We start from the raw sequence: 85,717 nt of genomic DNA on the forward strand, positions 1-85,717 counted from the left end.
CGGCGTCGTCGCGGACCAGCGTGGAGTTGGCCCACGTCAGCGGCTCCTCCAGCGAGGAGGAGAACACCACCTTGGGCGCTCGGGTGAGCTCGTCGACGGACGCCTCTTCCTCGGACCGGAACTCGTCTTGACCATCCGGGACCTCGCCGGCGGCGAAGCCCGACATGAGGCGGTAGGTGTTCGCTCCCATCAGGTAGGTGACCTCGGGCTGCTCACCGAGCCATGCGAGGTCATCGTCGTCAGTCACAACGGGCCGTGCTGGAAGTTCCGCCGGTCGACCTGGGACTGAGCCGGAGCTCTGGTCGCCCGGAGCGGCCGACTTAAGGCACACGTCGGTGGAGCGGGAGATCGTCGGGACGCAGGAGTGACGCGATGGGGGACGGCTGTGCCGAGGCGCAGGTGGGTCTCGGCGTTCCTCTACACGGTTCAGGATTCGATGCGTCTCCCATCCTCGCTTCGCCGACCATTGGATGCGCAGGGTGAGAGACGCGCCCCGTTCACCGGGGTGCCGCTGTGACCCGTGTTCCGGGCCGCAGAACGGTGCCAGGGTTGCGTCCTCATGCCAGGTCCTGCGGGACCCCGCGGGGCCGATGCACCGCTCACAAGAAGGTGGCCACCATGGCAGCTGGCACCGAAGCCGCGGGGATCCCGGCCTGGATGCGCACCTACGTCGAGGCATGGAACAGCCACGACCCGGCCAAGGTCCTTGCCTGCATGACCGAGGACGTCCTCCGGGACGACAAGGGACTGGGCGAACGCCTGGAAGGGGCCGATGCCGTCCGCCAGTCGATCGTGGACGCGGCGGAGAAGTTCTCCAGCGACTACCGCATCGATCTTGGTGAGCTCATCCTCGCGACTGATGAGATGTACGCCGCCGAGTGGACGATGTCGGGCACCAACGACCGGGAGGACAAGGCGCGAGGCCTGCCGAGCACCGGCCGCCAGTTCCGCATCCAGGGGCTGTCGATCGGGCGGCTGCGCGACGGGAAGGTGGCCGAGGAACGCCTGTACTACAACATGGCTGATTACCTCACTCAGGTCGGCCTGATGCCCCAAGCCCCCACGCCGGCCTCCGTCTGACTGCCGCGCGTCGGAGTCGTCCACCTGAGGAGGATCCCTCCCTGGATCAGGCGTCCCCAAAGCCGCCTGATCCGAAAATCCCCTGACCCCGGTCACGCCGCTGGGTTGAGGCTGACGGCGTAGCCGAGGGCCTGGAGCTCGCGAACGTGCTGGCGTACTCGGCGTTCGGGGTTGGTGCGGGAGGCGTAATAGTCCGGGCCGAGGTCGATGAAGTGCGCCTGCTCGTCGGATAGCAGCGCCCAAACGATGACCAGGATCGAGCGGCCGACCGCGACGATCGCTCGCTTCTTGCCCCGCCGCCGGGCGATGCGTCGGTAGCGCTCGCCGAGGAAGGTGTTGGTGCGGCCGGCGCTGACCGCGGCCTCACCGGCCACCCGCGCCAGGTAGCGGTTGCCCTTGCCGGTGCCGGCGTTGCCTTCGGTCGGCCGGCGGACTCGCTCACTCCCGGAGCGAACCGAGCCCACGAGGTGAGGTGTGCCGGGGTGGGAAAGCGGGTCATGTCGGTGCCGATCTCGGCCAGGATCATCTGCGCCGCCACCGGCCCCACTCCGGGGATCGAATCCAGCTTGGCCACCGCGGGCGCCAGCTCCCCGATCTGCTCCTCGATGCGGGCTTGCACGGTGGCGATGTCGGCGGTGACCGCGTCCACCCGCTGCAGCATCTGGCTGAGCAGGAAGGCGTGGTGGGCGGTGAACCGGCCGGTCAGCGCCTCGGTGAGCCGCGCCGACTTCGACCGCAGACTGCCCCGCGCCAGCGCCGCGAGCACCGCCGGATCGCGCTCGCCGGCGATCAGCGCGGCCATCATCGCCCGCGCCGAGGCGCCGAAGGGGTCACTGACCACGGCCGTCAGCTTGATCAGCGCGTCCTCGAGCAGCTTCTCCACCCGCTGCTTCTCCGCGGTGCGCACCGCCAGCAGATCAACCCGGTAGCGGGTCAGATCGCGCAGCTCCCGGATCGCCGGCGGTGGCACGAAGCTCGGGCGCAGCATCTGCCGCTCGGCGACCTTGCACAGCCACACCGCATCCAGCCGATCCGTCTTGGGCCGGCCGGGCAAGTGCTTGACGTCATGGGCGTTGACCAGCCAGGCCTCGAAGCGGTCCTCCAGCAGATAGAACGGCGCCCGCCAGTAGTCGCTGGTCGCCTCCATCACCACCCGGGTCACCCCGAGCTCGGCCAGCCAGTCACCGAGCGCCAGCAGCTCCGAGGTCATCGTGGAGACGGTGCGGACCTCCTGCATCCGCTGACGGCCCGGACCGGGCACCCGAGCGCAGCACACCACCTCGGCCTTGCTCACATCCAACGCCGCCACCCGCTCGATCACCTCGGGTTCGTCGGTCTCGACCTGCATCGCCCTCGCCTCCGTCATCTCGAACGGAACCTGGGGCGGCCACCCGTAGGAGCTGCAGGGAACGGCGAATCTGATCCTCGTGCTCGAAGCACACGAAACGGCCCACAGCACAACTCCCGGCGCCCGACTTCAGAACGGCCTCGACGACCAGGCGACTACGACGTCAACGGGTGGCCGCAGACCATTCTCGGCGCGGAACGACGCTCCCCGACAGGGGTCGACGGGACTTCAGAGATGGCGGTCGTGGCGCCGGCGACCGGCGGAACAGGCCCTAATAGGGCGGCGGGGTGGTGGCGGCGGTGAGCCCGGTGGGTGTGGTGACGGTGAGGGTGCCGTCGGGGGCGAGGGTGTGGGTCCAGCCGGGGGCCTGGTGCTTGCCGCGGTGGTGGCCGGTGCAGTAGCCGGTGAGGTTGGCCGCGGTGGTGGGTCCGGCCGGCCAGGGGGTGGCGTGGTCGAGCTCGCCGGCGCGGGGGACGGGGCGGCGGCAGCCGGGGAAGCGGCAGCGGCGGTCGCGGGCGCGGACGTGCCGGTCGAGGGCGGCGCTGGGCCGGTAGCCGGGGCTGGCGGCAGGGGCGCCGAGCCCGGTGCCGGTGCGGGCGGCGCGGTGCAGGGCGGGCAGGTCGGTGAGGGCCAGCAGCGCGCCGCCGGCCGCGTGGGTGAGCGCGATGCGGGGCCGGTCGGTCAGCCCGCCCCCGGCGGTGGCGGCGAGCAGGGCGGCGAGGTCGGCGCAGGCCTGCTCGGTGGCTGCGGCCAGCTGGGTGAGGACGTCGGGGGCGGCGGTGACCCGGCCGGCGGGGCTCGCCGCCCAGGTGGCCTCGTCGGTGGCGTCGGCGCGTTCGGCGGTGGCCACCGTCCGGCGGGCGTGGCCCAGAGCGCGCTCGAGCCGGAGCAGGGCAGCACTGGCGTCGTCGACGGCCCGATCGGCGCGGGCCCACCAGCCATCGGGGCATGAGGTGTCACCCGGGACGGTCGTGTGGTCCGCGTCGGGCGGGACGCGCGGCGGTGGATCCTCGCCGGGATCCGGTGGCGGGTCATCGTCGACGTAGCAGGGTGGCGGCTTGGCGTCGAACTCCCCGGCCAGGATGCGGCGCTCCATCTCCTCCGACCACAGCGCGAAGTCCTCGTCCTCGCTCAGGACCGCGCGCGCCGGCCCGCCGGGAGGAGCCGTGCCGGTCGGCTCGGCGCCGATGGACGCCTCGGCGGCCGGCTCGATGTCGGTCGCGGTGTCGGTCGCGGTGTCGGTCGCGGCAGGGCCGGTGATGGCGGTTGCGGCATGGACCGGATGGCCGGTGAGGGCGGCCAGCAGCGCCCGGACCAGCTCTGCGGGCACCACCTGCCCGTCGATCTCACACGCGGCGTCCCCGCCCAGCAGCGCGCCGACCGGGGCGACCACGGTCAGCGCCACCTGGACCGGCTGCAGGCCGGACTCGCCGGGGCGGAGCACCAGGTCCAGCAGGCAGTCGGCCATCCTCTGCCCCCGGGTGCGGCCATCGGCCGGATCGGCGGGCAGCGCGTCGGCGTGGGCGCCCAGGGTCGCGACGAGGGCGTGCGCCTCCGGGGTGGTCAGCAGCGCCGAGATCACGCTCATCCCGGCGGTGCGATCCGGGCGGACGGTGACGCCGCGCTGCTCGAGTGCCCTGTTCAGGTCGCGGGCGGCGTCGCGGGCGTTGTGCCGGGCGACCACGCGACGCACCCGGTCGCCGAGCTGCGCCGGGGTGGTCACCTGGTGCCGGGTGGCCCTCCAGGCGAGCAGTTCGGCCTCGATGCGGGCGCGCAGCGCGTCGTCGGCGATCGGGGCCACGTGCTCGAGCAGGCACCACAGGTGCCCGGCGTGCAGCAGCCCGGACTCCAGCGCATCGAGCACCCGGGGCAACCGGTGCACCAGGGTCAGCGACCGCGCCAGCTCCTCCTCGGCGCGTTGCACGGTGAGGTCCAGCGCGATCGACAACTCGTGCGCGGCCCACTCGCTGACCGGCCGCAGCACCTCGGTTCGGGCCGCCCACCGGTCGGCCGACATCGCTCCCGGCGAGCCTTGCGGCCGGTCGGCCGACGACGGCCGGGATGCGGCGAACGCGGCCACCGCCCGGGCCCGAAGCGCGATCTGCCGGGCGATCTCCCGGTCGGCGGCCTGCACCGCACCCAGCGGCCCCGACGCCCACCCCACCGTGGGCTCGTCGACCCCCACCGCTTCCGTCACGTTTTCGATCATATGTTCGAACCAGTGGCTGAGCAAGTCCCGGGGAGGGTGGATCAGCAGGTCAGACGTCTGGGCCTGTGCGGCCACGGCGCGCGGCGGCACTCGGCTGCGGCCCCAGTCGGAGTGACGAAACCCGGAGCGGGCAGGGGCCGCTCAGTCCGGACGGCGGTTCGGGACGTTGGCCGGGTCGCCGGCCGGGTCGTGCTCGCGGCCGCCCGTGGGGGACAGCAGCGGTCCCGGCGCGCCCTCGCCGCGGCCGAGGGCCGTGACGAACTGGCGCAGCACGTCGTCGCCGCGGTGGGCCGGCTGCCAGTCCAGCTGCGTGCGCGCGCGGGTGGTGTCGAGCACCGGCGACCGGAGGCCCAGGTCGAGCCAGCCGGGCTCGGTGGGGACGACGTGCGCGCGGAAGGCAGCCGTCAGCCCGGTCCGGACCAGCACCGCCGGGACGGGGATCCGTGTGGTGCCCAGCGCGCGGGCGATCCCGTCGGCGTCGAGCGCCGGGTCGGCGGAGACGTTGAACGGCCCGGGGACGCGCCGGTCGAGCATGCGGGTGATCGCGTCGGCGAGGTCGTCGGCGTGGACGAAGCCGACCCGCAGCGACGGCAGGGGCAGGGGCAGGACGGACGCGATCTGCCCGGGCACCAGGCGCACCGCGCCGAACACCAGCGGACCGAGGAAGTAGCGGCCGATCTCGCTGGCCGCCTCAGGCTGGAGCACCAGCGTCGGCCGGACGACGGTCAGCGTGACGTCGGACCGCCGGCCGACGACCTCGCGCACGACCCGCTCGGCCTCGGACTTCTGCCGGCTGTACTGCGAGCTCGGGATGCCGGTCACCGGCCAGTCCTCGGTGACCGGACGGTCGCCGCCGCCCGCCGCGTAGGCGCCCAGCGAGGACATGTGCACCACGTGCTGCACCCCGGCGGCCACCGCGGCGCGCATGACCCGGCGGGTGCCGTCGACGTTGGCCTTCCGCAGCTCGTCGGACCGCCGCCCCGGCTGCAGCACCCAGGCCAGGTGGACGACGGCGTCGACGTCCTCGAGCAGGTTGGTCAGCGCCTGCTCGCTGCCGGTGTCCCCGAGGTCGGCGGTGTACCAGGTGACCGACGAGTACGGCTCGCGGTCCGGCGGCTCCCGGCGGGCCAGCCCGCGGACCTCGGCCACGCCGCTGCCGGGAGCGGTCAGCCGCCGCAGCAGCGCGGTGCCGACGTTGCCGCTCGCGCCGGTGACGGCGACCTTGAGGCCCTGCAGATGCGCCTGGGGGAGCTCAGCCATGTCCCGCCGCTACCCCCGGTGGCCGTGCGCAACCCGACGGGGTGCGTCACATCAGCGCACCGCGGGCGCCGGCACCGCGTCCGGCGCCGCGAGCTCCTCGTCCCGCGGGCGCAGCCCGAGCGAGACCACGGCGATGAGGAGCAGCGCGGCCGCCCCGGCGAGGAACCCGGCCGGCAGGCCGGCGGCGTCGGCCAGGCGGGGCAGCAGCAGGCTGCCGAGGCCGCCACCGACCATGAGCGCGAGCGACTTGGCCGAGACCGTCGTCGACCGCTGGGCGGCGCTCACCTGTTCGTGCAGCAGTGCCTGGCGCAGCGGCCAGCCGGCGCCGTTGGCCAGGTAGAAGACGACGAACGCGGCGGCGGCGACCGCCACGTGCCCGGCCACCGCGACCGCGGCGACGGCGAGCGCGCCGAGCACCGCGGTGACCAGGCTGGCCCAGGCCACCGAGCCCCGGGCGAGCCGGCGGACGGCCGGTGCCAGCAGGGCGCCCAGCCCGGCGGCGGCGAACGAGACGGCCATGACCACCCCGTACACCGCTGCCCCGCGGTCGAGGCCGCCGCCGAGCTCGGCGAACCACAGCGGGCCCAGCACCTCGAGGGTGGTCAGCGCGGTGCCGGTCAGGAACGAGATGGCCAGCAGCCGGCGCAGGACGCGGTGCCGCGCGGCCAGCCGCACGGTGTCGCGGACCACCACGGGCACCTCCCGGACCCCGCCGGCCAGGGCGTGCAGCCCGCCCGACGTCGCCGTCGGCAGGGGGACGACGAGCGCGAGGACGGCGACCACCGACACCGCGACCAGCGCCGCAGCCAGGAGCAGCGGCAGCACGAGCGCGGCGCTGCCCCGGCCCTCGGCCAGCAGCGGCAGCGCCCCGCCGAGCGCGGCGCCCAGGGCCAGCCCCAGGCCGTCGGCGGCGCCGGCTCGCGACAGGCCCGACGCCGGGTCGGCGTCGGGGTCCGCGGCGTGCACGGTGTCGACGTACCAGGCCTCCAGCGGGCCGGAGTCCAGTGCCCGCGACGCGCCCTGCAGCCCCCACGCCAGGGCGAACAGCGGCACGGTGTCCGCGGCGGCCATCGTGAGCAGCGACGCGATGCCCAGCAGCCCGGACAGGACCAGGACCGGCCGGTGCCCGATCGCGTCGGCGAGCCCGCCGGTCGGCAGCTCCAGCAGCAGCGTGACCACCGAGTAGACGGCCAGCACCAGCCCGATGTCGGCGGGGGAGAGCCCGCGCGACGAGGCCAGCAGCACCGTGACCGGCGCCGAGATGCCGACCGGCAGCCAGCGCAGCGCGGTGAGCCCGACGAACCGCCGGCCGGCCGAGCGCACCGACAGCGGGGCCCTCACGCCGGGTCCTCGGTCAGCGGGAACAGGTCGAGCAGGACGTGCACGAGCGGCTCGCCCGGCTCCTCGCGCTCGGCGCGCCAGCGCGCCAGCACCCCGTTGAGCTCCTCGGTCAGCTCCCGGACGGCGGCGGGGGACAGGCGCAGCGCCCAGTCGTTGAGCGAGACGGCGTCGCGCCAGACGTCGTCCAGCGACTCCCGCTGCTCGGCGTGCGCGGCGAGCACACGCCGCTGCCGCCCCAGCGACTGGTGGGTGAGCTCCTCGAGGACCTCACGGCCGCCGGGCTGGTCGACGAGGTCCTCGGTGCGCCAGCGGGTGCTGCGGTGCCGGGCCCGCCACCAGCGCTCCCGCGCGGTCCCCTCGCCGGCCACCTCCTCGACGAAGCCGAGGGCGGCGAGCTGGCGCAGGTGGTAGCTGGTGGTGCCGCTGCTCTCACCCAGCCGCTGTCCCAGCCGGGAGGCCGTCGACGGGCCCTCCGAGCGCAGCAGGGCGAGCAGGCCGGTGCGCAGCGGGTGGGCCAGCGCGCGCAGCGTCCGCGGGTCGGTGACGTCGACGACGGCTTCGGGCGGGAGCTCGGGCACGCCCCCAGACTAGGATGCAGAGAACTCTTTGCAAAGAGATCTCTGCATCTTGTCGGTCACCCGTCGGAGTCCTCGCCGTCGGTGGCGTCCTCGACCTCCTGCTCGGCCTCGTCCACGCCTTCCTCGACGTTCTGCTCCACCTCGTCGTCGACGACGTCGGAGCCGCAGGCGGCGGTGACCGGCGAGAGGGCGAGCGCGAGGCCGACGGCGGCCAGGCGCCAGCGGCGGCGGGGGGTGGTGGTCGACATGGCTGCTCCTCCTGTTCCGGAACGTTCCCGGGAGGGGTGCCCGCCCGGGCGGTCGTCCATGCCCCGCGCCCCCGGGGTCACCGCATGAGGGGACAGCTCGAGGTCGTGGAGGCGTGGCCGGCGCCCGACCTGAATCGTCGGTCCCGGGTGGTCAGCGGGCGGCGCCGACCGCCGTCCGGACGTGCTCGACCACCAGCTCGGCGGTGCGCTCGGCGGCCAGCTCCGGGATCCAGTGCGGCACGCCGTCGAGCACCTCGAGCCGGTAGGGCCCGGTGACGTGGCGGCGGGTCATGGCGGTGGCGGCCGGCCCGAGGAAGGCGTCGCCGGTGCTCCACACGTGCAGGGTCGGCACGGACACCCGCCCGACGCCGTCCCGCGCGGCGAGCGGGATGGCCCGGTACCAGCCGAGCGCGGCCGAGAGCGCGCCCGGCTCGCGCATCCGGTCGACGTAGCGGGCGACGGCGTCGGAGGGCAGGCCGCCGTTCTCGAGGACGCCGCGCAGCGCGGCGCCGTCGCGGGTGAGCAGCAGCCGCTCGGGCACCACCGGCACCTGGAAGGCGGCCATGTACGACGAGCGCAGCCCCTGGTCGCTGGTGAGCACCGCCCGGCCGGCCGCGGCCGGGTGCGGGGTGGACAGCGCCGTCAGCGTGCGCACCCGGTCGGGGTGCCAGGCGCCCAGCGCCCAGGCCACGGCGCCGCCCCAGTCGTGGCCGACGACGTGTGCGCTCTCCAGCCCGGCGGCGTCGAGCAGCGCCAGGACGTCGCCGGTGACCGCGCGCAGCCGATAGGAACCGCGCCCGCGCGGCCGGGCGCCGGGGCTGTAGCCGCGCTGGTCGAGCGCGAGGGTGCGCAGGCCGGCGTCGTGCAGCAGCGGCGCCATCCGGTCGAAGGCCGTGCAGTCCTGGGGGAAGCCGTGGAGGAGCACCACGGGCTCGCCGTCGGGCGGGCCCCCGTCCTGGACGTCGAAGGTGAGGCCGTCGTTCTGGAACTGCCGCATGCCCCTCTCCTGCCCGGGGGAGGTGTGCCGGAACCGCGCACCGGGGGAGGATGGGACGGTGACGGTGACCGCAGCGGAGCTGATCGTGCTCGTCGACGACGACGGGACGCCCATCGGCACCATGCCCAAGCCGCTGGTGCACCACGGCGAGACGCCGCTGCACCGGGCCTTCTCGGCCTACCTGTTCGCCGACGACGGCCGGCTGCTGGTCACCCGCCGCGCGGCGGACAAGCAGACCTTCCCGGGCATGTGGACCAACACCGTCTGCGGCCACCCCGGCCCCGGGGAGGACGACGCCGCCGCGATCGCCCGCCGGGCGTCCCAGGAGCTCGGGCTGCAGGTGGCCGACCTGCGCCCGGCGCTGCCCGGGTACCGCTACCGCGCCGAGTTCCGCGGCGTGGTGGAGAACGAGGTCTGCCCGGTCTACCTCGGCCGCTACACCGGCACGCCCGACCCCGACCCCCGCGAGGTGGGGGAGTGGGAGCTGCTCGGGTGGGGCGAGTTCCGGCGCCGGCAGGAGGAGTCCGAGCGCGACGCCTGGTCCCCGTGGTGCCGCGAGCAGGCCCGGCTCATCGAGCAGGCGGGCCTCGTCGCGGCGTCGTAGTCGGCGGGCCACGGAGCGTAGCGGGCACGCGAGCGGGCGGGTGTCGCTGACCGGGACGCGCCGGGACCCCCTCCTAGCGTCCGGCGCGTGGACCGCCGGGGCTTCCTGTACCTGCTCGCCGCCGGGCTCACGGGTGCCGCGGTGGGGCGCGGCGCGGCCGGTCTCGACCTCGCGCAGCCCGCTCCCGCGCCCGCGCGGACGCCGGCCCCGGCGACCCCCACCGGCCCGGGCGGCATCGTCGCCGTCCCCGCTCCGCACGGCGTGGTCGAGGAGCTGCCCGGCACCGGCCCGCAGATCGCGCTGACCATCGACGACGGCAGCAACGGCGAGGTGGTCGCCGCCATGGTCACCCTCTGCCGCGAGACCGGCACCCGGCTGACGTTCTTCCCCAACTGCTCCTACCGGACGTGGGGCGACAACGCCCGCGACCTGTGGCCGCTCATCGAGTCCGGGCAGGTCGCCTTCGGCAACCACACCTGGTCGCACCCGGACCTGACCACCGTCTCCGACGCCGACGTCGCCGAGGAGCTGCGCCGCAACCAGGACGCCATGCGCCGCACCCTCGGCGTCGCGGAGACGCCGTTCTGGCGGCCGCCCTTCGGCTCGCACGACGAGCGGGTCGACGCCATCGCCGCCGACGTCGGCCACCCGACGACGGTCATGTGGAACGGCACCTTCGACGACGGCCAGGTGGTCTCCGCCGAGGGGCTGATGGCCGCCGCTCACCAGTGGTTCGCGGCGCGGGCGATCATCGTCGGCCACGCCAACCAGCCGGCGATCACCACCGTGTTCGACCAGCTGCTGGCCCTCGTCGAGAGCCGGCAGCTGGTGACGGTCACCCTCGCCGACGCCTGGTCCGCCCCGGCCTGACCCGCTCCGACCTGCGGGCGGGGCCGACCTCCGCGAGAGTGGCCGGGGACGCGAGACGTGATCACGGCCGACCGGCCGGAGGACGGAGGAACGGGTGGCAGGGGAGCTCAAGGGCCGCGTGGCGCTGGTCACCGGCGGGGCGAGCGGGCTGGGCCGGGCGACGTGCGTGTCGCTGGCCGAGGCCGGCGCGCACGTCGTCGTCGCCGACATCGACGCCGACCGCAGCGCGCGGACCCGCGAGCTGGTCACCGACGCCGGGGGCAGCGCCGACGTCGTCGCCCTCGACGTGACCGACGACGCCGCCCGCCGGGCGGTGGTGGCGCAGCTGTTCGAGCAGCACGGCGACGCCTTCGACGTGCTGGTCAACGTGGCCGGCATCGACCGTCCGGGCTACGTCACCGACATCGACCTCGACGACTACCGCCGGGTCATGGCCGTCAACTGCGAGGGCCCGGTCTTCCTGACCAGCGAGTTCGTCAAGCGGGTCCAGCACCTGCCCGAGGGCCGCACCGCCGACGTGGTGCACGTCGTGTCGCTGTCGGCGATCACCTCGGGCAGCGGCGCGATCGCCTACAACGGCTCCAAGGCCGGCTTCCTCAACGCCACCCGCTGCATCCAGCGCGAGCTGCGGGAGAAGGCCGTGCAGCTCCCCGACGGCGGCGAGCGGCCCTTCCCGTGCCGGGTGCAGGCGGTCATCCCCGCGGCGATGGACACCCCGATGATGGAGCAGTGGGGGATCCCGGGGCACCTGATGATGCCGCCGTCCGCGGTCGCCGACACGGTGCGCACGCTGCTGCTGCTGCACCCCTCGGCGTTCGTGCCGGAGATGCAGATCGTGCCGCGGCTCGAGCCGAACTTCCCCCGCTGAGGAGGGTCGAGCGATGACCGGACCGGACGACGTCCCCGACAGCGGCATGGCCTCCGGCAGCGACGCCGGCGAGCCCGGGGAGCGCCTCGGCAGGGGCGACCTGCGGCCCGACGAGGAGCAGCTGCTCGCCCAGCTCCAGCGGGGCGTCGACGACGCGGCCCCCGCGGGCGGTGACGCGGAGCTGCGGGCGGCCGAGGACGAGGTCCCGCTGCCCGCCGACGGCGGCACGCAGGACGACGGCCTGGAGGCCCGCTTCTCCGACACCGACGGGGGCTGAACCGGCCCCGGACGTGCACCGTGCACTTCCGCGGAAGTGCGCGTCAGGAGCCGGTCAGGCGGACCGCGACCAGCGCGACGTCGTCCTCGGCGCCCTCGGGCACCAGCCGCTCGAGGACGCCGTCGCAGACCTCCTCGACCGGCCGGCCGCGCAGGTCGGCCAGGGCGTGGGCCAGCCGGTCGACGCCGTCGTCGAAGCCCTCGGCGCGGCGCTCGACCAGCCCGTCGGTGTAGAGCAGCAGCGTCGAGCCGGGCTCGAGGAGCACCTCGGAGTCGGTGCGGGTCATCCCGGGGTGCACGCCGAGGAGCAGGTCGGCCCGCCCGGCAGCGAGCACGCGGGCGCTGCCGTCGGGGCCGGCAACCAGCGGCGGCAGGTGCCCGGCGCTCGACCAGCGTAGCCGCGCGCCGCCGGCGGGCTCGAGCCGGGCGACGAGCACGGTGGCCATGGCGGCGAGGTCGAGCCCCTCGATCGCGGCGTCGAGCCGGGACAGAACCCGGGCGGGGCTGTCGCCGTTGTCGAACGCGATGCCCCGCAGCAGCCCGCGCAGCTGCGCCATGCAGGCGGCGGCCTGCACGTCGTGGCCGACGACGTCGCCGATGACCAGCATCGTGGCGCCGTCGGGCTGGTTGAACGCGTCGTACCAGTCGCCGCCGACCTGCGCCTCGCGGGTGGCGGGCACGTAGCGCACGCCCACCTCGACGCCGGCGGGCGACGGCGGCTCGGACAGCAGGCTGCGCTGCAGGGTCTCCGCGGCCCGCACGATGCTGCGGGAACGGGCGTAGAGGGCCTCGAGCAGGTGGCCGCGCAGCTCGCGGACCTCGGCGCGCTCCTGCGGTGTCCACGGGAACGAGCGGTCCCGGACGGTCTCCCGCCACCGGTCGAAGCTCTTGCGGGGGCTGAGCCGGACGTCGTCGCCCTCCCGCTGGGCGAGCGCCTTCTCGTGCGGGTCGCCGCCCCAGTCGACGTGCCGCACGGCCTCGCGCCGGTGCCACAGCACGTACTGTCCCTCCGGCAGGGGCAGGACGAGCACGCCGCAGGCGACGTCGACCGGGACGCCGAGTCCGGGCGCCTCCCGCTGCAGGGAGTCGGTGGCCACGACGTCGTCCCCGCGCGCCGCCGCCCAGCCCACCAGCCGCTCGACGACGGCGGCCGGCAGCTCCTCGCCGGCGCTCCCGGTGGCGTCCTGCAGCGCGACGGTGACGCCGTCGGCGGGCAGCACGTCGAGCAGGCTGGGCCTGCCCAGGAGGGTGTCGACGAGCGGGCGGTCCTCGTCGAGCGTCGCCGCGGTCAGCCAGGCCAGCGTGGAGCGCACCCGCAGCGCCCGGTGCACCTCCTCCTCGGCGGTGCGGTCGACCAGTCGCAGCGACAGCGTGGAGCCGAGGAACTCCGCCGCGGCGCGGGTGGCGAACGGCGGCTGGTGCGGGCCGGAGTAGTGGTGGCAGGCGATGAGCCCCCACAGCCGGCCGTCGCGCAGCAGCGAGATCGACATCGAGGCCCGCACGCCCATGTTGTGCAGGTACTCGAGGTGGATCGGGGAGACGCTGCGCAGCGTCGAGTACGTGAGGTCCAGCGGGCGGCCGGTGGCCGGGTGGGCGGCGGGCCGGATCGGGCTGGGGACGTAGTCGACGTCGCTGATCAGCCGCAGCCAGTTCTTCTCGTACAGGGCCCGGGCCTGGGCCGGGATGTCGGAGGCGGGGTAGTGCAGGCCGAGGAACGAGCCGAGGTGCCCCGCCCTGGCCTCGGCGACGACCTCGCCGTTGTAGTCGGCGTCGTAGCGGTAGACCATCACGCGGTCGAAGCCGGTCAGGTCGCGCACCGCCCGCGCGGTGGTGTCGTAGAGCTCCTGCAGCGTCGCCGCCCGGTTCAGCTCGGCGACCGTGCCGCGCACCGCCTGGTAGGTGTTCGGGAAGGAGAACGGCCGCGGCCCGCGCGCCGGCTCCAGCTCCACGACCAGGTTGGTCACCGGCGCGTCCCCGCCGGCCGGCTGCCCGTGCCCGTCGCGGGCGCCGGCCAGCACCGCCCGGTGCAGGATCGCGTCGACCGGCACCGGGTCGCCGTCGACGTCGAGGGTCACCTCCACCGGGTTGCGCTCGCGGAGGTCGCCGAACGCGCTGGCCGAGCGGACGACCGCCTCGGCCGGGGCGACGCCCAGGACGTCGGCCAGCGGCCGTCCGAGGGCGTCGGACCACGCGACCCCGGTCAGCCCGGCGAGGTTCTCGGAGGCCTGGACGACCACCAGGTCGGGCTCGCTCACGGCCAGCAGTGCCCCGCGCGGCTGGACGCTGCCCGGGACGTGGATCGGCTCACGCGCGCAGTTGTCCAGGTCGACCGCCTCGCCGGGCCCCAGCCAGGCGACCTCCTCGCCGGCGGTGGCCTCGACGTCACGGGCGTGGACGTCGCCGGCGCGGGCGCCGACGTCGGTCACGCGGGGACCCCGGGCCGGGCGGCGGGCGCGCACCAGTCGGCCAGGACGGCGAAGGTCCCGCGGGCGGCCGCGACGACGCGGTCGGCGTCCCCGTGGCCGGCCACGTGCCGGCGGGTGGTGCGCCGGAAGGCCGCCCACATCGCGCCGGTGTCCTCGCCGTAGGGGCTGAAGCAGCGCAGTCGGGGCAGCCCGGGCACGCCGGCCAGGTGGCGGTCGATGAACGCGCCGCCGAGCGTGGAGCCCTCCAGGACGTAGAGCCGGCCCAGGGCGGCCCCGGTGTCGGGGACGTCCGGCAGCGCGGGGCGCTCCGCGCCGGGAGCCGCGCCGAGCGCGTGCAGGTCGGCGGCGTAGAGGGCGGCCCGCCGCCGGCGGTCCCAGTCCAGGGCCGCGGCGTCACCGGGGCAGCGGGCGGCCCAGGCGTCGAGTCCGGCCTCGGCGGCGCGCCAGAAGGAGTGCAGCAGCCCCAGCACCTCGACCAGCCGGTCCCGGTCCAGGTGGGGGTCCACCAGCCCGAGCGCGGTCTCCACCCGCTCGTGCTCCACGGCGGTGGCCGTGCGGAGGTCCCGGAGGACGTCGCCGGCGCCGCCCGCGTCTCGAGGCAACGCCTCTCCTCCCGCAGCCATCAGCCACCCGAGGGTAGGTCAGCACCGGTGCGCCGTCGCGGCGGGACGGATGCTCTCTGCAACCTCATCCCAGCCGGGCGCGGCGCAGCGAGGCGTGCACCAGCAGCCGGGTGTCGCCGTCGGCGAGGTCCAGCCCCGTCAGGGCGGTGATCCGGCCCAGTCGGGAGTACAGCGTCTGCCGGTGGATCCCCAGCGCGGCCGACGTGCGGGCAGCACTGCCGGCCGCGTCCAGGTAGGCCTCGGCGGTGGCGGCCAGCGTCGGCTCGGCGCGCAGCGGCGCCACGGCGGGGTCCGGTCCGGGCAGCGCCGCGGCGGCCCGCCAGCCGCCGAGCCCGGACCAGGCGGCCACCGGCGCCAGCCGGGGGACGACGGCGGCGACCGCGGCGGCCGCCCGTGCCTGTACCCAGCGGCCGGGCAGGCCGTCGACCCCCGGCGCCGGGTCGGACACCCCCGCGGTGCTGCCCGCGGGCAGCCGGGCGAGCAGGGGTCCCGCCGCGGCGCAGGCCGCGCGCGCGTCGGCCGCCCGCGGCAGCCGCACGGCGACGGCGACCTCGCTGCGCCCGCCGGCGCCCTCCAGCACCGCCGCGCCCGCGGGGAGGCGGCGGTCCCGCGGCAGCGCGCCGCCGGGCGGGCGCAGCGCCACCAGGGCCACCGCGGCGCCGGCGAACCGGGCGGCCAGCACGGCGCCGGCCTGCTCCCGCCCGGCTCCGGAGCCGGCGCCCAGCACGGCCGCCAGCGCCGTCGCGAGGTCGTCGTCCGCGCGCCGCCGGGCCAGCAGCTCCCCGGCGCGGGCGGCGAGGTCGAGCGCCGCGGCCAGCGCGGGGTCGCCGGTGCCCGCGGGGTCGGTGCGGCCGCCGTCGAGCAGCCACAGGTAGCCCAGGGTGCGGCCCTCGTGCCGGACCGGCAGCAGCAGGCGGGTGAGGATGCCGGCGTCGGGGTCGGCGGGCGTGCGCAGCGGCCCCTGCGCCCGGGCGATGCCGAGGTCCTCGAACCAGCGGCGGGTCGCCGGCGTGGACCCCCGGCCGAGGATCGAGCGGGTGCGGACGGCGTCCATGGCGGTGCCGTCGTCGAGCGGGTGCGCGGCGAAGGCCAGCAGCGTGAAGTCGGTGTCCTCGAGCGTCGCGGGCGCGCCGAGCAGCCGGGCCACCTCGTCGACGACGTCCTGCAGGTCGTCGCGCATCGTACGAATGTATGACGCGGCGACGTACGACTGTCCCTGGCGGCTGGCCCGGGGGGTCCTTAGCGTCGGTACCGGACGCTGGTGTCCGGACGGGACGGAGGTCGGTTCAGGTGCTCTCCACGAAGACCGTGCTGCTGGGGGCCTCGCGGCGCCCGGCGCTGCGCCGCGCCCTGGTGGGCACGCCGGTCACCCGGAAGGTGGTCGAGCGGTTCGTGGCCGGCGAGACGCTGCCGGAGGCGCTGGCCGTCGTCACCCGCCTGACCGGCGAGGGCATCGCGGTGACCCTCGACCACCTCGGCGAGGACGTGACCGACCCGGAGACGGCCCGCGGCACCCGCGACGCCTACCTCGCGCTGCTCGACGGGCTGGCGCCGCTGGGCCTCGGTGCCGACGCGGAGGTGTCGGTCAAGCTCTCCGCCTTCGGGCAGGCGCTGCCCGGCGGCCACGACGTCGCGCTGGAGATGGTCCGGCCGGTGGTCGAGCGGGCCACCGCGATCGGCACGACGGTCACCCTCGACATGGAGGACTCCTCGACCGTCGACTCCACCCTGGCGATCCTGGCCGAGCTGCGTCGCGACCACCCGGGCACCGGTGCGGTGCTGCAGTCGGCGCTGCGCCGCACCGAGGACGACGTCCGGGCGCTGGCGGTGCCCGGCTCGCGGGTGCGGCTGGTCAAGGGCGCCTACGACGAGCCGGCCGCGGTCGCCTTCCGCGACCGCCAGGACGTGGACGCCGCCTACGCCCGCTGCCTGGGCATCCTGATGCGCGGGCCGGGGTACCCGATGGTCGGCAGCCACGACCCGGCGATGGTCGACCTCGCGCAGCGGCTGGCCGCCGAGTACGGCCGGGCCGCCGACTCGTGGGAGGTGCAGATGCTGCACGGCATCCGCGTCGACGAGCAGCGCCGGCTGGCCGCGGCCGGCACCCGCGTGCGCGCCTACGTCCCCTACGGCGTCGACTGGTACGGCTACTTCGTCCGCCGGCTGGCCGAGCGCCCGGCCAACCTGCGCTTCTTCCTCCGCGCCCTCGTCACCCGCTGACCCCTTCTCCCCCCGGAGGCATGCCGTGGACGGCATCACCCGCGTCCCCCCGCCGCACAACGAGCCGGTGCTCACCTACGCCCCCGGCTCCCCGGAGCGCGCCGCGCTCGAGACCCGCCTGGCCGAGCTGGCCGCCGAGCCGCTGGAGCTGACCGCGACCATCGGCGACAAGCAGCGCATGGCCGGCGGCGAACGCTTCGACGTCGTCCAGCCGCACCGGCACGCCGCCGTGCTCGGCACCTCGGCGCACGCCACGCACGCCGACGCCACCGAGGCCGTGGCCGCCGCCAAGGCCGCCGCCCCGGCCTGGCGCGACCTGTCCCTCGACGACCGCGCCGCGGTGTTCCTCAAGGCCGCCGACCTGCTCGCCGGGCCGTGGCGGCAGACGCTGAACGCCGCGACCATGCTCGGCCAGTCGAAGACCGCCTACCAGGCCGAGATCGACAGCGCCTGCGAGCTGGTCGACTTCTGGCGCTGGAACGTGCACTTCGCCCGCGAGGTCGTGTCCGCCCAGCCGGTGTCCTCGCCGGGCGTGTGGAACCGCAGCGACCACCGGCCGCTCGAGGGCTTCGTCTACGCGGTCACGCCGTTCAACTTCACCGCGATCGCCGGCAACCTGCCGACCGCGCCGGCGCTCATGGGCAACACCGTGGTGTGGAAGCCCGCCCCCACCCAGCAGTTCGCCGCCCACTTCGTCATGCGGCTGCTGGAGGAGGCCGGCCTGCCCCCGGGTGTGATCAACATGCTGCCCGGCGACGGCATCCCGGTGTCCGAGGTGGTGCTCGCCGACCGCGACCTCGCCGGCATCCACTTCACCGGGTCGACCCCGGTGTTCCAGCACCTGTGGCGGACGGTGGGCGAGAACATCGCCCACTACCGCGGCTACCCGCGCGTCGTCGGCGAGACCGGCGGCAAGGACTTCGTCGTCGCCCACCCCTCGGCCGACGTCGACGTGCTGCGCACGGCGCTGGTCCGCGGCGCGTTCGAGTACCAGGGGCAGAAGTGCTCCGCCGCCTCGCGCGCCTACGTGCCGCGGTCGGTGTGGACCCGGCTGCGCGACGACCTGGTCGACACCACCGAGTCGCTGTCGATGGGCGACGTCACCGACTTCTCGAACTTCATGGGCGCGGTGATCGACCGGAGGTCGTTCTCGAAGCTGTCCGGCGTCATCGACCGGGTCGACGACGACCCGGCGCTGTCGATCGTCGCCGGTGGCCAGAAGGACGACTCCGAGGGCTTCTTCGTCCGGCCGACGGTCATCGAGGGCACCGACCCGGGGCACGAGGTGTTCACCACCGAGTACTTCGGGCCGATCCTCGCCGTGCACGTCTACGACGACGCCGACTACGACACCGTGCTGACCCAGATGGAGTCGGCGGCGCCCTACGCGCTGACCGGCGCGGTCATCGCCCAGGACCGGGCGGCCATCGCGCACGCCCAGCGGGTGCTGCGGTTCGCGGCCGGCAACTTCTACGTCAACGACAAGCCGACCGGCGCCGTCGTCGGTCAGCAGCCCTTCGGCGGCGGCCGCGCGAGCGGCACCAACGACAAGGCCGGTGCGGCGCAGAACCTGCAGCGCTGGACCTCGACCCGGTCGATCAAGGAGACGTTCGTCCCGCCGACCGACCACCGCTACCCGCACATGGGGTGACCGCGACGATCAGGTGACCTGATCGTCGGGCGTCCTCCCTCACGTCCCACCGTGGGGGAGGACGCCGCACGGTGGGGGAGGACGCCACGCCACCCGCCGGGCACGCCGCTCAGCCCGGCCAGTGCAGCAGGCCGTCGTCGCCGAGGACGGCGCCGGCGGACGGGGTGTGTGGGGCGAGCCGGCCGTCGGGCATAAGGTGGTCCACCGCGACGCCGCGGGCGAGGACGGCGACGTCGGCGACGATCCGCCGGTGGCAGCGCCACCACACGCTCTCGCTGCACATCACCGCGACCGGGCCCGCCGCCGCCTCGGCCAGCACGTCGTCGAGCGCGGCGGCGAACTCGGCCGTGCGGGTGTGGACGGCATAGGCCGCGAACTGCCCGACGGTCCACCAGCCGTCCTCGACCGGCTCGCCCGGGGGCAGCCGGCGCCGCCCGCCCAGCCGTGGCTCCCAGCGGTAGCCGATGCCGGCGGCCGGCAGCCACTCCTCGAACGCCTCCCGCCGCACGTCGGGGTTGCTGCGGCTGCCCGGGAACCGCCGGACGTCGACCACGCACCCGACCCCCGCCGCGGCCAGCCGGGCGCCGAGGCGGGCGCGGTCGTCGGGCCCGTGGCCCACGGTCAGCAGCGGCACCCGCACTGCCTACCCGGTCCGGCGCACCCGCCCGGTGCCGGTCATGCTCGTGGGTCGGGCACCGCGCCCGCGGAGAGGAACGGGATGGCCGAGAGCACGACGCGGGACCGGACGTCGCTGTGGCGGCTGCCGGCGATGCGGGCACTGGTCGGCGCGACGGGACTCGGCTTCGCCGGCTACTGCCTCACGCTGGCCTCCCTCCCGGCCTACGCGGTCGCGGGCGGCGCCTCCGCCGACACCGCCGGCGTGGTCACCGCCGTGTTCCTGCTCGTGACCGTCGCCGGGCAGTCGGTCGTGCCCGCCCTCACCGCCCGCCACGGCCTCGGGCCGGTGCTCGCCGGCGGGCTGCTGCTCCTCGGCGCCCCCTCACCGCTCTACGTCCTCGACGACGGCGTGCTGTGGCTGTCGGTGGTGTCGGCGGTGCGCGGTGCCGGCTTCGCGGTGCTGACCGTGCTCGGGGCGGTGCTCGCGGCCCAGGTCGCCCCGCCCGGCCGCCGCGGCGAGTCCATCGGCCTGTACGGACTGGCCATCGCGGTGCCCAACCTGCTCGCCGTGCCCGCGGGCGTGGCGCTGGTGCTCGACGGGCACGCCGCCTGGCTGGCCTGGCTGGCCGCCTCCCCGGTGCTCGCCCTGCCGCTGGTGCCCGGGCTCGCCCGCACCGTGCACTGGGAGGGTGCGGCCGGCGGCTCCTCGCGGGCGGCGGTGCGCGCCGCGCTGGCGCCGTCGGCGGTCCTGCTGCTGGTCACCCTCGCCGGCGGCGGCCTGATGACCTTCCTGCCGATCGAGCGCCCCGACGGCGCCCTCGCCACGACGGGCCTGCTGCTGTTCGGGGTCACCGGCGCGCTGTTCCGCTGGCGCGCGGGCCTGCTCGCCGACCGGGTCGGCACCCGCCGGCTGCTGCCGGTGGCCCTGGTCGTCGGCGCGGCCGGGCTCGGCGCGGTGGCACTGGGCCTGGGCCCGCTGGAGGCCGGCACGGGCGACGCCGTCGTGCTCGCCGGGGCCGCCGTCTTCGGGGCCGGCTACGGCGCGGTGCAGAACCTGACGCTGGTCACCGCCTTCGCCCGCGCGGGGGAGGGCGGGTCGACGGCGGCCAGCGCCCTGTGGAACGCCGCCTTCGACGCCGGCACCGCGGCCGGTGCGCTGGCCCTCGGCCTGGTCGCCGCGGGCCTGGGTCTGCCGGGGACCTACGTGCTGGTCGCCGGCGTGCTGCTCGCCGGACTGCCGCTGGCCCGCGTCGCGACCCGTCCGGCCCGCCCGGCCTGACGGTCAGCGCAGCACGGAGGTCAGCAGCAGGCTGGTCTGGCTGTTGATGATCCCGGGCACCGACCGGATCCGGTTGAGCAGCCGGTCGAAGGCGACCAGGTCGGTGGTGCGGTGCTCGGCCACCAGGTCCCAGGCGCCGTTGGTCGAGTGCATCGACTCGATCTCGGGGAAGCCGCGCAGCCGCCGGATGACCTCGTCGGTGGAGCGGCCCTCCACCTCGACGAGCGACACCGCCCGCACGCCGCCGGCCGCGGCCTCGTCGCGCACCCGCACGGTGAAGCCCACGATGACGTCGTCGGCCACCAGTCGGTCGAGGTGGCTGGTCACCGTCGCGCGGGTGACCCCCAGCCGCCGGGCGAGCTCGGCCACCGGGGCCCGGCCGTCCTCGCGCAGCGCCGAGAGCAGCCGCCGGTCGAGGTCACTGAGGTCGGCCATGTGCAGACCGTACAGCGGCGTCGCTCAAGTCGTATGACCCGCGAGCATGACGCGCGCTCCCTGCTCATTGTGTGTACAGATCGCCAAGTCATACCGTTTCGGTATGACCATGTTCGTCGACGTGCGCAACATGGTCCGCTGGACCGCAGAGACCGGCCCCCAGCGGATCATCGACGGGATGTCCCGCTACATCGAGGACGACTTCCGCCGCTGGGAGTCCTTCGACAAGATCGCCCGGGTCGGCAGCCACACGCCCTTCGGCGTGATCGAGCTGATGCCCACGAGCGACGGCGAGACCTACGCCTTCAAGTACGTCAACGGTCACCCGAGCAACCCCGCCCGCGGCTTCCAGACCGTCAGCGCCTTCGGCGCGCTGGCCGACGTGTCCAACGGCTACCCGGTGTTCCTCGCCGAGATGACGCTGCTGACCGCGCTGCGCACCGCCGCGACCTCGGCCATGGTCGCCCGCCACCTCGCCCGGCCCGACTCGACCACGCTCGCGCTCATCGGCGCCGGCAGCCAGTCGGAGTTCCAGGCGCTGGGCATGCGCGCGGCCCTCGGCATCAACGACGTCGCCGTCTGGGACACCGACCCCGCCGCCATGGACAAGCTCGTCCGCAACCTCGAGCCGCTCGGGTTCAGCGTGCGCGTCGCCCGCTCCGCCCAGGACGCCGTCCGCGGCGCCGACGTCGTCACCACCTGCACCGCCGACAAGGCCCGCGCCACCGTGCTGTCCACCGAGTGGGTGGAGCCGGGCATGCACCTCAACGCCATCGGCGGCGACTGCCCCGGCAAGACCGAGCTCGACCCGGCCATCCTGCTGCGCGAGGACACCGACGTCTTCGTCGAGTTCCCCCCGCAGACCTGGGTCGAGGGCGAGATCCAGGCCATGCCGCGGGACTTCCCGGTCATCGAGCTGTGGGAGGTCGTCACCGGCCGCCGGCCGGGGCGGACCTCCGCGGAGCAGGTCACCCTCTTCGACTCGGTCGGCTTCGCGATCGAGGACCTGTCCGCGCTGCGCTACGTGCGCGACGCGGTGCGCGGCACGCCGTGGGTCGACGACATCGACCTCGTGGCCGAGCCCGAGGACCCCAAGGACCTGTTCGGGATGGTCGCGGCGCTCACGCCGATCCCCTCGTGACGGCGCCGGACCTCTCCGGCCAGGCACCCGCCGCGGTCGTCCTGGTCCGGCCCCACGCCTTCCAGCCCAACCCGCAGACGCTGGCCGACAACGCCTTCCAGGCCGCGGAGGTCGGTGGGGACCCCGCCGTCCTCGCCCGCCGCGCGCACGACGAGGTGACCGCGCTGGCCGATGCGCTCACGGGCGTGGGGGTGCGGGTGCACCTGTTCGACGACCCCGAGCCCGACCGGCCCGACAGCGTCTTCCCGAACAACTGGCTGTCGACCCACGCCGACGGGCGGGTCGCGCTGTTCCCGATGTACGCGGCCAACCGCCGCCGGGAGCGGCGCGGCGACGTCGTCGAGTTCCTCAAGGCGGCCTACCGGGTGCACGAGGTGGTCGACCTGTCCGGCCTCGAGCACGACGGCGTCTTCCTCGAGGGCACCGGCGCGATGGTGCTCGACCACGTGCACCGGGTCGCCTACGTCGCGCGCTCGCGGCGGGTCGACCCGGTCGCGCTGGAGCGCTTCTGCCGCGTCTTCGGCTACGAGCCGGTCGTCTTCGACGCCGTGGACGCCGCGGGGCGGCCGATCTACCACACCAACGTGATGATGAGCGTCGGCGGCGAGTACGCGCTGGTGGCCCTGGAGATGCTGCCCTCGGCCGCCGAGCGGGAGCAGCTGTGCACCCGGCTGGCCGCCGGCGGGCGCACCGTCGTGCCGCTGACGGCCCGGCAGATCGGCGAGTTCGCCGGCAACGCCATCGAGGTGCTCGGCAGCGACGGACCGGTGCTGGCGCTGTCAGCCCGCGCGGCGGCGAGCCTGGACACCGGCCAGCGGCGGCTGATCGAGGCCTCGGCCCGGCTGCTGCCGGTCGCGGTGCCCACCGTCGAGCTGGCCGGCGGGTCGGTGCGCTGCATGATCGCCGGCGTGCACCTCGAGGCCCGGACCGCCGCCGTCGTCCCGGCGCGGTCCCGGGCCGCGGACGACGCGGCGCCGGTCCCCGCCTAGGGGCGGCTCAGCCGGCGATGCGGTCGGCGGCCGCGCGCAGCGACCGCAGCAGCAGGACCTCCTCGGCCGAGCGGCGCAGCCAGGCCCGCAGCGCGGCCGGGTCGTCGCGGGCGGCGTCGCGGACGCCGCCCAGGCGCAGCTGGCGGGTGTTGGCCTGCGCCCGCTGGGCCGGCGGCAGCGCCCGGCCCTCGGTGCGGGCCAGCGAGGTGAGCGCGGCGCCGACGTAGACGAGGTCGCGCACCTCGTCGACGTCGGCGAGGACGGCGTCGGCACCGGGGCCGTCGCCGTCCTCCAGTCGGCTCAGCAGCAGGCCGGCACGCTCGCGGCCGAGGGCGGCGGGATCGGGGGAGGTCACCCCTCCACTGTGCCCGCCCGCCGCCCCCGGCTGCCGGGCGGTCCCTGCTCTGGGCGGTGCTCAGGCGTCGCGGCGGGTGAAGACCAGCGCCCCGACCGCGAGCACGACGGCGACCTCGACGGCGAACACGGCGAACCCGGCCCAGGGCTCGAGCAGCAGCGGGTTGAACGTCTCCGGCGTGGCGATCCGGGAGCCGGCGTTGCCCGGCATGAGCTTGGTCAGCCACTCGCCGAGCGCGCCGGGCAGGAGCATCACCAGGTTGCCGACCAGGAACACCAGCGCGAGCACCACCGACACGACGGCGGCCGTCGAGCGCAGCAGCAGCCCCGCGGCCATCGCGAGCAGGCCGAGCCCGGCCATGTACAGGCCGCTGCCGAGCAGCGAACGCAGCATCCCGTCGTCGCCCAGGGCGATGCCGATGCCCTCGGCGGACAGGAAGGCGTTGCCGCCGAGCCAGCCGAGGAACGCGGTCACGACGCCGGCCACGAACAGCGTGCCGCTGAGCACCAGCGCCTTGGCCACCAGCACCGTGCCGCGGCGCGGGGTGGCGGCCAGGGTCGCGCGGATCATGCCGGTGCCGTACTCGCTGGTGACCGTCAGCGCGCCGAGCACGACGGCGGTCACCTGCGCGAACAGCAGTCCCCAGGTGATGAACGCGCCGACCGGCTCGCCGGTCTGCCCGGCGGCGAGGTCGGGGGCGACCAGGGCGCAGACGAGGGTGGTGAGACCGGCGCCGAGGGCGACCATCGCCGCCACCGACCAGCCGGTCGAGCGCACCGACCACAGCTTGATCCACTCGGCGTGCACGGTGCGGGGCAGCGAGGTGCCGCCCGGGGGGAGCGGGGCGGTGCGGGGAGCGGCCAGGGCGGGAGCGGTCACCGGGTCACCTCGGCGGGGCGGGCGGCGGCGTACTCGACGCTGCCGGCGGTCAGGGTCATGAACGCCTCCTCCAGCGAGGAGGTGACGAGGCCGAGCTCGTGCAGCACGAGACCGGCGCCGGCGGCGAGCTCGCCGGTGGTCGCGGTGTCGACGCCCTGCACGCGCAGGTCGTCGCCGTCGCGGGTGACGTCGGCGCCGGACCGGCGGAGCAGCTCGGCCAGCCGCCCGGCCTGCGGGGAGCGCACCCGGATGAAGGAGGCGGCGTGCTCGGCGATGAACTCGGCGGTCGAGCAGTCGGCCAGCACCCGGCCGCGGCCGACGACGACGAGGTGGTCGGCGGTCAGCGCCATCTCGGCCATCAGGTGGCTGGAGACCAGCACCGTGCGGCCCTCGGCGGCGAGGTCGCGGGCCAGGGTGCGCACCCAGCGGATGCCCTCGGGGTCCAGGCCGTTGACCGGCTCGTCGAGCACCACCACCGGCGGGTCACCGAGCAGCGCCGCCGCGATGCCCAGCCGCTGGCCCATGCCCAGGGAGAACCGGCCGACCCGCTGGCCGGCCACCGCCTCCAGCCCGACCAGGCCCAGCACCTCCTCGACCCGGGCCGCCGGGATGCCGTTGCTGGCGGCCATCCAGCGCAGGTGCGCCCGGGCGGTGCGGCCCGGGTGCAGGGCGCGGGCCTCGAGCAGCGCGCCGACCGCGCGCAGCGGGGCGGGAGAGTCGGCGTAGCGGGCGCCGTCGACGGTGACCGTGCCGGAGGTGGGTCGGTCCAGGCCGATGACCATCCGCATCGTCGTCGACTTGCCCGCGCCGTTGGGGCCGAGGAACCCGGTCACGCGACCCGGGCGGACGGTGAACGAGACGCCGTCGACGGCGACCCGGTCGCCGTAGCGCTTGGTCAGCTCGGTGGCGACGATCACGGGGTCACCGCCGGGAGGGGGAAGGGGAGGAGGTCATGGACCGGAAGGCTCCCGCCGGCGGGGTGCCCGGCACATCCGGGCGTTCCCCCGACCCGACCCTGATCCGCCCCCGACCGAGCGGTGGGGGAGCGCCCGGGGCGGGTCAGGCGGTGCGCGGCAGGTCGTCCGCGGCCAGCAGCCGGCGCAGCGTCACCGCGGCGCCGCGCCCAGCCCGGTTGGCGCCGATCGTGCTGGCCGACGGGCCGTAGCCGACCAGCTGCAGGCGGGGCTCGCCGACGGCGGAGGTGCCCTCGACGGGGATCACGCCGTCGCGGGTGCGCAGCCGCAGCGGCGCGAGGTGGCCGACGGCGGCGCGGAAGCCGGTGGCCCACAGCAGCACGTCGGCGGCGAGGAACCGGCCGTCGTCCCAGGCCACGCCGTCGGGGGTGATCCGCTCGAACACCGGCAGCCGGGTCAGGACGCCGTCGTCGAGCGCCCGGCGCACCCAGGGGGTGACCACCAGGCCGGTCACGCCGACGACGCTGCCGGGCATCCGGCCGGCGCGGACGGCGTCGGCCACGCGCGCGACCGCCGCCCGGCCCTGCTCCTCGCCGAAGGGCCCCTCGCGCCAGACCGGGGGCCGGCGGGTCACCCACGTGGTGCGGGCGACCGGGGCGATCTCGCCGAGCAGCTGCACCGCCGACGCGCCGCCACCGACGACCACCACCGACCGCCCGGCGAACTCCGCGGGCCCCCGGTAGCCGACCGTGTGCAGCTGCCGGCCGCGGAAGGTCTCCTGACCCGGGTAGTGCGGCACGAACGGGCGGGTCCAGGTGCCGGTGGCGTTGACGACGCCGCGCGCCCGCCACGTGCCGGCGTCGGACTCGACGAGGAACCGGCCGTCGCCGGTGCGGCGGACCGCGGACACCCGAACCGGCCGCTGCACGGGCAGGTCGAAGCGCCGCTCGTACTCGGCGAAGTAGGCCGGCACCGCCTCGGCGGCGGGCAGGTCCTCGGACGCCGGCTCGAACGGCAGCCCCGGCAGCTCGTGCACCCGGTGGGTGGTGGCCAGCGTCAGCGAGGGCCAGCGGTGCTGCCAGGCGCCGCCGGGTGCGGCGTCGCCGTCGAGGACGACGAAGCCGCTGCCGGGCGCGAAGCCCTGCCGGGCCAGGTGGTACGCGGCGGACAGGCCGGCCTGCCCCGCCCCGACCACCACGACGTCGACGTCCCGCGGGCTGCTCACACCCGCGGAACGCCGGCCGGTCGGCCGCTATGCCGGGGTCAGCCGCTCCAGGTCCGCGCCGGTCAGGGTCACCGACGCGGGGTCGTAGCCGAACCGGACGACGACGGCGCCGGGTCGGGCCTCCACCAGCCAGGCCGTGCGCGGCTCGCCGCCGTCGGCCGGGCGGTACTCCCACCGCTCGGCCAGCAGCGCCAGCCCGCGGGCGCGCAGGAACGACATCGCCTCCTCGCGCGTGGCGAAGGCGCGCAGCGGCGTGCCGGGGACGGCGTGCGCGGTCCACCCGCCGTCGCACGGCGCGGCGGCCAGGTGGCCGACGAGTTCGCCGTCCTCCGGACGGTGCACCGGCTCGAGCACGGGGGCGGTGGTCATGCCGCCGACGGTAGGGACGGGCTCAACCGGTTTCCGGCCGCCAGGCGTCGGCGTGGTCCTCGACGAACTGCCGCAGCGTGGTGGGGTCCCGGCCGAGCAGCCGCGCGAGGTCGCCGGTGGTGCGCGCGGCCAGGCCCAGCCGGCTGGTCGAGAACAGCAGGGTCATCACCAGGACCATCCCGGGCGGCGTGCCCTCGCCCAGCTTCTCCCGCGCGAAGGCGACCACCCCGGGGTGCGGGTAGACCACCGGGCGGCCCAGCACCGCCGACAGGGTGGCCGCGATCTCGGCGAAGGTCGGGGCCTCCCGGGCGGTCAGCTCGTAGGCGCGTCCCTCGTGTCCCGGCCCGGTGAGCGCCGCGGCGGCCACCTCGGCGAGGTCGCGGACGTCGACGTGCGCGGTCCGCCCGTTGCCCGCCGGCACCGAGATCCGCGACCGGTCCCGGATCTCCTCGCGGTGCACGGTGAGCAGGTTCTGGTAGAAGTTCGCCGGCCGCAGGTGGGTCCAGGCCAGGCCGGTGGCCTCCACCCGCTTCTCCAGGGCCCGGTGGGGCAGCAGCGGGTTGCGCCCGGCCGCCTGCACCGACAGCACGACCACCCGCCGCACCCCGGCGGCGACGACCGCGTCGAGGAAGGGCTGCAGCCGCTCGACCCGGGCGACGTCGGGCGGGCGCAGCAGGAACAGCGCCTCGACGCCGTCGAGGGCGGCCGGCCAGCTGCCGGCGTCCTCCAGGTCGAGCCGGACGGCGGGCACCCCGGCCGGGAGCGCCGCGGCCGCCCGCTCCGGGTCGCGCGCACCGGCGCGCACGTCGGCGCCGAGCGCGGCCAGCCGGCGGACGACCTCGCCGCCGACCGTGCCGGTGGCGCCGGCGACGAGGACGGTCACCGGTCGCCGGCCACGACGAACGGCGCCGCCGACAGCCACTCGCGCCCCTCGGCCAGCTCGACCATGGCCAGGGCGGCGTCGGCCTTGGCCAGCGGCGCGGCACGCAGCCCGGGCGCCTCCGTGGTCAGGCGGTAGTGGCCGGTGCCGGGGCGGTCGGCCAGCCGCGGCGGGCGCACCTGCGTCCACTCCAGGTCCGAGGCGGCGAGCAGCCGGTACTCGCCCTCCTTGTCCTCGACGACGTCGCGGGCCAGCCGGTGGGTGAGGCCGGAGACGAACCGCGCCCCGGCGCCCTTGCGGTCACCCGGGAGGTCGCAGCCGGCCCCGGAGACGCCCACGAACCGGCGCGCACCGGCCTCGCCCATGGCGGTCACCAGCCCGGGCAGCGCCGCGCGGCCCACGTCCCCGCCGGAGCCCTTGGTCACGCCGACGCACCACAGGACGGCGTCGGCGTCCTCCACCGCCTTCGCGACCAGGACGGCGTCGCGGACGTCCCCGGTGCGCTCCTCCACCCCCGCGTGCCCTACCGGGCGGCGGGCCACCGCGACCACCGTGTGGCCGCGCTCGGCCGCCAGCCGCACCGCGTGCCGGCCCACGCCGCCCGCGGCTCCGAACACCACCACGTGCACGTCCGTCTCCCTCCGTGTCAGGTGCCCTGACCCGATGGTGTCAGGTAACCTGACACCCGTGCAACGGCGGGCGGAGCTGCCGCTGGCCTACCTGCTGCTGCAGGCCGGCCGGGCGTTCGACGCCGCCCTGCGCGAGGAGCTGGCCGCGCGCGGGTGGCCGCGGCTGACGGCCGCGCAGTCGCTGGTCTTCGCCCACCTCGGCCCGGGCGGCACCCCGCCCGCCGAGCTGGCCCGGCGGCTGGGCACCACCCGCCAGGCCCAGCAGGACCTGGTGGCCGGTCTCGTGCGGCTGGGGCTGCTCGAGACCGTGGCCGACCCCGCGCGGCGCCGCGGCCGGCTGGTGCGGCTGACCGGCAGCGGGCGGGACCTCGCCGCCGACGCCGCCGGCGTGCTGGCGCGATACGAGGAGGAGCTCGGCGACCGGGCCGCCGGGCTGCGGGCGCTGCTGGCCGAGGTCACCGCGGTGGCCGGCGGGTGGCGGCGGCCGGACGACGACGTCCCCGGCGGCCCGGGCGCGACGGCCGACTGACGGCGGCCCGTTTCCGTCGCGCGGACCCCGGGCACGGCGCAGGCAGCGGCCGGCCGGACCGGTCCTCGCCGACAGAGGGAGACACCGTGCGCGCGATGGTCTACCGCGGGCCGTACAAGGTCCGGGTCGAGGACAAGGACGTCCCGGCGATCGAGCACCCGAACGACGCGATCGTCCGCGTCACGCTGGCCGCCATCTGCGGCTCGGACCTGCACCTCTACCACGGGCTGATGCCGGACACCCGGGTCGGTCACACCTTCGGCCACGAGTTCATCGGCGTCGTCGAGCAGGTCGGGCCCTCGGTGCAGAACCTGTCGGTCGGCGACCGGGTCATGGTGCCGTTCAACGTCTTCTGCGGGTCGTGCTGGTTCTGCGCCCGCGGCCTGTACTCCAACTGCCACAACGTCAACCCCAACGCGACCGCCGTCGGGGGCATCTACGGCTACTCGCACACGACCGGCGGTTACGACGGCGGCCAGTCGCAGTACGTCCGCGTCCCGTTCGCCGACGTCGGCCCGGTGCGGATCCCCGACTGGTTGCACGACGAGGACGCCGTCGTGATGACCGACGCCGCCGCTACCGGCTACTTCGGCGCCCAGCTCGGCGACATCGCCGAGGGCGACACGGTCGTCGTCCTCGGTGCCGGGCCGGTCGGCCTGGTCGCCGCCCAGTCGGCGTGGCTGATGGGCGCGGGCCGGGTGATCGTCGTCGACCACCTGCAGGAGCGGCTGGAGAAGGCGCGGACCATGGCCCACGCCGAGACGCTGGACTACGACCAGTACGACGACGTCGTCGTCGAGCTCAAGGAGCAGACCGACTTCCTGGGCGCCGACGTCGTCATCGAGGCGGTGGGTGCGGAGGCCGACGGCAACCTCCTGCAGCACGTGACCGGGACCAAGCTCAAGCTGCAGGGCGGGTCGCCGGTCGCGCTCAACTGGGCGATCGACGGGGTGCGCAAGGGCGGCACGGTGGCCGTCGTCGGCGCCTACGGGCCGATCCCCAACGCGGTGAAGTTCGGCGACGCGCTGAACAAGGGGCTCACCCTGCGGATGAACCAGACGCCGGTGAAGCGGCAGTGGCCGCGGATGTTCGAGCACGTGCGCAACGGCCACCTGACGCCGCGTGAGGTGGTCACGCACCGCTTCCCGCTGGAGGAGATCGCCGAGGCCTACCACGTGTTCTCCAGCAAGCTCGACGGCTGCATCAAGCCGGTGATCGTGCCCGACGCGGCCTGAGGAGCCCCCGTGACCGACCCCGACGTCCCCAGCGCCATCCCGAGTGCGTACGTCCGGGACAAGCGCACACCGCCGCCGAGCCGCGAGGAGCTGCGCGCCCGGATCCCCGGCTGGGGCGCCGACCTCGACCCGGCCGTGCGGCCGTCGTACCCGAAGCTGCAGTACCCGGCCGACACCGGCGCCCACTGGGACTTCCCCGAGCGGCAGCCGGGCGGCGAGGGCAGGGAGCGCTCGATCGAGCACGCCTTCGTGACGCCGGTGTTCGGCACCGCGCAGCCGCTGCACGGGCTGTCCGGGGCGATCCGCCGGGTCGCCTACGCCCGGTTCAGCGAGGGCCGGCTGGCGCACTGGCTGCTGCTGATCGCCGGTGACCGGGTCGACGCGTGGGGTGCCCACCTGCGGTCGTTCGCCTCGCTGCGCCCCGACGTGCCCGCCACCGGCCTGCGGACGGAGGTCACCCGCGGCGGGCTGCGGTCGCGGCGGGGTCGCAGCGACGCGCGGCACCAGCTCCTCGACCCGGTGGTCGTCGCCGGGCCGTGGATCGCCGGCGCCGGGGCTGCGGTGCTCGGCGTCCGGAGGGTGGTGCGCGCCGTCCGGAGCTGACCGTCACCGAGCGGCGCTACGGTCCGGGGCGTGACGCCACTGGACGAGCTGCCGCGCATCGGCGCGCCGGCCACCGGGGCCCTGCGCCTGGCCGGCTACACGCGCCTCGACCAACTCGCCGGCGTCCCGCGCACGTCGCTGGCCGCGCTGCACGGCGTGGGCCCGAAGGCGCTGCGGATCCTCGACGAGGCCCTCGCCGAGCACGGGCTGCGGATGAGCTGACCGCCCGTGTACCTGCGGATCTGGCAGTTCGACGTGCTGCCCGCGGCGGTCGACCGGTTCGTCGCGGCCTACGGCCCCGACGGCGACTGGGCACGGCTGTTCGCCCGCGCCGAGGGCTACGCCGGCACGGAGCTGTTCCGCAGCGCCGAGGGCGGGACCCGCTTCGTCACGGTCGACCGCTGGCGGGACGAGCCGGCCTGGGCGGCGTTCCTCGAGCGGGAGGGGGAGGACTACCGGGCCCTCGACGAGCGGCTCGCCGCGCTGACCGTGGCGGAGCTGCCGCTGTGCGAGGGCACGGCGCCCGGGTGAGCGGCGTGACCGCCTGACTACGTTCGGACGCGTGCCGGACCTGCAGCGCCTCGCCCTCCACCACGCCCCCGCTGTGCTCGCCTTCGAGCAGGAGAACCGGGCCTGGTTCGCGCGGTCCGTGCCGGACCGGGGGGACGGGTACTTCGCCTCCTTCCCAGAGCGGCACGCCGCCCTGCTCGCGGAGCAGGCGGCCGGTCACTGCCACTTCCACGTCCTGGTCGAGGACGACGGGCGCGTGGTCGGCCGCGTCAACCTGGTCGACGTCGAGGACGGACAGGCCGAACTCGGCTTCCGGGTGGCCGAACGGGTCGCCGGCCGCGGCGTGGCCACGGGCGGGGTCCGTCGGGTCCTCGGACTCGCCCGGGAGCGCTACGGGCTCCGGCGGCTGGTGGCCGCCGCCGCGCTGGACAACATGGCCTCGCTGGGCGTGCTGCGCAGCGTGGGCTTCGTGCCCGTCGGCGACGTCCGGCTCGAGGGGCGTCCCGGGCGGCTGCACGAGCACCGGCTGACGGGGTGACCCGCGCTGGGCTGCCCCGGGGACGACGAAGCGGCCCCCTCCGGAGGAGGGAGCCGCTGGTCGGGGAGTGGTGCGCCATCAGGGACTCGAACCCCGAACCCGCTGATTAAGAGTCAGCTGCTCTGCCAATTGAGCTAATGGCGCGTGTCGCCCGCCTGCGTGGGCTCCGGGAGGGAACGATACCAGCGCCCGGCCGGCGGTCGCCGCCGGGGGCGGGACCGACGAACCGCCACTCCCCGTTCACGGCGTGGACACTGGGCCGGGTGCAGCCGCGCCCGGCCGGGTCGCGGGCGGGCGGGACCGAAGGGCGGGCAGCAGGCGTGCGACGGACAGCGGCGCTGGTCACGGTGGGGGTGCTGGCGCTGGTCGGCGGGTGCAGCGCGGGCGGCGACGGCGGGTCGGCGTCGGCCTCGTCGTCCTCCTCGTCCGCCTCGGCGACGGCGACCACGCCCGCTGACGCGCCTCCGCCGCAGCTGCGGCTCGCCCCCGCCGACGGCGCGGCCGACGTCGCCCCGGGCGACCCGGTGGAGATCTCGGTCACCGACGGCGAGCTGGCCGAGGTCAGCGTGACCGACGGCGCCGGCACCGACGTGCCCGGGCAGGTGGCCGCCGGCGAGACCGACGGCACCGAGCTGTGGACGCCCGACACCCCGCTGGAGTGGGGCACCACCTACACGGTCACGGCCGCCGCGGTGAACGCCGAGGACGAGCGCGCCGAGGCGACCGGCACCTTCACCACCGCCGTCCCCGACGCGCTGGCCACCCCGGCGATCGGCCCGCTCGACGGGCAGACCGTGGGAGTCGGCATGCCCATCCGCGTCTTCTTCGAGCAGCCGGTCACCGACAAGGCCGCCGTCGAGAGCCACCTGCTGGTCACCAGCTCCACCCCGACCGACGGCGTGTGGAGCTGGATCGACGACACCGAGGTGCACTTCCGGCCCTCGCAGTACTGGCCCGCGGACACCGACGTCACCCTCGAGGCCGACCTCTACGGCGTCCCGTTCGGCGACGGCGTGTGGGGCCGGGAGGACCGCACCGTCTCCTTCCGCGTGGGTGCCCGGCACGTCTCGATCGCCGACGCCGCCACCCATCGGCTGCAGGTCTACGACGGCGACCGGCTGGTGCAGGACTTCCCGATGAGCGCAGGCAGCCCGGAGAACCCGAGCTACAACGGCCCGCACGTGGTCACCGAGCTCAACGCCGACCGGGTCATGGACTCGAGCACCTACGGCGTGCCCGTCGACAGCCCCGACGGCTACCGGACGCCGGTCAAGTGGGCCGTGCGGCTGTCCGACAGCGGCGAGTTCGTCCACGGCGCCCCGTGGTCGGTGGCGCAGCAGGGCCGGGAGAACGTCTCCCACGGCTGCATCAACCTCTCCGACGAGAACGCCCGCTGGTTCTACGAGTTCTCCCAGCCGGGGGACGTCGTCGAGATCGTCAACTCCGACGCCGGCACGCTGACCTCGGACATCGCCGACTGGACCATCCCCTGGGACCAGTGGCGGGCCAGCAGCGCCCTGCAGTGATCTCCGTTTCCTGAGCCGCCGCGGAGGGCACCTCACCAGCGGTTCTCGGAGAAGGGGAGGCGTCGTGGACACCTGGGTGATCGTCCTCATCGTGGTGGTGGCGCTGGTGGTACTGGCGCTGATCGCCCTCGCGCTGGCCAAGCGCAGCAGGGTGGCCGGCGCCCGGCGCCGCGAGCAGCAGCGCCTGCAGGCGCGCGAGCGCCTGGACGAGGCCCGGCTGCGCGGCGCGCAGGCGGAGAAGGAGCAGGCGCTGGCCGAGGAGCAGGCAGCCCGCGCCCGCCGCGAGCGCGCCGAGGTCGAGGAGCGGACCCGCCTGGCGGAGCAGGAGGCTCGCGAGCGGGCGGCCAGCGCCCAGGAACACGCGTCGGCCGCGGAGCGGCTGCGGGCCGAGGCGGAGAAGCTCGCGCCCGGCGTGGCCGACCGCGACGGCCACGCCCCGGCCACCGGCGACGGCCCCGGAGGCGCCACCCGCCGCTGACCCGCGCTCGCACCGCTCAGTTCCGGCCGGCACGGCGGTCTGTCCCTGGTGAGCGGGGCCGGCCGGGCCCCACCGGACACCGGAGGGCGCCGTGACCGACCTGCTCGCCATCGGCACGCGCAAGGGGCTGTGGCTGGCCCGCAGCGACGACGACCGCCGCACCTGGCAGCTGGACGGGCCGCACCTGGTGGCGCAGGAGGTCGCCGCGGTCGGTCTGGACGTGCGCGGCCCGGCGCCGCGTGTGCTCGCCGGGGTGACCTACGGCCACTGGGGTCCCACGGTCACCTGGTCCGACGACCTCGGCCGCACCTGGTCGGAGACCGACGAGGGCGCGATCCGCTTCCCCGCCGACACCGGCGCCGCGCTGGCCCGGGTCTGGCAGCTGCGGCCCGACGTCGCCGGGCGGCCGGGCGTCGTCTGGGCCGGCTGCGAGCCGCACTCGCTGTGGCGCAGCGACGACGGCGGCCGCACGTTCGCGCTGGTCCGCGGGCTGTGGGACCACCCGCACCGGCCCACCTGGGAGCCCGGCGGCGGCGGCGGCGCCGTGCACACCGTGCTGCCGCACCCCACCGGCGACCGCGTCGTCGTGGCGATGAGCACCGGCGGCGTCTACGTCAGCGACGACGGCGGCACCTCGTGGGAGCCGCGCAACTCCGGCATCACCACGTCGTTCCTCCCCGGGCCGCCGCCGGAGTACGGCCAGTGCGTGCACAAGGTCGCCGTCGACGCCGCCGACCCCGACCGGCTCTACGCGCAGAACCACTTCGGCGTCTTCCGCACCGACGACGTCGGCGGGCGCTGGACCTCGATCGCCGACGGGCTGCCCGCCGACTTCGGCTTCCCCGTGGCCGCCTCGCCGCGGACGCCGGGCACCGCCTGGGTGGTGCCGCTGGTGGCCGACGCCGACCGGACCCCGCCCGGCGGCCGGCTGCGGGTGCACCGCACCCGGGACGCCGGGGAGAGCTGGACCGAGCTCGGCGACGGGCTGCCCGACGCCTCCTGGACCGCCGTGCTGCGCGATGCGGTCTGCGTCGACGAGGCCGACCCGACCGGGGTGTACGTCGGCACCCGCGACGGCTGCGTCTACGCCAGCCGCGACGAGGGGGACTCGTTCACCCTCGTGGCCGCCCACCTTCCCGACGTCCTCAGCGTGCGCGCGGCGCGGCCGGCATGACCGTCGAGGTGCTCCTGCCCGGGGTGCTCGCCGACCTGGTGGGCGGGCAGCGGCGGCTGCTGGTGGAGCCCGTGCCGGGCACGGTCGCCGGCCTGCTCGACGCGCTCGCCACCGAGCACCCGGTGCTGGAACGGCGGATCCGGGACGAGGCCGGGGCGCTGCGCCGGTTCGTCAACGTCTACGTCGACGGCGACGACGTGCGGTTCACGGCGGGCGTGGACACCGCCGTCCGCGACGGCGCCGTCGTGCAGGTGCTGCCCTCGGTGGCCGGGGGCTGAGCGGCCGGGTCAGAGGCGGGCGAGCTCGGCGCACTCCTGGCAGAGCTGGTGGTCCTCGTAGCCCTCCGGCGGCCACACGGTCTCGTCGTCGACGGCGACGTAGGCACCGCACAGCGACTTGCGGCTGCGGCCCTGGACCCGGCCGATGGTGGCGTGCGCCGGTCCGATCTGCCGCGGCTGGAGACCCTCCGGCGTGCCGACCGAGCCGACCATCACGACGGCGTGGGCGGTCCCGTAGGAGTAGGCGGTCGTCGTCATGACGCCAGCGTCCGAGCCCGGGCGGGGCCAAAGAAGCACCGGCCGGTGCGTGTCCGGCACGGTCCGCCACAGCAGTCCCGGCCGTCCCACCGGACACCCGGATGCGGCCGTTCCCGTTCCCCGGATCCCGTGCGGGCGTGGACGCGCGCGCCGCGATGAGGTTAGGCTTCCCTTTGCTCTACCCAGGGAGGCTCGATGGGACTGCGGCTGCCGCTCGGACAGGTGACCGTGCTGCTCGGACCGGAACGCGTCCGCCGCCACGTGATGGCGGCGCTCGACGAGAGCACGGGTCGCTGCGCCGACGGGCACGGTGCCGTCCCGGCCCGGCGGCTGTCGGCGTCGGCCGCCGAGGGCGTCGGGCCGCGTCTGGAGGCCCTGGCGCAGGCCGGCCGCGACGGAGCCGCGATCGTGCTGGTCGACCGGCTCACCGACGGGCTGACCGCGGCCGACCGACGGACGGTGCTGGCCGCCGTCCGTCCGCTCGCAGGCCCCGGCTGCGCCGTCCTCGTCGACGACGCCGACTCCGTCGCCGCGCTGTCGTTCGCCGACGGCGCGCTGCGCGCCGGTGCCGCCGGGGAGCTGTCCCTCGAGCCGGTGGGGGGCTTCGACTACCTGGCCTCGTAGGTCAGGCAGTCGGCCGCGTCGGCCGCCGGGCCGACCCGGACACCCGGCGCGGTGCACTCGAGCTGCTCGTTGTGCCGGCAGTCGGAGCGGTGACACGCGCCGACCATCCCGGTGCGGTCGAGGCCGGCCCGGAACGAGATCTCGACGAAGGTGCCGCAGTGGGCGTGGTCGCCACTGACCGTGATGGCGCCCGCGTGGCAGGCAGAGTCCGCGTTGTAGGAGCAGCTGCTGACCGAGCAGTCCTGCACCTGGGGGAGTTCCTGCATCGTCGTCATGGCCTCAGGGTGACAGTCCGGCGGGGCCCTCGCCAGCGAGGGAAGGCTGCCCTGACCTGGGCCGACGGCCTCCCGTCCCGGTCCGTCAGGTGGTCGCGGCAGCGTCGGCGACGAGGTGGGTGACCGGGACGTCGCAGCCCCTGCGCAGCCGCCCGGGCTGGTCCCGGCGGAGCCACTGGGACAGCCCGAGCGGCAGGGTGGAGACGGGACGGTCGCGAGGCTGCCGCGTGGGCAGGGTGGCCGACGGCGCCCGGGTCGCACGACCGCGGCAACCAACTGTTCATCTCCCACTCGGCATCCGCCGGCGGCGCGGTGCTCGGTGTCCGCGCGCCAACCGGGCGCGGGTCACGGCGCGCGGGCGTACCGTCACCGACGTGCCCGACCTCCAACAGCGGGGGCTGCACGACGCGGTCGCACGGCATCCACTCGCCGACGCCGCCCGCGGCCTCGCCCGTGACCTGCTCACCGACGCGGACGGCCGCTGGGAGCACACCCAGGGCGTCGCCCGCCGTGCCGCCGCGATCGCCACCGCGGTGCCGGAAGCCGACCGCGAGGTGCTGGTCGCCGCCGCCTGGCTGCACGACATCGGCTACGCGCCGCGGCTGCACCGGTCGGGATTCCACCCCCTCGACGGCGCCTGGCACCTGCAGGACCTCGGCTGGCCCGAGTCGCTGGCCGGGCTGGTCGCGCACCACTCGGCGGCCCGGTTCATCGCCGCGGACCGCGGACTGGCCGGCCCGATGCGCGCCTTCCCGGAGCCCCGCTACGCCTGCGGCCCGGTCGCCGACGCGCTGACCTACGCCGACCAGACCACCGGCCCCGACGGTCAGGTGATGACCGTGGAGGACCGGCTGGCGGAGATGCTGCGCCGACACGGCCCGGACAGCCCCAACGCCCGGGTGCACCCCCGGCGCGCACCGGCCATCCGGGCGGCGGTGCACCGCACCGACCGGCGTCTGCGCGCCGGGCGCTGATCGACCGCTGGGGCGGCTCGGCTCCGGCTCGGCGGTGTCCGTGGCCCCCCGGGACCTGGACCTGCAGACGACGCCGACCGCGGTCCGACCGCCGTCCGTCGAGCCGCCGGACCTCTCCGTCAGGCGGCTCGTCGGAACCAGTCGAGCGTGAGGTCGGCGACGGCGGCAGGGGCGTCGTCGGTGACGAAGTGCGCCGCGTCCTCGACGTAGGCGAACTCGACGCGATCGGCGTACCGCTCCGGGCGGCGGCAGATGCGCCCCAGCTGGTCGGCCCACGGGCGGTCCTGGCGGCCGAACACGACGAGGGTCGGCACCGTGAGCCGCCGGCGTCGGTAGACGCCCTGTGCCATGCGCACGGCTTCGGGCAGCACCATGCCCCGGAGGAGCGGACGCACTGCGGCGTCGATGTCGGGGCGGCGCATCGGGGCGAGGTGCGCGTCGACGGTCGTCTCCGACATCGGTCGGGCGACGTACGCCTCGGAGAAGATGCCGCGCAGTGAGGCGCCCGGGCGGTGCCAGACGAACGCGGGCAGGTGCCGGAAGCCCGGGAGGACCCTCGGGCTGAACTCCACGAAGGCCGGCGGCACGGCGAGCTGCACTGCCGTGCGGACCCGCTCGGGGTGGTCGTAGCTCAGCTGCACCGCGGTGAGGGCGCCCATGTCGTGGGAGACGAGGTGGGCGCGCTCGACGTGGAGGACGTCGAGGAGGGCGAGCAGGTCGCGGAGTCTGGTCTCGCGTTCGACCCGTGGACCGTCGGCCACGGTCCAGCCGGCCCCGCGCAGGTCGGGACAGAGGACGCGGTAGCCCCGTGCGGCGATGACCGGGGCGATGGCGTGCCACTGCCACCAGTGCTCGGGGAACCCGTGCAGCAGCACGACCGGCTCCCCCTCGCCGATGGCGGCGACGTGGGTGTGGAGGCCGGGTGTCTCGACGACGAGGTGGTCGAAGCCGGGGGCCGGTGGCAGCGGCGGCGACCACGCCGACGGGTCGACGGGACGGGGGGCGCGGGGCTCGTGCAGGTCCATGCCGATCTCCTTCGCGCGGAGACACTATGTTCGTAGTAGCACTGTTCATGGTGGACCTCGGGAGAGGAGGAGTCCATGCCTGCGGCCACGCGCGAGCGCGCGCTCGAGGCGGCCGTGGAGTTGCTGGGCGCGCGGGGCGTGCGTGCCCTGAGTCACGCGCGGGTCGACCAACGAGCCGGCCTCCCGCCCGGGTCGACCTCCAACTGGTTCCGCACCCGCCGGGCGCTGCTCGGCGGCATCGTGGACTGGATCGCCGAGCGCGAGCGCGCCGACTTCGACCCGGGTGCGATGCCGACGGTCTCGGACGTCGACGAGCTCGTCGAGGGCTTCTGCGCCATGACGGAACTGCAGTCCCGGACGTTCGCCGCCCGCACCCGTGCCCGCTACGCCCTCTTCCTCGAGCTCGCCGACGACCCCGAGCTCGGCGAGCCGCTGCGACGGCAACGCCGCCTGTTCGAGCGGTGGACCGAGGGCATCGTGGCCGCCGTCGGTGTGGCCGACCCCGTGCCCGCCACGAGGGCCCTCATGGCCCTCGCCGACGGTCTGCTGCTGCACCGGCTCACCGTCGACCCCGAGCTCGACATGCGACCGGCCATCGAACGCGCAGTGCGCGCCCTGGCGGGGTGTCCGGGCTCGACGCCGTGATCGGCGGGCGACCGTGCACACCGGCCGGCCCGGTCCGGCCCGGGACGAGGAAGGCCCTGGCCGGCGAACCGACCAGGGCCTCCTCCGTGGGGTGAGTGACGGGGCTCGAACCCGCGACACCCAGGATCACAACCTGGTGCTCTACCAGCTGAGCTACACCCACCGCGTGCACTCCCGGAGCACGCGGCGCCGGGGGCAGGGACGAGGATACCGGAGCCGGTCAGCCCTCCGACGCGGCCGGGGGTGCGGCGTCGGGTGCGGTGGCCGGCGGGGTGGCGTCGGCGGCGGCGAGGACGTCCGCGAAGGACCCGGCCACCTCGCCGGCCGCGCGCTGGGCCTGCGTCGTCGACGGGCCCGGCGCGTCGACGAACAGCGTCCGGCGGTAGTAGGCGAGCTCGCGGACGGACTCGACGATGTCGGCCAGCGCGCGGTGCGCCAGGCCCTTGGACGGCTGGGCGAAGTAGACGCGGGGGAACCAGCGGCGGGCCAGTTCCTTGATCGAGCTGACGTCGACCATCCGGTAGTGCAGGTGATCGTCGAGCTCGGGCATGTCGCGGGCGAGGAAGCCGCGGTCGGTGCCGATCGAGTTGCCGCACAGGGGAGCGGTGCGCCGCTCGGGCACCCACCGCTTCACGTAGGCGAGCACCTGCTGCTCGGCCTCGGCGACGGTCAGGGTGGAGGCGCGCACCGCCTCGGTCAGCCCGGACCTCGCGTGCATCTCGGTGACGACGTCGGCCATGTCCTCGAGGTCGGCGTCGTCGGCGTGGATCACCAGGTCCAGGCCCGGGTCGAGGACCCGCAGCTCGGAGTCGGTCACCACCACGGCGACCTCGATCAGCTTGTCCTTGGTGAGGTCCAGCCCGGTCATCTCGCAGTCGATCCAGACCAGGTGCCCGCCGCTCTCCGCCACGGCGACCGACCCTACGTCGCGCCCGGCGGTCCCGTCCGTCCCGGCCGTCCGCGTGCCCGCGCCTACCCCACCCGCCACACCGGCGCCAACTCGGGGCGCCGGATCGGCCGTCTCCGCAGGTAGCCTCGCCGCATCCCGTTCCGATACTCCTGGAGCCCTGCCGTGCCCCGATCCGATGCCCCCGCGGCGCCCGCCCGGACGCTGCCGCCGGCACCGGCCTCGCCGGCCGCCGCGCTCCGGCACCCCGTCGCGCTCGTCCGCCGGCTGTGGGCGGCCTACGGGACGCCGGGCCGGCCGGGCCGCCCGACGGGGGAGGCCGAGCTCCGCTGGATCTACACCGCCTGGCTCGGCGCGTTCCTGCTCAAGATGCTCGGCTCGTCCTGGGACGTGTCCTGGCACTTCAAGTGGCTGCGCGACGACCTCGCGCCGCCGCACCTGCTCAACTCCGCGGGCACCGCGGTCGTCATCGCCCTCGTCGCGTTCCACAGCTACACCGGCTACGGCGTCGACCGGCGGGCGCTGCGGCTGATGCAGTGGGGGATCGCGACCTTCCTGGTCGCCATCCCGATCGACATCGTCAACCACCGGGTCAACGGGCTGGACATCACCAGCTGGAGCCCCAGCCACGCGCTGCTCTACATCGGCACGGCGATCATGCTCGCCGGGGCGATCCGGGGGTGGTGGCTCTCCGCCGCCCCCGGCCGCGTCCGCGACCTGGTGTCGCTGGGCCTGTGGCTGTTCTTCGTCGAGAACGCGGTCTTCCCCAACCAGCACCAGGAGTACGGCGTCCTGTCGCTGCGCGCCTACGAGGCCGGGGCGACGACGGCCGAGCAGCAGCTGCTCGACTTCGCCGCCGCGCAGGGCCAGACGCCGACGATGTTCATGCTCCCGGTGCCGTCCTGGGTGCACCCCGCGTGGCTCCTCTGCGCCGGCCTGCTCTCGCTGGTCGTCGCCCGCCGGGTCGTCGGCCGGCGCTGGACCGCGACCGTCGTCGCCGGCACCTACCTCGCCTACCGCGCCGTGACGTGGGCGGGTCTGGTGGCCATCGGCTTCCCGCCCTCGGTGCTGCCGCTGGTCCTGCTGGTCGGCGCCGTGTGCGTCGACCTCGCGGTCACCCACCGGCTGCCCGGCTGGACCGCCGCTCCCGCCACCGCCGCCGCGGTCTACGCCGCCGCCTGGCTGTGCGACGCGGCGGGGGTCCTGCCGCCGTGGAACTGGTCGTGGTGGTCGATCACGCTGGTCGTCGCGGCGTTCACCGCGCTCTGGGCGGCGGTCGACGTCGTCGCCGGCAGCCGGGCGTACGCCGCCTGGATGCGGCCGGTCGAACCCGGCCGGGCGGCCGAGCCCGTCCTCGCCGGCGCGCCGGCCGACGGCGGCGCGCCGACCCGTTGAGGAACGGGACCGGCCCGTCACGTGTCGGTAGCGTCGGGTCCCGGCCGCCGGCCCGGGCCCGCTCCGCACCCGCCCGTGTGCCCGCCCGTGCGCCCCTGCACCCCACCCGCCCCCGGAGGACCACGTGCTGCCCCTGACCCCGGTGCCGCCGCAGACGGCGGGGGAGCGTGCGCTCTACGCCGAGTTGACCCGCTGGGACCGCGGCGGCGCGATCCGCGGCGCCGTCGTGGCCTCGCTCCCCGTCGTCGACGGGCCGATGGAGCGGCGGTACTCCGACGCCGTCCTCCTGGTCCCGGAGGGCCTGGCAGTGGTGCGTGTCGCCGAGGTGGTCCGCCAGCGCGGCGTGGTCACCGTGACGCCCGAGGGGGCCTGGACGATCGGCCCCGGCGCCGGACCGGGTGAGGTCCTGCAGCTGGCCGGCGGCGGCTCGACCCCGCTCGACGGCCTCATGCGCGCCGGCATGGACACCGCCGTCCGGCTGCGCCGGGCCGGGCTGGAGCCGGGCCGGATCGCTCGGGTCACCGTCCTCGTCGGCGACCTCACCGGGCTGGACCCCGCCGACGGCGACCTCGGCGACGGCGACCAGGTCGCGCTGCTGGAGACGCGCTCGCTGCTGCTGGGCATCTCCCGGGCGGCCCGCTACGCCGGCGTGGACAACCCCCGGCTGTGGACCACCGCCGACGTCCGCGCCGCGCTGACCGCGCTCGGCTACGAGGGGCGGGGACCCACGGTCGAGGAGCTCAACGGCGAGGGCTTCCCGTACTCGCCCTACGTGCTGCGCCGCCGGGAGCTGCTCGCCCCGGCGGCGATGGCCGCCTCGCCGGCCCTGGGCGGGGTGTCCTCCCTTCCCGCGCCGGCCCTGCCGTCGCCACCCCCGCCCGCGCCCGCCGCTCCGGCGGTCCCGCCGGTGCCCGCCCCCGCCGGCCCGCCGGCCGGCCCGCTGGTCGACCCGGTGGCGGCCGCCGCCGTCGCCGCGGCCGCCATCCGGGCCGACGAGGAGGCCGCCGCCCGGGCCGCCGCCGGCCTGGCGGCCGCCGCTCCGGTGATGCCCACGCCGCGCCCGGCCACCGCCCGGTTCGAGGCGCCCGCCGTCGACTCCGGCGCCGGGGCGCCGCCGGTCGGCATCGAGGACACCGGCGGGCTCGGCGGACTCTTCGGTGGCTCGTCCGGCGGGGACGACCGCTCCGAGGCCGCGTCGTGGCCGCCGGTGGCCCCGGCCCCGGTCGCCGCGCCGGCACCCGAGGCGCCCCTGCTCGCGGCCCCGCCGGCCACCTCCCTGTCCGCCGAGGCGCCGCCCGCCCCGCTCGTGGGACCCCGCCGCCGCACCTCCGCCGCCCACCGCCGGCTGGCCCTGCTCGCCGTCGCGGCCGTGGCCGCGGTCGCCGTCCTCGTGGGGCTGGTCGCCGGGCTCACCGGAGGCGGGGAGGAGGCGGCCTCCGCGCAGGAGCCGCCCGCCGCGGGCAGCGCCCCGGCCGCGCCGCCCGCCGCGGGGCCGACGCCCGGCACGGCCAGCGTGCTCGACGGCCGGACGTTCCTCCTGCAGCAGGTGCAGGTCGACGACACCTGCGTGGGCAACTCCTACGGCGACGTCGCGAGCTCCTTCGAGACCGCCGACTGCACCGGGCTGGCCCGTGCGCTGTGGTCGACCGACGTCGACGGCCGGGCGGTCGTCGTGTCGGTGGCCAAGGTCGACATGGGCGACACCGTCGCCGCGCGGGCCCTGCGGGCGCTGGCCGACACCGACGGCAGCGGCAACGTCAGCGACCTGCTCCGCGAGGGCGTCACCTACCCCGGCGCCCCCGCGCAGCTCTCCGGCGCCGAGTACGCCAGCGCCGTCGGGGGCAGCCTGGTCACCATCGTCGAGACCGCGTGGGCCGACGGCGGCCCGGGCGACCTCGCCGACCTGGACCTGGTCGCCGGCGCCGGCCTCGCCCTGCCGATGCCCGTCCCCGCCGCCGACTGAGGCGCGCTGAGGGAGCCATTATCGCGATAATGGCTCCCTCGCGGGCCGCGCTCAGGCGGTGACGTCGACCAGCACCTTGCCGACGGCGCCGTCCTCGACCGCGCGGTGGGCCTCGGCGGTCTCGGCCAGCGGGTACACGTGCAGCGGCAGCCCCGCGTCGTCGCCCACCCGGACCGCGCCGTCGAGGACCGCGGCGTTGACGTCCTCGACGCCGATCACCTTGGCGCGCTCGGGCAGGGTGTAGACGTAGACGAAGCTCCACCGTGCGTTGGGCACCATCTGCGCGCGCACCGGGATGGTGACCTCGGCGCCGCCGTCGTCGGCGTACACGGCCACCGCCCCGTGCATCCCGATCACCTGCGCGTCGACGGCGGCGTTGCGGGCCGCCGACACCTCGACGACGACGTCGACCCCCTTGGGCGCGACCTTGCGGACCTCGGCGACGACGTCCTGCTGCCGGTAGTCGACGACGTGCGAGGCGCCGGCGGCCGCTGCCAGCTGCGCCTTGCGCGGACTGCTCACCGTGGCGACCACCGTGGCGTCGGCCCGGCGGGCCAGCTGGATCGCGGCGTTGCCGACCGCGCCCGCGCCGCCCTGCACCAGCACGGTCCGCCCGGTGAGCGAGCCGGGGCCGATCCGGTCGGGCACCGACTCGCCGAGGGTGAGGCAGCGGTGCGCGGTGAGGAACGGGATGCCCAGCGCCGCGCCCAGCTCGAAGGACCGGTCCGCACCGAGCAGCACCGCCTGCCGCAGCGGGACGACGGTGTACTCGGCGGCGGTGCCCCAGGGGCGCTGCCAGGCCGCCTCCCACACCCACACCCGCTGGCCGGTGACCGCCGGGTCGACGCCCCGGCCGACCGCCTCGACGGTGCCGGCGCCGTCCTGGCCGGGGACCTGGCCCTCCGGCCCGGGTTCTCTCGTGCGGCGGGACTTCCAGTCGGTGGGGTTGACGCCGGCCATCGCGAGGCGCACGAGGACCTCGCCGGGGCCGGGCTCGGGGGTGGGGCGGTCGGTCAGCTCGAGGACCTCGGGTCCGCCGGTCCGGGTGTAGGTGACGGCACGCACGGCACGGGCCTACCCAGGTGCACGGGGGAGTTGTGTACGACGGCGTTCCGCCTGGTCAGGTGGCCGGAGGTGTTCACCCGAGGGGCCTTGTGCGGGCAGTGACGGATGCGTCACGCTCGTGTCTGCCCGCACCGTGGCCGCCGGAGGGGGAGGCGCGGGGGGACGGCTGCGGACGCCCCGGAGGTCGCCGGTGTCTCCTCTCCTGATCCGTCAACTCGCCGTCGAGTTCCTCGGCACCGCCCTGCTGGTCGTCGTCGCGGTCGGCGCGGCCGTCGCCGGCATCGACGACGTCGGCCCGCTGGGCGTGGCCCTGGCGTTCGGTCTGACCCTGCTGGCCCTCGCCTACGCGATCGGGCCGATCTCGGGGTGTCACGTCAACCCGGCGGTCACCCTCGGCGTGCTCCTGTCCCGCGGGATGACCGGCACCGAGGCGGCGTGCTACTGGGCCGCCCAGTTCGCCGGCGGCATCGCGGGTGCCGCGGTGCTCGCGCTGCTGACCAGCGACTTCGGCGAGGTCACCGACCAGACCGGCACCCTGGGCTCGAACGGCTGGGGCGAGACCGTCAGCGGCGGCGGCGCGTTCGTCGTCGAGGTGCTGCTGACCTTCGTCCTGGTGGCGGTCGTCCTGCTGGTCACGGGCAAGGCGGCGGCGCCGGGCTTCGCCGGCCTGGCCATCGGTCTCACGCTCGCCGCGGTGCACGTCGTCGGCATCCCGCTCACCGGCACCTCGGTGAACCCCGCCCGCTCCCTCGGCCCGGCGCTGTTCGCCGGGGGCGAGGCGCTGTCGCAGGTGTGGCTGTTCATCGTGGCGCCGCTGGTGGGCGCCGCCCTCGCGGTGCTGGTCGTCCGCGCGCTGTCGGTGCCGACCCTGACCGTGGAGCAGGCCGGCCCGACGGTCACCCGGGACGAGACCGGCGTCCAGGTGCCCGAGGCCGACACCGACGGCGACGGCACCCCGCTGCCCCGCGCCCGGACCCCGGAGGAGGCCGGGGACCCCGACCGGCGGGACCGCGCGCCCAGCTGAGCCGGCGGCCGATCCGGTGCCCGCGGTCAGGCCGTGGGCACCGGGCCGGCGGCCGTCGCCCGCTCGGCCTGGACGCGGCGCCAGTGGTAGACGTACAGCGGCAGGGCGATCAACAGCGTGGTCGCGGCCCCCACCACGCCGATCACCTCGTAGCGGCGCTGGGAGTCCAGCGACTGCTCGGCGAGCCGCCGCTCCTGCTCGTCGTCGAGCATCGGGTCCCCGACGAAGCCCACGCCGGGGTCGGGGTAGGCGATGCCCACCACACCCTGCACCAGCTGCACGGCCGCGAAGATCGAGATCACCAGCGTGACCAGGCAGACCAGGTACAGGTAGACGTTGCGGAGGGTCAGGCGCTCGGTCACGGGGACTCCGGTCGTCGGCCGGCGTCGGCCGCCGGCGGTCGCCCGTCATCCTGGGGACGGCGACCGCCGCGGCGGGCCCTGACGCGACCCGCCGCGGCCGAACCGTTACCGGTCCCGCCGGGCCGGGGTAGGGGCGCTGCGTGATGAGCGCGTGACGACGGAGGACCCCGCCCGCCTGGCCCGGGTCGTCCCGCGGCTGCACCGTGCCCTGCTCTACCGCCGCCACCACGGGCGGCTGCCGCCGTGGGGTCCGCCGCGGACGTTCACCGAGAAGCTCGACCGGCGGATCACCCGGGACCGCCGCCCGCTGCTCGCGCCCACCTGCGACAAGCTGGCGGTGAAGGAGCACTTCGCCCGTCGCGCGCCCGGGCTGCGCATCCCGCGGACGCACTGGACCGGCACCGACGTCAAGGACCTCGCCGAGGTGGAGCTGCCCGACCGGTGGGTGCTCAAGCCCAACCACTCGTGCCGCCGGGTGCTGCTGGGGGAGGGGCGGCCCGACCCGGCCGACCTCGCCCGGCGCACCGACGGCTGGGTCGCCGAGCGCTACTGGCGCAAGAGCGAGGAGTGGGCCTACCGGCACGCGCGGCCGTGCCTGCTGGTCGAGGAGCACGTGGGCCCGCCGGGGGAGGTGCCGGCCGACCTCAAGGTGCTCGTGTTCGACGGCGTCCCGCGGCTGGTGGGCGTGCACACCGACCGGCGCGACGGGCTCCGGGCGCGCCTCTACACCCCCGACTGGGAGCCGCTGCCGTGGACCTGGGGCTACCCGCCCGGGCCCGGCGTCCCCCGCCCGGCGTGGCTGCCGGACCTGCTGGCCGCGGCCGCGGCGGTCGCCGAGGGCTTCGACATGCTGCGCGTGGACCTCTACCACTCCGGTGGGCGGCTGTGGGGCGGCGAGCTCACCCCCTACCCCGGCGCGGGCCTGAGCCGCCTCGAGCCGGGCCTGGACGCCTGGCTGGGCGGCTGGTGGACCCTGCCGGGGTCGCTGCGGGCGCCCGCGCCGGGCCGCTCACCCCGGGGGGTGGTGCTCTCCGAACCCGGCTGATCCGGAACGGGACCGGTGCCGATTGGGCGGCATGGAACTCGCCGCGCTGGGCCGCCTCGGCCGCCACCTGCCCGAGGGCCGCCTGCTGCCCGACGAGGTGTGGCGGCGCCGGCACGCGGTCCTGCTGCGCCTGGCCGCCGTGCAGGCGCTCGCCATCGGTGTCCTGGCGCTCGCCCGCGGCTGGCCGCCCCTGGCCGCGGTGGGCGCCGCGGCGGTGGCGGCCTACCCGCTGTCCTTCTCGCTGCTGCCGGGCGCCGGGCGCACGCTGCGCTCGGCCGGGACGACGGCGAGCCTGCTCGCCGCGGCGGTGCTGCTCGTGCACGTGTTCGACGGGCTGACCGAGGCGCACTTCGCCTTCTTCGTGCTCGTCGGCCTGGTGTCGCTGTACCAGGACTGGATCCCCTTCGGCCTGGCCCTGGCCGTCGTCGTGCTGCACCACGGCGTCGTCGGCACGCTGTTCCCGCACTCGGTCTTCGACCACGACGCCGCCCTGCGCGACCCGTGGGTGTGGGCCGCGGTGCACGGCGGGTTCGTGCTGGCCGCGAGCCTGGCCAACCTGGCCTCCTGGCGGCTCAACGAGCGGCAGGGGCTGCACGACCCGCTCACCGGGCTGGCCAACCGCACGCGGCTGGTGCGGGGCATGGCCCGGCTGCTGGAGCGCCGGCCCGCCGGCCGGGTCAGCGTGCTGTTCCTCGACCTCGACGACTTCAAGGACGTCAACGACAGCCGCGGGCACGCCGCCGGCGACCAGCTGCTCACCACGGTCGGCCGCCGGCTGCAGGCGTGCACGCGGGCGGGGGACGAGGTGGGCCGGCTGGGCGGGGACGAGTTCGCCGTCGTGGTCGACGGCGACGCCGACGAGGCCGCGGCGCTCGGTGAGCGGGTGCTCGCGGCGCTCGCCGAGCCGGTCGACGTCGGCGGCCGGCCGCTGTCGGTGCAGGTGAGCATCGGCGTCGCCGACACCGGCACGGCCGCCGACCGCCGGCCCGCGACGCTGCTGCGCAACGCCGACCTGGCGATGTACCAGGCCAAGGCGGCCGGCAAGAACCGGCTGGTGCGCTACGCGCCGGGCATGGCCGAGGCGGCCCGGTGCGAGGCCGACCTGCTCGCCGACCTCGCCGGCGCGACCCGGGCCGGGCAGCTGGAGGTCCACTACCAGCCGACCGTCGACCTGTCCGACGGCCGCACCACCGGCTACGAGGCGCTCCTGCGGTGGTACCACCCCACCCGCGGGCTCGTGCCCCCGGCGGAGTTCGTCCCGCTGGCCGAGCAGAGCGGCTCCATCGTCGAGATCGGCCGCTGGGTGCTCCGGCAGGCGGTGCACCAGGCGGCTGCGTGGACGGCCGACTCCGGCCGCCCGCTCGGCATGGCGGTCAACCTCTCGCCACGGCAGCTGGCCGACGACGACGTCGTGGCGCTGGTCGCCGGCGCCCTCGCCGACTCCGGCCTGCCCGCCGTCCAGCTCACGCTCGAGATCACCGAGGGGGTGCTGCTGCGCGACGTCGACGAGGTCGTCGGCCGGCTCGCCGCGCTGCGGGCGCTGGGTGTGCGGATCGCCATCGACGACTTCGGCACCGGGTACGCGAGCCTGTCCTACCTGCGCCGGCTGCCCGCCGACGTCCTCAAGATCGACCGCAGCTTCGTGCACGAGCTGGGCGCCGGTGGCCGCTCCACCACCCTGGTCGCCTCGATGATCGAGCTGGCCCGCAGCCTCGGCCTGGCGGTGGTGGCCGAGGGCGTGGAGACGGTCCAGCAGCAGGCGGTGCTCGGCGACCTGGCCTGCTCGCACGCGCAGGGGTTCCTCTTCGGCCGCCCGCAGCCCGCGCCCGCGCACGACCCCGCCGACCAGGTGCCGGCGGACGTCGTCCCCGCGCCTCGCGGCGAGGTCACGGCCGTCTGACCGGATCCGGAACCGGGTGGCCTGCAGCGGGACGGGTGCCGCTAGCCTCGTGCCGCACCGTGACACCCGTCACACCGTGCGTCACCCCTCGACGATGAGGACGGTCCGTGCACCCAGCTCCCGCATCGCCCACCCGTCGCCGTCTCGGCGGGATCCTCGCCCTCGCGACGGCGCTCTCCCTGTGCCCGCTCGCCGCCGGGGTCGCGACCGCCGCCCCGCCTCCACCGACGAGCCCGACGGCGCCCGACCTCGGTGTCGACGTCACCGTGTTCGACCCGAGCACGCCGGTCAGCGAGATCCAGGCGACGCTCGACGCCACCTGGGAACGGCAGCGCGACAACGAGATGGGCAGCGAGCGCTACGCCTACCTCTTCCGGCCGGGGACCTACGGCACCGACGAGCAGCCGCTGCAGATCAAGGTGGGCTACTACACCGAGATCAGCGGCCTGGGCGCCGAGCCCTCGGACGTGGTCATCAACGGCAAGGTCGAGACCTACAACCGCTGCCTGACACCGGACAACTGCATCGCGCTGAACAACTTCTGGCGCACCGTCTCGAACCTCACCATCGACGTGAACGCCGCCGGCCAGGACGGCTGCCGGTCCACCGCCAACTTCTGGGCGGTCTCGCAGGCGGTCTCGATGCGCCGCGTGCAGGTCACCGGCGGCACGCTGTCGCTGATGGACTACTGCACCGCCGGGCCGCAGTACGCCAGCGGCGGCTTCATCGCCGACTCGCAGCTGCCGGCCGTCGTCAACGGCTCCCAGCAGCAGTGGCTGACCCGCAACAGCTCGGTGACCTCCTGGTCCAACGGCGTCTGGAACCAGGTCTTCGCCGGCGTCGAGGGCGCGCCGGACGACGCAGGGTTCCCCACGCCGCCGTACACCACGCTGGAGACCGCCCCGGTCAGCCGCGAGAAGCCGTACCTGTTCGTCGACGACGAGGGCCGCTGGAACGTGCGGGTGCCCTCGGCGCAGCGCGACACGGCGGGCACCAGCTGGGACGAGGGGACGACCCCGGGGCGGACCGTCCCGATCACCGAGTTCCTCGTCGCCACGCCGTCGACGCCGGTGCAGCAGGTGAACAACCACCTGGCCCGGGGCGGGCACCTGTTGCTGACCCCCGGCACCTACGACGTGGCGCGCAGCATCGACGTCAAGCGACCGGGCACCGTGGTCCTGGGCATCGGGCACGCCACGCTGACCGCGGTCGGCGGCGTGGTGCCGCTGACGGTGGCCGACGTGCCCGGCGTCGTCGTCGCCGGCGTGACCGTCGACGCCGGCACCGTCGAGTCGCCGGCGCTGCTCCGGGTCGGGCGGCCGAACGGGAACGGCGGGCGGTCGGACGCGGCCGACCCGACGACGCTGTCGGACGTGTACTTCCGCGTGGGCGGGCCGCACGTCGGCAAGGTCGACACCGCGCTCGAGGTCAACAGCGACGACGTGCTCGTCGACCACACCTGGGTGTGGCGGGCCGACCACGGCGTCGAGCCGTTCACCGAGGGGTACCTCGGCGACACCGACCGCTGGCGCACCAACACCGGCCGCGTGGGCGCCGAGGTCAACGGCGACCGGGTGACCGCGACCGGCCTGTTCGTGGAGCACTTCCAGACGCACAACACCGTCTGGAACGGCGAGGACGGCACCACGGTGCTGTACCAGAACGAGCTGCCCTACGACCCGCCGTCGCAGGCCGACTGGCAGCAGCCCGACGGCACCCTGGGCTGGGCCGGGTACAAGGTCGGCGACGACGTGCAGCGGCACGAGCTGTACGGCGGCGGTGTCTACGGCTACCAGCGCAACGCCGCTCCGGGGATCACCACCGAGCGCGGCTTCGAGGTGCCCGAGGCGCCGGGCGTGCGGCTGGAGCACGTGATGACCGTCCACCTCGACGGCATCGGGGTGATCGAGCACGTGGTGGACGACGTGGGTGGCCGGGCCGACGCCAGCAACCAGGGCCGGCCGCGGTACGTCGTCGAGTACCCGTGACGCGAGGGTGAGGCCGGTGGGCCGCGGCGGGGGTGCCGCCGCGGCCCACCGGGGCGACGAGCCGGGTGGTCAGCCGCGCGGCCCGGGGATGTCCGGTGTCCGGATCGGGCGGAACGCCTCCCGGAGCTCGGACGTGAACAGCTCGGGCTCCTCCCAGGCGGCGAAGTGCCCGCCCCGGTCGACCGCGTTGAAGTAGGTGAGGGTCGGGTACGCCGCCTCGGCCCAGCTGCGCGGGGTCCGCCAGATCTCGCCCGGGAACGTGGTGAAGCCGACCGGCACGGAGACGGCCGGAGGTGCCTGGGCGGCCGCCGCCGCGGAGGCCGCGACCCCGTAGCTGTCCCAGTAGGACCGGGCCGCCGAGGCGCCGGTGCCGGTCAGCCAGTACACCGAGATGTTGTCCAGGACGTGGTCCCGGGTGAGATTGCCCACGGGCTCCCCGTCGACGAAGGCGCGGGAGATCTTGTAGTAGGCGTCGGTGTCGTGGTCGAGCATCCACGCGGCCAGGGCGACGGGGGAGTCGAGCAGGGCGTAGCCGATCGTCTGCGGCCGGGTCGCCTGCTCCAGGAAGTAGGCGAAGCCGCTCGACCGGAAGGTGGCGATCGCCTCGAGGCCGGCCCGTTCCTCGTCGGTGTCCGACGACAGGCCGCCGCCCAGGGCGGTGACCAGCAGGTTCAGGTGGATGCCGAGCAGCCCCTCGGGTGCCTGCCGGCCCATCGCGTCGGTGACGCCGGCGCCGACGTCCCCGCCCTGGGCGACGTAGCGGGTGTACCCGAGCCGGCGCATCAGCTCCGCCCAGGCCCGCCCGACGCGGGCGACGTCCCAGCCGGGCTCGGTCGGCTCGCCGGAGAAGCCGTAGCCGGGCAGCGACGGCAGCACCAGGTGGAAGGCGTCCTCGGCGCGGCCGCCGTGCGCCGTCGGGTCGGTCAGCGGGCCGACCGTCTCGAGCAGCTCGACGACGGAGCCTGGCCAGCCGTGGGTCATGACCAGCGGCAGGGCGTCCGCGTGCGGCGAGCGCACGTGGATGAAGTGGACGTCCACCCCGTCGATCTCGGTCCGGAACTGCGGCAGCGCGTTGAGCCGCGCCTCGCAGCGGCGCCAGTCGTACTCGTCGGCCCAGTAGCGGGCCAGCGCCTGCACCGTCGCCAGCTGCACGCCCTGGGAGCGGTCGGTGACCAGCTCCCGGGACGGCCAGCGCGTGGCGGCCAGACGGCTGCGCAGCTCGGTGAGCGCCTCTTCCGGGACGTCCACGCGGAACGGACGGATCGCACTGCCGGTCTGTTCGGCGACTGTGGTCATGACGGCCTGCCCTCGACATGGATGCGGGGAAGTCGCGGACCGGGCCAGATCAGCGAGCGCACCACAGCACCGGCGGGGATCCGGGCTTCCAGGACGAGACCACCGCACACCCTCGGGCGGCTCGTCGCACCCGTCGAAGTCCCTGGCCCGCCCTAGGGTGGGCGGTGCCGGCGCGCTCGCCGTCAGGAGATGCTGCCGATGACTGCCGAGCTGAGGACGTTCGTCGACTTCGACGCCACACCCGAGCGGGTGTGGCACGTGCTCACCGATCTGCCCGCCTACGCGGAGTGGAACCCCTTCGTCACCAGGGCTGAGGGGGCGGTCGTGGTCGGGTCCCGGCTGTCGGTCAGCGTCCCGCCCGCGAACCCCCTCGTGGACCCGAGACCGCGTCCCACGGTCCTCGAGGTGGTGCCCCTCCGACGGCTGCGGGTGCGGAGCCGCCTGGACAGGTTGCGCATCCCGGGCCTGTTCACCGTCGAGCTCACCATGACTCTCACCGATCACGACGGGGGAGTGCGGCTGTGGTGGCAGGACGAGTTCCGAGGGCTCCTGGCGCCCCTGCTGATCCGTTCCCTGAACCGCCACCGGCTGGCCGCGTTCCACGGCATGACCGCCGCGCTCAAGAGCCGGGTCGAGGGCTCGCCAGGATCGCCTCCTGCTTGAGGAGGGCCGTCCCTCGGTCGCCATGGAGCCCCTTCACTTGTGGCATCGAGTGCCATAACGTGTGGCCGTCGTCACACCGGAGCGGACGTGGAGGTCGGCCATGGGGCGCGTCGAGGGCAAGGTCGCATTCATCACCGGAGCCGCCCGCGGGCAGGGCCGCAGCCACGCGATCCGGCTGGCCGAGGAGGGCGCGGACGTCATCGCGGTCGACCTGTGCGGTCAGATCGACACGGTGCCCTACGCCATGGCGACGCCGGAGGACCTGGAACAGACCGTCAAGGCGGTCGAGGCGCTCGACCGCCGGATCGTCGCCCGGGAGGCCGACGTCCGTGACCTCGCAGCGCTGCAGGCCGTCGTCGACGAGGGGGTGGCCGAGCTGGGCGGACGCCTCGACATCGTCTCGGCCAACGCGGGGATCGCCAGCACCGGCACGCTGACCACCGAGTTCAGCGAGGAGAGCTGGGCCGACATGATCGACGTCAACCTCACCGGCGTGTGGCACACGACCAAGGTCGCCGTCCCGCACATGGTCGCGGCGGGCAACGGCGGGTGCATCGTCCTCACCAGCTCCGCGGCCGGGCTGATGGCCTACCCCGGCGTCGGCCACTACGTCGCGGCGAAGCACGGCGTGGTCGGGTTGATGCGCACGCTGGCGCTGGAACTGGCGCCCCACATGATCCGGGTCAACAGCATCCACCCGACGCAGGTGGACACCGACATGATCCAGAACGAGACGATCTGGAAGCTGTTCGCCCCGGACGAGCCGAACCCGTCCCGTGAGTCCTTCGCGCCGATCTCGCAGGAGATGAACGCCCTGCCGATCCCCTGGGTCGAGTCGCGCGACATCTCCAACGCCCTGCTGTTCCTGGCCTCCGACGAGGGCCGGTACATCACCGGCGTGACGCTGCCCGTCGACGCCGGCGCCGTCATCAAGTAGGGGAGGAGCAGCCATGCCAGGACGTGTCGAGGGCAAGGTCGCGTTCGTCACCGGAGCCGCCCGCGGTCAGGGGCGCAGCCACGCCATCCGCCTCGCCGAGGAGGGGGCCGACATCATCGCGGTCGACATCTGCCAGCAGATGGGGACGGTGCCCTATCCCATGGCGACGCCGGACGACCTCGCCGAGACGGTGAAGGAGGTGGAGTCGCTCGACCGCCGGATCGTGGCCACCCAGGCAGACGTGCGCGACGCCGAGGCGCTGCGGGCGGCCGTCGACCGGGGCGTCGCGGAACTCGGGCGGCTGGACATCGTGTGCGCGAACGCGGGCATCTTCAGCTTCACCACCGAGGAGCTGGGTGAGCGGATGTGGCGCGAGATGATCGACGTCAACCTCACCGGCGTGTGGCGCACCGCCAAGGTCGCCGTGCCGCACGTGATCGAGGGCGGTCGCGGCGGCTCGATCATCATGACCAGCTCGACGGCCGGCCTGCAGGGCTTCCCCAACTTCGCCCACTACGTCGCGGCCAAGCACGGTGTGGTCGGCCTGATGCGCACCCTGGCCCTGGAGCTCGCGCCGCACATGATCCGGGTCAACAGCGTGCACCCGACCAGCGTCGACACCGCCATGATCCACAACCGGGCGACCTACGACCTGTTCGCCCCCGACCTCGACGACCCGACGCGGGAGCAGGTGGCCGAGCGCTTCCGGGCGCTGAACGCGCTGCCGATCGAGTGGGTCGACGTCCGGGACATCAGCAACGCGGTGCTGTTCCTCGCCTCCGACGAGGCGCGCTACGTCACCGGGGTGACCCTGCCGGTCGACGCCGGCTCGACCCAGAAGTGAGGGGAGCGCACTGAGCGAGCAGGAGCCGGCCGGCATCGCGGACGTGCGCGCCCGCGTGGCCGCGCGGATCGTCGGCCGCGAGGACGAACTCGACCTCGTCCTCGCGGCCGTCGCCGCCGGCCGCGACATCGTGCTCGAGGGCCCGCCGGGCACCAGCAAGACGACGATGCTCAAGGCGATCACCGCGGAGTGGGGCATCCCGCTGCTGTTCGTCGAGGGCAACGCCGACCTGACCCCGGCGAAGATCGTCGGCCACCACAACCCGGCGCGGGTGCTGCGCGAGGACTACAGCGCCGACAACTTCGTGCCGGGTCCGCTGGTCGAGGCGATGGAACAGGGCGGTTTCCTCTACATCGAGGAGTTCAACCGGGCGCCGGAGGACACCCTCAACACCCTGCTGACGGCGATCGCCGACCGGACCGTCGCCGTCCCCCGGGTGGGCACGGTCACCGCCCGGCCGACGTTCCGGGTGATCGCCTCGATGAACCCCTACGACAACGTCGGGACGACGCGGCTGTCGACCAGCGTCCACGACCGGCTGTGCCGCCTGGCGATCGGCTACCAGGACGAGGCGGCCGAGCGCGACATCGTGGCGCTGCGGGCCGGCGGAGCCGAGGGGGAGCTGCGGACGGCGCTCGTGGCCGACGGCGTCGCGGTGACCCGGGCGACGCGGGCGCACCCCGACGTGCGGCAGGGCAGCAGCGTCCGCGGTGCGATCGACACGGTGCTGGTCGCCCTGCAGCTGGCGGCGCTGCGCGGCATCACCCTGCCGGCCGACGACCGGTACGCACCGACCGTCCGCGACGCGATGGTCGTGGCGCTGTCGGGGCGGATCCACCTCGACGAGGCGGCCGAGACCACCCCGGAGCAGGTGCTCCGCGAGATCTGGGAGGACCGCTTCGTCCTGACCCCGGCGGCCGCCGCTCCCGGTTGAAGTGCGGTCGAGGCCGACTCGCCGGTGCGCCGCCCCGGCCCGCCCCGGCCCACCTCGCGCCCGCCGCTGCGACGCAGGCCCAAGCAGCTGTCGGAGGAGCCGACGCTGTTCGACCGCACGCCCTCGGCCGGAGGCGGCACCGTGCTGACCGCGCTGCCCGGCGGCCGGCGGCGGTCCGGGCCGGCCCCAGCGGGCGGCAGCGCTCCGGGGACCACTGACGAGCCGGCCGAGATGGTGACCCTGCCCGCCGACGGACCCGGCCCGGACCCGGCGGTGCGGGCCCGGGCGCGGCAGATCGCCACCCGGCTGTCGGTGCCCCGGCCGCAGCACGACGCGGTGGCGCGGCGGGGCGCGGGCGACCTGGCGAGCGTGCCGTACCGCGGAGGCGCCGACGACATCGACCTCGACCGCACCATCGAGGTGCTGGCCGAGCGCCCGCTGCCCGAGGACGAGGACGTCGTCGTGCGCGAGCGGGTCCGCACCCGGCGGTCGGTCGTCCTGGCCGTCGACGTCTCGGGGTCGATGCGCGGCGAACGGATCCGGACGGCGGCGGCCACCGTGGCGGCCCTGGCAGCCGAGCTCCGGAGCGACGACCTCGCCGTCCTCGCCTTCTGGTCCGATGCGGCGTCGCTGCTGCACCTCGGGCAGCCGGTCGCGCCGCTGGTCCTGCTCGACCAGCTGCTGGCGATCCCGGCCAAGGGCCTGACCAACCTGGCCTTCCCGCTGCAGCAGGCGGCGCGCGAGCTGGCACGGGCGCCGGCCCGCGACGCCCGCGTGGTGCTGCTGTCGGACTGCGTGCACAACGCCGGGCCCGACCCCCGGCCGCTCGCGGCCCGGCTGCCGCGGCTGGACGTGCTGCTCGACGTCTCGGGTGAGCAGGACGTGCAGCTGGCCCGGGAGCTGGCGCGGGCCGGACGTGGCCGGCTCGCGCGGATCCGCACCCACCGCGACGTGGCCCCGGCGTTGAGCCGCGCGTTCGCCGGCTGACCGGCCTCAGGGACCGGGCGGCAGCAGGAGGTCGAGGCAGCGGGCGAGCACCTCGAACAGGTCAGACTCCGGATGGGCCAGCCAGTGCTCGTGGGCGGTCAGGGTCGCGGCCAGCACGGCCTGGCCCACCGCGCGCGGGAACAGCGCGTCGGCCGCCTGCCCGCTGCGGTCGGCGACGAACGCCGCGGCGGCGGCGCGCCAGGCGGCGTAGCGCGACATGGCGTGCGCCTGGACCGCCGGCACCGTGAGCAGCAGCTGGGCGCGCTGCCGGGCCCACTCGCGCTCCTCGTCGGGGAACCGCAGGGCGGCGACCACCGAGCGGGTCACGACGTCCTGGTACGGCTCCGAGCGGCCGCCCTCGGCGAGGTGCTCCTCGAGCCGGCGCAGCTCCGCGTCGGACTCGACGAACAGGACGTCGGCCTTGGTGGGGAAGTACCGGAAGAACGTGCGGCGGCCGATGCCCGCGGCCGTCGCGATGTCCTCGACGCTGGTGGCGTCGAAGCCGCGGTCGACGAACAGCTGCTGCGCCACCGCCGCCAGCTCGTGAGGCGTGGTGACGGCCGGGCGGCCGCCACGGTCCGTGCGCAGCCGTGCGGGCTCGGTGTCCACCTGGAGGATGGTGCCGCACGGTCGCCCCGGTGCCGAGCGGGCCGGTCCGCACCGTCGCCGCCCGCACGCAGGACGGGACGGTGCGGCCACCGTCGAGCGCGGACGTGTTCCGGCTGGTCCGCCGGGGGTAGGGGCAGCGCCCCGGCCGTCCGGACCCGGACGGCGACCCTGGACCGGGAGGTCGGCATGGCCGAGAAGAGCGGCGCGGGCAGTGCCACGGCGCAGAAGGCGAACGCCAAGGCGGAGGAGGAGGGCGAGAAGAACCCGCGCAAGAGCTCGGCCGCCCAGAGCGAGCTGGGCAAGAAGGGCGGCAAGAAGTCCTGACCGTCCTCCCGCCGGCCGGGGGCACGTCCGTGCCGGCCCGGTCCCTCAGACCGGCGTGATGGAGAGGGTGAGCGCGCGGCGGCCGGCCTCGGAGCGGGCGGTGGCGATCCGCTCCTCGCTCGGGGTGCCGTAGTCGGTGGTCCGCTGGCGGGCGGGCCGGCCGATCGCGGCGGCGATCCCCTCCAGCTCGGCGATGGTCTTCAGCGAGCCGTTCTCGCTGCCGGCCATCCGGCTGATCGTCTCCTCCATCAGCGTGCCGCCGAGGTCGTTGGCCCCGCCCCGCAGCACCGCCTGCGTGCCGACGTCGCCGAGCTTCACCCACGACGTCTGGACGTTCGGGATCCGCCCGTGCAGCAGCAGCCGGGCGACGGCGTGCACCGCCCGGTTCTCCCGCACCGTGGGCCCGGGCCGCGCCACGCCGGCGAGGTAGATCGGCGCGTTGTGGTGCACGAACGGCAGCAGCACGAACTCGGTGAAACCGCCGGTCTCGTCCTGCTGCCGGGCGATCGTGCGCAGGTGCGCCACCCAGTGCGCGGGGGTGTCGACGTGGCCGTACATCATCGTCGACGTCGTCGGCAGGCCCACCCGGTGCGCGGTCCCGATGATCTCCAGCCAGGTCGCCGCGGGCAGCTTTCCCTTGGTCAGCACCCAGCGGACGTCGTCGTCGAGGATCTCCGCCGCGGTGCCGGGGACGCTGTCGAGCCCGGCCTCCCGCGCCGCGACGAGGAACTCCTCGAACGACAGCCCGGTGCGGGCCGCGGCGTTGACGATCTCCATGGGGCTGAACGCGTGCAGGTGGATGTCCGGCTGCCGGCGCTTCACCTCGCCGATCAGGTCGAGGTAGGCCGAGCCGGGGAGGTCGGGGTGGATGCCGCCCTGCATGCAGATCTCGGTGGCGCCGGCCGCCCACGCGCGGTCGACCCGGTCGCCGACCTCGGCCAGCGACAGCGTGTAGGCGTCAGCGTCGGTGCGCCGCTGGGCGAAGGCGCAGAACCGGCAGCCGGTGTAGCAGACGTTGGTGAAGTTGACGTTCCGGTTGACGACGTAGGTGACGTCGTCGCCGACGGTGTCGCGGCGGACGGCGTCGGCGAGCGCGGCGAGCGCCTCGAGGTCCTGACCGTCGGCGCCGAGCAGCGCGAGGTACTGCGCGTCGGACAGCCCGGCCGGGTCGCGCTCGGCGGCGCGCAGCGCGGCGTGCACCTCGGGGTCGCCGGCGGCCAGCGCGGTGGAGGAGCCGTCGCGGGCGGCCGCGGTGCGCGCCCGCAGCTCGGCCCAGTCGCCGTAGACGGCGTCGAAGTCGCTGCGCCGGTCGCCGGTGCGCCCGACGGTGTCCACCTCGACGTGCAGGTCGGTGCGGCCCGTGGAGACCCACGCCTCGTCGGGCTCCTGCCACGGCAGCCCGGCCGGCACGCGGCCCTCGACGGCGAGCCCGTCGGGACCGGCGAGCGCGGCCACGTGCGGGCGCACCCGCGGGTCCAGCCACGGCTCGGGGGAGAGCACGTACGGCGGCTGCGCGGCCAGCCGCTCGCGCAGCGTGAACCCGCCCTCGGCGGTCAGCGCGGCGAGCGTGTCGATCTGCGGCCAGGGCCGCTCGGGGTTGACGTGGTCGGGCGTGAGCGGGCTGACCCCGCCCCAGTCGTCGACGCCGGCCCGCAGCAGCAGGCCCAGCTCCGCCGGGTCGGACAGGTTCGGCGGCGCCTGCACCCGCGCCCGCGGCCCGAGCAGCAGCCGGGTGACGGCCACGGCGGCGGCGTACTCCTGCAGCGCGAGGTCGTCGTGCGCGGCCATCGCCGTCCGCGGCTTGGCGCGGAAGTTCTGGACGATGACCTCCTGCACGTGCCCGTGCCGCTGGTGGGCGGCGCGGATCCGCAGGACCGCGTCGACCCGCTCGGCCGGCGTCTCGCCGATGCCCAGCAGGACGCCGGTGGTGAACGGCACGGCGGAGCGGCCGGCGTCCTCCAGCACCCGCAGCCGCACGGCCGGCTCCTTGTCGGGGGAGCCGAAGTGCGGGCCGCCGGGCTCCGACCACAGCCGCGTCGCCGTCGTCTCGAGCATCATCCCCATCGACGCCGACACGGGCTTGAGCCGCTGGATCTCCTCCCAGCTCAGCACGCCGGGGTTGAGGTGCGGCAGCAGCCCGGTCTCCTCGAGCACCCGGATCGCCACGGCGCGCAGGTAGCCCGGCGTGGAGTCGAAGCCGTGCGCCTCCAGCCACTCGCGGGCGACCGGCCAGCGGTCCTCCGGGCGGTCGCCGAGGGTGAACAGCGCCTCCTTGCAGCCCAGCGCCGCGCCCTGCCGGGCGATGTCGAGGACCTCGTCGGGGGAGAGGTAGGGCGCCCGGCCCTCGCGGCGCAGCTGCCCGGGTGTCGTGACGAACGTGCAGTAGTGGCAGCGGTCGCGGCAGAGGTGGGTGAGCGGGATGAACACCTTGCGGCTGTAGGTGACCACGCCGGGGCGCCCGGCCGAGGCCAGGCCGGCGTCGCGCACCCGGGAGGCGGCGGTCAGCAGCCGGTCCAGCGGGTCGCCCGCGGCCAGGCCCCGGGCCGCGAGCAGCGTCTCGGCCTCGCCGGCGTCGAGGGTCACACCCCGCTCGGCGCGCGCCAGGGCACGCCGCAGCGCGGACGGCACGGGGATCTGCGGCTCGATCATCGCCCCGCACGCTAGCCCCCGTCCCACCTGCACGGGACCGGTGCCTTCATCGGGCTAATGGCTCACCGGGGCGTCGGTGTAGCGGCCGCGCAGGCGGAGCAGGGGAGCGGCGCCGTCGTGCAGCACGGGCACCGCCTCGACGGCGAGCAGCGCCAGCACGTGGTCGCCGGCGGGCACCAGGCGGTCGAGCCGGCAGTCCAGGGCGACGACGCCGCCGTCGAGCACGATCGCGCCGCTGCCCGGCGCCCGCGACCACGGCACCGACTCGAGCAGGTGCCGCGCCGAGGGCCGGCCGGCCGAGGAGAACCGGCTGGCGAGGATCGCCTGGCCGGCGGCGAGGACGGTGAGCGCGCAGGTGCCGACCGCCTCGAGCACCTCGGCCGGGTACCCGCCGGCGCTCAGCCCGACCGCGACCAGCGGCGGGTCGGCCGACACGCTCATCACCGAGGTCACCGTGGTGCCGACGTCGTCGATGTCGTCGCGGACGGTCAGCAGCGCCACCCCCGCGGCGTACTGGCGCAGGGCGGTGGCGAACTCCGACGGCGACACGGGCCCGGCACTCGAAGCCATGGCGGCCAGTCGACCACACCGGACAGGATGACCCGGTGAGCAGCGCGGACCGGACCTACGACGTCGTCGTGCTCGGCGCCGGGTCGACCGGGGAGAACGTCGCCGACGTCGTCGTGCGGGGCGGCCTCTCGGCGGTGCTGGTGGAGGAGCACCTCGTCGGCGGGGAGTGCTCGTACTACGCCTGCATGCCGAGCAAGGCGCTGCTGCGCGGCACCGAGGCGCTCGCCGAGGCCCGGGCGGTCTCCGGCGCGGCCGCCGCGGTCACCGGGGAGCAGGACGTCGCCGCCACGCTGGCCCGCCGCGACGAGTTCGCCCACCACTGGGACGACGCCGGCCAGGTGGAGTGGGTCGAGGGCGCCGGCATCGGGCTGCTGCGCGGCACCGCCCGGCTCGACGGCGAGCGCGCCGTCGTCGTCACCGGGCCCGACGGCGGCCGCACCCGGCTGACCGCCCGGCACGCGGTGGCCGTGTGCACCGGCTCGGCGGCCGCCGTCCCGCCGGTCGAGGGGCTGCCCGACGTGGCGCCGTGGACGCCGCGGGAGGGCACGACCGCCAAGGAGGCCCCGGGCCGGCTGCTGGTGATCGGGGGCGGCTACGTCGGCTGCGAGCTGTCCACCGCCTGGCACGCCCTCGGCTCCCGGGTGACGCTGCTGCAGATGGGCGACCGGCTCCTCGACGACGCCGAGCCGCAGGCGGGGGCGGCCGTGCTCGCCTCGCTGCGCCGCCGCGGGGTCGACGTCCGGCTCGGCGCCGAGGTCCGCGCGGCCCGCCGCGAGGGCGGCGAGGTGGTGCTCGAGACCGCCGACGGCGAGGTGCGCGGCGACGAGGTGCTCGTGGCCACCGGCCGCGAGGCGCGCACCACCGGCATCGGGGTGGAGACCGTGGGTCTCGAGCCCGGCGCCTACCTCGACGTCGACGACACCCTGCAGGTGCGCGGGCTGCCGTGGCTCTACGGCGTCGGTGACGTCAACGGCCGCCGGCAGCTCACCCACATGGGCAAGTACCAGGCCCGTCAGGCCGGCGCGGCGATCGTGGCCCGCGCCCGCGGCGAGCGGGCACGCACCGAGGACTGGTCGCCGCACACCGCCACCGCCGACCGCGCCGCCACCCCCTCGGTCGTGTTCACCGACCCGCAGGTGGCCGCCGTCGGGCTGACCGCCGCGCAGGCCCGCGAGGCCGGCCTGCCGCACCGCGTCGTCGAGTACCCGATCGGCTCGGTCGCCGGCGCGAAGCTGTTCGCCGACGGCTACGAGGGGATCGCGGTCGCCGTCGTCGATCCCGAGCGCGAGGTGCTCCTCGGCGTCACGTTCGTCGGCCCGGCGGTCGCCGAGCTGCTGCACGCGGCCACCGTCGCCGTCGTCGGGGAGGTGCCGATCAGCCGGCTGTGGCACGCCGTGCCCGCCTACCCGACGGTCAGCGAGATCTGGCTGCGGCTGCTCGAGACCTGGCGCGGCTGAGTGACCCGCCTCGGCCTGGTCCTGCACCCCACCCGGGACTCCTCGGCCGCCGTCGCGCAGGTGCTCGCGTGGACCGGGGGGACCGACGTCGAGCTGGTCGCCGACCGGGCCGACGTCGAGCGGCTGGGCCTGACCGGCGTCACCCCCGTGTCCGTGGCCGAGCTGGCCGCCACCAGCGACGGGCTGATCGCCCTGGGCGGTGACGGCACCATCCTCGGCGCCATGCGGCTGATGACCGGCCGGCCGGTGCCGGTGCTCGGCGTCAACCTCGGCCACCTCGGGTTCCTCGCCGAGGTCGAGGCCCGCGAGCTCGGTGAGGCGCTGGCCGCGATGGCCGAGGGCCGGGTGCGCACCGAGTCCCGCGGCTGCCTGGTCGTGCGGCAGGGCGAGCGGGAGTGGCTGGCGTTCAACGACGCCGTGCTGGCCCGTGTCCCGGGGGAGGGGATGGTCACCGCGGAGCTGTCGGTGGGCGGCCAGCGCTACGCCCACGTCCGGTGCGACGCGGTGATCGTCGCGACCGCGATGGGCTCGACCGCCTACAACTACGCGGCCGGCGGCCCGGTGGTCAGCCCCGAGGTCGAGTGCATCCTGGTCACGCCCGCCGCGCCCGCGCAGGGCATCTCGCGCACGGTGCTGCTCGGCTCCCGGGAGACCCTGTCGCTCGCCATCGGCAGCGGCCGCCCGGCGATCGAGCTCGACGGCGTCCTCGGCGAGCAGCTGGGCCCCGGTGACGAGCTCACCGTCTCCTACCGTCCCGACGCCGCCCAACTGGTCCGCATCGAGGGCTCCCGCTCGGCGGAGCGCAGCCGGGCCAAGCTGTCGCTGCTCGACCTGCCCTTCCTGCCCGAGGAGCTGCTCGAGCTGCTGCCGCGCGACGTGCGCGAGCGGATGAGGGAGGACCCCTCGGACGGCTGACCCGGCGGCCGTGCTGCAGTGGAGCCCGTGCCCGCACCGTCCCGCTCCTCCTGGCGCCGCTACGTCGCCCTCGGCGACTCGTTCACCGAGGGGCTCAGCGACCCCGACCCCGACCGCCCCGGCGAGTACCGCGGCTGGGCCGACCGGCTCGCCGAGCACCTCGCGGCCGCGTCGCCGGGGGCCGACGTCGAGTACGCCAACCTCGCCATCCGCGGCCGGCTGCTGCCCCAGGTGCTCGCCGAGCAGGTGCCGGTGGCCCGCGCGGCCCGGCCCGACCTGGTCAGCCTGGTCGCCGGCGGCAACGACCTGCTCCGCCCCGGCGCCGACCCCGACCGGCTGGCCGCCGCGCTGGAGGAGGCCGTGGCCGGGTTCCGCGCCGACGGCGCCGACGTGCTGCTGGCCACCGGGGTCGACCCGCGGCTGACCCCGATCATCCGGCGCACCCGTGGCCGGGTGGCGGTGTTCAACGCCTCGCTGTGGTCGATCGCGGCGCGGCACGGCGCCGTCGTCCTGGACCAGTGGGGCGCGGACTGGCTGCTGGACTGGCGGCTGTGGGACGGCGACCGCATCCACCTCACCGCCGAGGGGCACCGGCGCACCGCGCTGGCCGCGGCCACGGCGCTCGGCGTCCCGGTCCCCGGCGACGGCGACTGGCGGGTCCCGGTGCCCTCGGCCCCGCCGCGGGCGCTGCGGGCGGCGCTGGCCGAGGAGGCGGCGTGGGTGCGTGGCTTCGTCGCGCCGTGGATCGCCCGCCGGCTGCGCGGCCGCTCGTCCGGTGACGGGCGCGCGCCCAAGCGGCCGGTGCCGCTGGCGCTGCCCCGCGCCTGAGCCGCCGGCCCGGACCGTGCACTCCCGCGGAAGTGCACGAGGGGGTCAGGAGCGGGGGGCCTCGTCGTCGATCTGGTCGTCGGTCTCGTCGTCGGCGTCCTCGCCCGGGACGTCGGCGGGCAGGTCGTCCACCACCACGAGGAACGGGCGCGGCGGGAGCGGGCACTCGTCGTCGAAGGGCAGCAGGTCGCTGCCGTCGCCGCCGGCCACGGGCAGGTCGTCGACGACGGCCTCGAGCTCCCCGGTGACCGCCTCGAGCACCGCCGCGGCCTCCTCGGCGGCCTGCCCGACCAGCGCCTCGGCGGCCGTGGCGTCGGCGCGGCTGGGCAGCGGCGCCGGGCGGCCGAAGGCGTAGCCCTGCGCCATGGCGCAGCCGTGCCGGCGCAGCCACTCGGCCTGGTCGAGGTCCTCGATGCCCTCGGCGATGACCTGCAGCCCCATGCCCTGGCCCAGCTGCAGCAGCCCCTGCACCAGCGCCGCCGACGACGGTTCGCGGACCACGCCGGCGACGAAGGACCGGTCGATCTTGACGGTGTGGATCGGCAGCCGGTGCAGCGCGGTGATCGCCGAGTAGCCGGTGCCGAAGTCGTCGAGCGCCAGCGTCACGCCGCGGGCGGTCAGCTCCTGCACCGCGTGCAGGGTGGCCTCGGCGGCGAACAGTGCCGTCGACTCGGTGATCTCCAGCTCCAGCCGCCCCGGGGGCAGGCCGGACTCGTCGAGCGCCGCGGCGACCAGGTCGCTGAAGCCCTCCTCTGCCAGGTGCCGGGCGGAGACGTTGACGTGGACCCGCAGCCCGGACGGCCAGCCGGCGGCGTCGTCGCAGGCCCGGCGGAGCACCCACGCACCCAGCCGCGAGGTCAGCCGGTTGTTCTCCGCGGCGTCGAGGAAGGCGCCCGGCGGCAGCAGCCCGCGGGTGGGGTGCTGCCAGCGGATGAGCGCCTCGTAGCCCAGCAGCGTCTCGTCGGTGAGGGAGACGATCGGCTGGTAGAACAGCCGCAGCTCGTCGGCGTCGAGGGCCCGGCGCAGGTCGGTCTCCAGCTGCAGCAGGTCGACCTCGTCGTCGGTGAGGCCGCCGTCGTGCACCTCGATGCGCGCCCGGCTGCCGTCGCGCTTGGCACGGGTGAGCGCGCTGTGCGCCCGCTTGAGCAGCTCGTCGGGGGCGACGTCGGAGCCGAGCGTCAGCCCGACGCTGGCCGAGAGGACGATCTCGCGGCCGCCGAGCTGGAACGGGTCGTCGAGGACGGCGAGCAGCCGGTCGGCCAGCGCCCGCAGCCCGTCGAGGTCCTCCACGTCCTCGGCGAGGATGAGGAACTCGTCGGCGCCCAGCCGGACGGCGGTGTCCTCCACCCGGGTGCTCCACCGCAGCCGGTCGGCGACCTGGCTGAGCAGCTGGTCGCCGGCCTCGGTGCCGAGGGTGTCGTTGACCGCCTGGAACCGGTCGAGGTCGAGGTGCACCAGGCCCACCTGCAGCCCGCGCCGGCGGGAGAGCGCCAGGGCGTGGGCGAGCCGGTCGGTCAGCGCGCGGCGGTTGGGCAGCCCGGTGAGGGGATCGGTGAACGCCCGGCGGACCAGGTCCTCCTCGGCCCGCCGCCGGTCGGTGACGTCGACCAGCGACAGGACGGCGAACTGCGGCTCGCCGGTGCTGCGGTGGACGACGTCGTGCGACTGCTGCACCCACAGCTCGCTGCCGTCGGCGCGGCGCAGCCGGCGCTCGCCGTCCTGGCGCAGCCACGGGTCCAGCCCCGGCTCGGTCCCGTCGCCGGCCGGGCCGTCGGGCAGCGGGGCGTCGTCGGGGTGGGCCAGCAGGTCGACGTGCCGGCCGACCATGTCGTCGATGCCGCGCCCGGCCAGCGCGCACAGCGCGTCGTTGACCACCAGCAGGTGGCCGTCGAGGTCGACGAGGGCCTGGGGGACGGGGGAGGACAGGAACAGGGCCCGGAACATCTGGCCGCGGTCGGCCAGCAGCGTGTCGATGGCCCGCAGCCTCGTCCCCGCCGGTGCGCCGGCGCCCTCGCCGGGCCGGTCGGCCCGGGGCGGCGGCACGGAGGAGGCGCTGAGAGTCACCTCGACAGGGTGGCCGACGGCGCGGCCGGAACCGCGGAACCGGTACCCGGAATGTCGTGGTCGACCGGTCACTGTCCGTCACATCGGGGACTGAGGTGTCCTCCCGGGACACGTGGGACGTGCCCGTGAGCAGCGCCTCCGCCCGACCACGCAGCGTCCTGGCGCACGCGCCCGGCGGACACCGGGTGCCCGCCGGGGGGTGCCTGCGCGCCCCGCCGGGGGACAAGGTGGTCCTCCCCGAGGGAGGAGCGCGTCATGGACTGGAAGCTCGAGCTCGTCGCCGTGCCGGTCAGCGACGTGGACCGGGCGCTGACCTTCTACACGGAGGGCGCCGGCTTCCACCTCGACCACGACCACCGGGTGAGCGACGAGGTCAGGTTCGTGCAGCTCACCCCGCCGGGCTCGGCGTGCTCGATCGCGATCGGCACCGGCCTGCTCGACACGCCGCCCGGGTCGGTGCAGGGACTGCAGGTCGTCGTCCCCGACGTCGAGGCCGCGCACCGGGAGCTGACCGACCGCGGCGTGGAGGTCAGCGAGGTCCAGCACCTCCCGTGGGGGTCGTTCGTGTTCTTCAGCGACCCGGACGGCAACGGCTGGGCGATCCAGCAGCTGCCGCCGCGCTGACCGCCGGGAATCCGGCACCGGTCCCGCGCGCTGGTCCCCCCGTGGACAAGCGCATCGGCTTCCTCTCCTTCGGTCACTGGCAGCCCATCGCCGGCTCGCGGGTCCGCACCGCGCGCGACGCGCTGGTGCAGACCGTCGAGCTCGCCGTCGCCGCCGAGGAGCTCGGCCTCGACGGTGCGTTCGTCCGCGTGCACCACTTCGCCCGGCAGCTGTCCTCCCCGTTCCCGCTGCTGTCGGCGATGGCCGCGCGCACCTCGCGCATCGAGCTGGGCACCGGCGTGGTCGACATGCGCTACGAGAATCCGCTGTACATGGCCGAGGAGGCCGCGGCCACCGACCTGCTCAGCGGCGGCCGGCTGCAGCTCGGCATCAGCCGGGGGTCACCGGAGACGGCGCTGCGCGGCTCGGAGGCCTTCGGCTACGTGCCGCCGGAGGGGACGACCGACGCCGACCTCGCGCGGGAGAAGACGGCACTGTTCCTCGCCGCGGTCGGCGGGGCGAGCGTGGTCGAGGCCGACCCGGCGATGACCGGCGGCACCCGCGCCCGGCTGGCGGTGCAGCCGCAGTCGCCCGGCCTGGCCGACCGGATCTGGTGGGGGTCGGGCACCCGCGCCACCGCCGTCCGGACCGCCGAGCAGGGGCTGAACCTGATGAGCTCGACGCTGCTGGTCGAGGACACCGGCGTGCCCTTCGACGAGCTGCAGGCCGAGCAGATCGAGCGCTACCGCGCCGCGTGGGCCGCTGCCGGGTGGGAGCGCGAGCCGCGGGTGTCGGTCAGCCGCAGCGTGGTCCCGGTCGTGTCCGACCTCGACCGCGCCTACTTCGGGGACCGCTCCGGCGAGGACCAGGTGGGCCTGCTGGAGGGCGTGCGCGCCCGGTTCGGCAAGAGCTACGTCGGGGAGCCCGACCGGCTCGCCGAGGAGCTGGCCAAGGACGCCGCCGTGCGCGAGGCCGACACGCTGCTGCTCACCGTGCCCAACATGCTCGGCGTCGAGTACAACGCCGCCCTGCTGGAGAACGTCGCGCGGTACGTCGCGCCGGCCATCGGCTGGACGCCCGCCGGACAGCGCTGAGCGCCGGGCTCCTCGAGGAGCCCGGCGCCCAGGCCGGTCGGTGCGGGAGGACTACACGGCCTCGAAGGAGACGTCGCCCGCGGCGTCGATGGAGGCGATGATCGCGGCGCTGTCGGTCGGGTCGTCGGCGGCGCTGACCACGCAGTCGAGCTGCAGGCCGTCGGCCGCGACGAGGACGCTGCGGTCGGACTCGCAGGAGGAGACGACCTCCAGGCCGGTGCTGGCGGCGAACTCCTCGGCCAGGGAGGCCTCGACGTCGGCCACCTGGACGAAGACCGCGTCGCTGGAGATGGTCACGTTGCCCTCGTCGTCGGTCTGCTCGACGGTGTAGCTGACCTCCTGGCCCTCCACCTGCGCGGTGCAGGTGGACACGGTGCCGGCGGCGAGCTCGACGTCCTCGGGGCAGCTGACGTCGGTGACGGTGACGCCGGCCTGCTCCTCGGTGAGCGCCACGATCTGCCGCTCGGCCTCGGCGGTGTCGAGGACCTGGCCGCTGAAGAGGAAGAAGGCGCCGACGCCGAGGCCGGCGACCACCAGGGCGGCGAGGATGCTGCCGATGATCGCGCCGGTGCGCTTCTTCGGCGGGGCGGGCGGCTGGCCGAAGCCGGCCGGGGCGGCGCCGTAGCCGTTCGGGACGCCGGGGCCGCCGGGGGCGGGGAAGGGCGGCGGGGCGTACGGGCCGTGGCCCTGCGGGGTCTGGCCGGAGTAGCGGGGGTCGTGGACCTGGGTCATGGCGGGCTCCTCGATCGGTCCCGGGTCCGTCCCGGGTGCTCGGGAGCACCGTGCCGCGCCCTGCTTGTGACGTCCTTTCACCTGACTTGCAGCCGACGTCAAGTGGCGGTGGCGGGCGCGCCCGGCAGGGATCGAACCTGCGACCAAGTGCTTAGAAGGCACCTGCTCTATCCGCTGAGCTACGGGCGCTCGATGGCCCGATGATGACACCTCCCGCGGCGCCGGTGTGCGGCGCGGCACGGAGGGGTGACGTCCCGGCCGCCGCGCGTCCACAGGACCGCGGCCGTCCACAACCGCGGTCGCACGCCCTCGCCGGCCGGGCGGCGGGCCCAGGCTCGTCCCCGGGTCGGCACCGTGCCGGCCGGGAGAACCCGAGGAGCACCGTGAGCGCCACCGAGATCACCGTGACCGGCAACGTCGTCACGTCCCCCAGCCGCGTCCGCACGCAGAACGGCAGCGTCACCAACTTCCGCGTCGCCTCCACCGAGCGGCGCTACGACAGCACCGCGCAGGGCTTCGTCGACGGCGCCACCTTCTTCGTCGACGTCGAGTGCTGGAACGAGCTGGGTGGCAACGTCTCGCACAGCGTCAGCAAGGGCGACCCGGTCGTCGTCGTGGGCACCATCCGCACCCGCGAGTGGGAGTCCGACACCGGCCGCCGCAGCCGGCCGGTCGTCCGCGCCGCCGCGGTGGGCCCCAACCTCGCCCGCGGGACCGCCGAGTTCCGCCGCACGCAGCGCACCTCCGCGGCCGCCGCCGAGGAGACGGTCCCCCGGCACGAGGCGGCCCGCGGGGAGACCGATCCCGGGGACCGGGACTACTCCGGGCCCGTCGAGCCGTTGTACGTCGTGGACCCCGACACCTCCGCGGCCGGCTCCGCCCTCGACGGGACGCTCGACAGAGCACTCGACGAGGAGCTGGACGCACTGCCGGAACCGGCGCTGCGCTAGCCGTCCGCGGACTGGGAGGATCGGGACCGAGAACGCACGGGGGCCGGGCCGGCGAGACGCACCGGCCCGCCCCTCCCTGCGCATCGACACCGCGCACCGACGGAAGGCTCGAACGCCCAGTGGCTCAGTACATCTACTCCATGGTCCGTGCCCGCAAGGCGCACGGCGACAAGGTGATCCTGGACGACGTCACCCTGTCCTTCCTGCCCGGCGCCAAGATCGGCGTGGTCGGGCCCAACGGCGCCGGCAAGTCGACCGTCCTCAAGATCATGGCCGGTCTGGAGCAGCCCTCCAACGGCGACGCGACCCTCTCGCCGGGTTACAGCGTCGGCATGCTCATGCAGGAGCCGCCGCTCAACGAGGAGCTCGACGTGCGCGGCAACGTCGAGGAGGCGGTCAAGCCGCTGCGCGACGCCCTGACCCGCTTCGAGGAGGTCAGCGCGGCGATGGGCGAGCCCGACGCCGACTTCGACGCGCTGCTGGCCGAGCAGGGCGAGCTCATGGAGGTCATCGAGAACGCCGACGGCTGGGAGCTCGACGCCCGCATCGAGCAGGCGATGGACGCCCTGCGCTGCCCGCCCGGCGACGCCGACGTCACCGTCCTCTCCGGCGGTGAGCGCCGCCGCGTGGCGCTGTGCAAGCTGCTGCTCGAGGCGCCCGACCTGCTGCTGCTCGACGAGCCCACCAACCACCTCGACGCCGAGAGCGTGGCCTGGCTCGAGCAGCACCTCGAGAAGTACGCCGGCACCGTCGTCGCCGTCACCCACGACCGGTACTTCCTCGACAACGTCGCCCAGTGGATCCTCGAGCTCGACCGCGGCCGGGCCTACCCCTACGAGGGCAACTACTCCACCTACCTCGAGACCAAGGCCGCCCGGCTCAAGGTCGAGGGCGCCAAGGACGCCAAGCGGCAGAAGCGGCTGGCCGAGGAGCTGGAGTGGGTCCGCTCCAACACCAAGGCGCGGCAGGCCAAGAGCAAGGCGCGGCTGGCCCGGTACGAGGAGATGGCCGCCGAGGCGGAGAAGACCCGCAAGCTCGACTTCGAGGAGATCCAGATCCCGCCGGGCCCGCGGCTGGGCAACGTCGTCGTCGAGACCCACGACCTCACCAAGGGCTTCGGCGACCGCGTCCTCATCGACGACCTGTCGTTCACGCTGCCGCGCAACGGCATCGTCGGCGTCGTCGGCCCCAACGGCGCGGGCAAGACCACGCTGTTCAAGATGCTCGTCGGCGAGGAGAAGCCGGACGAGGGCGAGATCAAGGTCGGCGAGACGGTCAAGGTCTCCTACGTCGAGCAGACCCGCAGCGGCATCGACCCCAAGAAGACGCTGTGGGAGGTCGTCTCCGACGGCCTCGACCACATCCAGGTCGGCAACGTCGAGATGCCCTCGCGGGCCTACGTCGCGGCGTTCGGGTTCAAGGGCCCCGACCAGCAGAAGCCGGCCGGCGTGCTGTCCGGCGGTGAGCGCAACCGGCTGAACCTGGCGCTGACCCTCAAGCAGGGCGGCAACCTGCTGCTGCTCGACGAGCCGACCAACGACCTCGACGTCGAGACCCTCACCAGCCTCGAGTCGGCGCTGCTGGAGTTCCCCGGCTGCGCCGTGGTGGTCAGCCACGACCGGTGGTTCCTCGACCGCGTGGCCACCCACATCCTCGCCTACGAGGGTGAGTCGAAGTGGTTCTGGTTCGAGGGCAACTTCGCCGACTACGAGAAGAACAAGGTGCAGCGGCTGGGTCCCGAGGCGGCGCGTCCGCACCGGGCCACCTACCGGAAGCTCGCCCGCGACTGAGGAAGGACCTCCCTGCCCCCACCGCTCGCAGGCTCGCGGCGGGCCCCTGCAGGGAGGCCGTTCCAGCACCTTGCCGACGGCCGGTCGGAGCTCTCTGCTCCGGCCGGCCGTCGGCGTCTCAGCCGCCGAACGCGGCGACGAAGCGGGCCTGGCGACGGGTCTCCACCGCGCGGGGCCGGTAGGCGCGGCGGACGAACGCCACGGCCTCCGCGGGCGGCACGCCGTCCAGGACGGCCAGGCAGGCCAGCGCCGTCCCGGTCCGCCCCGTCCCGCCGCCGCAGGCCACCTCGACCCGCTCGGTCGCGGCCCGCTCCCAGGCCTCCGTCAGCGCCGCGCGCAGCGCCTCGGGCTCGGTGGGCAGCCGGAAGTCCGGCCAGCGCACCCAGCGGCTCTCCCAGCCGGTATCGGGCGGCGGCCGGCCCAGCAGGTAGACGCCGAAGGTCGGGAGCGGCCCGGCGGGCAGCGGAGCCCGCAGGCCGCGACCGCGGACCCGGCGTCCCGAGGGCAGCACGACGACGCCCGGCGTGCTCTCGTCCCATCCTTCCACGCCGAGCACGGTAGGACGGCGCGCACCCCTCCGGCGTGGACGGCATCCGGACGCCGGTTCGTGCACGTAGCGCGGCCGGAGGGCGCCCCGGCGCGCGATGTGTGCACGAGGCGCGCGCAGAGGGGCGGTCGACGTCGTCGGCGGCGGTACGGCAGGGTGTCGCAGCGTGCGGTTCACGGTGCAGGTCCCCATGCGCTGGTCGGACATGGACGCCTACGGCCACGTCAACAACGTCGTCCACCTGCAGTACTTCGAGATGGCCCGCGTGGCGCTGTTCTTCGAGCGGGCGACGCTGGAGGAGCGGACCGGGCTGCGCCGCGGCACGGTCGTCGCCGCGCACGAGATCCGGTACAAGCGGCCGGTCGTCTACTCGGCCCGCCCGCTCGACGTCCAGATCTGGGTGTCGGACGTGCGCGCGGCCTCCTTCACCTGCCACTACGAGGTCTTCGACCACGAGCGGCTCGCGGTCACCGGCAGCACGCTGCTGGTGCCCTTCGACTTCTCGATCGACCGGCCGCGCCGGCTCAGCCCGGACGAGAAGGAGTTCCTCGCCCGCTGGGCCGACGAGCCGGGGGAGTGACCCGGCTCAGCGGACCGGGGCGGGCTGCGCGACGGTGCTGCCGGCGTGCATCCAGTCGCGCGGCGGCGTCGTCTCGACCACCCGCTTGCCCAGCGGGAACAGGCCGACCGCGGCGAGCTTGAACGACGCGACGCCGAACGGGATGCCGATGATCGTCAGGCAGAACGCGACCCCGGCGACCAGGTGCAGCAGCGCCAGCCACCACCCGGCGACGAGGAACCACAGCAGGTTGCCCACGGCCGAGGCCACCCCGGCGCCCGGCGCGCGCACCGTCGTCCGCCCGAAGGGCCACACCACGAACCCGGCCAGCCGGAACGCGGCGATACCGAACGGGATGGTCACCACCAGCAGGCAGGCCACGACGCCGGCGAGGGCGTAGGCCAGCGCCAGCATCCAGCCGTGCACGAGGAGCCAGACCAGGTTCAGCAGCGTGCGGAGAGTGTCCACACCCTGATCACGGTCCGCGCCGTCCCGGGGTTCCGCGCGCGCCGGTGCCCCGGGACACGTCGTGCCCCGCCCCCACGGCGGGGAGCGGGGCACGACGGGGTGCGGGGCGTCAGCCGCGGCGGCGCGCCACCCGCCAGGCGCCACCGAGGACCGCCGAGGCGATCGCGGCCTTGATCAGGCCCCCGATGATGAACGGGTAGAAGCCCGCCTCCAGCGCCTGGGACGCGCTCATGCCGGTGGCGAACGCCAGCCAGGGCACGCCGACGGCGAAGACGACCGCCTGGCCGGCGATGAACAGCGGCACCGAGGTGAGGAAGCGCCGGTCGGCGCCGTGCCGGGCGGCCAGGCCGATGAGGTAGGCGGCCGGGATGAAGCCGACCACGTATCCACCGGTCGCGCCGACGACGACGTCCCAGCCGCCGGAGGCCTCGGAGTAGAACGGCAGCCCGACCAGCGCGGACAGGATGTAGACCACCTGCACGGCCACGCCCCGCACCGGGCCGAGGCTCGCCGCGGTGAGCACCACGGCCAGCGTCTGCCCGGTCACCGGGACCGGTGAGCCCGGCACCGGCACCGAGACCTGCGCGAGCAGCGCGGTGAACAGCACGCCCAGCGCCACCAGGACGACGTTGCGCGCCCGGACGGCGGGGACCAGGTCGGCGAGGACGAGCGGGCGGGCGCCGAACGCCGGCACGGAAGCGGTGGCCAAGGATCCTCCTGAGGCGAGGCGGCGCCGACCCGGCGCCGCGGGGCGGCCCGAGTCTGCCCTACGTCCGTCCCGGGACCAACCGCCGGTCGGACGGCTCCCGCACCGCCGTCCGGGACACGCGCGGTCGTCGCCGGAGCCCCGCCGGAACCGTTGCGGTCGGTGGCTGCGCGCTCACCTGCAGGTATGCCGGCCGGTTTGCCGGGCCTCCGGGAGGCGTGTTCTCTGGGGTCCAGAGCCCCTCGGCGAAGGCGAGAACGAAGGCGGGAGCAAGGCGGTCACTGAGGCATGGCAAGCGGATGGTGGGCGTCGCTGTGGTCGTGGCGGCGACCCGCTCCCCGCGAGCAGGCCGCGGTGCCGCCACCGGACCGGGCACCCGACGACGGGCCCCGGCCGGCGACATCCCCGGGGACCCTCCCGGACCCGCCTCCCGCCGACGCCGCAGGGGCCGCGCACCCGACTCCCGCCGGTGCACCGCAGGACACGGAGGCGCCGGAGCCGTCCCCCGTGCACACAGAGACGTCCGGTCCGTCCGGTCGACCCGGGTCCCACCCCGACCCGGTCCGCAGCAGCCCGCTGCTGCCTTCCCCTCTCGAGACGACAGGAGCCCCTCCCGTGGCACAGCTGGACAACGTCATCGCCGACCTGCTCGCGATCGAGGGCGCCAGCGGCGCCGCGATCGTGGACATCGACAGCGGCATGGCCCTCGCGAGCGGGGGCACGCCCGGGTTCGACCTCAACGTCGCGGCCGCCGGGAACTCGAACGTGGTGCGCGCGAAGCTCCGCACCATCCAGGACCTCGAGCTCAAGGACGAGATCGAGGACATCCTGATCACGCTGCAGAACCAGTACCACCTGATCAACGTGCTCAAGGGCCAGGGCAACTCCGGCCTGTTCATCTACCTCGCGCTCAACCGCGTGACCGCGAACCTCGCGCTCGCCCGGCACAAGCTGCGGTCCGTCGCGGCCACCGTCAGCGTCTAGCCGCCGGCCGGCACCCGGCCCGCACGGGGGCCGGGCCGGGTGCCGCCGCGCAGTCCACGGGCCGGGGGTGACGTGCTGGAACGGCCTCCCTGCAGGGGCCCGCCGCGAGCCTGCGAGCGGTGTGGGCAGGGAGGTCCTTCCTCACGCGGCGGTGGCCGCCTCCACGATGCGGTCGCGGACCGCGTCGACGGCGAGCTCGCGGGTGTCGATCCAGCGGGCGACGCGGCCGCCGGAGACGATGCCGACGCGGTCGCAGCACTCGGCCAGCTCGTCGGGGTCGACCGACACGACGACGACCGAGGTCCCGTGCGCGGTCGCCTCGTCGAGCAGCTGGCGCACCTGGGCGCGGGCCCGCACGTCGAGCCCGCGGGTGGGCTCGTGCAGCACGACGACGTCCCGGGCCGAGGCCATCCACCGGGCCAGCGCCAGCTTGTGCTGGTCGCCGCCGGACAGGGCGCCGAAGACGGTGCGGATGCTCAGCGTCTTCACGTCCATCCGGTGCACGGTCCGGATGACGCCGCGCAGCCTGGCGATCTCCTCCCGGATGTCGGTGAGCGCCCCGTACGCCTCCTGGGTGAGGGTGCGGGCGATCGTCTCGCCGGGGTCGACCCCGTAGGCGTCGTGGTCGGGGTGGTAGGCGGGCAGCCGCAGGGAGCGGTCGTCGGCCGGGCCCAGCGACCGGGGCTCGCCGTGCAGCAGCAGCTCGTCGGTGATGGCCGGCAGCTCCCCGGACAGCGCGTCGGCGATCTCGTTGACGCCGGAGGCGCGGTGCCCGGTCAGCCCGACCACCTCGCCGCGGCGCAGCACCAGGTCGACGCCCTCGACCCGGCCGGGCACCCGCAGGTTGCGCACCTGCAGGGCGACCTCGTCGTCGGAGGGGGCTGGGTGCGTGCCGGCCGGCACCGGGACGTCGTCGTCCGGGACGGCCGGCGCGACCGACGCGATCCGCGGGGCCGGGGGAGACACCGGCGCGCCCACCGTCTCGGCGGCCAGCCGCACGGGGTCGAGGTCGGCGCTCGGGGCGTCGAGGGTGATGCGGCCGTCGCGCAGGACCAGCACCCGGTCGACCACCTCGAGCATCTCGGGCAGCCGGTGGCTGATGTAGAGCACGCCGCGGCCCTGCCGGCTCAGCCGCCCGGTGACGGCGTGCAGGCGGGAGACCTCCAGGGGCAGCAGCGCCGCCGACACCTCGTCGAGCACGACCAGTCGGGTGTCCTCGGCGAGCACGCGGGCGGTCTCCACCAGGCCGTGCACGAAGTGCGGCAGGTCCCCGACGAGGGTGTCCGGGTCGACGTCGAGGGCGACCTCGGCGAGCAGCACCTGCGCCTGCCGGCGCAGCTCCGCCTGGGGGCGGCCGGCCTGCGCCGTGCCGCGGAAGACCGCCTGCGCGACGGTGAGCTCGGGGTCGATCCGGACGAGCTGCTCGACGACGCCGACGCCGAGGTGGCGGGCGTCGTCGACCGACAGGGGCGCGTAGGGGTGGCCCTGCAGCGTCATGGCCCCGCCGTCGGCGGGGGTGATGCCGGCGAGGACGTCGCCGAGGGTGGACTTGCCTGCTCCGTTGGTGCCGACGAGCCCGACGACCTCGCCCGCGGCGATGCTGAAGGAGACCTCCTGCAGGACCCGCCTGGCTCCGAAGGACTTGGTCAGTCCCTGGACCTGCAGCAACGTCATGGGCGGGCGGGCCTCCCCCGGACCGGGTCCCCCACACCAGGGTCGAGGGACCGTGCTGGCAGCGTCCCCGCGACGCTGGTTCCGAGACCGATCCTACCCGGGACGGGGGTCGGCGACCCTCCGAGCGGAGGGTCGCCGACCGGCCGTCAGCCGCGGAGCCAGACCGCCGTGTCGGCGGGCACGACGCCGCCGGAGACGTCGTCGCTGGCCAGGAGCACCGCGCCCTCCGGCAGCGGTACCGGGCGCGCGGAGGCGTTGACCAGGCACACCAGCCCGCCGGGACGGCGGAACGCCAGGCACCCCTCCGGCGCGGGCAGCCACTCGAGGGACCCCCCGGTGAACGCCGGCGAGGTCCGCCGCAGGTGCAGCGCCGCGCGGTAGAGCGAGAGCACCGACGCGGGGTCGGCGGCCTGCGCCTCGGCGGTCATCGGGCCCCAGCCCTCCGGCATGGGCAGCCAGGTGTCCGGCCGGGTGGAGAAGCCGTAGGACGGGTCGGTCCCCGACCACGGCACCGGGATGCGGCAGGCGTCGCGGCCGCGCTCGGTGTGGCCCGAGCGCTCCCAGATCGGGTCCTGCAGCGCCTCGTCGGGCAGGTCGACGTCGGGCATGCCGAGCTCGTCGCCGTTGTAGACGTAGGCCGCGCCGGGCAGCGCCAGCTGCAGCAGCGCCGCCGCCCGCGCGCGACGGGTGCCGGTCTCGCCGCCGCCGTAGCGGGTCACGTGCCGCGGGCGGTCGTGGTTGGAGAGCACCCAGCAGGCCGGCGCGGGCGTGGCCTCGACGGTGGCCAGCGAGTGGACGACGGCGTCGCGCAGGTCGTCGACGTCCCAGTCGGCGGTCAGCAGCTTGAAGTTGAACGCCAGCTGCAGCTCGTCGGCGCGCAGGTAGCGGGCGAGCCGGTCGTCGTCCTTGAGCCAGATCTCACCGACGGCCATCGTGCCGGGGTACTCGTCGAGGACGGTGCGGATCCGCCGGTGCACGTCGTGCACGCCCTCGTCGTCGAACCGGTGGTCGCCGGGCCCGTGGTCGTCGAGCAGGCCGGTGTCCTCCATCGGCAGCATGTCCGGCAGGCCCTCGGGCTTGGCCATGCCATGGCCGACGTCGATGCGGAACCCGTCGACGCCGCGGTCGAGCCAGAACCGCATCGTCGTCTCGAGGTCGGCGATCACCTCGGGGTTGGTGAAGTCCAGGTCGGGCTGCTCGGGCGCGAAGAGGTGCAGGTACCACTGGCCGTCGGGCACCCGCGTCCAGGCCGGGCCGCCGAAGACCGAGGGCCAGTTGTTCGGCGGCTGCGCGCCGTCGGGCCCGCGACCGTCGCGGAACAGGTAGCGCGCCCGCTCGGGCGAGCCGGGGCCGGCGGCCAGCGCGGCCTGGAACCAGGCGTGCCGGTCGGAGGTGTGGTTGGGCACCAGGTCGACGGTCACCCGGATGCCGAGCGCGTGCGCCTCGGCCAGCAGGGCGTCGAACTCGGCCAGGTCGCCGAAGACCGGCTCGACGTCGCGCGGGTCGGCGACGTCGTAGCCGTGGTCGGCCATCGGCGAGGGGTAGAACGGCGTGATCCACAGCGCGTCGACGCCGAGCTCGGCCAGGTGGGGCAGGCGCGAGCGGATGCCGGCGAGGTCGCCGACGCCGTCGCCGCTGCCGTCGGCGAAGCTGCGGATGTAGACCTGGTAGAAGACGGCGTCGCGCCACCAGTCGGCGGCGGTGCGTCGGAACGGGTGCAGGGCAGGGTCCACCGGGGTCACCGGGCTCCTCGAGGGGTGTTGTCGGCCCCCTCGCAGGGGCCCGCCACGAGCGTGCGAGTGGCGGGGGGCGAGGGGGTCCTTCGGCTACGGGCGCAGGAGGCCGGGCGCGTCGTCGGGCCAGCGGTTCTGCATGCTGCGGGCGGCCATCGTCAGGTAGCCCCACAGCGTGGCGTCCTGCTCGGCGGTGAGCTCGAGGGAGTCGACGGCGTCCCGCATGTGCCGCAGCCACGCGTCGCGCTCGGCCGGGCCGATCGCGAACGGCGCGTGCCGCATGCGCAGGCGGGGGTGGCCGCGCTGCTGGGAGTAGGTCGTCGGGCCGCCCCAGTACTGCTCGAGGAAGCCGCGGAGCCGGGTCTCGGCGCCGTCCCAGTCGTCCTGGGGGTACAGCGGCGCGAGGACCGGGTCGGAGCGGACACCCTCGTAGAAGCGGGCGACCAGCTGCCGGAAGACCGGCTCGCCGCCGACCTCCTCGTAGAAGGTCCGCGCCGAGGGCAGGGACCGGCTCGCCTCGCTCATGGCACCGATGGTCCCGCAGTCGGGTGCCGCCCCGCCACGCCGGGTCGGGTGCGGGCCAGGGCGAGCAGCGGGGGGACGACGGCGACCAGGCCGATGCCGCCCGCGACGGCGACGACGGCGGCGGCCGGGACCCGCTCGGCGGCCAGGCCCGCACCGAGGGCACCGAGGCCCTGCACGCCGTAGAGGCCGCTGACGGCGACGCCGAAGGCGCGGCCGCGCACCGCGGGCGGCACCGCCTGCACGAAGGCGACGTTGAGCGGGATGGTCCACGAGGCGCCCAGGCCGGCGACGAACAGCAGGCCGACCACGAGCACGTAGGCGCCCCGTCCGGGTCCGGCCGACAGCGCCACCAGCCCGGCGAGCAGCACCGGCGCGAGGGACAGCACGACCAGCACCGGCATGAGCCGCTCGCTGCGCGCGGTGCCGACCAGCCGGGCGACGACGAGGCCGCCGATGGTCACGCCGAGCGGGTTGGCCGCCAGCAGCACGCCCAGCGCGGCGGCACCCTCGCCGAGGTCGTCGGTCAGCGGTGCGGCGATGCCCTCGGCGACGTTGGCGAACAGCGTGCCGGTCCACAGCAGGCCGATGATCGCCACCAGCCGCGGGCTGCGGCCGATCAGCCGCAGCCCCTCGCCGGCGTCCCGCCACACCGAGGACGGCTCCCCGGCCGGCTCGACCGGGGCCGGGCGCCGCTGCAGGCCGAGCCACAGCCACAGCGCGGAGACGGCGAAGGTCGCGGCGTCCAGCAGCAGCACCACCGACGGGCTCAGCGCGGTGACCAGCGCGCCGGCGGCGACGAAGCCGACCACCTGCGCCACCTGCAGGCTGACGTTGGTCAGGGAGGTGGCGACCGCGTACCGCTCGCCCTCGAGGACGTCGGCCATGAGCGCCGAGCGGGCCGACTCGAACGGCGGGGCGCACAGCGAGACCGCGAACAGCAGGACCAGCAGCACCGGCAGCGGGGTGCCGGGGATCGCCATGAGCGCGACCAGCCCGGCCCGGGCGACGTCGCTGGCGATGAGCACCCGGTGCCGCGGGAACCGGTCGGCGAGGGTGGCGAGCACCGGGCCGCCCAGCGCCCAGGGCAGGAAGCTCAGCGCGAAGGTGAGCGCCGCCAGCAGCGGTGAGTCGGTGCGCTGGTAGACGACGACGGTCAGCGCGACGCGGGCGAGCTCGTCGCCGACGGTCGAGAGCGTGTAGGTGCCGAACAGCGGCCGGAACTCGCGCACCGCGAACACGGCACGGAAGGAGGCCCGGTCCTCCGAGACCCCGGAGGAGGCCGGACGTCCCCCGTCGCCGGCCGTGCCCCCTCCGCTCATCGGACGCCGGCCGCGCTGGCCGCGCCGAGCAGGGGCGGTGGCGTCCGGATGCCCTCGGCGACGAAGCGCTCCTTGAGCCGCATCCGCAGCTCCCGGCCGACCCGCCACTGGTCGGCGTTGGTCGAGCGCACCTGCACCCGCATGAAGACGCCCTCCGAGAGGATCTGCTCGACGCCCAGGGACTCGGGCTCGGCCAGCAGCACCGCCGCCCACTCCTCCTCGGCGTACATCGCGTCGGCGACCTCCTGCATCACCGTGCGGCAGCGCTCGAGGTCGGTGTCGTGCGCCACCGGCAGGTCGATGACGACCTGCGCGTAGCCCTGGCTCTTGTTGCCGACCCGCAGGATCTCGCCGTTGCGGGCGTACCAGACCACGCCGTTGACGTCACGCAGCCGGGTGATGCGCAGCCCCACCGCCTCGACGGTGCCGCTGGCCTCGCCCAGGTCGACGACGTCGCCGACGCCGTACTGGTCCTCGAGGATGATGCCGATCCCGGCGATGAAGTCCTTGACCAGGTTCTGCGCGCCGAAGCCGAGCGCCACGCCGACGACGCCTGCGCTGGCCACGATCGGGGCCAGGTCGATGCCGAGCTCGCCGAGCACCAGCACGACGGCGATGCCGAGGATCACGAACGACGCGAAGCTGCGCAGCACCGAGCCGATCGCCTCGGCCCGCTGCGTCCGGCGGGCGGCGACCTGCTCGAGGACGTCGCCGGAGCCGCCGCGGTTGCGCAGCGGCCGCAGGATCGTCGGCATCGACCCGGTCGCGGTGCGCTCGGTCAGCCGCCGGATCGCGCGGTGCACGAGGAAGCGCACGACCCCGGCGAGCACCAGGACCAGCAGGATCCTGGCCGGCCGGGCGATGAGCGTGTCGGCGTTGCCGGCCAGCCAGCCCATGCCGGAGAGCTCGTACACCTTCGCGCAGAGGGTGGTCGGGTCGGAGGCGCAGTCGGGCACGGCGGCGGCGAGCAGGCCGTCGGCAGCGACTACGGAGGGTGGAGCGGTCATCACCCTCCATGGTGTCAGGTCGGTATCGGTCCTCCGGGACCCGGCGCACCCTCCGGCGCCGGCCCGGTCGCGGCTGCGAGGAAGGCGAGCTGGTCGGCGGCCAGGCCCACCGTGCGGCTGACCGCCCGGGCGCCGTGGCCCACCGACGTCTCGCGGCGCAACACGACCGGCGCGTCGGCGCTGGTCGCCGCCTGCAGCGCGGCGGCGAGCTTGCGGGCGTGCAGCGGGTCGACCCGCGTGTCGGACTCGAAGGTCGTGAACAGCACCGCCGGGTAGGCGGTGCCCTCGCGTACCGCGTGGTAGGGCGAGTAGCCGAGCAGCCAGCCCAGCTCGACCGGGTCCTCGGCGGTGCCGTACTCGTCGTTCCACGTCCGGCCCAGGCCGAAGCGCTCGTAGCGGACCATGTCCAGCAGCGGCGCGCTGCAGACGACGCCGGCGGCCAGGTCGGGCCGCTGGGTGAGCGTGGCGCCCACGAGCAGGCCGCCGTTGGAGCCGCCCATCACCGCCAGCTGCCGGTGGGTCGTCCACCCCTGCGCGACGAGGTGCTCGCCGGCGGCGGCGAAGTCGTCGAAGACGTTCTGCTTGCGCTCGCGCATGCCGGCGCGGTGCCACTCCTCGCCGTGCTCGGAGCCACCGCGCAGGTTGGCCACCGCCCACACCCCGCCGCCGGCCACCCAGGCGAGCGCCTGCGCCGAGTAGGCGGGGGTGAGGGCCACGTCGAACCCGCCGTAGCCGTAGAGGACCGTCGGGCGCGGGGTGTCGGGCGTGCCGGTGCGCGAGATGACGAACAGGTGCACCGGCGTCCCGTCGGCCGAGGTCGCGTGCGTCTCGACGACGGTCACCTCCGGCACCTCGCCGGCGACCGGGGCGCGCTCGTCAGGGGCGAGGGTGTCCGCGGCGGCGGCGTCCCAGCGCAGCACGGACGGCGGGGTCGAGAAGTCGGTGTAGCCGACCCAGGCGGTGGTGCCGCCCTCAGGTGGCGCGCTCACGCCGGAGACGCTGCCCGGCGGGAGCCCGGTCACCTCGCCGAGGCGGCCCGAGCCGTCGCCGGCCCAGACCGAGAGCCGGTCGGTGGCGTCGACCGAGTGGACGGCGAGCACCTGCAGCGACCCGTCGGCGCCGTCGACCAGCGCGACGTCGGCGAGCACGCCGTCGTCGGCCTGCGGGACGACGTCGCGCCAGGCCTCCGGCGCCCAGGTCGCGGGATCGGCGGGGTCGGCGACCGCCAGCCGCCGGCGCGGCGTGCCGCGGTCGCTCAGCAGCCACAGCCGGCCGTCGCGGGCCACCCAGGCGGTGGTCTGCGCGTCGACACCGACCTGGAGCTCGCGCACCGCGCCGTCCCCGCCGAGGTCGGCCACCCAGACGTCGTCGCGCGGGGCGGTGCCGGCCGACGCGGAGACGACGAGCCAGCGGCCGTCGGGGCTGGTGCGCACGCCGTAGTAGTTGGTGGGGTCCAGGGCGGGCGGGTCGAAGGTGCCGCCGTGCACGAGGACGTCGCCGTCGGGGTCGGCGCCGACGCGGTGGCGCCACACCCGGCGGTGGAACTGCTCCTCGCCGGCGGGTACCTGGTCCGGCGCCAGGCGGCGGACGTAGAAGAGCTCGTCGCCGCCGGGCAGCCAGGCGACGGGGGAGTAGCGGCAGCGGTCGACCGGGCCGTCGAGCCGCTCGCCGGTGGCGACGTCGAGGACGTACAGCCGCGACTCCTCGTCGCCGCCGGTGGACAGCTGGTAGGCCAGCCGGTCGCCCTCCCACGACGGCGACCACGCGTCGAGCGTCGTCGTCCCGGAGGGGTCCAGGGCCATCGGGTCGACCAGCACCCGCACGGTGCCGTCGGGCTCGCGGACCCGCAGGACGGCGTGCTCCTGGCCGGGGTCGCGCCGGGTGGAGAACGCCCGGCCGCCGCGGTGCACCGGGACGCCGACGGCGCCGGCGTGCACCAGCTGGTCGAGGCGGGCGGCGAAGGCCGGGCGCAGCGGCAGCGCGCCCAGGACGTCGGCGGCGAGCGCGTCCTGGGCCACCGTCCACGCCTGCGTCCGGGGGTCCTGCGGGTCCTCCAGCCAGCGGTAGGGGTCGGCCACGCGGTGGCCGTGCAGGTCCTCGACCAGGTCGAGCCTCTCGGCGTCGGGGTAGCGCACCCGTCCGACCGTAACGGGCCCGCTCCGGGGCGGCCCGACCTCCCGCGAGCGCCGGGGCCCCAGGTCAGGGCAGGATGGTGCTGCCCGCGGGCCGCCCCGGTACGGCGGTCCGGGGCGTCGGAGGTGCTCCGTGTCGCGTTCCGCGTCCGGGTCGTCGCCGGCGGGCCACCCAGGTCCGCGACGCGACCCCGTCCCCGTCCCCCGGCTGCCCGTGCCCTCGTCCGGCACGACGTCGGCCACGCTGCTGCTCAACGCCACCTACGAGCCGCTGTGCGTGGTGTCCAGCCGGCGCGCGATCGTGCTGGTCCTGGCGGAGAAGGCGGAGCCGGTCGACGCCGCCGCCGAGGTGGTCCACGCCGAGCGCCTGAGCCTGCCGGTGCCCGTCGTCGTCCGGCTCACCCGGTACGTGCGGGTGCCCTACCCGGCGCAGGTGCCGCTGTCCCGCCGGGCGGTGTTCACCCGCGACGGGCAGACCTGCGTCTACTGCGGGAGCTCGGCGACCAGCATCGACCACGTGGTGCCGCGCAGCCGGGGCGGCACGCACACGTGGGACAACGTGGTGGCCGCCTGCCGCCGGTGCAACCACACCAAGGCCGACCGGTCGCTGGCCGAGCTGGGCTGGAAGCTGCCGCACCCGCCGCGCACCCCGAGCGGCGCGGCCTGGCGGCTGCTGGGCGCGCGCACCGTCGACCCGCGCTGGCGCGAGTGGCTGGGGATGCCCGAGAGCGTCTCGGCATGATGGAGGACCCCGTCCTCCCCACCCCTCGCACGCTCGGGGCGGGCCCCGGGACGGGGCCGACGAGCCACCGGACGGAGAACCGATGACCTCTGCCGGGACCGCGCGGCGGCTCTGGGCGCTGGCCGAGCCGCTGCACGCCCTCGTCTACTTCGCCGACGAGGTCCGGTCGGCGGGCCGGGGGGCCGGCCTGACCGGCTTCTGGTCCACCTACTTCGCGCTGCGGGCCGCGCCGCTGGGTCCGGTGGGCCCCGAGGTCGTGACGGCGACCTTCTACAACTTCGCCCCGGCCTTCGTCGCCCGCCGCGTCCCGGAGGTGTGGTCGGCGGTGACACCCGACGCGGCGCTCGAGGCGCGGCGGGCCGGCGTGGACGCCGCCGTGCGCCGGGTGCTGGGGGAGTGGGTGGACTCGCCCGAGGCGGCCGAGGCCGCGACGCTGGCCCGGGCAGCCGCCGACGCGGTCGACCTGCCCGGCCGCCCGCTCGCCGCCGCCAACGCCGGGCTGCCGGTGCCCGCCGAGCCGCACCTGGCGCTGTGGCAGGCGGTGACCACGCTGCGGGAGCACCGCGGCGACGGGCACAACGCCGCGCTGCTCCAGCGCGAGGTGTCCGGAGCCGCCGCGCACGTGCTGGTGGCGGCGGCCGGCCGCGTCGACCGGGAGTGGCTGCAGAGCGCCCGCGGCTGGGACGACGACGCCTGGGACGCCGCCGCGCGGCAGCTCACCGGCCGCGGCTGGCTCGACGGTGCCGAGCTCAGCGCCGAGGGGCTGGCGATGACCACCGCGATCGAGGCCGACACCGACCGCCTCGCCCTCGGTCCCTGGCGGGCGCTCGGCGACACCGGCTGCGACCGGCTGGCCGAGCTGCTCGCGCCGGTGCGCCGGGGGCTCGTCGCCGCGGGGCTGTTCCCCGACCGGAACCCCATCGGCGTCCCCGTCGACGCCGTGTGAGCCGCGGGCCGGGGGCCGCTGGGGCTCCCGGTCACGGATGGGTCACGTGGGGTCCCACGGCTCCCAGCAAGCGTGTCCGCGACTCAGTCGTATCGGACGGTCACCGTACGTGGCGCCGCAGTCAGCGCCGCCCGGGCGCTGCGGTCGCCGGAAGGTGTCTGATGTCCACCCCCTCCACCACGCGCCGCCGGACCGTCCAGCGCTTCGGCCTCGCCGGCATCGGCAGCGCCATGCTGTTCGTCGGCATCGCGTCCCCGGCGGCCGCGGCGCCCGATGTCGTCCTCCCTCTCGAGCCGGCCGAGGTGGCCCTGCTCAACATCCCGACCGAGAACGGCCCCGCCGGTGCTCCCACGCCCTACGAGGTCCAGTACGGCGACACGCTGACCGTGGACCTGGCCGACGGCCTCGACCCCACCGACGCGGTGATCAGCATCGACTTCCCCGACACCGCCGCCGACACCGACTCCGACCCGGACAAGGTCTACTCCACGGACCCGAGCGCGACCGACCCGCTGGTCGCGAGCCTGATCCCCGGTACCAACGACATCGCGATCCTCCTGCCCGTGGACGACATGGTGAACGGGCCGGAGGCCGTCCTGCGCATCGACCCTGTCGACACCGACCCCGCCGTCCTGGGCCCGGAGTTCACCGTCGAACCGGAGATCGTGTACGAGCTGGGCTTCAGCGCCACGGCCCAGACCGGCAGGATCCTCCGCCCCGAGCTCCTGGCGCTCGCCCAGGTGCCCTGCGCCCTGAGCTCGCCGACGCCGTGCCCGGTCGCGGTGAGCGCCGGATCCGGTCTCGTCCTCGACCTGACCGCGGACTCGGCGCTGCGGGACCTCGGCCTCACCAACCTCGACGGCATCGAGCTCGAGCTGGCGAGCGCCGACGACCCCACCGCAGCTCCCGTGCCGCTCACCGTCGAGGCGAGCGGCACCACGGCGCGGGCCGTCCTGCCCACCGACCTGGCCGCCGGTCCCTACGCCCTCGTCCTCGGGCAGCCGACGGCGTCGGGCTACTCGATCGTGCTCGCCGAGCTGGCGGTGGCGGCTCCGCCCGCCGCGCCGACGACCGCGGCGCCCACCGCGGCGCCGACCACGCAGGCCGTCGTCAACGCCGGGCTGCGCTCCAACACCGGCGTGACGGCCCCGGCTGCCGAGACCGGCTCCGGCGGCGTGGCCGTCGCCGCGGGCGCCGGCCTGCTGTTCCTCGCCGGTGCCGGCGGTGTCGCCGTCGCCCGCACCCGTCGCCGTCCGGTGGTCGAGGCCGGGACGGGCGAGGCCTGATGCGGCCGGGGCGGCGCACCGCCGCGATCGCGGCGGTCGCCGCCCTGGGCATCGCCGGCAGCACCCTGCTCGTCGTCGGCCTGGACGACGAGCGGTCCGCCGCGGCCCCCCGGGCCGCCCCCCCGGGGGGCGCCGCCCCCCCCCCCGGCGCCCCCCCCGCGCCGCCCACCCTGCCGCCCCCGGGGCCCACGCTGCCGCCGCCCTCCACCG

87 protein-coding genes, 3 tRNA genes and 2 pseudogenes are annotated in these 85,717 nt (G+C 75.6%); 48 read left to right on the forward strand and 44 right to left on the reverse strand.

Annotated features, from left to right (window positions below):
- Nucleotides 1-229 (reverse strand): annotated as a pseudogene (locus ACI79O_RS14430) (dihydrofolate reductase family protein); the annotation flags it as partial.
- A gap of 389 nt (nt 230-618) precedes the next feature.
- Between ACI79O_RS14430 and ACI79O_RS14435 the strand changes: the two are divergent.
- On the forward strand, nt 619-1,080 hold the full coding sequence (locus ACI79O_RS14435) for an ester cyclase (RefSeq protein WP_456889674.1): 462 nt from the start codon (nt 619-621) through the stop codon (nt 1,078-1,080).
- 46 nt (nt 1,081-1,126) lie between these two features.
- Here ACI79O_RS14435 and ACI79O_RS14440 read toward each other — a convergent pair whose 3' ends face one another.
- From ACI79O_RS14440 to ACI79O_RS14470, 7 genes are all read right to left on the reverse strand, one after another.
- Nucleotides 1,127-2,428, reverse strand: coding sequence for an IS110 family RNA-guided transposase (locus tag ACI79O_RS14440; protein WP_456914493.1), 1,302 nt, complete (start codon nt 2,426-2,428; stop codon nt 1,127-1,129).
- 271 nt (nt 2,429-2,699) lie between these two features.
- The gene (locus ACI79O_RS14445; protein ID WP_456914494.1) at nt 2,700-4,625 is read right to left on the reverse strand and encodes a DUF222 domain-containing protein; all 1,926 of its coding nucleotides are present in this window, start codon (nt 4,623-4,625) and stop codon (nt 2,700-2,702) included.
- A 153-nt stretch (nt 4,626-4,778) separates the two neighbouring features.
- Nucleotides 4,779-5,897: an NAD-dependent epimerase/dehydratase family protein gene (locus ACI79O_RS14450; RefSeq protein ID WP_456889673.1), complete on the reverse strand. Its 1,119-nt coding sequence runs from the start codon at nt 5,895-5,897 to the stop codon at nt 4,779-4,781.
- Nucleotides 5,898-5,948: 51 nt separating this feature from the next.
- Nucleotides 5,949-7,238, reverse strand: a complete 1,290-nt coding sequence (locus tag ACI79O_RS14455; protein ID WP_456889671.1) for an MFS transporter — start codon at nt 7,236-7,238, stop codon at nt 5,949-5,951.
- A complete protein-coding gene (locus ACI79O_RS14460; RefSeq protein WP_456889669.1) occupies nt 7,235-7,816 on the reverse strand; it encodes a helix-turn-helix domain-containing protein in 582 nt (193 codons plus the stop codon). The genes ACI79O_RS14455 and ACI79O_RS14460 overlap by 4 nt, the downstream gene beginning before the upstream one ends.
- 56 nt (nt 7,817-7,872) lie before the next feature.
- Nucleotides 7,873-8,064: a hypothetical protein gene (locus ACI79O_RS14465; protein ID WP_456889667.1), complete on the reverse strand. Its 192-nt coding sequence runs from the start codon at nt 8,062-8,064 to the stop codon at nt 7,873-7,875.
- 151 nt (nt 8,065-8,215) lie between these two features.
- Nucleotides 8,216-9,061: an alpha/beta fold hydrolase gene (locus tag ACI79O_RS14470; RefSeq protein WP_456914495.1), complete on the reverse strand. Its 846-nt coding sequence runs from the start codon at nt 9,059-9,061 to the stop codon at nt 8,216-8,218.
- Nucleotides 9,062-9,119: 58 nt separating this feature from the next.
- Here ACI79O_RS14470 and idi point away from each other — a divergent pair, with 58 nt between their 5' ends.
- The 4 genes from idi to ACI79O_RS14490 all read left to right on the forward strand — a co-directional run bounded on the left by idi (nt 9,120) and on the right by ACI79O_RS14490 (nt 11,680).
- The gene (gene idi, locus ACI79O_RS14475; RefSeq protein ID WP_456889664.1) at nt 9,120-9,665 is read left to right on the forward strand and encodes an isopentenyl-diphosphate Delta-isomerase; all 546 of its coding nucleotides are present in this window, start codon (nt 9,120-9,122) and stop codon (nt 9,663-9,665) included.
- Nucleotides 9,666-9,752: 87 nt separating this feature from the next.
- On the forward strand, nt 9,753-10,535 hold the full coding sequence (locus ACI79O_RS14480; RefSeq protein ID WP_456914496.1) for a polysaccharide deacetylase family protein: 783 nt from the start codon (nt 9,753-9,755) through the stop codon (nt 10,533-10,535).
- Nucleotides 10,536-10,629: 94 nt separating this feature from the next.
- Nucleotides 10,630-11,403, forward strand: coding sequence for an SDR family NAD(P)-dependent oxidoreductase (locus ACI79O_RS14485; protein ID WP_456914497.1), 774 nt, complete (start codon nt 10,630-10,632; stop codon nt 11,401-11,403).
- A gap of 13 nt (nt 11,404-11,416) precedes the next feature.
- Nucleotides 11,417-11,680 (forward strand): hypothetical protein, encoded by a 264-nt coding sequence (locus ACI79O_RS14490; protein WP_456889659.1) that lies wholly within the window; start codon nt 11,417-11,419, stop codon nt 11,678-11,680.
- A gap of 43 nt (nt 11,681-11,723) precedes the next feature.
- Here ACI79O_RS14490 and ACI79O_RS14495 read toward each other — a convergent pair whose 3' ends face one another.
- From ACI79O_RS14495 to ACI79O_RS14505, 3 genes are all read right to left on the reverse strand, one after another.
- The gene (locus tag ACI79O_RS14495; RefSeq protein WP_456914498.1) at nt 11,724-14,105 is read right to left on the reverse strand and encodes a SpoIIE family protein phosphatase; all 2,382 of its coding nucleotides are present in this window, start codon (nt 14,103-14,105) and stop codon (nt 11,724-11,726) included.
- A complete protein-coding gene (locus ACI79O_RS14500) occupies nt 14,102-14,707 on the reverse strand; it encodes a biliverdin-producing heme oxygenase (RefSeq protein WP_456889655.1) in 606 nt (201 codons plus the stop codon). The genes ACI79O_RS14495 and ACI79O_RS14500 overlap by 4 nt, the downstream gene beginning before the upstream one ends.
- An 85-nt stretch (nt 14,708-14,792) precedes the next feature.
- The gene (locus ACI79O_RS14505; protein ID WP_456914499.1) at nt 14,793-15,908 is read right to left on the reverse strand and encodes a PucR family transcriptional regulator; all 1,116 of its coding nucleotides are present in this window, start codon (nt 15,906-15,908) and stop codon (nt 14,793-14,795) included.
- A gap of 110 nt (nt 15,909-16,018) precedes the next feature.
- Between ACI79O_RS14505 and ACI79O_RS14510 the strand changes: the two genes are divergently transcribed.
- Complete coding sequence (locus tag ACI79O_RS14510) at nt 16,019-16,948, forward strand: proline dehydrogenase family protein (RefSeq protein WP_456914500.1); 930 nt, start codon at nt 16,019-16,021, stop codon at nt 16,946-16,948.
- A gap of 25 nt (nt 16,949-16,973) precedes the next feature.
- Complete coding sequence (gene pruA / locus ACI79O_RS14515; RefSeq protein WP_456889650.1) at nt 16,974-18,599, forward strand: L-glutamate gamma-semialdehyde dehydrogenase; 1,626 nt, start codon at nt 16,974-16,976, stop codon at nt 18,597-18,599.
- Between the two features lie 109 nt (nt 18,600-18,708).
- On the opposite strand, the gene ACI79O_RS14520 is transcribed toward pruA, so the two are convergent.
- Nucleotides 18,709-19,233 (reverse strand): DUF488 domain-containing protein, encoded by a 525-nt coding sequence (locus tag ACI79O_RS14520; RefSeq protein ID WP_456889648.1) that lies wholly within the window; start codon nt 19,231-19,233, stop codon nt 18,709-18,711.
- 84 nt (nt 19,234-19,317) lie between these two features.
- Between ACI79O_RS14520 and ACI79O_RS14525 the strand changes: the two genes are divergently transcribed.
- The gene (locus ACI79O_RS14525; protein WP_456914501.1) at nt 19,318-20,496 is read left to right on the forward strand and encodes an MFS transporter; all 1,179 of its coding nucleotides are present in this window, start codon (nt 19,318-19,320) and stop codon (nt 20,494-20,496) included.
- Nucleotides 20,497-20,499: 3 nt separating this feature from the next.
- On the opposite strand, the gene ACI79O_RS14530 is transcribed toward ACI79O_RS14525, so the two are convergent.
- Complete coding sequence (locus ACI79O_RS14530; RefSeq protein WP_456873465.1) at nt 20,500-20,931, reverse strand: Lrp/AsnC family transcriptional regulator; 432 nt, start codon at nt 20,929-20,931, stop codon at nt 20,500-20,502.
- 103 nt (nt 20,932-21,034) lie between these two features.
- Between ACI79O_RS14530 and ACI79O_RS14535 the strand changes: the two genes are divergently transcribed.
- Together ACI79O_RS14535 and ctlX are read left to right on the forward strand one after the other, a co-directional pair.
- Nucleotides 21,035-22,072, forward strand: a complete 1,038-nt coding sequence (locus tag ACI79O_RS14535) for an ornithine cyclodeaminase (RefSeq protein WP_456914502.1) — start codon at nt 21,035-21,037, stop codon at nt 22,070-22,072.
- Nucleotides 22,069-23,061 carry a citrulline utilization hydrolase CtlX gene (gene ctlX / locus ACI79O_RS14540; RefSeq protein WP_456914503.1) on the forward strand — a complete coding sequence of 331 codons (993 nt, stop codon included), beginning with the start codon at nt 22,069-22,071 and terminating at the stop codon, nt 23,059-23,061. The genes ACI79O_RS14535 and ctlX overlap by 4 nt, the downstream gene beginning before the upstream one ends.
- 7 nt (nt 23,062-23,068) lie before the next feature.
- Here ctlX and ACI79O_RS14545 read toward each other — a convergent pair whose 3' ends face one another.
- The 7 genes from ACI79O_RS14545 to ACI79O_RS14575 form a co-directional block, all read right to left on the reverse strand.
- Entirely contained in the window at nt 23,069-23,416 is a 348-nt protein-coding gene (locus ACI79O_RS14545) for a hypothetical protein (RefSeq protein ID WP_456889641.1), read from the reverse strand.
- Between the two features lie 60 nt (nt 23,417-23,476).
- Nucleotides 23,477-24,295, reverse strand: a complete 819-nt coding sequence (locus ACI79O_RS14550; RefSeq protein ID WP_456889639.1) for an ABC transporter permease — start codon at nt 24,293-24,295, stop codon at nt 23,477-23,479.
- Nucleotides 24,292-25,212: an ABC transporter ATP-binding protein gene (locus ACI79O_RS14555; protein WP_456914504.1), complete on the reverse strand. Its 921-nt coding sequence runs from the start codon at nt 25,210-25,212 to the stop codon at nt 24,292-24,294. The genes ACI79O_RS14550 and ACI79O_RS14555 overlap by 4 nt, the downstream gene beginning before the upstream one ends.
- A gap of 142 nt (nt 25,213-25,354) precedes the next feature.
- Entirely contained in the window at nt 25,355-26,434 is a 1,080-nt protein-coding gene (locus tag ACI79O_RS14560) for an NAD(P)-binding domain-containing protein (protein ID WP_456914505.1), read from the reverse strand.
- A 27-nt stretch (nt 26,435-26,461) separates the two neighbouring features.
- A complete protein-coding gene (locus tag ACI79O_RS14565) occupies nt 26,462-26,803 on the reverse strand; it encodes a hypothetical protein (protein WP_456914506.1) in 342 nt (113 codons plus the stop codon).
- A gap of 22 nt (nt 26,804-26,825) precedes the next feature.
- Nucleotides 26,826-27,686, reverse strand: coding sequence for an NmrA family NAD(P)-binding protein (locus ACI79O_RS14570; protein WP_456914507.1), 861 nt, complete (start codon nt 27,684-27,686; stop codon nt 26,826-26,828).
- Entirely contained in the window at nt 27,683-28,312 is a 630-nt protein-coding gene (locus tag ACI79O_RS14575) for an NAD(P)-dependent oxidoreductase (protein WP_456914508.1), read from the reverse strand. Before ACI79O_RS14575 ends, ACI79O_RS14570 begins: the two co-directional genes overlap by 4 nt.
- A gap of 58 nt (nt 28,313-28,370) precedes the next feature.
- Between ACI79O_RS14575 and ACI79O_RS14580 the strand changes: the two genes are divergently transcribed.
- From ACI79O_RS14580 to ACI79O_RS14605, 6 genes are all read left to right on the forward strand, one after another.
- Nucleotides 28,371-28,841, forward strand: a complete 471-nt coding sequence (locus ACI79O_RS14580; RefSeq protein ID WP_456889631.1) for a MarR family winged helix-turn-helix transcriptional regulator — start codon at nt 28,371-28,373, stop codon at nt 28,839-28,841.
- 95 nt (nt 28,842-28,936) lie between these two features.
- Nucleotides 28,937-30,076, forward strand: coding sequence for a zinc-dependent alcohol dehydrogenase (locus ACI79O_RS14585; protein WP_456914536.1), 1,140 nt, complete (start codon nt 28,937-28,939; stop codon nt 30,074-30,076).
- A 9-nt stretch (nt 30,077-30,085) separates the two neighbouring features.
- A complete protein-coding gene (locus tag ACI79O_RS14590) occupies nt 30,086-30,679 on the forward strand; it encodes a hypothetical protein (protein WP_456889630.1) in 594 nt (197 codons plus the stop codon).
- A 30-nt stretch (nt 30,680-30,709) separates the two neighbouring features.
- On the forward strand, nt 30,710-30,901 hold the full coding sequence (locus tag ACI79O_RS14595) for a DNA-binding protein (protein ID WP_456889629.1): 192 nt from the start codon (nt 30,710-30,712) through the stop codon (nt 30,899-30,901).
- 6 nt (nt 30,902-30,907) lie between these two features.
- On the forward strand, nt 30,908-31,210 hold the full coding sequence (locus tag ACI79O_RS14600) for an antibiotic biosynthesis monooxygenase family protein (RefSeq protein WP_456889628.1): 303 nt from the start codon (nt 30,908-30,910) through the stop codon (nt 31,208-31,210).
- A gap of 31 nt (nt 31,211-31,241) precedes the next feature.
- On the forward strand, nt 31,242-31,727 hold the full coding sequence (locus tag ACI79O_RS14605; protein WP_456889627.1) for a GNAT family N-acetyltransferase: 486 nt from the start codon (nt 31,242-31,244) through the stop codon (nt 31,725-31,727).
- 68 nt (nt 31,728-31,795) lie between these two features.
- Here ACI79O_RS14605 and ACI79O_RS14610 read toward each other — a convergent pair.
- A tRNA-Lys gene (locus tag ACI79O_RS14610) sits at nt 31,796-31,871 on the reverse strand.
- 176 nt (nt 31,872-32,047) lie between these two features.
- Between ACI79O_RS14610 and ACI79O_RS14615 the strand changes: the two genes are divergently transcribed.
- From ACI79O_RS14615 to ACI79O_RS14630, 4 genes are all read left to right on the forward strand, one after another.
- The gene (locus ACI79O_RS14615) at nt 32,048-33,253 is read left to right on the forward strand and encodes a L,D-transpeptidase (protein ID WP_456914509.1); all 1,206 of its coding nucleotides are present in this window, start codon (nt 32,048-32,050) and stop codon (nt 33,251-33,253) included.
- Between the two features lie 64 nt (nt 33,254-33,317).
- Entirely contained in the window at nt 33,318-33,731 is a 414-nt protein-coding gene (locus ACI79O_RS14620) for a hypothetical protein (RefSeq protein WP_456889625.1), read from the forward strand.
- 91 nt (nt 33,732-33,822) lie between these two features.
- Entirely contained in the window at nt 33,823-34,905 is a 1,083-nt protein-coding gene (locus tag ACI79O_RS14625; protein WP_456914510.1) for a WD40/YVTN/BNR-like repeat-containing protein, read from the forward strand.
- Nucleotides 34,902-35,183, forward strand: coding sequence for a MoaD/ThiS family protein (locus tag ACI79O_RS14630; protein ID WP_456914511.1), 282 nt, complete (start codon nt 34,902-34,904; stop codon nt 35,181-35,183). Before ACI79O_RS14625 ends, ACI79O_RS14630 begins: the two co-directional genes overlap by 4 nt.
- Before the next feature lie 9 nt (nt 35,184-35,192).
- Here the strand turns inward: ACI79O_RS14630 and ACI79O_RS14635 are convergent, their stop codons facing one another.
- Nucleotides 35,193-35,441, reverse strand: a complete 249-nt coding sequence (locus ACI79O_RS14635) for a hypothetical protein (protein WP_456873442.1) — start codon at nt 35,439-35,441, stop codon at nt 35,193-35,195.
- A gap of 195 nt (nt 35,442-35,636) precedes the next feature.
- On the opposite strand from ACI79O_RS14635, the gene ACI79O_RS14640 reads away from it, so the two are divergent.
- Nucleotides 35,637-36,065, forward strand: a complete 429-nt coding sequence (locus tag ACI79O_RS14640) for a hypothetical protein (RefSeq protein ID WP_456889618.1) — start codon at nt 35,637-35,639, stop codon at nt 36,063-36,065.
- Here ACI79O_RS14640 and ACI79O_RS14645 read toward each other — a convergent pair.
- Nucleotides 36,050-36,340, reverse strand: a complete 291-nt coding sequence (locus ACI79O_RS14645; protein WP_456873440.1) for a DUF1540 domain-containing protein — start codon at nt 36,338-36,340, stop codon at nt 36,050-36,052. The two genes, ACI79O_RS14640 and ACI79O_RS14645, sit on opposite strands and share 16 nt — an antisense overlap.
- Before the next feature lie 374 nt (nt 36,341-36,714).
- Between ACI79O_RS14645 and ACI79O_RS14650 the strand changes: the two genes are divergently transcribed.
- Nucleotides 36,715-37,314 carry an HD domain-containing protein gene (locus tag ACI79O_RS14650; RefSeq protein ID WP_456889616.1) on the forward strand — a complete coding sequence of 200 codons (600 nt, stop codon included), beginning with the start codon at nt 36,715-36,717 and terminating at the stop codon, nt 37,312-37,314.
- Between the two features lie 119 nt (nt 37,315-37,433).
- Here ACI79O_RS14650 and ACI79O_RS14655 read toward each other — a convergent pair whose 3' ends face one another.
- The gene (locus ACI79O_RS14655; protein ID WP_456889614.1) at nt 37,434-38,339 is read right to left on the reverse strand and encodes an alpha/beta fold hydrolase; all 906 of its coding nucleotides are present in this window, start codon (nt 38,337-38,339) and stop codon (nt 37,434-37,436) included.
- 75 nt (nt 38,340-38,414) lie between these two features.
- Here ACI79O_RS14655 and ACI79O_RS14660 point away from each other — a divergent pair, with 75 nt between their 5' ends.
- Nucleotides 38,415-38,984 (forward strand): TetR/AcrR family transcriptional regulator, encoded by a 570-nt coding sequence (locus ACI79O_RS14660; protein WP_456889611.1) that lies wholly within the window; start codon nt 38,415-38,417, stop codon nt 38,982-38,984.
- 87 nt (nt 38,985-39,071) lie between these two features.
- Here the strand turns inward: ACI79O_RS14660 and ACI79O_RS14665 are convergent.
- Nucleotides 39,072-39,147 (reverse strand) — tRNA-His (locus tag ACI79O_RS14665).
- 57 nt (nt 39,148-39,204) lie between these two features.
- The gene (gene orn / locus ACI79O_RS14670; protein ID WP_456914512.1) at nt 39,205-39,894 is read right to left on the reverse strand and encodes an oligoribonuclease; all 690 of its coding nucleotides are present in this window, start codon (nt 39,892-39,894) and stop codon (nt 39,205-39,207) included.
- Between the two features lie 162 nt (nt 39,895-40,056).
- Between orn and ACI79O_RS14675 the strand changes: the two genes are divergently transcribed.
- Nucleotides 40,057-41,286 (forward strand): hypothetical protein, encoded by a 1,230-nt coding sequence (locus ACI79O_RS14675; RefSeq protein WP_456914513.1) that lies wholly within the window; start codon nt 40,057-40,059, stop codon nt 41,284-41,286.
- A gap of 124 nt (nt 41,287-41,410) precedes the next feature.
- Entirely contained in the window at nt 41,411-43,249 is a 1,839-nt protein-coding gene (locus ACI79O_RS14680) for a hypothetical protein (protein ID WP_456914514.1), read from the forward strand.
- Between the two features lie 51 nt (nt 43,250-43,300).
- Here the strand turns inward: ACI79O_RS14680 and ACI79O_RS14685 are convergent, their stop codons facing one another.
- Nucleotides 43,301-44,314, reverse strand: coding sequence for an NADPH:quinone reductase (locus tag ACI79O_RS14685; RefSeq protein ID WP_456889604.1), 1,014 nt, complete (start codon nt 44,312-44,314; stop codon nt 43,301-43,303).
- Between the two features lie 190 nt (nt 44,315-44,504).
- Between ACI79O_RS14685 and ACI79O_RS14690 the strand changes: the two genes are divergently transcribed.
- Nucleotides 44,505-45,338: an aquaporin gene (locus tag ACI79O_RS14690; protein WP_456889602.1), complete on the forward strand. Its 834-nt coding sequence runs from the start codon at nt 44,505-44,507 to the stop codon at nt 45,336-45,338.
- 26 nt (nt 45,339-45,364) lie between these two features.
- On the opposite strand, the gene ACI79O_RS14695 is transcribed toward ACI79O_RS14690, so the two are convergent.
- On the reverse strand, nt 45,365-45,700 hold the full coding sequence (locus tag ACI79O_RS14695) for a hypothetical protein (RefSeq protein WP_456914515.1): 336 nt from the start codon (nt 45,698-45,700) through the stop codon (nt 45,365-45,367).
- Between the two features lie 151 nt (nt 45,701-45,851).
- Here ACI79O_RS14695 and ACI79O_RS14700 point away from each other — a divergent pair, with 151 nt between their 5' ends.
- From ACI79O_RS14700 to ACI79O_RS14710, 3 genes are all read left to right on the forward strand, one after another.
- Nucleotides 45,852-46,745 carry an ATP-grasp fold amidoligase family protein gene (locus ACI79O_RS14700; protein ID WP_456914516.1) on the forward strand — a complete coding sequence of 298 codons (894 nt, stop codon included), beginning with the start codon at nt 45,852-45,854 and terminating at the stop codon, nt 46,743-46,745.
- A gap of 31 nt (nt 46,746-46,776) precedes the next feature.
- A complete protein-coding gene (locus ACI79O_RS14705; protein WP_456914517.1) occupies nt 46,777-48,645 on the forward strand; it encodes a putative bifunctional diguanylate cyclase/phosphodiesterase in 1,869 nt (622 codons plus the stop codon).
- Between the two features lie 107 nt (nt 48,646-48,752).
- Nucleotides 48,753-50,633, forward strand: coding sequence for a glycosyl hydrolase family 28-related protein (locus tag ACI79O_RS14710; protein ID WP_456914518.1), 1,881 nt, complete (start codon nt 48,753-48,755; stop codon nt 50,631-50,633).
- A gap of 69 nt (nt 50,634-50,702) precedes the next feature.
- On the opposite strand, the gene ACI79O_RS14715 is transcribed toward ACI79O_RS14710, so the two are convergent.
- Nucleotides 50,703-51,929: an epoxide hydrolase family protein gene (locus tag ACI79O_RS14715; protein WP_456892610.1), complete on the reverse strand. Its 1,227-nt coding sequence runs from the start codon at nt 51,927-51,929 to the stop codon at nt 50,703-50,705.
- A 198-nt stretch (nt 51,930-52,127) separates the two neighbouring features.
- On the opposite strand from ACI79O_RS14715, the gene ACI79O_RS14720 reads away from it, so the two are divergent.
- From ACI79O_RS14720 to ACI79O_RS14740, 5 genes are all read left to right on the forward strand, one after another.
- Complete coding sequence (locus ACI79O_RS14720; RefSeq protein ID WP_456914519.1) at nt 52,128-52,592, forward strand: SRPBCC family protein; 465 nt, start codon at nt 52,128-52,130, stop codon at nt 52,590-52,592.
- Between the two features lie 100 nt (nt 52,593-52,692).
- Nucleotides 52,693-53,529, forward strand: a complete 837-nt coding sequence (locus ACI79O_RS14725) for a mycofactocin-coupled SDR family oxidoreductase (RefSeq protein WP_456892607.1) — start codon at nt 52,693-52,695, stop codon at nt 53,527-53,529.
- A gap of 13 nt (nt 53,530-53,542) precedes the next feature.
- Complete coding sequence (locus tag ACI79O_RS14730) at nt 53,543-54,373, forward strand: mycofactocin-coupled SDR family oxidoreductase (protein WP_456914520.1); 831 nt, start codon at nt 53,543-53,545, stop codon at nt 54,371-54,373.
- A gap of 43 nt (nt 54,374-54,416) precedes the next feature.
- A complete protein-coding gene (locus ACI79O_RS14735) occupies nt 54,417-55,307 on the forward strand; it encodes an AAA family ATPase (protein ID WP_456914521.1) in 891 nt (296 codons plus the stop codon).
- A 24-nt stretch (nt 55,308-55,331) separates the two neighbouring features.
- Nucleotides 55,332-56,294, forward strand: coding sequence for a vWA domain-containing protein (locus ACI79O_RS14740; protein ID WP_456914522.1), 963 nt, complete (start codon nt 55,332-55,334; stop codon nt 56,292-56,294).
- A gap of 6 nt (nt 56,295-56,300) precedes the next feature.
- On the opposite strand, the gene ACI79O_RS14745 is transcribed toward ACI79O_RS14740, so the two are convergent.
- The gene (locus ACI79O_RS14745) at nt 56,301-56,903 is read right to left on the reverse strand and encodes an acyl-CoA-like ligand-binding transcription factor (protein ID WP_456892600.1); all 603 of its coding nucleotides are present in this window, start codon (nt 56,901-56,903) and stop codon (nt 56,301-56,303) included.
- A gap of 186 nt (nt 56,904-57,089) precedes the next feature.
- On the opposite strand from ACI79O_RS14745, the gene ACI79O_RS14750 reads away from it, so the two are divergent.
- Nucleotides 57,090-57,227 carry a hypothetical protein gene (locus ACI79O_RS14750; protein ID WP_456914523.1) on the forward strand — a complete coding sequence of 46 codons (138 nt, stop codon included), beginning with the start codon at nt 57,090-57,092 and terminating at the stop codon, nt 57,225-57,227.
- Between the two features lie 45 nt (nt 57,228-57,272).
- On the opposite strand, the gene ACI79O_RS14755 is transcribed toward ACI79O_RS14750, so the two are convergent.
- Together ACI79O_RS14755 and ACI79O_RS14760 are read right to left on the reverse strand one after the other, a co-directional pair.
- Nucleotides 57,273-59,876 (reverse strand): bifunctional FO biosynthesis protein CofGH, encoded by a 2,604-nt coding sequence (locus tag ACI79O_RS14755; protein WP_456914524.1) that lies wholly within the window; start codon nt 59,874-59,876, stop codon nt 57,273-57,275.
- A 54-nt stretch (nt 59,877-59,930) separates the two neighbouring features.
- Complete coding sequence (locus ACI79O_RS14760) at nt 59,931-60,446, reverse strand: flavin reductase family protein (protein WP_456877907.1); 516 nt, start codon at nt 60,444-60,446, stop codon at nt 59,931-59,933.
- Between the two features lie 35 nt (nt 60,447-60,481).
- Here ACI79O_RS14760 and ACI79O_RS14765 point away from each other — a divergent pair, with 35 nt between their 5' ends.
- Genes ACI79O_RS14765 through ACI79O_RS14775 form a run of 3 tightly spaced genes read left to right on the forward strand, consistent with a single transcriptional unit; the run spans nt 60,482 to nt 63,646 of the window.
- Entirely contained in the window at nt 60,482-61,903 is a 1,422-nt protein-coding gene (locus tag ACI79O_RS14765) for a dihydrolipoyl dehydrogenase family protein (RefSeq protein WP_456892594.1), read from the forward strand.
- Nucleotides 61,904-62,818, forward strand: coding sequence for an NAD(+)/NADH kinase (locus ACI79O_RS14770; RefSeq protein ID WP_456892592.1), 915 nt, complete (start codon nt 61,904-61,906; stop codon nt 62,816-62,818).
- Between the two features lie 27 nt (nt 62,819-62,845).
- Nucleotides 62,846-63,646 (forward strand): SGNH/GDSL hydrolase family protein, encoded by an 801-nt coding sequence (locus tag ACI79O_RS14775; RefSeq protein ID WP_456914525.1) that lies wholly within the window; start codon nt 62,846-62,848, stop codon nt 63,644-63,646.
- 45 nt (nt 63,647-63,691) lie between these two features.
- Here the strand turns inward: ACI79O_RS14775 and ACI79O_RS14780 are convergent, their stop codons facing one another.
- Nucleotides 63,692-65,710: a putative bifunctional diguanylate cyclase/phosphodiesterase gene (locus tag ACI79O_RS14780; protein ID WP_456914526.1), complete on the reverse strand. Its 2,019-nt coding sequence runs from the start codon at nt 65,708-65,710 to the stop codon at nt 63,692-63,694.
- 255 nt (nt 65,711-65,965) lie between these two features.
- Between ACI79O_RS14780 and ACI79O_RS14785 the strand changes: the two genes are divergently transcribed.
- Together ACI79O_RS14785 and ACI79O_RS14790 are read left to right on the forward strand one after the other, a co-directional pair.
- Nucleotides 65,966-66,334, forward strand: coding sequence for a VOC family protein (locus ACI79O_RS14785; RefSeq protein WP_456892586.1), 369 nt, complete (start codon nt 65,966-65,968; stop codon nt 66,332-66,334).
- 41 nt (nt 66,335-66,375) lie between these two features.
- Complete coding sequence (locus tag ACI79O_RS14790) at nt 66,376-67,407, forward strand: LLM class flavin-dependent oxidoreductase (RefSeq protein WP_456914527.1); 1,032 nt, start codon at nt 66,376-66,378, stop codon at nt 67,405-67,407.
- Between the two features lie 51 nt (nt 67,408-67,458).
- Here the strand turns inward: ACI79O_RS14790 and ACI79O_RS14795 are convergent, their stop codons facing one another.
- Nucleotides 67,459-68,139, reverse strand: coding sequence for a DUF4333 domain-containing protein (locus ACI79O_RS14795; protein WP_456914528.1), 681 nt, complete (start codon nt 68,137-68,139; stop codon nt 67,459-67,461).
- 116 nt (nt 68,140-68,255) lie between these two features.
- Nucleotides 68,256-68,328 (reverse strand) — tRNA-Arg (locus ACI79O_RS14800).
- Between the two features lie 194 nt (nt 68,329-68,522).
- On the opposite strand from ACI79O_RS14800, the gene ACI79O_RS14805 reads away from it, so the two are divergent.
- Both ACI79O_RS14805 and ettA read left to right on the forward strand, forming a co-directional pair.
- A complete protein-coding gene (locus tag ACI79O_RS14805) occupies nt 68,523-69,089 on the forward strand; it encodes a single-stranded DNA-binding protein (protein ID WP_456914529.1) in 567 nt (188 codons plus the stop codon).
- Between the two features lie 119 nt (nt 69,090-69,208).
- Nucleotides 69,209-70,879, forward strand: a complete 1,671-nt coding sequence (ettA, locus tag ACI79O_RS14810) for an energy-dependent translational throttle protein EttA (RefSeq protein WP_456892578.1) — start codon at nt 69,209-69,211, stop codon at nt 70,877-70,879.
- Nucleotides 70,880-70,997: 118 nt separating this feature from the next.
- Here ettA and ACI79O_RS14815 read toward each other — a convergent pair whose 3' ends face one another.
- Nucleotides 70,998-71,426 (reverse strand): protein-tyrosine phosphatase family protein, encoded by a 429-nt coding sequence (locus tag ACI79O_RS14815; protein ID WP_456914530.1) that lies wholly within the window; start codon nt 71,424-71,426, stop codon nt 70,998-71,000.
- A 166-nt stretch (nt 71,427-71,592) separates the two neighbouring features.
- Between ACI79O_RS14815 and ACI79O_RS14820 the strand changes: the two genes are divergently transcribed.
- Complete coding sequence (locus ACI79O_RS14820) at nt 71,593-72,006, forward strand: acyl-CoA thioesterase (RefSeq protein WP_456878026.1); 414 nt, start codon at nt 71,593-71,595, stop codon at nt 72,004-72,006.
- A gap of 6 nt (nt 72,007-72,012) precedes the next feature.
- Here the strand turns inward: ACI79O_RS14820 and ACI79O_RS14825 are convergent, their stop codons facing one another.
- Nucleotides 72,013-72,453 carry a YccF domain-containing protein gene (locus tag ACI79O_RS14825; RefSeq protein ID WP_456892574.1) on the reverse strand — a complete coding sequence of 147 codons (441 nt, stop codon included), beginning with the start codon at nt 72,451-72,453 and terminating at the stop codon, nt 72,013-72,015.
- A 109-nt stretch (nt 72,454-72,562) separates the two neighbouring features.
- Entirely contained in the window at nt 72,563-73,162 is a 600-nt protein-coding gene (locus tag ACI79O_RS14830; RefSeq protein ID WP_456892572.1) for a biotin transporter BioY, read from the reverse strand.
- Nucleotides 73,163-73,774: 612 nt separating this feature from the next.
- Here ACI79O_RS14830 and ACI79O_RS14835 point away from each other — a divergent pair.
- The gene (locus ACI79O_RS14835) at nt 73,775-74,143 is read left to right on the forward strand and encodes a hypothetical protein (RefSeq protein WP_456878115.1); all 369 of its coding nucleotides are present in this window, start codon (nt 73,775-73,777) and stop codon (nt 74,141-74,143) included.
- 141 nt (nt 74,144-74,284) lie between these two features.
- Here the strand turns inward: ACI79O_RS14835 and ACI79O_RS14840 are convergent, their stop codons facing one another.
- The 6 genes from ACI79O_RS14840 to ACI79O_RS14865 all read right to left on the reverse strand — a co-directional run bounded on the left by ACI79O_RS14840 (nt 74,285) and on the right by ACI79O_RS14865 (nt 82,536).
- Nucleotides 74,285-75,817 carry an ATP-binding cassette domain-containing protein gene (locus ACI79O_RS14840; RefSeq protein WP_456892570.1) on the reverse strand — a complete coding sequence of 511 codons (1,533 nt, stop codon included), beginning with the start codon at nt 75,815-75,817 and terminating at the stop codon, nt 74,285-74,287.
- Between the two features lie 146 nt (nt 75,818-75,963).
- Nucleotides 75,964-77,559: a glycoside hydrolase family 13 protein gene (locus ACI79O_RS14845; protein ID WP_456914531.1), complete on the reverse strand. Its 1,596-nt coding sequence runs from the start codon at nt 77,557-77,559 to the stop codon at nt 75,964-75,966.
- 84 nt (nt 77,560-77,643) lie between these two features.
- On the reverse strand, nt 77,644-78,075 hold the full coding sequence (locus ACI79O_RS14850) for a globin (RefSeq protein ID WP_456892566.1): 432 nt from the start codon (nt 78,073-78,075) through the stop codon (nt 77,644-77,646).
- A complete protein-coding gene (locus ACI79O_RS14855) occupies nt 78,072-79,304 on the reverse strand; it encodes an MFS transporter (RefSeq protein ID WP_456914532.1) in 1,233 nt (410 codons plus the stop codon). Before ACI79O_RS14855 ends, ACI79O_RS14850 begins: the two co-directional genes overlap by 4 nt.
- A gap of 86 nt (nt 79,305-79,390) precedes the next feature.
- Entirely contained in the window at nt 79,391-80,401 is a 1,011-nt protein-coding gene (locus ACI79O_RS14860) for a mechanosensitive ion channel family protein (RefSeq protein WP_456914533.1), read from the reverse strand.
- Between the two features lie 14 nt (nt 80,402-80,415).
- A complete protein-coding gene (locus ACI79O_RS14865) occupies nt 80,416-82,536 on the reverse strand; it encodes a prolyl oligopeptidase family serine peptidase (protein ID WP_456914534.1) in 2,121 nt (706 codons plus the stop codon).
- Nucleotides 82,537-82,747: 211 nt separating this feature from the next.
- Here ACI79O_RS14865 and ACI79O_RS14870 point away from each other — a divergent pair, with 211 nt between their 5' ends.
- The 4 genes and pseudogenes from ACI79O_RS14870 to ACI79O_RS14885 all read left to right on the forward strand — a co-directional run.
- Nucleotides 82,748-83,275, forward strand: a complete 528-nt coding sequence (locus tag ACI79O_RS14870; protein ID WP_456877993.1) for an HNH endonuclease — start codon at nt 82,748-82,750, stop codon at nt 83,273-83,275.
- A gap of 82 nt (nt 83,276-83,357) precedes the next feature.
- Nucleotides 83,358-84,221, forward strand: a complete 864-nt coding sequence (locus ACI79O_RS14875) for an SCO6745 family protein (protein ID WP_456877991.1) — start codon at nt 83,358-83,360, stop codon at nt 84,219-84,221.
- 161 nt (nt 84,222-84,382) lie between these two features.
- Nucleotides 84,383-85,507, forward strand: coding sequence for a hypothetical protein (locus ACI79O_RS14880; RefSeq protein WP_456914535.1), 1,125 nt, complete (start codon nt 84,383-84,385; stop codon nt 85,505-85,507).
- A pseudogene (locus tag ACI79O_RS14885) lies at nt 85,507-85,717 on the forward strand (class F sortase); the annotation flags it as partial. The gene ACI79O_RS14880 and the pseudogene ACI79O_RS14885, both read left to right, overlap by 1 nt.

The sequence above is a fragment of the Geodermatophilus sp. SYSU D00696 genome (genome assembly GCF_054050235.1).

Excerpts from the sequence above, each read along its gene's own strand:
- ACI79O_RS14435 (WP_456889674.1), top strand. The coding sequence starts at position 619 with ATGGCAGCTGGCACCGAAGCCGCGGGGATCCCGGCCTGGATGCGCACC.
- ACI79O_RS14440 (WP_456914493.1), bottom strand. The coding sequence starts at position 2,428 with ATGCAGGTCGAGACCGACGAACCCGAGGTGATCGAGCGGGTGGCGGCG.
- ACI79O_RS14450 (WP_456889673.1), bottom strand. The coding sequence starts at position 5,897 with ATGGCTGAGCTCCCCCAGGCGCATCTGCAGGGCCTCAAGGTCGCCGTC.
- ACI79O_RS14465 (WP_456889667.1), bottom strand. The coding sequence starts at position 8,064 with ATGTCGACCACCACCCCCCGCCGCCGCTGGCGCCTGGCCGCCGTCGGC.
- ACI79O_RS14470 (WP_456914495.1), bottom strand. The coding sequence starts at position 9,061 with ATGCGGCAGTTCCAGAACGACGGCCTCACCTTCGACGTCCAGGACGGG.
- ACI79O_RS14490 (WP_456889659.1), top strand. The coding sequence starts at position 11,417 with ATGACCGGACCGGACGACGTCCCCGACAGCGGCATGGCCTCCGGCAGC.
- ACI79O_RS14505 (WP_456914499.1), bottom strand. The coding sequence starts at position 15,908 with ATGCGCGACGACCTGCAGGACGTCGTCGACGAGGTGGCCCGGCTGCTC.
- ACI79O_RS14525 (WP_456914501.1), top strand. The coding sequence starts at position 19,318 with ATGGCCGAGAGCACGACGCGGGACCGGACGTCGCTGTGGCGGCTGCCG.
- ACI79O_RS14530 (WP_456873465.1), bottom strand. The coding sequence starts at position 20,931 with ATGGCCGACCTCAGTGACCTCGACCGGCGGCTGCTCTCGGCGCTGCGC.
- ACI79O_RS14535 (WP_456914502.1), top strand. The coding sequence starts at position 21,035 with ATGACCATGTTCGTCGACGTGCGCAACATGGTCCGCTGGACCGCAGAG.
- ACI79O_RS14565 (WP_456914506.1), bottom strand. The coding sequence starts at position 26,803 with ATGACCACCGCCCCCGTGCTCGAGCCGGTGCACCGTCCGGAGGACGGC.
- ACI79O_RS14585 (WP_456914536.1), top strand. The coding sequence starts at position 28,937 with ATGGTCTACCGCGGGCCGTACAAGGTCCGGGTCGAGGACAAGGACGTC.
- ACI79O_RS14630 (WP_456914511.1), top strand. The coding sequence starts at position 34,902 with ATGACCGTCGAGGTGCTCCTGCCCGGGGTGCTCGCCGACCTGGTGGGC.
- ACI79O_RS14635 (WP_456873442.1), bottom strand. The coding sequence starts at position 35,441 with ATGACGACGACCGCCTACTCCTACGGGACCGCCCACGCCGTCGTGATG.
- ACI79O_RS14640 (WP_456889618.1), top strand. The coding sequence starts at position 35,637 with ATGGGACTGCGGCTGCCGCTCGGACAGGTGACCGTGCTGCTCGGACCG.
- ACI79O_RS14645 (WP_456873440.1), bottom strand. The coding sequence starts at position 36,340 with ATGACGACGATGCAGGAACTCCCCCAGGTGCAGGACTGCTCGGTCAGC.
- ACI79O_RS14655 (WP_456889614.1), bottom strand. The coding sequence starts at position 38,339 with ATGGACCTGCACGAGCCCCGCGCCCCCCGTCCCGTCGACCCGTCGGCG.
- ACI79O_RS14660 (WP_456889611.1), top strand. The coding sequence starts at position 38,415 with ATGCCTGCGGCCACGCGCGAGCGCGCGCTCGAGGCGGCCGTGGAGTTG.
- ACI79O_RS14705 (WP_456914517.1), top strand. The coding sequence starts at position 46,777 with ATGGAACTCGCCGCGCTGGGCCGCCTCGGCCGCCACCTGCCCGAGGGC.
- ACI79O_RS14715 (WP_456892610.1), bottom strand. The coding sequence starts at position 51,929 with ATGACCACAGTCGCCGAACAGACCGGCAGTGCGATCCGTCCGTTCCGC.
- ACI79O_RS14720 (WP_456914519.1), top strand. The coding sequence starts at position 52,128 with ATGACTGCCGAGCTGAGGACGTTCGTCGACTTCGACGCCACACCCGAG.
- ACI79O_RS14725 (WP_456892607.1), top strand. The coding sequence starts at position 52,693 with ATGGGGCGCGTCGAGGGCAAGGTCGCATTCATCACCGGAGCCGCCCGC.
- ACI79O_RS14730 (WP_456914520.1), top strand. The coding sequence starts at position 53,543 with ATGCCAGGACGTGTCGAGGGCAAGGTCGCGTTCGTCACCGGAGCCGCC.
- ACI79O_RS14750 (WP_456914523.1), top strand. The coding sequence starts at position 57,090 with ATGGCCGAGAAGAGCGGCGCGGGCAGTGCCACGGCGCAGAAGGCGAAC.
- ACI79O_RS14755 (WP_456914524.1), bottom strand. The coding sequence starts at position 59,876 with ATGATCGAGCCGCAGATCCCCGTGCCGTCCGCGCTGCGGCGTGCCCTG.
- ACI79O_RS14760 (WP_456877907.1), bottom strand. The coding sequence starts at position 60,446 with ATGGCTTCGAGTGCCGGGCCCGTGTCGCCGTCGGAGTTCGCCACCGCC.
- ACI79O_RS14785 (WP_456892586.1), top strand. The coding sequence starts at position 65,966 with ATGGACTGGAAGCTCGAGCTCGTCGCCGTGCCGGTCAGCGACGTGGAC.
- ACI79O_RS14795 (WP_456914528.1), bottom strand. The coding sequence starts at position 68,139 with ATGACCCAGGTCCACGACCCCCGCTACTCCGGCCAGACCCCGCAGGGC.
- ACI79O_RS14840 (WP_456892570.1), bottom strand. The coding sequence starts at position 75,817 with ATGACGTTGCTGCAGGTCCAGGGACTGACCAAGTCCTTCGGAGCCAGG.
- ACI79O_RS14850 (WP_456892566.1), bottom strand. The coding sequence starts at position 78,075 with ATGAGCGAGGCGAGCCGGTCCCTGCCCTCGGCGCGGACCTTCTACGAG.
- ACI79O_RS14860 (WP_456914533.1), bottom strand. The coding sequence starts at position 80,401 with ATGACCGCTCCACCCTCCGTAGTCGCTGCCGACGGCCTGCTCGCCGCC.
- ACI79O_RS14875 (WP_456877991.1), top strand. The coding sequence starts at position 83,358 with ATGACCTCTGCCGGGACCGCGCGGCGGCTCTGGGCGCTGGCCGAGCCG.
- ACI79O_RS14880 (WP_456914535.1), top strand. The coding sequence starts at position 84,383 with ATGTCCACCCCCTCCACCACGCGCCGCCGGACCGTCCAGCGCTTCGGC.